This window comes from Roseobacter sp. YIN89 (assembly GCF_057219365.1).
Genome location: NZ_JBXVVD010000002.1, coordinates 56,569 through 170,295 on the forward strand (window position 1 = coordinate 56,569; position 113,727 = coordinate 170,295).

The following is a 113,727-nucleotide window of genomic DNA, read 5'->3' on the forward strand; positions in this document are numbered from 1 at the left end:
AGACGCGCCTCAGGCGCGTCGGGGGCAGCGCCCCCAGAAAGACACGGCACACCCCTCATCCTGTTTTTTCCTTGTTCTTCAACCCCGTGCCAAGATACGCCTCAATGACCTGCTCGTTCGCCTTGATCTCTTCCAGCGTGCCTTTTGCCAGCACTTTGCCCTCGGCCATGCAGATCACCGGGTCACACAGGCGGCCGATAAAGTCCATGTCATGCTCGATGACCACAAACGTATATCCGCGCTCTTGGTTCAGACGCAAAATCGCGTCCCCGATCGTATTCAGCAGCGTTCGGTTCACGCCCGCGCCGACCTCGTCGAGGAAAACGATTTTTGCCTCAACCATCATAGTGCGTCCCAGTTCGAGCAACTTTTTCTGCCCGCCCGATATCTGCCCCGCCTTGTGATCCGCAAGGTGCTCTACAGTCAGAAATTCCAGTACCTCATCAGCCTTGGCGCGAAGGGCGCGTTCCTGATCTGCGATGCGCTTGCGGCCGAACCACGTATTCCACAGACTTTCTCCCAATTGATCACCCGGCACCATCATCAGATTTTCCCGACACGTCATCGAAGAGAATTCGTGCGCAATCTGAAAAGTGCGCAGCAGACCCTTGTGAAAAAGCGCGTGCGGTGGCAGGCCCGTGATATCTTCTCCAGCCATCGTCACACGACCGGAAGTGGGTTGAAGAACGCCGGCGATTACATTGAAAAGAGTAGTCTTTCCAGCGCCATTGGGTCCGATCAAACCGGTTATCGACCCACGCTCGATCTCCAGTGACGCACCATCAACGGCATGAAATCCGCCAAAATGCTTGTGAAGGTCGTCAACGACGATCATGTGTTCCCCCGAAACTGAACGCGTAGTGCCCCGCGTTTTCTCGTTCATCTACAAAAACAGCCCGACGTCAACGACATCGGGCTGTTTTCTATTCAGGTATCGGACTTATTTGAAGCCGATGGTGACGTTTGCACCGTCCTGCACTTCAATCATGCGATAAGTGCCCGCAGACTCGCCCGGCCCAATCAGCTCAACCGCCGATGCACCAACGTAATCCACATCACCGCCATCTCGCAGGATATCGAGCGCCTTGCCGAGTTCACCAGGATAGATCTTCTCGCCCGGCGCGTTGGCCACGTCGAGAATTTTGGCGCCGTATTCTGCCGGATCCGTACTGTTTGCCGCTTGCATCGCCAGCATGAACAGCGCCGCTGCATCATAGCTTTCAGGTGTGTAAGGCGATGTGGCGTCGAATGCGTCGCCGGCCATTTCCTTCAGCTTTTCGATGCCTTCACCGCCGGAACCGGCGATCTGACCGTAAGAGCCGTTCAGGGCAGGGCCAACGTTGGTAGGAAGGCTGTCACCGATCATGCCACCCGGCAGGCCGAAAGTGTCAAAAGCGCCGGAGTCGAGCGCGGCATTGATGATACCAAGGCCGCCCTGGTCGAGGTAACCCGCAACGACAAGCAGATCGCCGCCTGCTGACGCCAATGCACCCATTTCCGCAGAGTAGTCCGCCTTGCCATCTTCGTGCGCGGCAACGATTGTCACTTCGCCGCCAACAGCTTCGAAGTTGGACTGGATCGCATCAGCCAGACCTTTGCCATAGTCATTGTTGGTGTAGGTCAGCGCAATCGATTCAACGCCGCGTTCTTGCAGGATCTCCGCCATGACCTGACCCTCGCGCGCATCCGAAGGTGCCGTGCGGAAGAAAAGGTCGTTGTCTTCGACTGTGGACAGGCCCGGTGACGTGGCGGACGGCGAAATCATCACCATGCCATTTGGAATGGCCACATTCTGCAGGATTGCGCCCGTAACGCCGGAGCAGTCACCGCCGATCAGACCGTTGATGCCGTCTGCCAGCAGTTTTTCTCCGTTCGATGTGGACAGGCCGTTGTCAATGCACCCAGTGTCAGCGCGCATCGGTGTGACCTTTGCACTGTCCAGAAGCTTGCCGCTTTCAGTTACTTCGGACATCGCAAGTTCGGCACCTGCGGCCATCGGCCCGGTCAACGATTCAATCGGGCCGGTAAAGCCGATCAGAATGCCCAGTTTTACTTCCGTTGCGTGACCATCGGCCAGTGCCGTGGTCGCCATGAGTGCTGCGGCGGTGCTCGCCAGAAGCATCTTTTTCATTAGGTTTCTCCCATATTGGAACATGATGTTCGCCGGAAAGGTTAAGCGCGCTATTTCCAAAAGAAAAGCAGTTTTGCCCATCAAAAAGGTGTGGGTCAGCGTTTACGCGATCAGACGCAAAGCAGGGCAGGCTCATTACAGCCATAGGAGATCGCCTGTGAAGTTAGCACGTTTGGTTTTGTCTGGCGCGATTGCGACGCTGGGCCTTCTTTCATCGGTTGCCGCAGAGATCGTCATATCACCCAGAATTACTGGCCTTGATGCGCCGTGGGGACTGGCACACCTGCCTGATGGATCCGTTTTGGTCACCGAAAAAGAGGGACAGATCCTGCTGTGGCGTGACGGAAAAACGCAGACCGTCCGCGGCGCACCAGCGGTGGTCGATAGCGGGCAGGGCGGTTTGCTGGACATCACCGTGGCGCGGGATTTCGCCACCACCCGCACGGTTTGGCTGACCTATTCCAAACGGCAATCGGGCGGCGCGGGCACGGCATTGGCCGCAGCCGAACTGTCCTCTGATGGCAAGCGTCTCGACAACCTAAGAGACCTGTTCGTGATGGCGCCGGGGTCGTCAGGCGGGCGTCATTTCGGCTCCAGGGTCGTTGAAGCCAAAGACGGCACACTTTTTGTCACGATTGGGGATCGCGGCAACAGACCCGAGGCGCAAAATCGCGCAAACCACATTGGGACCATTGTACGCATCAACCGAGACGGCAGTGTCCCAGCCGATAATCCCTTTGTAGGACAAGCCGGCATCCAGCCGGAAATCTGGTCTTTCGGACACCGCAACCCGCAAGGGGCCGGTCTTGACGCAAATGGTCAGCTGTGGACGGCAGAGCACGGCGCACGCGGTGGCGACGAAGTGAACCGGATCAAGAAAGGTGCAAACTTCGGCTGGCCCGTGATCTCTTACGGAAAGCACTACTCTGGCGCCAAAATCGGGCAGGGCACAGAACAAGACGGCATGGAACAGCCCGCAATGTATTGGGACCCGTCAATGGCGCCATCGGGTCTTTTGGTCTACACCGGCGATATGTTTCCGCAATGGCGCGGCGATATTTTCGTGGGGTCGCTCAAGTTCGACTACATCTCACGTATCGAGGTCACCGGTGCGAACGCCCGTGAGGTCGCACAGATCAGCAACAGTGCAACAGAGCGCGTGCGCGACATCGCGCAAGCGCCGGATGGAAGCATCTGGTTTATTTCTGTTGGCAACGGCGCAATTTACGAAATGCGACAGTAAACAGCCTCAGATCGTCAGTCGCGCTGCGTGGCTGCCACGCTCGCGGTAAGGGGTGGTATCGTAATGCGCGCGGTAACACTTTGAAAAATGCGACGGCGAGGCAAAACCACAGGCGAGCGCAACGTTGATCACGCTCATATCGGTCTGCATCAGCAAATTGCGCGCCTTTTGCAGTCGCAGTTCCATGTAGTAACGCTTGGGACTGCGATTGAGATAGCGGCGAAACAGCCGTTCAAGCTGGCGCGTGCTCATGCCGACATCTTTGGCCAAGGTCGACGGGCTGATCGGCTCTTCGATATTGCTTTCCATCATCTGGATAACCGAAGACAGCTTTGGGTGACGCACACCGATACGGGTCGGCACCGAAAGCCTTTGAGTATCCTGATCGGTACGGATCGAAGAATAGATAAGTTGATCCGCCACCAGATTGGCCAGTTCTTCGCCCTGCTGATCGGCGATCAGCTTGAGCATCAGGTCGATAGACGACGTCCCGCCCGCCGTAGTCAGGCGGTTTCCATCAATCACAAAAACGGATTTAGTCAGCGTGACATCTGGAAAATCCTCGCCAAAGCTGTCCTGATTCTCCCAGTGAATTGTCGCTTTCTTTCCGTCCAGAAGCCCCGCTTTGGCCAGTGAATGCGCCGCTGTGCACAGCCCGCCCATGGTGACACCTTTGCGTGCTTCGCGCCGCAACCATCCCAGAATACGCTTGGTGGTCGCGGCCTGCACGTCAATACCGCCGCAAATCATTACCGTGTCGTCGCGTTGCAGATCGCCCAGATCGCCATCTGGTTTAAAGCCGCTCCCGGCGGAACAGTAAACGATATCACCGCCTTCGCTGACAATTTCCCACTGGTAGAGCGTTTTTCCCGCCATCCGGTTGGCAATTCGCAGGCTTTCCACCGCTGCGGCAAAGCAAAGCAGCGTAAAGTTATCAAGCAACACAAAGACGAAACGTCGCGGTTTTTCTCCGACAGTCTCGCTGCTGGTTGCAGGGCGGATGCTGGACATTGCTGCCTCTTGTTCTTGTCGTGTGTGTGTGTCGGCAGAGCGCCGGACGTTGCCGTCAATCCAATTGGTCACGCTCTGAAAGCGACGTCAAGGGGACGAATTTGTGATATGCTGTATAGGGCTTGCCTTTTCGCATGAGGCTTGCGAAATGTTAGCGCCCAAAAGAACGGTGGCCCACAACCCGGAGATAAAAGATGAGCGAATGGACGAAATCCAGTTGGAGAAACAAGCCACGGATCCAGATGCCCGACTATACCGATCAAGCTGCACTTGAGGCAGTTGAGTCGCAATTGTCGCGGTTTCCGTTGCTCGTATTTGCAGGCGAAGCACGCAGGCTGAAAAAACACCTGGGCGCGGCTGGCCGGGGAGAGGCGTTTTTGCTGCAAGGCGGCGATTGCGCAGAAAGCTTTGACCAGTTCAGTTCGGACGCGATCCGCGACACCTTTAAGGTCATGTTGCAGATGGCGATTGTGCTGACCTATGGCGCAAAGGTGCCGGTTATCAAAGTTGGCCGCATGGCCGGGCAATTCGCCAAACCGCGTTCTGCGCCCACCGAGACGCAAAATGGTGTTGAGTTGCCGAGCTATCGCGGTGACATCATCAACAAGCTGGATTTCTCACCGGAAGCCCGTATCCCGAACCCGGAAAACATGCTGCGGGCCTACACGCAGGCCGCCGCGACGCTGAACCTTCTGCGCGCGTTTTCGACGGGTGGCTATGCCGACGTGCATCAGGTGCACGGCTGGACGCTCGGCTTTACCGAAGGCGAAAAGGCAGAGAAGTACCGCGAAATTGCCACCCGGATTTCCGACACTCTGGATTTCATGTCAGCAGCCGGGGTCAACGCCGATACAGCACACACGCTGCAGACGGTTGAGTTCTACACCAGCCACGAATCGTTGTTGCTGGAGTATGAAGAAGCCCTGACACGCGTCGACAGCACCACGGGCAAATGGCTGGCAGGGTCCGGTCACATGATCTGGATCGGAGACCGTACCCGCCAACCCGATGGCGCACATGTTGAGTTCGCTTCTGGTGTACAGAACCCGATTGGGTTGAAAGCTGGTCCGACCACCACGCCAGAAGATCTCAAAGTGCTGATGGCCAAACTCAACCCGGAAAACGAAGAAGGCCGTCTGACGCTGATCGCACGCTTTGGTGCGGGGTCGGTGGGTGAGCACCTGCCACGCCTGATCAAGACCGTGCGTGAGGAAGGCGCTAACGTCACGTGGGTGTGCGATCCGATGCATGGCAACACAATCAAGTCGTCCAGCGGGTACAAGACACGCCCCTTTGAATCCGTGTTGCGCGAGGTACGGGAGTTCTTTGCAGTGCATGATGCCGAAGGCACCGTTCCGGGCGGCGTGCATTTCGAGATGACCGGGCAAGACGTGACCGAGTGCACCGGTGGTGTACGAGCCGTCAGCGACGAAGACCTGTCAGATCGCTACCATACTGCTTGTGATCCGCGCCTGAACGCGAGCCAGTCTCTCGAGCTTGCTTTCCTCGTGGCCGAAGAGTTGACCAACCGACGCTCTGCGCAAAAGGATCAGGCGGCAAGCTAAGTCCAAAGTGGGATTATCACTGCAAACAGATCACATCGGGGTCGCCTCACGGCGGCCCCGTTTGATTTTGAAAAACATACTTTTGCAATGCCAGCGTGATGATGCTGCCAGATGACCCGCATCTGACCAGAGTCCAAATGTTTCCGGGATGGCGTTGCGCCGAACGGCATAAGAACGCCCGAAACCGAAAGCCGCCGAGGACAAAGATGACGAACTAAGGGATTTGGCTCGCATGTCTTTGGGTCGCGTCAGACGAGATACGGAATGGTCGGTCGCCAGCGGCACGGCTCTCTGGTTCGTTTGTGCAGACACAGATGATGATTGCACGTTACCCTTGGGTAACTGTCAGAAATCAATGGCTATGCCCTGCCAAAATTCCGGTCGCGCTGATACGCGCCCCGATTGCATCAGCGTCACCCGAGACCGGTGAACGCCGCGCGCAACTCTCCTTCTTGTCAAAAAGCCGTGCCATCCGGGGGGAGGCACGGCTTTTCTCTTGCCGTTCTGGCAATGCTCGTCGCACCGCGCTTTCTGCGGGGAACGCGAGCAGATCCCGATCAAAGGAAATGTCAGTCGTCCAGCTTTACCACCCGAAGATATGGCGCATCCTGTCGCGGTGTGGATGTCTTGAAGCTCTGCTTTGGTTCGGCAAAACCAGTCGGTACCGTGGGTTTCGGCGAGGGTCGTTTGGGTGTTTTCAACGTTGGCAACGGCGTCGCCTCGCCGGAAACGATCGGACGTAAAGACACTTTTGTCACATCAAACCGGCGCGGGCTGCGACCTACGTCGCCAACAGATACAAGCGCACCGAGAATACGGCTTACATCACCAAGATCGCTTTTGAGAGGCATCAAAAGCATGCGCGCATCCAACGCCGGCATGCCCGCACCTTTTGCGGAATGCAGTTGCAGCGTGCAGGTGGCCGGTGTTTCGAATACTTCTTCAAGCGTATCGCTGACCTGACGGCGGGACCCCGGTGCAATGAAAGCGGTTAATGGCATGCCGCGAACTTCCATGCCCATCAGGTCACTCAGATGGCTACCTGCAATGCGCAACCGGGCGATACCGGGTGCGATACGTTCAACGATAAAGGAATACTCAAGCGCATGTTCGATGCCGCGCGGATCAATCTCTGCACGATTCGGCATCAACCGGGCACCGCGCAGCGCCTCCCAGTAGGCTTCCACCTGGGCCAGTGGCGTAAACGCTTTTTCTGAAGCATTCTGAGACATGATAACCACATTGTGCGTCTTTTGACCGCCGTTGTCCATCGCTGGAGCCTCTCACTTTCTGACCGCGTTGAACGCGAAAACAAATTGCTACCCGGGCGCGTCACATTCGCGACTTGGCACCCAAATCGTTACTGAACCGTTAATACCAACAATTTTCGCCAAATGGGGGATGAACTGGAGAACTGGTTAATCGTGACGGGCGGGAAACGGAGCGTCGGGGGTTGCTCTGGCCAGACAAATCGCCATAACCCATGAGGCACCGCACGACGAAAGGAACCATTTATGCTGCGCTCGATGACAGGGTTTGCCTCGGCCACCGGGTCGCACGGGCCGCACAGCTGGTCGTGGGAACTGCGTTCGGTCAATGGCAAGGGTCAGGATCTTAGGCTGCGCGTGCCAGACTGGATTGACGGGCTGGAAATGGGACTGCGCCGCAAGCTTGCAGCGGCCACCGCGCGCGGAAACATTACCTTGGCATTGCGGCTGGCCCGCGAGGAAACCGCTGGCACCTTTCAGATCAACCAGCCGCACCTTGAGGCAGTACTGGACGCGATGGCAATTATCGAAGCACAGGCCATGGATGCAGGCCTGTCGCTGGCCCCGTCGACTGCGTCGGAAATCGTGGGGTTGCGCGGCGTTCTCGAAACAAGCCCGGTCGCCGACGAAGCAGCACCCTTGCGCGACGCAATGCTGGGTGAATCCGATGATTTGATTGCCGCATTCAACGCGATGCGCGAAAGCGAAGGCGCGGCCCTCGAAAAGTTGCTGCGCGCGCAACTCAATCAGCTGGCGGCGCTGACGCGCGAGGCCAAATCTATCGCGGATGCACGTGCCGATATCATGGCGGAGACCTTTCGTAGTAATCTCGCGAAAGTCATGGACAACAGCGAAGGTCTGGATCCTGCGCGGATCGCTCAGGAAATTGCATTGATCGCCGTCAAATCTGATATCACTGAAGAAATTGACCGTCTCAGTGCCCATGTTGCCGCAGCCCATGCGCTGATCGATGAGGGTGGTCCGGTCGGGCGAAAGCTCGATTTTCTGATGCAGGAATTCAACAGAGAGGCAAACACCCTTTGCTCCAAGGCGCAAAACGCCGATCTGACGCGATGCGGTCTGGCATTGAAGGCCGTCATCGACCAAATGCGCGAACAAGTACAGAATGTGGAATAGACAATGGCGGGTACACGACGCGGTTTGCTGATCATCCTGTCGTCGCCTTCGGGTGCCGGCAAGTCTACGCTGGCACGGCGGTTGCGAGACTGGGACCCCGACATACGGTTTTCCGTTTCGGCAACGACACGGGCACCGCGCCCGGGCGAAGTGGACGGGCGCGAGTACCATTTTGTCAGTGAAAGTGACTTCAAGGCTCAAGTTTCCGAAGCAGGAATGCTGGAACACGCGCATGTGTTTGGCAACTTTTATGGGTCACCTCGTGCGCCCGTGGAAACCGCGATCAATGAAGGATGCGACGTTCTGTTCGACATCGACTGGCAGGGCGCGCAACAAATTACCAATTCCGCTCTTGGTGCGCATACCTTGTCGATTTTCCTTTTGCCGCCGTCGATCCGCGAACTGCGCAATCGACTGGAAAAGCGGGCGCAAGACGACGCTGCCACGATCTCTCGGCGGATGGAGAAAAGCTGGGACGAGATCAGCCACTGGGGCAGCTATGACTATGTTCTGGTCAACGATGATCTTGATACGACAGAGGCACAACTCAAAACGATTGTGACTGCGACGCGCCTGCGCCGAGGCCAGCAACCCGGCCTGACCGCGCATGTGCGCCACCTGCAGAATGAATTCGAGGAATTGGAATGACACTCTATTCGTTGGGCGACAGCGCGCCCGAAGTTCACCACGACACCTGGGTCGCGCCAGATGCGAACCTCATCGGTAAAGTTGTTCTGGAAGAAGCCGCCTCCGTCTGGTTTGGCACGACGATCCGCGCCGATCACGAGGAAATCCGGATCGGGGCAGGGTCAAATGTGCAGGAAAACTGCGTTTTTCATGTAGATGCAGGCTATCCGCTGACGATCGGCAAGGGCTGCACTATTGGCCACAAGGTTATGCTGCATGGCTGCACTATCGGGGACAACTCCCTGATCGGCATGGGGGCAACGGTCTTGAACGGCGCTCAAATCGGCAAAAACTGCCTGATCGGCGCTGGTGCGCTGATCACTGAAAACAAGGTAATCCCTGACGGTAGTCTCGTTATGGGGGTGCCGGGCAAGGTTGTGCGCGAACTGAACGAAGATGCAATTGACGGGTTGCGCGCCTCTGCCGCTCATTACATCGAAAACATGCGCCGCTTTCGGTCAGAGATGAGACCCTTGGAGAGCACAAAATGAGAAACGCAAAAGAAGGGTCGCTGATCCGACCTGACGTGTTGCCGTCTTCGGCTTCCCGCCCGGTGGTCACGCCGCTCAGCCCTTCGGTCGTCTATGCGTCGGACACACCGGACATGCTTGACCAGCAATACGAGGGCCAGCTTTCGGGCTATACGTATTCGCGCGAAGGGCACCCGAATGCGGATGTGGTTGCTGCGCGCCTTGACCGGATGGAAAACGCGCCGCACCTCGGCGTCATGACGTCTTCGGGAATGGGTGCGGTATCGGCGGTTTTGATGGGTCTTATGCATGCCGGCGAGCATGTGATCGGCGGCAATCAGCTTTATGGCCGCTCGCTGCGCATGATGGCTGAAGACCTGCCACGTCTGGGCATTGCAACATCGATGGTAGACCCCGGTGACATCGACGCCATGCGCGCGGCGTTGCGCCCCGAGACAAAGATGATTTTGGTAGAAGTGGTTTCGAACCCCACGCTTCGCGTTGCAGATATTGACGCGCTGGTCGGTCTGGCGAAGGAGGCGGGCGTACTTCTAGTGGTGGATAACACCTTTACGACACCGCGGGCTTATCGCGCATTGGAGGCTGGCGCGGATATCGTGATCCATTCGGTAACCAAACTGCTGGCCGGGCACTCTGACGTGATGTTGGGATACGTCGCTGCCAAGGACCGTGAAATCAACGACCGGCTAAGGGTATTCACCGTGACGGCCGGTATGTCGGCAAGCCCCTTTGATTGCTGGCTGGCAGAGCGCGGCATGCTGTCATTCGACTTGCGGTTTGACCGCGCGCAATCGACCGCGGCGCGGCTTGCCGATCATCTCGCCAGTCTGACGGGCGTGAAGCGTGTATTGTACCCCGGCCGTACAGATCACCCCGACCATGCCCGCGCAAGCGCTCTGTTGAACGGCAATTTCTGCAATATGGTCAGCTTTGAGCTGGACGGTAGCCGTGCTGCGGCAAATGCGTTCACGCGTGCCGCCACAGGCCTGTCATTTGCACCGACACTAGGCGACGTGGGCACAACCATATCGCACCCTGCGTCGTCCTCTCACCGTGCGCTGACGCCCGAGAAAAGGGCAGAACTGGGGATGAGCGAAGGGTTCTTCCGGGTATCCGTCGGGTTGGAAGACCCGGACACGCTGTGTGCCGTGTTCACTGCCGCAGTCGATGCTGCGACTTGATTTGGAACAGTTGAAGGAGCGCGCGGGACATGATGGATGAATACCTAGCCGTTGTCCCGGTGCCTGCTCTGGCTGTTGACCGAAGCGAGCGTATCATCGCGGCAAACACAGAAGCACGCAGCCTGATCGGTCAAAACATCGTCGGACGAAATTTCGTAACCATCCTCCGACAGCCCGCGTTGATTGAAACTGTCGAAGCGGTCATGCGCGACAGCATGTCCAGAACCGCGACGTACCTTACCAATGACGGCGCGCAGGACATCACCTACGAGGTTTCCGTGCGCAGAATGGTGGATGCACAACAGCTGGTCTTGTGTTTTTCCGATGTCACGCACCTGCAGCAGGCAAGTCAGATCCGCCGGGATTTTGTGGCGAACGTCAGTCACGAATTGCGCACGCCCTTGACGGCGCTTGTGGGGTTTATCGACACGCTGCGCGGGCCGGCACGCGAGGACGCAGATGCACGTGACCGTTTTCTCGACATCATGGAGGGCGAAGCGGCGCGAATGACCCGGTTGGTCGATGACCTCTTGTCCTTGAGCCGGGTTGAAGGCGACGAGCGGGTAAGGCCACGGGATAACGTGGACCTTACCGGCGTACTGCAATCCGTATTGCGCACGCTCAAACCGTTGGCAGATGAGGCAGACGTTCGGCTGGTGCCCGATTTCGGCGACACGCAAGTGATTATGGAGGGAGATCAGGATCAGCTTATGCAGGTGTTCACCAATCTGATCGAAAACGCCATCAAATATGGCGCATCAGGCAAGAAGGTCGAAGTGAGCCTGCACCTCAGCGAACGTGATCCTGCTCTGCGCGCGCCCGGCACCCGGATTGTTGTGAGAGATTACGGCCCCGGGATCGATCCTGTGCATCTTCCGCGTTTGACCGAACGCTTCTACCGCGCTGACAATCATCGCAGCCGCGCGCTTGGCGGGACCGGGTTAGGCCTCGCGATCGTCAAACATATTATCAATCGGCACCGCGGGCGGTTGCGGGTAGAAAGCGAATTGGGGCAAGGGGCTGCATTCACGGTCATATTGCCGCTCGCGCAAAGATAAGCCGATCTGCCGGCGATTCTTTCACAAATGCGTCCAATATGTACAAATTCGTGGATTCTGTGGATCAATCGCCTATCAAGATTTGCCGCATAACTGTTTATTTTCAGCGAGTTACAGTAGAGTGTGACACTGTCATAAAACTGTTACTCAACTGTCACAAAAGCATTGCGCAGGAACTTTAGTTGTTCCGCAGAGATTCCCGGACGAACCGGGATCCAGAAATGGAAAGTGACAGGAGATAAAATGTCCTTCGTAAAAATTTCAGCTTCAGCACTGGCAATCGCAGCGGTCTCAGCGACAACCGCTTCCGCGCGTGATCAGGTTCAGGTCGCTGGCTCATCGACCGTGCTGCCGTACGCCTCGATCGTTGCCGAAGCATTCGGCGAAAACTTTGATTTTCCAACACCGGTTGTTGAATCAGGTGGCTCTTCGGCTGGCCTCAAGCGCTTCTGCCAAGGCGTAGGCACAGAGCACACAGACGTTGCCAACGCGTCTCGTGCGATCCGCGAAAAAGAAATCGCGGCATGTGCGGAAAACGGTGTGACAGACATCATCGAAGTTCGCATCGGCTATGACGGCATCGTCTTTGCCAGCCAGATCGATGGTCCTGCTTACACAGCTTTCACACCTTCTGACATCTTCAACGCGCTGGCGCCTAAGGTGATGGTTGACGGCGCGTTGGTCGACAACCCTTACACCATGTGGTCCGACTTCAACAGCGACCTGCCTTCTGACGAAATCCTCGCGTTTATCCCGGGCACCAAGCACGGCACACGCGAAGTATTCGAAGAGAAAGTGATCGCGGCTGGTTGTGAAGCGACAGGCGCTATGGAAGCGATGATCGCTGGCGGCATGTCCGAGGACGATGCAGAAGATGCATGCCTCGAAGTACGCACCGACGGCAAATCTGTAGACATCGATGGCGACTACACAGAGACGCTGGCGTCCATCGACGCAAACAGCAACGCCATCGGCGTGTTTGGTCTGGCGTTCTACGAGAACAACACCGACAAGCTGAAAGTGGCGACAATGTCCGGCGTTGAGCCAACAACCGAGACAATTGCCGAAGGCGTATATCCGGTTTCGCGTCCACTGTTCTTCTACATCAAGAAGGCACACATCGGCGTTATCCCTGGTCTTAAGGAATACGCGGAATTCTTCGTATCCGATGAGATTGCTGGCCCAGACGGCCCGCTGGCAGAATATGGTCTGGTGTCCGATCCAGAACTCTCCGCCACACAGGCAAGCGTATCTGGTGAACAAGTCATGGGCGGCGGCAGCTAATCTGCCTGCTCTGCAAATTTGAACACTGCGATGGGCGGCCGATAATGCCGCCCATTCGCACCTAAAGCATAGGCTGTGTCGACTGACACGATCTTGGGGGTACCATGCCAGTTCTTTGGCTTTCGGCAATCATCATTGCGTTATCGGCGATTGGCTTCGTCATGGGACGTCAGCGCGCTCTTGCCAGTGCAGACGGAAACATAAAGCTTTTACACTCCTTGCCGAACTACTACGGCTCAAACGCCTTCATGAAGGCTGTCGTGCCTGCGTTCGGCTTGCTGTTTATCTGGCTGCTCGCTGCACCGGTTTTCGTGGAAAGCCGCGTGGCTCAAATGATCCCACCGGAGTCTCTGACGGACGATTCAAATATCGGGTTGGTCATGTCGGAGGTGCGCCGCACCTCGGAAGGGCTCGACGCCGCAGTTTCTGCTGGCCTGATTGACGAGAGCACAGCCGAGGACGCGCAGGCCGACCCTGAAACGATCACCGAACAGTTGAAAAACGCGGGGCAGGTGGTCACAAGTTCCATTTCCCGTCCGATCCTCGCTGCAGCGCAGGCGCACCGCGAGATGAGCCGAACATCGAATCTGATCATGACAATTGCCGTTTTGGTGGTCGCATTGGCGGGTGCTGTCTGGGGTGTCATGGAAAGCGGGCGTGATTTCCGGGCGCGTAACGTGGTCGAGCAGGGCATCGTAGCCATCCTGATCGCGGCAGCCTCGGTCGCTATCCTGACCACGATTGGCATTATCCTTTCTCTGATCTTCAACACCATAGAGTTTTTCCGACTGTATCCCGCCGCAGACTTTTTCACTTTGCTTGAATGGGCCCCGAGTTTCTCCGGACGTGGTGGTGCTTCCAGCCTTGGTATCCTGCCGCTTTTGTGGGGCACCCTGTATATTTCGTTCGTGGCACTGCTTGTCGCAGTCCCGATCGGCCTTTTTTCTGCGGTTTACCTATCGGAATATGCAACGCCGAGAATCAGAGGCATTGCAAAGCCATTGCTTGAAATTCTTGCGGGCATTCCAACCATCGTCTACGGCCTGTTTGCGCTTTTGACGATCGGGCCATTGCTGGTCAGCGTATTCGGCGACGACGGGCTTGGCTGGATGGGCGGTGGCCGATCCGTCATTACCGCAGGGATTGCCATGGGCATTATGTTGATCCCGTTTGTCAGTTCGCTGTCGGACGATATCATCAACGCGGTTCCACAATCTCTGCGCGACGGCTCTTACGGGTTGGGTGCCACACAGTCTGAAACGATCCGGCAGGTTGTTTTGCCCGCTGCCTTGCCAGGAATAGTCGGGGCGATTTTGCTGGCAGCAAGCCGCGCCATTGGCGAAACGATGATCGTTGTGCTGGGGGCAGGCGCCGCAGCACGGTTGTCACTTAATCCGTTTGAGGCCATGACGACCGTCACTGCCAAAATCGTGAGCCAGCTGACAGGCGACAGTGACTTTGCCTCGCCCGAAGCGCTCGTGGCCTTCGCCCTTGGCATATCGCTTTTTGTCATCACCCTCGGGCTGAATGTCTTTGCCCTCTATATTGTTCGTAAATACAGGGAGCAGTACGAATGAGCGACGCAACGCTACAAAGCCCCGCCCCGCAAGCACCCGCGGCCAAAAATTCATTGCTCGCCGCAGACGCACGGACGCAAAAGCGTAAGGCCGCGGAAAAGCGTTTTCAGATGTACGGCATCGCGGGCATCCTCACGGGCATCTTCTTTCTGATCGTGCTGCTGGTGTCTATCGTTTCGAGCGGCGCGGGCGCGTTTCAGCAAACATTTATCAATGTGCCCGTCTATCTGGACCCCGCCAAGCTGGACAAAAACGGCGAGCGCAATATCGATGATATCAAGAAGGTGTCCACATTTGGCTACACGCCATTGATACAGAACGCTGTGTTCGAACAGGTGCAACAGGCCGGTATAGAGACACCGCTTGAAAAGCCGAAAGACATGAAGGCGTTGATCTCGGCCTCTGCCGCTTCACAGTTGCGCGACACCGTCATCGACAATCCGGACCTCATCGGGGAAACCATCGATTTCAGAATTCTGTCGTCCAGCCGGGTGGACGGCTACCTCAAAGGTCGGGTTTTGCGTGAAGACGTTGCGCGCGACAAGAATATCGACGCCGAGCACCTGGATCTCGTAGACGCTCTGATCCCGCTTGGCATTGTCGACAAAACCTTCAATTTGGCCTTTATCACGGGGGCTGACGCCTCTGAAAGCCGAGCAGAATCTGCAGGCATTGGTGTAGCCATGGTCGGTTCGTTCTTCATGATGCTGGTCGTATTGGTCTTGTCGCTGCCCATCGGAGTTGCGGCATCGATCTACCTCGAAGAATTCGCGCCAAAGAACCGGCTGACCGATTTGATCGAAGTGAACATTGCCAACCTTGCCGCCGTGCCATCAATCGTATTCGGTATTCTGGGTTTGGCTGTCTTCATTCAGTTCATGCACCTGCCACAGTCTGCGCCTTTGGTCGGTGGTATGGTTCTGACCCTGATGACCCTTCCGACAATCATCATTTCCACGCGCGCATCACTCAAAGCGGTGCCTCCGTCAATCCGTGACGCGGCACTGGGGGTAGGGGCCTCAAAGATGCAAGCGGTCTTTCATCACGTGCTTCCTCTGGCCGCCCCCGGCATTCTGACTGGTACCATCATCGGCCTTGCACAGGCTCTGGGCGAAACGGCACCCCTGTTGCTGATCGGTATGGTCGGTTTTATCGCCTCGAACGCCCCGGACGGCATCGCATCGGGTCTGCTTGATCCGAACTCAGCCATGCCGGCGCAGATTTACGAATGGGCCAAGCGTGCCGATCCCGCCTATTATGAACGCGCGTGGGGAGGTATCATCATCTTGTTGGGGTTCCTGATCTCGATGAATACCCTTGCGGTTATCCTGCGACGCCGCTTTGAGCGCCGCTGGTAAAGGAGCACGATCATGAACGACATGCGAATACTGGAGAGAGACGTGGACGCGCAAAAAACCAAGATCTCGGCGAAGGGCGTGCAAGTCTACTACGGTGACAACCACGCGATCAAAGACGTCGACGTGGAAATCAACGACAAGACCGTGACTGCCTTTATTGGTCCTTCGGGATGTGGCAAGTCCACGTTCCTGCGGTGTCTCAATCGCATGAACGATACAATTGATGTGTGCCGCGTCGAAGGTGACATCACCATTGATGACGAAGATATCTATGACAAGCGTGTTGACCCTGTGCAATTGCGTGCAAAGGTCGGCATGGTGTTTCAAAAGCCCAACCCGTTTCCAAAGTCGATCTACGATAACGTCGCTTATGGCCCGCGAATTCACGGGCTGTCGCAGTCCAAGTCAGACCTGGATGATATCGTGGAAAACGCCCTGAAACGCGCGGCGATTTGGGACGAGGTCAAAGACCGGCTGAGCGCGCCCGGCACCGGGCTTTCTGGTGGGCAACAGCAGCGTCTTTGCATTGCACGTGCCGTTGCAACGGCGCCCGAAGTGCTGCTGATGGACGAACCGTGCTCTGCACTTGACCCGATTGCCACCGCGCAGATCGAAGAGTTGATCGACGAGCTTCGGGAGAATTACTCCGTCGTTATCGTGACCCACTCCATGCAGCAAGCTGCACGCGTGAGCCAGCGCACCGCGTTTTTCCACCTTGGCAGCCTGGTGGAATACGGTGAAACCGGCCAGATTTTCACGAACCCGGAAGACCCGCGCACCGAAAGCTATATCACAGGCCGAATTGGATAGAAAAATGATTGAAGATCAGCATATTGCATCCGTTTTCGACCGCGATCTGGAGGCGATTCAGGCGCAGATCATGAAGATGGGCGGCTTGGTGGAAGCAGCCATTCGGGATAGCGCGCAGTCACTGGAAACGCGTGACGAAGAACTGGCCGAAACCGTGCGTAAGGGCGATGCGCTCATTGACCAACTCGAAGAGATGATCAACGAGGAAGCAGCGCGGGTTATCGCTCTGCGCGCACCCATTGCCAGCGACCTGCGCCTCATTCTCAGCGTGATCAAGATCAGCGCCAATCTTGAACGGATCGGGGATTATGCCAAGAACATGGCCAAACGCACCGGCGTCTTGGCGCAGATGGCACCGGTAAACGACAGTAGCGGTGCGCTACGGCGGATGGCCCGTGAAGTCGAACGCATGCTGAACCACGCGCTTGACGCATACGTGCAACGCGATGCAGAACTGGCAGCGGATGTGATTAGCCGCGACCGGGATGTAGACCAGATGTACAATGCGCTGTTCCGGGAATTTCTGACTTTCATGATGGAAGACCCGCGAAACATCACGGCATGTATGCACCTGCATTTCATCGCAAAGAACATCGAGCGCATGGGCGACCACGTTACATCTATCGCTGAACAGGTGGTTTATCTCGTAACCGGCGAGCATCCGGAAGACGACCGCCCCAAGGCTGACAAAACTTCGATGACCGCAGAAGGGTAAACCAATGTCCGTTGATCAACCTCGCGTTCTTGTCGTCGAAGACGAACCGGCCCAACGAGAGGTTCTGGCCTATAATCTCGAAGCGGAAGGGTTTGCGGTCAGCCGCGCACAGGATGGCGAAGAAGCTCTGATGTTGGTTGAGGAAACCGCGCCGGACGTGATTGTGCTGGATTGGATGATGCCGAACCTGAGCGGTATCGAGGTCTGCCGCCGTCTCAAGGTAAAACCAGACACGCGGGGTATTCCAATCATCATGCTCTCGGCGCGCTCAGAAGAAGTAGACCGGGTGCGCGGGCTGGAGACGGGCGCAGATGATTACGTCATTAAACCCTATTCAGTGATCGAACTGATGGCGCGCGTCCGCAGCCAGCTTAGACGCGTGCGTCCCACCGCCACTGGCGAGATTCTGGAATACGAAGACATTATCCTGAACTCGGTCAGTCATCGTGTGAAACGCGGCGATGCCGAGGTGCAGCTCGGGCCAACCGAGTTTCGCCTTCTGTCCACATTTATGGAAAAGCCCGGGCGTGTATTTTCCCGCGAGCAATTGCTTGATCGCGTCTGGGGACGCGACATTTACGTGGATACGCGGACCGTAGATGTTCACATCGGACGCTTGCGCAAGGCTCTCACACACCATGGTGGATCAGATCCATTGCGCACAGTGCGCGGCGCGGGCTACGCGCTGGGGTAGGGGGCCGCCTACCCCGAACTTGTTGATGGCCGCAAGTTGAGGATCTCTCGCGCTTGCGCAGGTGTGGCAACGGGACGTTCGTATTTTTCACACAAGTCCACTGCACGGCTGATCAGCGCGGCATTTGATGGCGCCAGTGTTTCCCTGTCCAAGCGGACATTGTCTTCAAGCCCCGCACGGGTATGGCCACCAGCGGCTATGGCCCATTCGTTGACTTCGATTTGCGCAGGCCCGATACCAGCCGCGCACCACGCAGCGCCGGGCGCGCGAGATTTCATTATTTGAACATAGAAATCAAATACTTGCCTGTCCGCCGGCATCGCATTCTTCACACCCATGACAAATTGAACATAGAGCTTTCCATACAGCAAACTTGCTTTGTGCATACGGATCGCGTGAAGAATGTGGCTAAGATCAAACGCCTCGACTTCCGGTGTGACTTCATAAGCGATCATCTCTGATGCAAGCCAAGCAACCAGATCGGGCGGATTCTCATAAACACGTGTCGGAAAGTTGTTCGAGCCAACTGAGAGCGACGCCATATCAGGTCGCAACGGCAGCATACCGCCGCGCTCTTTTCCAGCGCCGGAACGGCCACCAGTTGAAAACTGGATGATCATACCGGGGCAATGCTTTTCAAGTCCTTCCTTGAGCGCTGCAAACTTGTCCGGATCAGAGGAAGGCGTTTCGTCCGGGTTGCGGACATGCGCATGACAGATCGAGGCGCCAGCTTCAAAAGCTTCGTGCGTACTTTCCAATTGCTCGCTGACCGAGATCGGCACCGCCGGGTTCGCCGCTTTTGTCGGAACGCTGCCGGTGATCGCAACGCACAGGATGCAGGGGTTGGTCATGATCTATCTCTTGGATAAAGTTATATTCTGCGCGAATGACGCCGTGGTCAGGATAGAAGAGAACGAACCGGATCGCAAAGCAGTTGATAAGCCTATGGTATGATTGCCAAAACCAAGCTTATCATGTACCTACATTATTTTACATAATCATGATTATACACTTTATTGACTACAGAACATGTGGTCGTGGTGCCGCACGGCACGGGCCATATGGCCCCCTTTCCCTCGCGCCACTAGACATCCAAATCCGCTTGCGTCTATGCAGATCAAAACCATGAAAGTAACCGAGATGGCCTCTGTACTGATACTGAACGGACCGAACCTCAATCTGCTTGGCACGCGCCAACCAGAGGTTTACGGGTCGACCACGCTTGATGAAATCGAAACGCGTTGCAAAGAGCATGGCCAAGCCATTGATTTACCCGTCTCTTTTGAACAATCGAACCATGAAGGCGCACTCATCGACTCCATTCATGCGGCACGCGGCACCCACGACGGCATCATTTTGAATGCCGGCGCATATACCCATACATCCATTGCCCTCATGGACGCCCTCGTCTCTGTAGAGTTACCTGCAATCGAACTTCACCTAAGCAACGTGCATGCCCGCGAAGATTTTCGGCACAAAAGCTATATCGCCAAGGCGTGCGTCGGTATTATCTGTGGATTTGGCGGCCACGGATACATTCTGGCGATGGACGCGATGAAAGCTCACATATCAAGCTAAGAGCTTGCTGTAAGTTGCTGTTATATATTAATTTATATGAATTCACCTGCGACCCCTTGCGTGGGTTTTTTTGGGGCGCCTGTTGCATCAAAAACTCAGCCAGCGCCGATAGACTTCCTGTCTCTAAATAAAAAAAACGGCGCTGCCGCCAGCGCCGTTTGATCGAGTTTTTCAGAAGTTTGGCTTAGCCTTTAGCAGCTTTGGCCACTTCTTCTGCAAAATTCTCTTCTTTCTTTTCAATGCCCTCGCCCACTTCGAGGCGGACAAAGCCAGTGATCGTGGCGCCAGCGTCTGCTGCAGCCTGACCGACGGTGACGTCAGGGTTCACAACGAACGCCTGGTTTACCAGCGTGACTTCGGACATGTACTTCTTCATCCGCCCGGTAATCATTTTCTCAATGACCGCCTCGGGCTTGCCGCTTTCGCGCGCGATGTCCATCTGGACCTGCTTTTCCTTCTCGACGACCGCAGGGTCAAGATCGTCCTCGGACAATGACGCGGGGTTTACAGCGGCGATGTGCATCGCAATCTGTTTGCCCAAGCCCTCGTCGCCGCCATTCATCGCAACCAGAACACCGATCTTGCCCATTCCAGGTGCCGCAGCGTTGTGCACATAAGACACGACTGTTTCACCATCAATGGACACCATGCGACGGACAGACATGTTTTCACCGATCTTGGCGACAGCATCTGTAATGACGGTGGCAACAGACTTGCCGCCCATGTCGGCTGAGTTCAACGCATCAACGTCGGATACTGTCATCGCGACCTCTGCGATGCCTGAAACCATAGATTGGAATTCAGCGTTTTTGCCGACAAAGTCAGTCTCGGAGTTCACCTCGACAGCAACACCGTGACCACCGTCAACTTTGACGGCTACGAGACCTTCCGCTGCTGTACGGCCGGATTTCTTGGCCGCCTTGGCCAAACCTTTGGTACGCAGCCAGTCAACGGCGGCTTCCATGTCGCCGCCGCTCTCTGTCAGCGCTTTTTTTGCGTCCATCATGCCTGCGCCAGTGCTGTCGCGCAGTTCTTTGACCATAGCGGCTGTAATCGCCATTGTCGCTTCTCCTTCAAAGAGTGAATTGCTGGGGCAGATAGTGCCCTGCCCCATATGTCATGCGTGTGAAGGCCCGGATTAAGCCTGCGCTTCTTCTGCCGCGGCCTCTGCAGGTGCTTCTTCAGCAACTGCTTCTTCAACCGGAGCTTCTTCCATCGCACCAAGGTCAACGCCTGCAGCACCCAATTGCGCCGACATACCGTCAAGCGCGGCGCGTGCGGCCAGATCACAGTAGAGTGCAATCGCGCGCGATGCATCGTCGTTGCCTGGAATGATGTAGTCGATGCCATCCGGCGAGCAGTTTGTGTCGACGACGGCTACAACCGGGATACCCAGTTTGTTGGCTTCTGCAACGGCAAGCGCTTCTTTCTTGACGTCAATCACAAAGATCAGGTCAGGGCGTCCGCCCATTTCGCGGATACCGCCAAGCGATGCCTGCAGTTTGCCCTGATCACGCTCCATGCCAAGACGCTCTTTCTTGGTCAGGCCAGCGAACCCTTGATCCGCCTGCTCGTCAATCGACTTCAGGCGGTTGATGGACTGAGAAACAGTCTGCCAGTTGGTCAGTGTGCCACCCAGCCAGCGGTGGTTCATGTAGTACTGCGCGCATTTCTCTGCCGCTTCGGCGATCGGGCCTTGCGCCTGACGCTTGGTGCCAACAAACAGAATGCTGCCGCCTTTGGCGACGGTTTCACGGATGACGTTCAGCGCCTGATCCAGCATTGGAACAGTCTGTGTCAGATCCATGATGTGGATGCCGTTGCGCGCGCCGTAGATGAACGGACCCATGCGTGGGTTCCAGCGCTGCGTCTGGTGGCCGAAGTGAACGCCAGCTTCAAGCAGCTGACGCATGGAGAACTCTGGAAGAGCCATGTCGTTATACCTTTCCGGTTTTAGCCTCAGCGGGGGTATGACACATTTTGTGCCAACCGGCGGACCTGCGAGGATGTCTCCCTCAACACGCCCAAACCCCGCCTGCGGGTTTCAGTGCGCGCCATATAGGACAGACCGCCATTTGCTGCAAGCGAAGAATCGCAATGAACCCAACGTTTGCTACTTTGATCGTTGGGTTTGGCTTGCATGGGTTCAGGGTCGCATCTTACACTCTGAGCAACTGCCCGCGAAAGACAGTCGGGACACTGGGAAAATGGGAGTATTTATGAGACATGTTTTAAAAGCCGTGGCCGTGGTTGCCGCGTTGTGTGTGCCCGGCGCTGCCTTGGCACAAGCCGTTACCTTGCAACCGGCAAATCCGCAGCCATCAGCAGGTTCTTTGAAAAACGGGCTGGCTGTTACCTATGCAAACCTTCCTAGCAACGTGCGTTCGCTCGCCCCGGCAAAATCAGCTCTGAAGCGTGCCGGAGAGCCGGGAAAGCCAATCGCAGGGCTGGTTTATGACGACACAAGCGAAGGTGACCCGGTTATGACATCGGGCAAAGCCTTTATGGTCGGGGCGGCAATCTCCGGCTATATCAAATTCGACAAAGCAGGCACCTATGTGCTTGATTTTCTGAACAATGACGGCCTTGAATTGTTTATCGGCGGGCAGAAAGTTGCACTGTACGATGGCATTCACGGTTGTGGCTACGCGGGTGAGATTGAGGTCAACGTGCCGAAAGCAGGGTACTATCCCCTGCAGGCCACATACTTTCAGCGCAAAGGCACAGCGTGCCTGTTGATGGAGTACGGCACGAACGTGGACAACATGGACTACGCCAAACCGGGCATCTTCTTTCACTGATACCCGCGACGGATCAGAGAGACTGCTGATCAAAGCCCTCGCGCACGGCTTTTTCACAGGCCCGCGCGAGGGCTTTTCTGTCTGCCATGTCTTTGGGCGCAAAGGGTGGGTGGTATGTCAGGGCAATCCGCCCGCCCTGCCCGGCAGCAAGCACTTTGAGCAGGTGGCTGCCAAAATCCATATCGCCCCACCACCCAAAGAATTTCGGATCCTGTCCGGCGGGCGCGGAATAGGTTATCGAAACAGGTTGTACCGCAAGCCGCTCGCGTAAAGCAGGATCGAAGAAAGCGGCGAAAAGCGTTGGTTTAAAAGGCAAGACCCGAGCGCCGTCACTGCTGGTCCCTTCGGGGAAAAACAATAGTTTATGGCCCGCCAAAAGCCGGTCTCGAAAAAGCTTTGCCTGCTCTGCGGCCTGCGAGCGGTCACGCGCAATGAAAACTGTGCCAGTCGCACGGGCCAGCCAGCCGATGCCGGGCCAGCCGGCAACCTCGGCCTTTGACACGAAATAAACCCGCTTAACCGCGTTCAGCACAAAGATATCTAGCCAGCTTGAATGGTTCGCAACGATTGCCCCCTGCCCGACCATTGGCGTCCCGAGGATGCTTAGGTGCAGGCCCAGCAAAAACAATGCGCCCCTGCAAACAAACACGGTGATATGCGGGGTTACCGGTCGGGATACGCCAAAAAGCGGCCTTTCGAAAAGACGTAAGAGCAGCAAGACGGCAAGGCCGCCAAAGACGAGCAGCGCCAGAGGAATGCCACGCAGAACCACAGAGGCCACCCGTCCCGGCGTCATGGCAATCCGCGGCGGCGGCGGCCCGCCCTCCCAAGTGGTGCTCATCCTACACCTCCCTGATAGAGCCGCGCCTGCCGTTCATTCATCTGTGCGGTATCGAGGATCAAACAGACATCGGTGGTGTTAAATGCATGATCAATAAAAGCTCCCTCTCCCACTGTTCCTCCAAGGCGCAGATATGCCTTGATCAACGCTGGCACCCCGCGCATTGCAGCCCTTCTGTCGAGTGTTTCCACTGGCAGCAAATCCATGGGTTGAAACGCTTCGGGGCGGGCGCGCACGCGCAGTTCAATGGGTGCAAGGTGGCGGTGATGCAAAAGAGACAGCGGGCCAGCTATTGCGTTGACATCGGTGCCATGAAAGCTTGCAACGCCGAACAGAACGTCGATCCGGTGGGTCGCGACGTAGGACGCAAGCCCATTCCAGAGATGGAACATCGCCATGCCCCCCCGATAGTCCTTGTGTAGACACGAGCGTCCCAGCTCCAACAGGCGTCTGTCACTGTTCAAGAGCGGGGCAAGATCGTACTCCCCGGCCGAATAGAAACTGCCTGCCTTGGCCGCGTGGCTCCTGCGCATCAATCGGTACACCCCGACAACCGCCTCGCGGGTCACATCCGTTAGCAGCAGGTGATCGCAGTGCGCATCGAAATGATCCTTTTCGATCCCCAACGCATGATCGACCAACACGCCGGAGCCTCCCAATTCGCGTACGAAGACATCATACCGCAAGCGCTGAGCCGCTTCGATCTCGTTCGCGTTTTGCGCCAGATGAACGCGAAACCGAGGGGCGTGGACATCGCTCATGCCCGGTTCCCCCGCGCTCGATTACGCCTCATAGCAAAATTCAACCATGACGTAAGGTTTACAATCACGGCGTGTACGTTAACCATTTGGAAAGGATGTTCATTCATTCATCAAAGACAGGGAACAGGGCAACACGGGCGCTATCTATGACTACTTTACCTTGGTCGCGAAAATTCACGGTAATACGCCCACCGATATTGGATTGCACCTGTCCGGTCCCCCATTCCGGTCGATCAGGATGCCGCACCAGCATGCCTGGCGAAAAAATGGCGTTTGGATCAGTCATGACACCCTTTCTGCGCAGGAGACGATAGATGGGACAGAGCAACGCAACTCTTGCGGCCCTGATTGGCAGCCGCATCTGTCATGATTTGATATCGCCAATTGGCGCGATCAACAATGGCCTTGAGCTATTGGACATGTCCGGCGGCGCGCCGGGACCGGAGATGGATCTTATTCAGGAAAGCGTCGGGAATGCCAGCGCGCGCATCCGCTTTTTCCGGATTGCCTTTGGCGCCGCAGGCGAGCAGGAAATGGGCCGCGTTGAAGTTGTTGCCATTCTGAAAGACCTGATGGACGGCGCACGTCTGGACGTGGCTTGGGGCCCGATGAACGCACAAGAGCGCAAAATGGTGAGAATGGCCTTCCTCGCTTTGCTGTGTATGGAAAATGCCATGCCCTATGGCGGCCGCGTGGAAATCAGTCAGGACGATGACCGCTGGTTGCTGCATGGACATGCAGAAAAGCTCAACATCGACGAGGCGCTCTGGCACATTCTGGCGACCGCCGAGGCGCCACAAGATTTACGACCTGCACAAGTTCAATTTGCCTTGCTGCCTCTTATCGCGGCCGACTTGGGTCGCCGCGTGACAACTGAAATCAGTGGCACGCAACTGAAACTACGGTTTTGAGCGCCGTCAACCGCGCACGGTGCCATCACCGCTGACCAGATATTTAAAGCTTGTAAGCTGGGTTGCGCCGACAGGTCCGCGTGCGTGCATTTTCCCCGTCGCAATCCCGATCTCCGCGCCCATTCCGAACTCGCCACCATCTGCAAATTGCGTTGAGGCATTATGCATGATGATCGCTGAATCCAGCTCTGTCATGAACCGTTTTGCCGCAGCCATGTCCTCGGTCAGGATACAGTCCGTGTGGTTCGAACCGAACTGAGAGATATGTGCAATCGCCGCATCAATGCTGTCGACAGTGCGCGCGGCAATGATCATGTCGAGGTATTCTTTTCCCCAATCCTCATCACTGGCAGGTGAAACGCCCGCGATCGCAGTAAGCGTTGCATCCCCGCGCACGTCAACGCCCGCGTCCATCAAAGCGCGCACAACGCCCTGTCCGACGGTGTCTGCCACATCTTTGTGAATCAACAGACATTCGGCAGCGCCACAGATACCCGTACGACGCGTTTTGGCATTCAGAACGACCTTCAGTGTTTTTTCAGGATCAGCAGCCGCGTCGATATAAATGTGCACGATACCCTCCAGATGCGCAAAGACCGGCACGCGCGCTTCGCGTTGCACAAGCCCCACGAGGCCTTTGCCACCGCGCGGCACGATCACGTCAATAGTGTCGGTCATTGTCAGCATTTCACTTACTGCTGCCCGGTCTCGGGTTGGTACCAGCTGGATCGCGTCCTCTGGAAGCCCCGCGTCGCGCAGCCCCTGAACCAGGCAACCGTGCAGCGCTTGGCTGGAGTGAAAGCTTTCAGATCCTCCGCGCAGAATAACCGCGTTGCCGGCTTTGAGACAGAGCGCACCCGCGTCCACCGTCACATTGGGACGGCTTTCGTAGATGACCCCGACCACACCCAGAGGTGTACGGACGCGCTGGATGTGCAAGCCGGAAGGCTGCTGCCACTCGGCCATGACCTCGCCCACGGGATCAGCCTGTTCAGCGACGGAGCGTAGGCCGTCAATGATGCCGCGCAGGCGGTCCTCGTCCAGCCGCAGCCGGTCCATCATCGCATCGCTTAGCCCTTTGTCGCGACCATATGCGAGGTCTTTTTCGTTCGCCGCAATCAGATCAGCACGCCGGGCCCAGATGTGTTCCGCTGCAGAAATCAGCGCTGCATGTTTTCTCTCTGCGCTCGCATGACCCAGTACGGCAGCAGCGGCCTTTGCCCGCGCGCCCATATCTGCCATCAGTTGCGGAATATTATCCATGTCTTTCACGGCCATCGCCCCCTGTTTTATCCGGCGCTGTTCACAGTGCCATGTCGTCACGGTGGATCATCGCGGCACGGGCTGGGTACCCCAGCAACGCTTCGATGTCCTGCGATTTACACCCCATGATCAGGCGGCATTCGTCTGCCGTGTAGCGCACCAGTCCCTGCCCGATCACATGGCCAGTCCGGTCCGTTATAGCTACTGCATCACCGCGCTGAAAGATGCCTTGAACCGCAGACACCCCCGCAGGCAGCAAGCTCTTGCCGCTTTCAAGCGCCGAGATCGCACCGGCATCCAGTGTCACACTACCCTTTGGTTTCATCGCCGCAATCCAACGCTTACGCGCGGCCTGTGGATCGGTCAGCGCCGTAAACCAAGTCGCTTTTGCCCCGTTTTCCAGTGCATTCAAAGGGTTGGCGACAGATCCTTCGGTAATCGCCATGGCGCACCCTGCGGCAGTCGCCGTCTTGGCCGCCATCAATTTCGTTTTCATCCCGCCTTTGGACAGGCCGGAGCCTGCATCACCGGCCATTGCTTCAATGTCCGGTGTAATCTGGTCGATGACCTCAAACCGGGTTGCAGTGGTATCCTGCGCCGGGTTGGCCGTGTAAAACCCATCGACGTCCGACAACAGAACCAGCTGATCGGCTCCGACCGTGACCGCAATCTGCGCTGCCAGACGGTCGTTGTCGCCAAAGCGGATCTCATCTGTGGCTACGGTATCATTTTCATTAACGATGGGTACGACACCCAAGCTCAGCAATTGTTCCAGCGTGGCCCGACTATTCAGGTAACGCCGGCGATTGGCACTGTCATCCAGCGTCACCAATACCTGAGCCGTGGTGATCTCGTGTGGCGTCAGCGCTTCTTCGTAGGCGCGCGCAAGTCTGATCTGCCCAACCGCTGCCGCAGCTTGCGACTGCTCAAGCGCGAGATCGGCATCAGGCAGACGCAGCACCCCGCGCCCCAGAGCAATCGAGCCCGATGACACGAGCACCACGTCGATCCCCTGTTTTTTCAGCCAAGCAACATCGTCGCAAAGCGATCCGAGCCAGTCACGACGCAAGGCACCTGTGCCCCGGTCAACCAAAAGCGCCGATCCAATCTTTACAACAATCCGGCGCGCAGTGATCAGGGACGCCATGGCTCTGCGTCCTCTTGCGGGCGATGGCGCAAACGGTCTTCGTCTATCTGGTTGCGCAGCGCCCGAAGCACATCGGTCACGCCATCACGCGACACGCCGGACATCTGCATGACGCTTGTACCGCTGGCTTGTTCCAGCGTCTGAACCGCCTGTGCACGCGCTTCGTCGTCCAGCGCGTCGATCTTGTTCAGAACCGTGACGCGCGGCTTTTCTGCCAGATCACCGCCATAGGCCTCGAGTTCTGCGATGATGGTGAGGTAATCCTCGGCAATCGTTTCAGAAGTTCCATCGACCAGATGCAACAGCACGGCGCAGCGCTCTACATGGCCCAGAAACAAATCCCCAAGCCCCCTGCCCTCTGATGCGCCTTCGATAAGGCCGGGTATGTCGGCCACCACGAACTCGGTATTATCTACCCCGACCACCCCAAGATTGGGATGCAGGGTGGTGAACGGATAATCAGCGATCTTCGGACGAGCGTTTGAGGTCGCAGCCAGAAAAGTAGACTTGCCTGCGTTCGGCAGACCAAGCAGGCCCACATCCGCGATCAGTTTCAAACGCAACCAAAGCGTACGCTCTACGCCGTCTTGTCCGGGATTGGCCCGGCGCGGAGCCTGATTGGTAGATGATTTGAAGTGCAGATTACCAAAACCGCCATTTCCGCCCCGTGCCAGTTGCACCCGGTCACCGACGTTCACCAAATCGGCAATGACAGTTTCCTGATCCTCGTCAAGAATTTCTGTGCCTGCCGGAACGCGTAAAACGATGTCGTCGCCGTCTTTACCTGTGCGCTGGCGACCCATTCCAGGCTGGCCGTTCTTTGCAAAAAAGTGCTGCTGGTACCGGAAATCGATCAGCGTGTTCAGCCCATCGACAGCTTCGGCCCAAACAGAACCGCCTGTGCCGCCATCACCGCCATCAGGACCACCAAATTCGATATATTTCTCACGTCGGAAGCTGACACAGCCCCCGCCCCCTGCGCCGGACCTGATGTAGACTTTGCACAGATCAAGAAATTTCATGTCTTATCCTTGCCCGCACATGGCGGCCTCTCACTTACAATTTGCGGGTATATGTCCAAGTGGGCACAGATGTATCACGCGCCACAGAGAAACTTTCCGCGTCTCCCAGATATTCAAACCCGCAATGGGTCAACACCCGCGCAGAGGCTGGATTGTCCTGAAATACCGATGCAAACATCGTCTTGTTATTTAATGGATTGGCGTTAATCAACGCCTGTACCGCATCAGAGGCGAGGCCAGTGTTCCAATAAGGCGGGGCAACCCAGTAACCTACCTCGCTTTGCTCACGGTCCATGCGCTGCAGCGAAATCAGCCCCATCAACTCGGACGCGCCGGTTTTAGTACCGTCCATAGCCCAGACATCTTCTTCGCGCGCATCCGCCATGGCGCGCGATACGAAGGCCTCTGTCGTGCCGGGGGGCAGCGGATGAGGGATGGTTGTCGTCATGCGAGCGACGCGCGCATCACCACCATAAAGCTCGATCAAACCCATATCGGAGCGGCGCAGCGGGCGCAGATCAACTCGATCTGTTTCGATCACCGCCTGAACAGGTATTTTTTCCATTTCCACGTTTATGTCCCTCCTCCGAACAAAACGAACAACACAGAAGCCACGGTCAGTCCCGCAAGGCTCCACATCAGATATGGCTCAAAGGGCGTCCCCGCGACCGTGCGCGCAATTGCATCGCCAGCCAGTGTCCACAGCGGGTGCAACAGAGCCTGACAAATCAAAAGAATAGCGGCAATGCTAAGCGTCGCCTCAAGTGATGGCGTGCCCGGCGCGACAAAAGCGGTAAAACCGCCGACGATCATTGCCCAGGCCTTGGGATTGAGCGGATGCACGATCAGGCCTGCGGCGAACCCCGGCGCGGCGCCGGTTTCGCGGCGCGCGCCCAAACGCATGTTCGCCACTTTCCAAGCCAGCCAAATGATATAAGCGGCCGATGCGTATTTCAGTGCCTCGAATACCCAAGGAGCGCGGTCAGCCAGTTCCATCAGGCCAAAACCGACAGGCCAGATGACCAGCTGTTTGCCAAGGCAAACGCCAGCCACAAAAGGTAACGCTGCACGAAAACCAAAGCGCGCACCGGTTGCCATCAAAGCCATATTGGCAGGCCCCGGCGTACCGACCTGACTGGCGGCAAAAACCGCAAAGCTGGCGACTGCAACACTCATGCCGCATCTTTCCACTGGCCCGCGGAAAGCGCCATGTGCTGCACTTCTACTTCGACTTGCTCCGTTTCGCTGAAATGCCAGCGCCGCTCGGTATCATGAAAACCAAGCCGGGCCAGAACGCGACGGGAGGCATCATTGCCCACACGATGACCAGAGTTCAGATCTTTTTCTGTGCCGGCAAAGTATCTCGCGATAAGGGCTGTTGCCGCTTCGGTAGCATAGCCATTGCCCCAAAATGGCTCTCCCAGCCAATACCCAAGCTCTTCGTCTATACCACAGCCACCAATCAACTGATCATCAAGAGTGATTGCCAGCGCCTCGGCTTCACGCCGTTCACGTGCCATGAACGTCCGGGCATCGTCGTGAGTGTATGGGTGCGGGACACGCGGCAGCCAACGAGATACGTTCTCATTTCCAATCAGGTGCACCAAAGCATCGGCATCCGACGCCCGATGAGGGCGCAGAACAAGGCGATTGGTCTGGATGCAGCTTTGCATGATCGAAGGGCCCTTTTGCGCCCGGGAAAGAGAAAGGGGACCGGCGGTGTCGCCGATCCCCCTGAATGTGTCGTGTCCTTGAGGAAGGGCTTATTCAGCGGCCTCCGCCACCGGCAGGACCGAAATAAATGTGCGGTTTTTGAGACCCTTGTGGAAGGTCACAGCGCCATCAACAGTTGCAAAGATCGTGTGATCCTTGCCCATGCCGACGCCTTCACCTGGCCAGAACTTGGTGCCGCGCTGACGCACGATGATGTTGCCGGGGATCGCTTTCTGACCGCCGTAGAGCTTCACACCAAGGCGGCGACCAGCAGAGTCGCGACCGTTACGGGATGAACCGCCTGCTTTTTTATGTGCCATTTGGTCTCTCCTTAGCCTTCGCTGAGTTCTTTAGCCTGTGCGATCCAGCCTTCACGCTCGATCCGGCCCTTGAACGACAGTTTCTCGTCCATAGCAGCAACGTCCTCTTCGGTCCATGCTGCGATTTGCGCAAAGGTGGTCACGCCAGCCTCATGCAGTTTCTTCTCAAGCGCAGGGCCAACGCCGCTGAGCTTTTTCAGGTCATCCGCGCCTGCGTCCGCTTTCGGGGTGGCTTTGGCTTTGGGCGCTTCAGCCTTTTTCTCGGCTTTCTTCGGCGCCGCTTTCTTTGGGGCAACAGCTTCGACTGCGGCCGCAGATACAGAGCCCGCTCCAATAGCAGCTTTTACACCGGACTTGTCAGCACCGGACGCCAGAATATCGGTAACTTTCACCAGCGTCAGTTTTTGACGGTGACCCTTGGTGCGTTTCGATGAATGCTTACGACGGCGCTTGACGAAGTTGATGGTCTTTTCGCCTTTGATCTGGTCGACAACCTCGGCTTGAACGCCAGCGTCTTTGACCAGAGGCGCACCAACAACAACGTTGTCGCCACCCAGCATCAGAATTTCGTTGAATTGGACCGTTTCACCGGCTGCAGCTGCGAGTTTTTCAACGCGGAGCGTGTCGCCCGCCTGAACCTTGTACTGCTTGCCGCCAGTCTTGAGGACTGCAAACATGGTATTTCCTTTTCTCTACCGCGTCCTGTGGTCCCCGTTACCCGGGCGTTTTGGCCTGAAGGCCACCTCGAACAGCGCATTCCGTTTGGAATGATCATCAAATAAAACGGGCCCGACAAATCGGACCCCGCTCGTGAGGCTGCCAATTGCACCATTGCCGCACACTTGTCAAGCGGATCGGTATCAGATTTCGTCACCGTCAGACAGAAGTGAAATGCCGCGTCCCAATGCGTAAGAGATATCCCGATACAGCACGTCAAAGCCGTCAAAGAGTGCGGCGTTCAGCGCCTGCCCTTCAGGGCTTTCCGCGTAGGCGATGTATTCATCCATGGCTTCGGTGCGTAGCGGCTGGTAGGCCATCGTGAGATACGCGCCAAGCCAGTTTTCAGTGTCGGACCTGATGTCATCCTGTTGCCGCCATACCTCGTCGAGGATGTCGGCCTCGGACCGGCGATGATACCCGCCATCCGACAACCCTTTGTAAAACTGATAGCTGGCAGACATCGCCCCCGAAACATTCCACTCCAGCAGATCATTCACGGCGATATACCTGTGCACTTGCTGTACCAAAGCTGTGTCTTCGGCGGCGAGACGCGCATAAGCATCCATCGCTTCGGATTCGATGACGGGGTCGGAGATCGCGCGCCGAGCGCTGTTTTCCAGCGCTATAATCTGCGCGCCGGTTTCGGTTGTGAAGAACGCCAACGCTGCCGAGATTTCGTCTTCGGTCATACCCGTTTCGAAAGCGCGGCGCAGGGTTTCTTCCATCTGCTGCACATCATATATCCGGTCCAGCTGCGCCGACCAAAACGGACCACCCCGACCATCCAGCATGTCTTGGTCAAGGTCCGCGCCATATACCAATCCCTCATCCCGAAGGATGGACAGCACTTCGCGCATCTGCAGCGCATCCAGCAGCAGGGTCACCCGCGCATTGGCCCAAGCAGGCAAAGCCAGGGTAGAAATCAGTATGGCAGCGCAGACAGCGCGCATCTCAAAGCTCCTGGCTAGGTTGCAGGTTACGCATTTGAATTGCCATTTCCTCGTACCTGTCGGCCATAATCTCGAATTGCACCGCATTCATAAGCGCGTAGACTTTTTGCATATCCGGATGCTCCAACGCATCGGCATAGGCGGTCACCTCGTCGTCTGAAAACGCCTGATAGGTATAAGCTGACGACGCTAGACCAGACAGTTGCATGCGCCGACGCATTTCGCCTTCCTGCGCCTTGAGGCTTTCGCGCAGATCCTCTTCGTCCATGCGCAATTCAATCACGCCCGCATTCGCCGCAGCCATCAGAAACCGAACTTGCACTTCCTGAATGGCATGAATCGAGGCGTCTTCGGAGCCGGTTGCAGCATTGAGGCGTTTGAGTTCCTCAACTCTGCCGGAGCCGATCTGGACAAGCCCCGCGACGATTGCCTCACCGCTTTCACGCTTGAGGTCATCATCTTCGTCCATATGAGATCGGTTTTCCACTTCGACCAGACGCGCGCCCAGATCGGACGTATAAAAATCGACAGCGTGCGTTAACAACTCGTCTGTCAGTGTCTGCTCAAGAATCGAGATGGCCATGTCATGCATCTCTTCGGTCACGAAAACTTCGTCAACCAGCGTTGTCCACTGTGCGCCAAAGTCGTCCGCCTCCAATCCGATCATGCCCGGTGCCGAACTTGCCGAGAGCCGGATGCTTTCAAGGGCAACATCAAACCCTGTTGCCTCCAGAAACGCCTCAAGGCGGTCGCGGTCTTGCACCTGTGCCACAGCGGGCACGGCCAGAGTCGTCACCAACATCATCATCGCTATTGCGGTGGCTCGAAGCGTCAAACCCATTGCCATCTCCTGTTTTTGTTCCCCAGTACCAGCTTAGGCCAAATGCATTTAGGGGCAATGAAATTCCCCGTGACGGTGCAGATGCGTGCAATTCGCCTCTTGTCAGCTTGTGAAAACATGACTACACGCCAGCCGAGACCCCCGCGGAGAGGTGCCGGAGTGGTCGAACGGGGCGGTCTCGAAAACCGTTGTGGGTGCAAGCCTACCCAGGGTTCGAATCCCTGTCTCTCCGCCACACTCTTTCATTAGCTGATTTGCATAATTGCCTGATGGAAACCATTTCCTCTCTCTCTTAACATACAGATCGCCATTCTGGATTGGGCAGGATGCCAAACGGGCGCTCACACAACTTGCGGCCATCGAATATAGGTGTGTAAATTATTCGATTTTTGCGCGGTCGAAACAGAGATAGGCATAGGCTGAGAGCTTGCTGTAATCGCAGGAGGTCATATTTCGTCGGTTATTCACAGGCCTTTGAGAAAAGTTTGGAATGCGCGGTGCCAGTAGCCCTTTCGCAAAACAGCGATACTTCTTGGTTGCGAGCCAGGTTTCCTGCAGCCAATGCATTAACAAATGTATTTGGCATATTTGCGGCATACGGGATGAGAGGAAAACCCAATGAAACACTTTAAAATCGGCCTCTTATCCATTGTCTTTATTGGGATTTGTCTGGCAATCTGGTTCTTGGGCCGCGATATTTTGTCGATAGAGCCGATGCAAGCCCCGTTAAATACCGCGCGAATTGATGCGGAGAATCCAGACTTGGCAGCGGTGCGGCAACGCTTGTCAGACGCGGGCTTGCATCCAATCGGCGCCTTGAGCGACTTGGGCATCGACGATCACATGGCCCGGCTCGAAAACGGAGAGACGAACGCCGCCGTTTTATATGCCTACGCTGATGCAATTGAGGTTCTGACAACACGCAGCACGGACCGCGGTCAACCTTTGCCACCTACTTTGTGGGATGTCAGCACTCCCGCTCTCCTTGATGCCGGATGGACGGTGTATTCTCTCACTACAGCGCTTGCATCTGAAGAAGGGCGCATTCATGTAGACCTTCTGTCAGACGCATACGCGGCATTTCTCAATACGCGCCCAAATGCATTGGAAGGAGCGCTCGCGCTGCTTCCCTTGGCCGGTGGCTATGTGCGCGCATTGCCAGAAGACGCACGAGCCGAACGAGAAGCCCATGCCAAGACAGACGGCGAGGCAACGTTGCTGATCTGGCAAGCGCTGTTGTCAGGCACCAGCCGATATAATCCGATCACCCATAGACCGTTGTGGAGCCATGGGTTCGTCGGGCACTTCAGCGTGCCACACATTCATCAATACGCGACCGGCACCGGCCAGACCCCTAGCCAGGTCTGGGGCGTTGAGGGGTTTGACCCAAAGTTCGTCGGGAGCAGTTCGAACGCCAATCAGGTCGAGCATCTCGGGATCAGCGCACTTCTTCAAGGTGTGGGCAATGTCCCCGAAGCCGTACTAGAGGCCGTCGAAGTTTTGGAAACTGCCGTCGATCACGAAGACCCTGCCGCGGCTGCAGCTGACAAAGCGTTAAATACAGTCGTTCGGAATGTCTTAGTGCCGCGTATTGAGGAAAACCCGCAGGACATGGCAACGGCTCTTCGCACTGCCCTCAGCAAACATGACAAGTAGTGGATTTACGTTCTGAAAACCGTTTTTCGGGTGATTTTTCGGGTCGAAAGAGTGCCACCAATTCAAAAACATTTCGACGAAATATTCCCTGCGTTTTAAATCTGCTTAGAGGCGCCATTCGGAAAGTTTTCTGGGATTGCTTGTATTCTGGCTTGTCCTAAGACCTCTTTGCCTTAACCTTTTGAAACAGTAGCGCGGTAACCAGTACTGGAGACATAGTCATGAGACTTATCACCCTCATTACCGTTTCAGTGCAGTTTTTGGCTGCAGCTGCTTTCGCGCAAGATGAGCCGGATTTCGCAAGCCTTGTTGAAGGTGCCGACATCCGCGAAGGCGCTATAACCATTTATGAAAATGATGGGTCGCATTACTTTTCAATCCCGCAATCAGCTTTGGACAGAACCCTCTTCTGGAGCGCTGAAGTGGCAAGGTATCCCGCAGATGCGATTGCGTTATTGGGCACGGAGATTGCCACCCATGCGATAAAACTGGAGAGGCAGGACAGCCGGTTGATGGTGCGCTCATTGTCGTCCGGATCAGTTCGCACGACAGAGCGACGGGCAATACCTGGTTCCGGCCTTAAGGTACGGCCCATCGACATTGCCATCGCAAATGCACAAATCGGACCCATCCTGTTGTCAATGGATATTATGGCAGAGGACGAAGACGGGAATATGCTGGTCGACGCAACCGCAATTTTCTCCTCCGACATTCCAGACATTTCAGCCAAGGGACAAATCGCAACTACCGGGCTCAGGCCTATCGGCGTTGACCCCAAGCGATCCTACATTTCGCAGGCCAGCGCGTTTCCCGAGAACATTTTCCTCAAGTCTCATCTGACATTCCTGGCTCAGGACCAAACAGGTCAGGACCGCGCTGTTTCCATAGAAGTGGCGCATACGATTGCTCTGCTCCCCGAAGAGCCAATGGAAGTTCGGCCATTTGACCCGCGCGTCGGATACTTTTCGACAGAAGTTCTGGAGTTTGAAACCGCAGGTGGTGCGGTTGCTGAACAAACGCAGCTTTCCCTACGGCACCGTCTGGTACATGCCGATCCGGACGCGCCCCTGCCCTCTGATCCGGTCGAGCCCCTGATCTACTATCTGTCGCCCGAAATCCCCGAACGCTGGCGCTCCTAAGTGCGCGCCGCCATTGAAGACTGGCAACCGGCCTTTGAAGCGGCCGGCTTCACAAACGCAATTATCGCAAAGGAAGCACCCACACCTGAGGAAGACCCAGACTGGTCGGTTAATGATGCGCGTCACAATGTGGTGCGCTGGATCGCACAACCCGTGGCCAACGCGCTGGGCCCCAATGTGCATGACCCCCGCACCGGAGAGATCATTTCGGCGCATATTCTGGTCTGGCCCGACGCCATCAACCTGTTTTCCGATTACTATTTTTTGTTGATGTCCCGCGTTGATCCGCGCGCCGGTTCATTGCCACTGCCGCAAGAGCTTCAGGGGCGTATCTTGCGATATGCGGTCAGCCACGAAGTTGGTCACACACTTGGTCTACGCCATAATCACCAAGCGTCGACGGCGTGGAGCATCGATCAGTTGCGCGATCCGAATTTTGTGGCTGAAAAAGGCTCAACGGCTTCGATCATGGCATATGGGCGCTTTAACTACGTGGCCCGGCCAGAGGACGGTATCGAGCAGTTTTTCCCGCTTATTAGCGCTTACGATACGCACGCTATTGCCTGGGGTTATGCACCGAACCTAAGCGCAGAAGAACTTGATACGCTGGCTGCCAAATCAACCAGCAGCCAGGAACTCGCTTGGGGTGCAGGCGAAAAGCCCGAAGAGATATTCGGGCGGTTTGATCCTACGATTCTGACTGAAAACATCGGCGCTGACCGTATCGAAGCGACGCGCGCAGGTGTCGATGCGATCCAGTCCTCTATCACGAGCCTGCCAACCGTTATTCCCGCGTCACCGACACAACAAAGCGAAATGTCACGCGTCTACGATCAAGCGCTTGGCCGTTTCATGGGGTTCATGGATGGCGTTACCCAGATGGTGGGCGGCTACACGTCGACTGCGAACGACGGCAGACCCGCTGCATTTGTTAGTGTGGCAGAGCAAAAAGCCGCTGTGACGTATCTGGCATCTGAAGCCATTGCAGATCTCGACTTTTTTGCGTCCCCCCAAATTATTGCAGAGATCAGACCCATTGGCGGGCTTGAAACCGTCACTGGCAAGGCAAGGCAAATTATTGAAAGCCTGCTGGACCCAGTGCTTTTACGCGGTGTTTACACGCAGAATACGCTTGAGCCGGAACGGGAGTTTGGCGTTGCGGAACTGCTGGCGACAACAACTGACGCAATATTGAAGGACAGCGTCCCGATAGAGGATATGACACCGGCAAAACACGCAGCTCTGCTTCGCTATGTGCAGCTTTTAGGGGAACTGCCGCAGTATCAGGGCGATCCCTCTAACGAAGCGCTGGCGTTGCTGGGCTTTCCACGTGGTTTTGTCGAAATGAGCAAGGCAGGTCTATCCGATACAGGAGTTGCTGACGCGGCAACTGTTGAACTCCAACGCCTTGCTGCAGTGTTGTCACCCGAAGAAGATGGCATCGCCACAAGGCTGCTCAAGGATATCGAACGCATGATCGGCATAGACGTCGACGAAACAGAAACACCAACAGAGGAAACGGAATGATACGTGCCAGTTTAATAACAGTTGCTGGAATAGCACTGGCAGGATGTACTTCACAGCAATCCAGTGAGGACACACTGCTAAAACACGGCTACTCCGCGAATTACGTAGCCGGATACCATGATGGCTGCCCCAGTGGGAAGCGGGCGGGTGGCGACAGCTTTCAGCAACAAGCACGGAATGAGACCGCATATGCAGCCGGTGGAGATTACAAGACCGGCTGGGATTACGGCTTTCTCAGTTGCCGCGATACCGAGATAAAAAATGAACGCATGGCAAGCGCCATCGGTGCAGGCATCGCGGCTGGAATGTCAAGCAAGCATGGCGCTGACGGTGTGGATGCCAGAGACGCGCTTAAAGATATTGATACCTCAGGCCTCGAAGGCGTTGATTGGAGTACGTTGCAGCAATGATTACTTATAGCAAAAAAGTTCTGACCGCGGGTTGCCTCTTGACCGTTACGGCATCCGCTGCGGTGGCATTCGATCGTGAAACCACAAACGCGCTCAAAGCCTGCCATGACTACGTATGGGCTGTTCCCGACTATGCGGAGTTACCGAATGCGGCAATTTCGGTTTGGCCGGCCAACGCGGGTGAAGGTGTTCAAAAGGTGTACTGGGTGGTGGATTGGACTGACCCGAATTTGCGCGCCGCGGGACAATGCGAATACGTGGATGGTGAGGTTATGGGATACGAACCTTTTAATTGAGGCGAGCCAGCGATTATCGCGGATGCGGAACTCACATTTTGCATCCGCGCCCATCCTACTCAATCCGTATTGGTCACGCGTGGTCAAATAGTCCGGACAGACGTTTGCGGCAGTTCTTACTTGAATGCGTTGGCTTGCTTGAGAGTGAGACGAGGACATACGAACTATGATGCGATAACAATTTCAGGGTCAACGCGGTCATTCGCTTCGGCATGCAATAACGACTGCCACCTCCGAATACTGGTATCCGGCTCAAGGCCTTAATTGTCGCGCACACTTGCTATTCATCCGATGACGGGTAGCTGATTGGCTTGCGAAATTTTTCGTCCTCGTGGAGTTGCCAATAACGCGCCATCATCTGTCTTGTGAGTTTGCCCACTTCTCCGGACCCAACGGGATGCCCATCAATTTTGGAAACAGGCATGACCCCGCCTGCCGTTGATGTAATGAAAACTTCATCCGCTCGCCTGAGACTTTCAACTGGGATATCCCGAGCGTGGCACGGGATGCCCATTTCAGCACAGAGATCAAAGACGGTTTCACGCGTGACTCCTAACAAGACGCTCAGGTCGGGTGTTGAGACCGTACCCTTCTCGACTGCAAAGATATTGAACCCGGGCCCTTCGGATATATTGCCGTTGACATCAAGCAGCACTGCGGTATCCGCCCCCCGCTGGAAAGCCGCATAGAGCGCCTTCACCATATCCAGCCAATGGTAGTTTTTGACAGTGGGGTCGACCGAAGACGGCGGGATACGCAAAACATCCGTGACCGCCAAGTGTAAACCACGTTCCATTTGTTCTTTGTCGGCCACAGAACCGAATGGAATGGCGAAGGCAATAAATCGGTTTTCTGCATCCCTTGGGTCTCGACTGAAATCCGGCGATGTTCCCCTTGTGCAGATGAATTCCACATAAGCGCTTTCCAGCCCGGATAAGGCCACGCAGTCGTGCAGGATTCGAGCCACGTCTGCCTTTGTATAAGGAATAGACATATGCAGTTCTGACATGCCGCGAAAAAAGCGATCCAGATGATCTTCCAATCTGAAAAACGCGCCTTTCCAGACATGGACAACATCATAAGTCGCATCAGAATGAAGGAATCCATAGTCCAGCACGGAAAGCTTCGCTTCATGGATCGGTAAATATTGCCCATCCATAAATGCGACCCCGGGCGGATATTTGCGATGGTCAACGTGGTGGGCAGTTAATCTAGGCGACTGGTGCATGATTGAGCTTTCGGTAAATGGGCGTATCGGTGTGCTCGCTTGAAAGTACCTACTTTCTCTGAGCATTTTGCCTGATGAATTGCACATCTGCGAGCGTTCTGGGGAAATTCTGAAACTTGAAAGAGCAATATGCCAAATACACTGGATGACACCGACAAAGAACTTTTGGAGATACTTCAAAAGAACAATCGCCTGACGGCAGACGATTTGGGGGATCAGGTCGGCGCGTCACGCTCGTCTGTGCAACGCCGTCTGAAAAGGTTTCGCGATGAAGGCATCATCGAAGCAGACATCTCTGTCCTGTCCGCAAAGGCTGTCGGTCGCCCGATGACATTTATCGTTGAAGTTGAACTAGAGCGCGAGCGCACTGACCTGCTGGACGAGTTTCGCCGCTCTATGCTCGCATTGGATGATGTTCAGCAATGCTATTATGTAACGGGCCACACCGACTTCATACTCATCGTTACAGCAGCAGACATGGCCGCATACGAAGAGTTCAGCAGACAGGTATTTACCGACAATCCCAACATCCGAAGGTTCCACTCAAACGTTGTGGTGAACCGCGTAAAAGCCGGTTTGCATGTTCCACTTTAGAATTCCTAGTGGCGAGTTCTGTTTCGTACCAGATTTCCTTTTTGGGGCTCTGAGCAGATCCTCGGTTTCTCTTACTTCACACCCATCAATTCGTTGACTAGTTTTCGTGTGTCTTTCCACCTTCAGGCACTCAGTCACTTGAAACGGGCAGCTTTACAGGACTGGATGCAAGATACGCCTCATTTAAAAAAGCATTGCCTTTAGAGACCAGCCGCAGGATTTTTTGGTCATGCTTTTTCGGAAACGGGGATTTGTCGTTTTTCAGAGCGTTGGGGATCCACCGTTTCGACCGGCCAGATGAAACGCCAACTGCATTGGCCATCCTTAAGGCCTGAAGACAACTGGACAGGCATTTCAGGGAGGTCCCGTCAATAGACTGGAGCGCGCGCTGAATGGACGTAGTGCCAGTTTTTCCCGTTCCGATATGCAAGTAGAGCACAGATTTAACCCAAATTCCTCAAGACACGATGCGTCCAATGAATTGCATGATCCTCAACATGTAAAGCTGCGTTTCGAGCGAAGATATTTCGCCGGTTGTGTACCGCGCGAAGACAATTGGAAACCATCCAATTTCACGTGAGATTTCGGTCGAAACGCAATTACCTCAGCGCATCAATTCCGCAGGTGTACGACGCAGCGTTCATTCGGGTTTTTCCGCCATCAGCCCGCCTGCGGGTACCCAAGTCGTTCGAAAAAGCCCCGAAAGTATGGTTGGATTTCGCAAATTATTGATGCTTTGGATACATCTTTGCGGGTCGTAGTGGTCGCGCACCGACGCATTCGGTTGACCAGCTAATGAGATCAGCAAGCCGACCATGCCTTTGATACGCAGGCGCGTTCGCGCCATGCGATCACAAGGTCAAGCTTGTCCTGTGGAACACCAGTCTTGCTGGCGTGTGCAGGGTGCAATTCGATACAATAGGCTCACTGGATAATTTGCGACGCCCGTAATTCAATCAGAGTTGAAAGCATCGAACCAGGGCCGCGCAGCCCATCAAAGAATACGCTGGCCCAAATGGCCATAAGCCTCAGGCCGTTTTTGTTCATGCGCCAACACACGAGCGATATCTTTCATTTCAGTGTCCCTTTGCGAGTGAGACACTTCTTTGACAACACAGCATTTACAGATGGGCCATCGCCGAGGAAAAATTCTGTATCACGCGCGGCTGTTGCGTCGCGCGGTCACCTCTATCTCGATTTTCATACGCGGGTCGGCCAACTGTGCGGAAAACATCGTTGCTGCCGGTCGGATCGTGCCGAACCAAGCACGCAGGACCGGCCAGCAGGCCGGAAAGTCTTCGGCCACGGGTAAAATGTAGTGCACGCGCAAAATGTCCGCCATACTGGCTTCCGCTTGCTCAAGCGCCCACTCTATATTGCGCAGGCATTGGGCGGTTTGTTCCGCCACATCTTCTGCTATTGACATCGTTTCATAGTCAAACCCTGTTGTGCCCGAGACATAGATCATGTCTCCGTCCACGACCGCCCTCGAGTAGCCGATTTCACGCTCGAACTCAGATCCCTGAGAGATCAGCTGTCTTGTCATCTTGCTCGTCCTCTGTCTTGCAATGCAGAATGGTCAACCTTCTGCCTTACTGGTAGTGAAATGCGCGGCTGGCAGATCAATCCAGCCGCAGATGTGGCGCGCCATCAGACGTGCGTTCAAAGCTGTGCCCTTTCGGACCAACAACAGCCTTGATGCGTTTTCGCAGGTTTGAAAAGCTGTCAAAGCGTACAACGTCTATTGGATCGTCCAGATCAAGCTCGATCGCAAACCAACCCGGCCGCCGTTTTTCAATGGCGACCACTCTGGCAGAAAAAGGGTGCGACAAATACTCGCCCTTAACACGCGCTCCCACGCGCCAATTTTCAGGCGGCGCATCCTTGATCGCCGCATGCAGGGTGTTCCAGTCGCGGCAGCCATAGCGCTTGGCAACTCTTTCCAATGCATGAGCATGACCGATATTTTCACCGGCATTGGTTGCCTCGGCACGTATTTGGCGAGCCTGTCGCTTTGCCTCTTCCAATGTTGGTAGATCGCGCGTCATGTCTTAAGCTCCAAAATGCGCGGAAACAGCCCGCCTTTCAGGGGTCCGGTCCTCCCCAATTGAAAGAAGACCCAACCTGTCAGCGCACACAGCAGGATGTCTGCGAGCGGTGCGGCTAGCCAGATGCCAAACTCACCCACACTGCCCGCCAAAACAAACGTGAGAGGGATCGCAAAAAGGTACGGTTTCGACAAACCCAGCAAAGCCGCACGTTTGGCATCCCCGATACTCTGAAAATGCATCGCAATCATCATAAGTGGGCCCGCAACAACGAACGTCGCCGAAAAGACGGGTAATAAGCGGGCGACCTCATCGATCACAGCCCTTTCGGTAACAAAAGCCGCCCCAATCTGAGCGGCGTACAGACTGACGCCGACCTGCACAACGCCGCAGTAAAGTGTCGATGACACCACAGCTATCTTAAGGCTGAGGGCACAACGCTGGACATGCCCTGCCCCAAAATTGTTTCCCGTGATGGTTTGCATGGCATGCGCCAACCCCAGTAGCGGCAGAAAAGCAAATGTGATGACCCGTGTAACGATACCATACGCCGAAACCGTGGCGTCGTAAGACGCGGTATCGACCCATTGCAAAGCGACAATCACCGCTGATGATCCCAGCGCAAAACCTGCGAAATTGAGGCTTTGCGGCGCGCCAAGTACCAGAATACGGCTCCAGCCCTGACAGAGCGAATGTTGCAACAACGATGATAGGCAAAACCCTGTCTCGCCGAAAGCGCGGAACATCAGAATAATGGCCAGCGCAAAACCCTGTGCCAACGCGGTGCCATAGGCAGAACCAGCCACGCCCAATTCCAGCACCCCAATCAAAACATAATTGAACACCATATTGGACACAGAAACGAGCAGGCTCATACCAGCCATAAAGGCTACCAGACCTTCATTTCGCAGCGCATCCGAGTTGATAGACAGAACGAAGATCAATGGCGCGGCAAGCACCGTGATACGCAGATAGGTCAGGCCCATCTCTGCAAGAGTCTCCGACCCGCCAGCAGCCAATAGAACCACATCTTTACCAAAAAGAAGAAACAAGAGTATCAGCACCGCGCCCAGAAAAAGTGCAAGACCATGAGCGGCAACAAACACTTCGCGCGCATCGACTACGCGCCACGCGCCAAGATGCCGGGCAAGGATGCTCGACATGCCGGAGGACACGAGCGTCGCAAGTGCGACGACAATCATGTATGGCGGAAACATGAGGGTCACTGCGGCCAAAGCAGCAGGCCCCACAAAATGCCCCAAAAACAAGGCATCGACGACTGCAAGCAACCCGTTCATCCCCATTACGAAGATGATAGGCAGCGCAGTACGGGCGTACAAAGGCCACAGCGGACCAATGAGAAAGTGGTTTTTGTGGGAGGACATGACCCCGTTTTCCTTCTGACAGATGTCGCGCAAGATCAGAATGGGGCCCGCGTTACCATCCACGCGACAGGTGCCGAGGATGACGAAGATCAAAGTCGACAGAACTTCACCGTGACAAGTTGTCTGCGAGCGGCAGGCGTCTGTAGCCTTGTGGTTGGGGTAAGTTGATCGCTGTCACTTGTCAAGCAGGCCGTTTGCGGCTGACAAGCGCTGGGCACAACTCAGTGGTTTTGTTAAAATGACAGGAACGATTTACGGGCATACAAAGACATACAAGGTCCGGTCGACGGCAGCACTTTAATCTCACATTTCATAGCGTTTTCAATTTCCTGCAAAACGTAATGAAAGTTCATAAACCGGCCCGTCTGCCGAATTTCCAGGCAGGATTGCATCACCCGGTCGAGGTAACTCTCTGGTGCTTTTCGGGCACAAAATGTCACAAAAAGCGCCCCGCCTGGCCGCAACACTCGGGCCAGTTCCTGTAGCGCGAGCAACGGATTGTCGGCGGTTTCCAGCGCCCAAGCGCAGGTGATTATGTCAAAACAGCAAGCATCAAACGGCATCGATTCCAGCCGCCCCAGCCTTTTGCGTACCGGAATGTCTTGGCATAGCGCCAGCATCGCCGTCGACGGATCGAGCAATGTTATCTTCTCTGGCAAGACACCTTCGTCAATCAGCGCCCGCGCGAACCGCCCTGTGCCACATCCGACATCCAGTATTGCGGCATCCGGCGATATCGCGACGCGAACTGCTGCCTCCAACGCGGCTTGCGCTTCTCCTCCGGCAAATCTCAGCCACCGTCTGTGCAACTTGTCATAGCGAGGCGCCAGCCGGTTGTAGACCGATATCATTGCGGTGTTTTGAGAGGTCGCATCAGTCATGGACCACTCTTTCTTTGGAGGCTTTAGGGTGCGCATGATCTCGCCATCGCGACGGGACGAATAAAACCGCCAGCATTGGGCTCGCGCCCATGGAGCCGCGCGGCAAGTCGTCGAGGTCACCGAGCGCCGATAGCTGCATTGGGATCGGTAAGAGGCTGAACGGTCGGTGGAATAGATGCCGCGGTTCAGAGATTTCAAATGCTGCGACCTGCGTGCCTTGCCACGCGAATGAAATCGTGACCGGTCCGGACCCACAGTCAATGTAAACGACCAGCAACCCGTTACAAAGGAAGACAATTTCAGAAGTAGCATTGTTGAAGCCAAGAACGAAACTGATCGCGTGCATGGCGTGTCTTTCGGCCAGAGTGTCACGAGTGGCCGCACTGTTCAAAAAAGTCATGCTTTGTCCGATCTGCATGATGAAACGATGGTTAGGCGCTTTATTGTCATGCGCTGGCAAACAGTCGATTGCACAAAAATGGACAACTGCTATACGCCAATGCATGAACTGGGATGCAATATCGTTTGACTGGAATCAGGTGCGGGCTTTCTTGGCAACAGCCGAAGAAGGTACTTTCAGTTCGGCGGCACGCGCGCTCAAGACGACGCAACCGACCATAGGGCGACAAGTTTCAGAACTCGAAGAACGTCTTGGCGTGACCCTTCTGGAACGCAGCGTGAAGGGGCCGAAGCTGACCGAGGCAGGCGAAAAGCTGCTGCGCCACGTGCGCGCGATGAGCGATGCCGCCACCATGATTTCAATGGCCGCGATTGAACAATCCTCGGAAGTTTCCGGAACAGTCCGCATTACGGCTGCCGACATGCTGGCGGTCGGTCTTTTACCAAAAATCCTTGTTGCCTTGCGCGCGCAGGCCCCTGGCATACGACCGGAAATCCAGTCATCGAACGATGTTAAAGACCTGCTGCAACGTGAGGCTGACATCGCCGTCCGCCACGTGCGGCCGGAACAGCCGGAGTTAATCGCGCGCCACGTGGCGGATGCCCGAACGCATATTTACGCATCCAAAGCCTATCTTGACAGGGTGGGCCGCCCGGAATCTGCTGAGGACATCGCGGATCACCCCTTTGTCGGCGTTCCCGACAGCGCCAACATCATCGCGACCATGAATGCCTTGGGCGCGCCGGTTACCCAAGACAATTTTGTCGTCACGGCAGATACTGGGTTGGTTATGGCGGAATGCATCAAAGCTGGATACGGCCTGTCTCTATTGCCAACGGCCTATTGCGACGCCGATCCAGCGCTGGAAGCCGTGCTGCCTGAATTACCAACGCCTCGCTTTCCTATTTGGCTGGTCACGCACCGAGAGTTGCAGACAAGCAAGCGTATCCGTGTCGTTTTCGATTTGCTTGCACAAGGCATCAGCAAAGCGGCCAAAGGAACAATCTGAGGTCTCCAGGCATTTTGACCCGACTACGTTCAGAGCTCTCACGACCCCAACGCAAGGATCTTCGTTGCTTCAAACGGTTTGCGCGGCCACATAAAGTCACCACCACCCCAAGGCAGAACATACTGACACGATGGTGACACAACGGTGTCAGCAGCGCGCATTGCGCGAGCACAAAACGCATCCGTGCAGATCATGTAACTCAGGAGATATATCCGAAGCTTTTCTCAGCGCCACCGCGATAAAAGCTGCCGGATTTCAGCTTTTGGCGTCGAGATATGCACGCAAGGCTGAAGCGGCCCTAGAAACAGCAATCTGGGTTTTGTCGAGTTCTGCTGCGCCAACGGCCAGCGAGGGGTAGAGCTTACCGGGTGATTTGAAAACACCTTCCGCGCGCAGATGCCGATTCCAGACAACGTTCATCTGCGGATCGCGATGGCGCGCGCTGCGATAGTCCACGGGCGGCCGGTCGGTAAAATAAAGATCAAAGAGCGTTTGATCGCCGCATACCTGCGCGCCTATCCCGGCCTCAGCAAGCGCTTTGGCTTGCATATCCATCAGGGCCTGACCGGTTGCACGCAGTTTTTCGTATTGGCCGGGACGACGCAGGATTTCCATCGTTTTCAGCCCTGCGGCCGCCGCCACGGGGTTTCCGGAAAGTGTACCCAGTTGCATAAGCCACTTGTCCGAACCAACCACAGACTTGTCGAAATGTGACATAATCTCAGCGCGACCGCCCAGAGCAGCCAGTGGAAACCCGCCTCCGGTGATTTTGCCAAGCGTGCAAATATCGGGGATTACACCATAATGTTCCTGCGCGCCGCCGTAAGCCAGCCGAAACCCGGTGACGATCTCGTCAAAAATTAACAGGACACCGTACTGGTCACAAAGGCTGCGCAATCCTTTGAGAAAACCGGGTACCGGTGGCAAGATACGTTGCAACGGCTCAACAATGATCGCGGCGACATCTGAGTGCTCGGACAGCAAAGAAGTGACAGCTTCCAGATCGTTGAAGGGTGCAATCAACATCTCGTCCGCAACGCCCTGCGGAATACCGGCGCTGTCAGGCACTGGCGTTGGAAAGTTCACAGCCTTTTCAGGCGCAAGACTCATCTGTGCCTCAGCGCTCATGCCATGATAACCCCCTTCGAATTTGAGGATTTTGCTTTTTCCGGTATAGGCTCGGGCAAGACGAAGGGCATACATGTCTGCCTCCCCCCCTGACGTCACAAAGCGCACATGCTCGCAGCACGGCACTGCATCCACAATTGCCTCGGCCAGTTCGATGCCACGGGCGTTGTTGGCAAAGAAGGTCATGCCAAGCGGCAACTGCGCCAGAACCGCTTCCATGACTTCTGGGTGCCCATGCCCCAAAAGCATCGGACCAGAACCGATCAGGTAGTCAACATATGCGCACCCGTCCTCGTCCCAGACCGTTGCCCCCTGCCCGCGCGCGATCACAATACCGGCGTCAAAATTACCAAATCCAGCAGCCGGCAGTACGGCACGTGCTCGTGCAATCCAGTCTGCCTGTGAATGCAGCTTGTTCATCTTCCTACTCCAAGATTGCGTCAGGAGCGCCGAGCGCATCTGCATCAACGACAATTCCCAAACCGGGGCCATCCGGTGGCGCGATCCGCCCCGCAGCGCGCACAGGTGCTGTCGGAGCCAGCCGCGGGGCAACATATCCAGAAAGATCACAAACGTTCAGCACTCGTGCAGGGTCCGTTGCAACACCAAGGTGCAGTGCAGCCGCGGTTGCGATATCACTGCCCCAAGTGTCTTCTACACACATCTTGGCGCCGAGATGCAGGCATAGATCGCGCGCGCGCCGGGCGGCACTCAAACCGCCAAATTTGGACAACTTAATCGCAACAGCATCCATTATGCCCAAGCGGTGAGCTTGCAGCAGGCTATCAGTGTCATGAGCAAGTTCGTCCAGTTTCATTGGCAGACCCGAGGCCATGCGGACGCGCGCGCAGTCTTCCAGAGTAGCGCAAGGTTGTTCGAGCATGACGTCCAGATGCGCCACCGCCCGGCCGACGCGCGATGCATCAAGTGACGTGGCGCCGCAATTCCAGTCGCCATAAACAATAGGCCCGGGCCCGACCGCCTCGCGTACCTTGACGAGCCTTTCTACATCCGCGCGCCAGTCTGCATCTGCCCCTAGCTTGGCCTGAAACTGCGTCATGCCCCGCGCCTGCGCATCTCGCGCAATGCGCGCCATGTCATCCGGCGCGATACAAGTTATCGAGTGGTAAAGGGGCAAATCAGCCTGCCGTCGACCACCAAGCAACGCGTAAAGCGGCACCCCTGCAAGCTGGCCGGTTATATCCCAAAGCGCAATGTCCAGCGCAGACTTTGCGTAGACATGCCCCGGAAGGTAAGCATCAAGGCGCGCCATGAGCGCCTCTGGCCCAAGGGGATCTGCCCCGAGTATGGCAGGCGCCATTTCGGCCAGCGCAGGTACCACACCGCGGGCATAGGCCGGCAGGTAGTGCGGGATCGGACAAACCTCGCCCCATCCGGTTACCCCTTGATCTGTCTCGACCGCGAGAACCGCGGTTTCGACCGTGTCACAGGTTTTCCCTTCGGCCATATAGTAGGTTTCATGGCTGGTCAGTGGCACATGCCAGATCGACAGCTTTGTAATCCGGCCGCTCGTCGCCACATTGGCCTTTGTCCGCACGCCGGCACCATTTGCATCCAGAGCAGCCATCACGCAGGCTCTGTCACGGCATCAGCACGCGGCTTGAGGCTTTCTGGGTCGTAGGCGGGTGCCCCCAATACCTTAGCTGGCCGCGCAGCGTTGTGAATGACAACATCCAACTGTGTTCCCGGCACTGCGGCCTCTGGCTTGATATAGGCAAATGCCAGTATCTTGCGCACCGTGTGTCCGTAGACCACTGACGCCGTGGAACCAACGACCTCCCCGTTCAAAAGCACGGCCTCGCCACCATGACCATCTATCTGCCCGTCGGGGGCGATCTCCAGATAAGCGCATACCCACGGCAGATCGGTATTCAAGGTGGCATCACGTCCTAAGTAAGGCTTATCAATGCGGGCAAACCGCAATACATCCGCTTCGGCCAGTGTGACTTCATTTGTCAATTCGCCCGCGCCTTTGAAGCCTTTTTCCATCCGCATCACGTTCATGGCAAATGATCCGTAGTTGGCAATGCCGAACGGTTCTCCTGCTGCCCAAAGCGCTGCATAAACGTCGCATGCCGCTGCATAGGGCATGTGCAATTCCCAGCCCAATTCTCCCGCATAAGACATGCGCATTGCCCAAACCGTATGTCCGGCAATGTCGATCTGTTGCGCCGATAGCCATCGAAACGCCGAATTGTCCAGTCGCACGCCGGTGACCGCGCCCAGCACGTCACGCGAGAACGGTCCATTCAGGCTGAGCGCGGCCCACTCCTGCGAAACCGAGGTGATCTCAACCGCTTCACCAGCACGATGCTGGGCCAGATGGTCCAAGAGACGTTGCTCGAAAAAGGCGGCACAGACGAGATAATAGGTATCTGCCGCCATGCGGACGATCGTGGCTTCCAATTCGATGCGTCCGCGCCGGTTCAACATGTGGGTGAGCGTGATTGACCCATCCTTTTGCGGCATCCGGTTCGCTGTCAGCCTGTCCAGCAGTACATAGGCGTCAGGCCCTTGCACCAAAACCTTTGTAAAGGCAGTGACATCCATGATCCCGACGGCTTCTCTGACCGCGCGCACCTCATTAGCGACCATGTCGTCGACGGGCGAGCGGCGAAAACTATAGTGATCGTGCTGCGCGACGGCGTCTCGCGCAAACCAGCGTGGGCGTTCAAACCCGAAGACTTCTTCGTGCACGGCGCCTTTGGCGGACAGAACGTCATACAACGGCGACGGCTTGATCGGTCTGCCCGCAAGCCGGTTGAAATGCGGGAAAGGGATTTCGTGACGCAGGCAGTAATCTTCTTTTGCCTTGATGACCTGCCACTCCTTGGTTGCGTAGGCACCAAAGCGGCGCGGATCGTAATCGCGCATCGAGATATCAGCAGCACCATGCACCATCCACCGCGCCAATTCACGCGTCAGGCCGGGGCCCCAACCGATACCGATTTGCGTTCCGCAGCAACACCAGTAATTACGCACACCCGGCGCAGGACCAATCAAAGGGTTGCCATCCGGCGGATGACTGATAGCGCCGTGAACGTCGCGTGTAATCCCGAGGTCGGCAAAAATCGGCATACGGTTCAGGCTTTCCTCCAACCACGGCATCACACGATCGTAATCCGCCTCAAAGAGTTCGTTCTCCGCTTCCCATGGACAGTGGTCTTCCCAAACTGTGTTGGGATTGGCCTTTTCGTAAATACCGATCAGCCCCTTTTTCTGCTCCATCCTGATGTATCCCGATACCTTTCGGTCATCGCGGATAACTGGCAGTTCGCGCTCAAGGTCGCGGAACTCTGGCACTTCGTCAGTGACAAAGTAATGATGCGTCATTGATGTCATGGGCAGCTGCAACCCAGACCACTCGCCCATCTGCCGCGCATACGTTCCACCGGCATTTACGACGTGTTCACATGTGATTGTGCCCGCTTCGGTTTCGACAACCCACTCGCCCGCTGCGTTTTTGGTGATGTTTGTTGCCCGGCACCGCCGGAAAATCCGGACACCCTTGGCCCGGGCTCCCGCAGCCATGGACATGGTCACATTTGTCGGATCGACGTGGCCGTCGTCAGGCGTATGAAGCGCGCCCAGCACGCCCTCCAGATTATAAAAAGGATGCAGTTCAGCGACCCGCTTCGGCCCGACAAGTTCGATATTGAAGCCAAGGCTACGCCCGACAGACAGGGTGTGGCGCAGCCAGTCCATTTCGTCATCGGTATAGGCCAGACGGAACGATCCGCACCCATGCCATGTTACGGCCTGCCCCGTTTCTGCCTCCAGCCCGCCTGCGTACAGACCGATGTTGTAATCAACACATTTGCCCAGTGAAAAGCTTGATGTCGAATGTGTAATTTGCCCGGCTGCGTGCCATGTACTGCCGGAAGTCAGCTCCGCTTTTTCAAGCAGCACGACATCGTTTCCCCACCCCTCATGTGCAAGGTGATAAGCGAGGCCAACACCCATCACGCCGCCACCGACGATGACCACCCGTGCGTGGCGGGGCAAAGAGGTCTTTGTCATCAGCACATCCTTTGCATTGAGTCACAAAACTGATGGACAGGCTAAGTGTACATGTGTACCATTGTCAATCATGAATAGTACAAACGTATCATCACAGGTTCTCTCCCGCCTCACCGAAGAATGGGACGCGCTGACGCCAGAGACTCAGAAAGCGGCACGCTATGTGCTGGAAAACCCTCAGGATGTAGGTGTGTCGACCGTTCGGGAGATTGCAGAGGCGGCACGGGTCAAGCCAAACACATTTGTGCGCATGGCCCGTCAGGTAGGCTTTGACGGTTACGAAGATTTCCGTGCGCCCTTCCGCGAGGCGATCCGCAGCGGATCGGCGAGCTTTCCTGATCGCGCCCGATGGCTGCAGGAAATCCGCAAGTCCGATGATCTGGGCGGGCTGTTCGCGGATATGGCGGAAGCAGCCATTCGCAATCTCGAAGAAACTTTTGCCAACACAAGCGCCGACACCCTGAAAGCGACCGCTGAAGCCATCTGGTCCTCAAAGCAGGTCTTTACGCTCGGGGTTGGTGTCAACAACGCGAATGCACGCAACTTCACCTATCTCGCTTCAACCGGCATGACACAATTTCATGCTATCCCGCGCCCCGGATCGACTGCCATTGATGATCTGGCTTGGGCAGGCACGGGAGACGTTCTGATCGCCATGACCTGCCGCCCTTATCGAACCGAAGTCATCGAAGCGGTGGAGACTGCGCGTGCACAGGGAATGACCATAGTTGCATTGTCTGACAGCGCGGCCAGTCCGATCATTCGCGTGGCAGACCACAGTTTTGTCACGGCTGTGGACACGCCGCAGTTCTTTCCGTCATCAGTGTCGCTCGTTGCGTTGCTCGAAACACTGCTCAGCTTTGTGATCGCCGTTGCCTCAGACGAGATCGTCGCGCGCGTTGAGACATTTCACCGCCGGCGCCATCAGTTGGGAATTTATGCGAAAGGTGACGAATGAAGGATGACGCGCCGACCCGCGCGCTCGCAGCGCGTTATTACACGGACCCTGAGGTTTTTCGGAACGAGCAACAGGGGTTGTTTGCACGCACTTGGCAGTTTGCAGGCCATGCCAGTCAACTGTCAGCGCCAGGTGATTATTTTACTTTTGATCTGGCCGGAGAGAGCCTGTTTTGTATCATGGGACGCGACGACGTCATTCGCACCTTTTACAATGTGTGCCAGCATCGTGCGCACCAGCTCGTATCCGGTGCCGGATCGACACGCGTTGTCGTCTGCCCCTATCACGCTTGGAGTTATGAACTCACAGGCCAGTTGCGCGCGGCCCCAAACGCGAAATCAGTGCCAGGATTTGACAGCGCATCTATCTGCCTGACCGAAGTGCGCACGGAGGTGTTTCTCGGCTTTGTCTTTGTAAATCTTGACCCGAACGCAGATCCGATGGACGACTGGTTTCCCGATGCCCGTGCAGAGCTTGAAAGTTTTGTGCCGCACTGGGACCGCCTGAAACCATTGGAATGGGTCGAGATTGAAGAGCACTGCAACTGGAAAGTCTCGGTTGAGAATTACTCCGAATGCTATCACTGCACACTCAATCACCCCACCTTTGCCACTGGCGTGATCCGGCCCGAAACTTACGACATACAGCCGCAGGGTTATTGTCTGCGCCACACTACCGAGTGCAACAGCCTCGAGCAGATGAGCTATGATATCGACAGCGGCTTTGCCAACAACGACAAGTACTCGTCGTGGTTTTTGTGGCCGATGTTTTCGTTTCAGGTCTATCCGGGAAATCTGCTGAATACGTATCACTGGCGTGCGATCGACACGGAAAAGGTTGTCGTCTGGCGCGGTTGGTATTCTGTGGGTGGTGTCGATGACGAGGTTGTGCGGCGCATGGCAAGTCAGGATCGCGCCACCACAGTCGAAGAAGACATTCATCTGGTGGAAAGCGTGCAGCGCGGCATGCGTTCCCGCGGGTACGTACCCGGCCCATTGGTGGTCGACCCCAACTGCGGCGTCAACTCAGAGCACTCGGTCATGCATCTGCAGGCATGGATGCGCGCGGCAGTGGACGGAGGGTCCCTCCCTTAGCGCACGACGGCAACCCGGCGCATTTCGCCACGACGGGTCGCGCGGACCTCTGCGGCGACATCCGGGCAAGGCACTTGTTTTGGCGACGCAATGAACCCCGACTGCGCCAGTTGGTCGAACAAAGGTGCAAAATCCAGCTCCCCTACGGATCGAAAGTCGACCCTTTTCGCATCCTTATCCACCCAACTTGCCTGCAGTGCATCGATTTGCGTGACCTCTGCCTGAGCAAATAGCGCTATCTGTTGGGCCAAACCGTCGAGCAGGTTGGAATGGCGCCGCAATATCATGCCCACGCGCGCGCCGGGCTCCAGTGCGTATGCTGCCATGTGCAAAGCAGAGCCATCCAGCGCCACGAGTTGGCGCGCCGCTCTATAGCGGGCCAGTTGCTCGCGGATCGAATGCTGTTGCGGGTGAAATATCGCATACCCATTCGCCTTCATCACGTCTTCGATCAATTCTTCGCCGAACACGCCCCCGCGATTATCGGCCAAAGCGCTGCGTGACACGTAAAGCTTTTCCCCGCCGGTGGCCGGTACAGTGGCTGCGACCCGCTCGCGGCTGTGCGTGCGATACAAAGGAGACCCTAAAATGCGCGCGTGATGTCCGAACCCGGGATCAGGCACGACCAGTTCCTCAACACGCGTCGGGGCGCGAACCACGGTCAAATCGGCACCGTTGGTCAGAATATCCAGAAAACCGCCGTACCGCTTGCGTGACATACGCAGCCCGCCCTTGCGGAAAGGCGTGAAAATCACGCCATCTACTGGCGCGCTCAATGCGCTTAGCGCCCACAGTCGGGCGGTCGATTCCAACAAAAAATGCCCAAAGTGCGCACGCAACCATCCACCATAGAGATACCGCCCACGCAGGGTGCGTATTTCGTCGGCCGAAGACAGTGTCGGCTCTGCCGCGGCACGGCGCGGACCCATAACACCGCGGGAAAAGGCACAAAACTGCCCTTCCGCGTCGAGCACCCCGCAGGTGTTGTCACGGCTGTGCGGAAACACAACGGCTTCACGCAGCGTGACCATCTGATCGGAAAGACCGCCAAAATCCTGTTTGCCCATGGCACTTACCGCCTTTATTTCCCGTGATCTCTTATCCGCCCGGGTGCACCTGCAAGGCTAGGTCCAAGTTAAAACAAAGTAAATCGTTGACAGTTCAGCGGGGGCAACGGATTCTGTCAGCAATCATAACCGGGTTCACCGGATCACAGCAGTATCAGGCAATGGCCATGGTCGACTATCAACACGCAAATTCGCTGGTCGAGGCCGCACGCACAGACAGCTTTGTGCACAAAGGCGATACCTGTGACATCTCATACGCGCACCGGTCAGGAACCGCACTGGTTACCTTCGATAATCTTGCTTCGATTGACGAGCGGCCCGAAAGCGGACCTTGGGCGCCTTGGCTTGGCAAACGCGCCGAAGAATTGGGCTACAGCATCATTGGGGTGCACAGCCACCAAAAGGACTGGTACCGCACCCCGGAGCCGGCGGCGCAGCTCTTAACACTGCGCGAGGCCGGATTTTTTGAACAATTCAGCAACGTGCTTTTTCTGGGCGCATCCATGGGCGGCTTTGCTGCACTTTGCTATGCAGGGATAGTGCCAGACGCCCGTGTCGCGGCCTTCAGCCCACAATCGACACTGAACCGCCAGATCGCCCCGTTTGAGCGTAGGTATAAGTGGCCATATCGCAAATTCGACTGGGAGACTCCCACCTATCTGGACGCCGCTAGGGAAGTTGGAAAAATCACGCGCGGACACATTTTTTTCGATCCGTTTGTGCGCGAGGACAAACTGCATGCGCAACGGCTCTCCGACAGTGCGCTTCAATTGGTCCAGATCGGACACGCAGATCACACGCTGATCCGAACGATCGTTAAATGCGGCGCTTTAGAGCCCTTGTTGAAACAACTCGCGGAACACGGCGAATTGGGCCCTGATTTCTGGCGCCACATGCGCAACCGCCGTCGCGATCCGGTTTGGGCGCGACAGTTTTTGCGTGCAGCATCACGCCGCGGCAATGGCCCTTTGTTCGAAGGTGCTTGTGATTTGCTGAGAGACACGCAAGGGCACGTATTTGCCAACCGGATGAAAAAACAGAAAATGCGTTCTGTCAGGAATGAAATGCAACTGACGCGCCAAAGACAGGCCGACACACCGTTTTGGAGTGATGCGCTAAGTGAACACGAGCTTCGCGCCACTCTACCGGTTTTCATAAATTCATATAACCAGTTCAGCTATTTACGCGACACTGTTGACTGGTTCTGGCGGCATGGCTTCAAAAATGTAACCGTGCTGGACAATCAGTCCAGCAGCGCAGAGCTTGCCAGCTATTTCAACGGTGCAGATTTTAAAGCCAAAGCACGAGCCGTGCACTTGGGCGAAAATTTGGGTCCGCGTCGTGCCTTGGCACATGCCGCAGCAGCGCCTGATACGCATGGCGGATTTATCTTTACAGACCCGGATTTGCTGTTGCCCGAGCCTTGCGCGCCGGACTTGGTTAAAACAATGATCGAAATGGGGCTGCGGCACGACCATGTAAAAGTCGGGCTGGCCTTGAGCCTTGACCCTGCGACAATTGATCTTGACCGTGTGACCTACAACTCAAAAACAGTGGAACAGGTCGAAAGAAAATACTGGAAAAACAAGGTAGGGTCTGGCGTTTTTAAAGCGACAACCGACACAACGTTTTTTGCGTATGTACCGCGGGGGGGCACACCCGCGCCATTTAACGACTACGGATCCAAGCAAGCCAAAGTCCCTGCCATTCGCATAGGTCGCAAAGGCTTTGTTGCGATACACCGTCCATGGCTCTTTCATGATACAGTCCCGCAATCGGAGATGGACAGCTACGCACAGAGTGTCAGCCGGTACTCCGCTTAATACGTGCACAGCGAAAGGCTGATGACCGACAACTCACGAACGGAGCAAAAGCGGCACCGCCTCGTTGAGCGGTGCGTCCTCATCGACAGCATAGCCGCAGCCACCCAGCATCGTGACCAGTTCTTCGGTCCCGCAATGGCCTGCGAGCGCCCGAGGCCCGACGATGACACGTCGCGGTGGTTTTTCCGCACCGGACATTGCCGTGGTAATCATGGCAGCGGTAAGCCTTGGATCATTGAGATAGAGAACCGAACACGAAGTCTCTGCCAACAGATCGCTCAGGCCTGAGCTTTCCGCGTGATGGTCGTTGGCGTGAAACAATGGTGTATCCACGAGACGACGACGCGATGTCTGGGCAATATTATTCACCTGCCAAACAGCCGTTGCGACGGCCAGCAAAGGGCGCGTTTCCTCTTGTGCCGTAATCGTGAGGTCTGGGTAATGATGGGCCAGTTGCGCGGCCAGAAACCCGATGCCAGCGCCAATTTCTAGATAACGGTCCGAAGGTTCCATCATCCACGGCATGCGCCGGGCATGGTTGCGATAAAACTTTCCTTCTGTCACAGCCTGCAATGCTGCATCCGACAAAACACGCGGGTCTGCTGGCAACCGGATTGCATGATTTTCGAATGCTTTGACCGGATGTGTCTGGGAAAGGTCTATGTCGCCCAGCACATACGGTTTTGCTTCGGCTGTCGGAGCCGCTTGCTGTTCTGATGCGGGCGCAGCCGTGAGACGCCTTTCAAGGTCAGACATCTGGGCGGCAATCTTTTGCGGATCACGCGCCTTGGGCGGTTTGGCCTCAACCTTGGTGATCGGCACCTCGGAAGCACGCCGCAAATCCTCTATGAGCGTGCGATAGGTATCCGTCTTGCGGTATTGTGTCAGGCGCGCCTCAACGCGTTCAACAGCACGCTCATGCAGGTCGGCCAAAACTGGGTCAGCCAACAACTGGTCCATAATGTGCTGTCGCCCGTCACTGTGTCTGAGAGCCGCGTCGTCAAAGACCTCATTACGATCCTGCAAGGACCAATAATCTGAATTATACTTGTCCTTCTTGTTGTTCACATTGCCCCGGAATTTCCGGATGGCGTAACTTTCCATTGATTTGATGGCGTAGTGGTTCATTTGCGCCCAGTCATACCCGACGGTACGAACGATGGAGCGCCACCCACGAAACTTGAAGTAATCCTCCATCGGTCGCCCCGCCCCATTCAACCACTTGATCTGGTGTGGAAAATCTGTTTCGAGGTGCTTGTTTTTGATCTTGGGCCGGTGGATGCCGAGCTTCCAGTAGTCTGGATCAAACTTGAACAGTGTCTTGACACCCCACCCCTTGTTCCACATCGGCGGCGCTGCATGCAGGTATTGCTCAGTCACCGGTGCAGGTGACCACGTTTCCACACCCCCTGATCCAAAAATCCGCCACGTGATGACGATGCCGTTTGCATTCTGTTCCGTGACAGCGTCAAGCAGGCAGTCGAGCGTGCCATCACCCTGCTTGAGACACAAAAACTCGTCAGCATCAAATACCAACACCCAGTCGCTGTTGCGCACGATAGGTTCGTCTTGCGCGTATTTCAGTGCGGACGGTTGTGGCCGCAGGCCTTCTGGAATGTTGTTAAGGCGATGGTGCACCAACCCCAGCGCTTCAAGCCGCGAGAGCATTTCATCCGTGCCGTCAGTACAGTCGTTTGTATAAACGACAAGATCAGTGAAGCCCAAACTCAGATGATGCGCGACCCATTCGAGCACAAAGGGCCCTTCGTCTTTCATCATCGACACGGCCGTGACCCGCCCGTGGCGCCCGTGATGTGGTTTGAGCGGGAAATCAACCGTGCCGAAAAGCGCAGAGGCATCACCACTGACAGAAATGTTGGAAGGTGTGTTTGCTCGGGTCAAGGTGGGTCGCCTTGGCATCTTTGTTTTGTTTGCCGACAGTGTGTCAGCATAACGTGACCAAAAACAACTGCTAAACTGCGTGGACTGCCGCGCGCAAAACTACTGGACAATGCGCGGCTTCGCCGTGCAATGTCGGGCGCAACAAAAAGGCATGTCGAGCAGGCTGCCATCAAAACATCGGAGGCTGCCATGGCAGAACTTTCCCGCAGGCCGGTCGCCTCGCTTTGGATCGGCGAAAAGCTTCATTATATCAATCAGTTGTGCCTGAAATCTCATGTGCTGGCCGGACACCCCACAACACTATACTGCACCGATGAGGTTACGAATGCACCGGAAGGCGTTGATGTACGACCGGCAAGTGAGATCATGGACATCGACATGGACATCGTCGAGCAAACCAGTGCGTCGTTCCTGTCGAACGTCTTTCGCTACAAGATGATCCGCGCAACCGATGCCATCTGGATTGACTGTGATGCCTTCTGCCACAAACCATTTCCCGACGAGATGACACACATCTTTGCGGGTCACGGCTTTCGCGGAGCATTGAATTGCGGCGTGGTATTCGTCCCGCCACAGAGTGCGCTGATCGATGCGCTGATGGATTACTACGAGAACCTGCCGGACGCCCCGCCGTGGTTTAACAAAAACCAGCGTCGCAAACTTGATCGGATCGACGCAGACAAACCACAGGCCGTGAGGATATATCAGGCCGAACGCACAGCTTTCGGCCCGCAAGCTTTTACATATTTTGCAAAGCAAACAGGCGATTACGACCGTGCCCTACATCACTCGGTTCTCTACCCCGTCCCGTTCCAGCTAAATGACGTGTTCTTCGATCCGCACGGTCGCGTAGAAGGTCACTTCACCGATGAAACCCTGTCGGTGCATCTTTATACAAATGGCACAAAACCATGGTGGCGCAAAAATCCGCCGCTTGAGAATTCTTACGTGTGGCGCATGTGCCAGCAGATCGGGATCACACCCGAAGATGCGCTGAAGTGATCAGTCTATATCACGATGTATAGCCCGCCACGACCTGCAACAGCTTGAACGCGGTCGCTGCATCGTTCTCGACGACTGCGAGGAACTCCTCGGCTCCAAGACGCAAAGCTTCCACTTCTGTTTCAGCGCGCATCGTCAGCGCGCGCGGCACGTTGCGGATAAGACCCAGTTCGCCTACCAGCGTTCCCGCGCCCACCGATGCGATATGCTGTTCTTCGCCGTCACCATTTGGATTTACCAAGGCGGCCGAGCCTTCAAGGATCATATACGCACCATCGGTTGGATCATCATCCTTGTTAAAGATGACCTCGCCGGGTTCCGCGTGGAACCATTTCGCCCCGAAGGCAAGCAGTCGCAACTGCTTGCGGCTCAGACCGGCAAACAGATCAGTCGTTTCCAGCGCGCGTACCTTGCGCTGAAGGTCGGCAGTGGCAACAGTGTCATCCACAGCGCGCACCTGTTTGTCTGCCGACACCAGCCGGCCTTGTGCGATTTCGATAAACTGGTCAAACCGGTCGGGATCTTCAAAACTGTCAGAGATGTAAATCAGGGTTGTCTCAGGCAGCAGCGCGCGCAGGTTTTTGTGCACACTGACGCGCACGGGCAAGTCATAGCTTTCCAGTATGCGCTCAAGAACAAGAATGTCCGGCTTTTTGACAGCGGCGCGCGCGATTGCCAGCGGTTCTGCGAACACAGCCGAGAGGTTGCCACCGTTCAAGCCCAAAGGCAGATCAAAGATGAGCGAAATTACCGCTGTCCTGAGCCCTTCTTCCTCAAGGACAGACGATACGATCTTGCGCAATTCATCTACGCGCCCGCCGGCACTGTCCGACACCTTGCCGAAAAGCGCGTTCTCCAGAACCGACAGACCGGGCGCAATCATACCTGAATCAAGTGGCGCATAGATTTCGCTAAGCGCGCCTTGCAAACCGTCCTTAAAGACAGCGCGCTGAGCTACAATATTCTGGCGGATTTCTTCCCCAAATGTGGGGCCGATCTGTTCCGCCGTGATTTGCGAAGGAAAAGTCATCAGCAGCGCCCTGTCCGCAGGGTCAAGCTGGTCAAGCGCGCGATCCTTCAGCGAGCGGACCAAAGGCACGGCTTTTTCATAAAGCGACGGATCAAGTCCCAGCTTGCGAAACAGCGGGTGTTCGGTGCCGTCCGTTCCGAAAATCTGACTGAGCATTTCAACAACGTTGCGCGACACTTCCAGCAGGCCCGCTTCGAGATCAAGCTCGCGCAGCAAGTCAAAAAGCGCGTCTTGCTTGGCCAATTCGCGTTGCGACATGGGGCGCTTCACAGTGGCAAAAAAGACGTTGCTGGCCACCGGCAGCGCCGGGTTATACTCACTTGGTTCAAACCGGTACACGAAACGCTGCAAACCCGCTTCGCGGACTGCAGCCCACACCTTGGGTCGAATATCGACAATGCGCTCCTGAAGCTCCTGTGGCAGCGAATTGTCTATGGTTTGGTCAAGCGATCGACGGAATAGCGGGCCGCTTGAGCCGATGCCTTCCAGCAAGGCCAGACACCAACGGCGCAGTTCTTCGTCGTTCTCAACACCTGCCAACCTAGGGTTCAGCCAAGAAGCGTGCATCAGATCACTACTGTTGCCCGCGGCAACAGCTTCGCGCGCCTCCGCGATGTCTTCTTCGCTTTCGGCTGGCGCAGGATTATTGCTGACGCCCATCATGATGTTTTCGCCGAAAGACCCTCGGAACAATAGCGGTCGCGAGCTGGCATGGCCAATGCGCGCAGCTATCGTGGACTGGTGCAGGCTGGCAAGGTTTTGGTCACCTATCTTTACGCTGCCAGTAACCGGGACCATTTCGCGGGTCAGAACATCGGCCAGCGCAAGCCGGTCCACTTCACTCGGCGCTGAGATGCCCACCAGCGTTCCAGGTTGGATTTCAAAACTAATGTCTTCGAGCACAGCGTTTCCGTCTGCATCTGATACAGAGACTCCGTCGAGCGAGATAGGCTCTTTGAGCCGTGGGATCTCGTCAGGTGTTTCGGTCATCAACGCTTCGTCGATCACTCCACCGGGTGAGAATTTTTCCACGACGGTTTCCCAGCGCAGCGACATGTCCTGAGCCTGATTGTAATAGGTCAAGAGCTCTTTCCACGGCGAACTGAGATCCTTGTATGCGGCCAGTGCCGCGACAAGCGCCCCCAAGGAAACAGCGCCCTGGATTACCAGATACCCGCCGACCGCGAAGAAAAAGAAAGGCGTCAGTTGGGTAATGAAGTTGTTGATGAACTTCATAAAGAACTTTTTTTGGTAGATCCGGAAACGGATATGAAAGACGATGCCCAGCCGTTCGGTGACCATTGCCAGCCGGTAGCGCCAGCCGCCATGCGCACGCAGTTCCCCTGCCCCTGCCGCACTTTCGCCAATCACAGCAGCAAGCTGCCGAACCTCTTTGATCCTTTCCTTGTTCATCAGATTGATCTGACGTTGCAGTTTTGGGATCAGCCATGCCTGCAACGGGATCAAGGCAATCGCCGCGAGCCCGAACCAGAAACTTTGCAAGAACAGGAAAAGCAGGATTGTCAGCATCTGACCGGCCTGCAGCACAGGCTGCGTGAGTGCGTCGCCCATTAGGCCACCCATTGGCTCAGTCTCGCCAGTAATCATCGCCACCAGCTCGCCTTGCGAGGTGCGTTGGAAGTATGACTTGGGGAACCGAAGCATGCGCGCGATCAGGGAAAAACGCAGCCTTCGCAACATCCGTTCCGATAATACACCTTTCATGGTGTTAATGCGCATTTTGAGCAGTCCGTGCACGAGGACGGACAGCAGAAATGCACCACACAGAAGCCACAGGTACGTCACCTGATTGAAGTCCATGCCAAGAAATGTGATTTGCGCCGATTGGGCACCGATTGCATCGTTGATAATACGCTTGGGCAGTTCAAGCGTCAGAAACAAAAATGGGAAAAGCGCAGAGGTCACCGCAAGCAGAATGAACTGGTCCCGCTTTGAATATTTCCAAATAAACTGAAACAAAGTTTTTTCTATAGGTCGCACCCCCATGCGAAGCCGCCCAAACAGGCAACCAGCCCTTTTCTATGTCTCTACAGGTCGTGCGGCAAATAAAATCGTATTAAATGAATGCCGTATCACCAATACTGATGGGTTTTTCTACCCGAGATCATCGTCTTTTGCGGAAAAATACCCGCCTTTTGCGCCCCCGAGAGCTGGCTTTGAATTCGAGGGTGTTTCGCGCGTCAGGTCAAAGCCCGGCACTTTTCCCTTTGTTTTGTGGATAAATGGAGGGCACAAGACCGACACGGTGACGCCATAGATGCGCCACTCTTGCGTGAATACTGCCTTCCGACAGAGTAGGTAGCGCGATGAAACATGAAACTTTTGAGACAGACACCCGTCACAGCCGGCTTTTTGAGCTGATCCGGCAGAAAAACCAGTCGGACACGACCGTGGCGCGGGTCAAAAATTTGAATTTGCGCCGCATTAGCGCAAACGAAATGCTACAAATGCAAAAAGCAGCAGCGCGTTCTTTGCAGGCGCGCGGGTGATGCGCACCTGCCCGTAATTTCTGGCACCATTGCCTTAAAAGAATGCCTCTGCATTCAGCCCGATGGTCATCGCGCCAATAACTTCTCCGGTCGTCGGGTCTGACAACGCAACAGAAATCTGGCCCTGATAAGACTGCGAGCTTTCGTCGAATTCCACCGCATCGACGAATACGGTACCCGACCCTTTACCATAGCTTTCCGAATATTTAGCTTCGTCGCCCTGCCAGTAGTCAGAAGTGACATCGCTCGCCGCTACATTCAGCCCCAACGCGTCCATGACAAAGATTTCTGTGATGCGCCCACCGGAAGCTGCAACCTTATCAGCCAGAAATTTGGACAGGTCGCGCCCCATAACCTCGCTGATGAGCGGCTGATCAGCCTGGCCAACCTGCGATCGCCAAGCAGTGTCCCATTCCAGTATCTGCGCCTCTGACGTGCCCGCAGTTTGAGCGTTTTGCGCGTTGACGGCATCAATGACCTGTGCCGACGTTGCCCATGACATGACATCCGTTTCAACAAAAGCACGCATTGCCGGCGGAGCATCGGCTGCATGTGCAAGGGTGGTCGCTGCGATCAGCGGCGCAGAAAGCAAAATAGTACGAAACATTTTAGGGATCCTTTTTGTGAGCAACGCCCACCGGTGCGGCAGGCTTGGATGCCGGCACGGTATTCGCGCTGCCTTAAAGTTCCGTAAAAAGCTTAGTCTTCGCGGCGAAATCCCATGGCCACCACAAATTTTTCTGAGCTGTCTGCCCTAGAGGCCGGTGGCTTGATATTCGCTACCTTCGAGAAGCGCTGCTTGAGCAGCTTTTGCAATTCTCCCTCGGCGCCACCCGCCAATACCTTGGCAACAAAGGTGCCCCCCTCGTCCAGCACGTCAAAGGCGAAATAGGCTGCCGCTTCACAAAGGGCAATGATCCGCAAATGGTCTGTCTGCTTGTGCCCGGAACTGGACGCCGCCATATCAGACATCACGACATCAGCACGACCGCCCAGCCACTCCTTGACCTGTTCGTCCGCGTCATCCGCCATGAAATCAAGCTGGTACAATTCACAACCGGCAATCGGCTCCATCTCCTGCAAATCGATACCAAGGATGGTTCCAACCGCCTTGCCTTGTTTTTCCCCCAGCGCGTTAACCCGTTTGACTGCAACCTGACACCAACCGCCCGGCGCAGCACCAAGATCTACGACGCGCGCACCGGGCACCAGAAAGCGGTACTTGTCGTCCAATTCCATAATTTTGAAGGCCGCGCGACCGCGATAGCCTTCGGCCTTCGCCCGCTTTACATAAGGATCGTTCAACTGTCGCTGAAGCCAGCGGGTAGAACTCAGTTTGCGCCCGCGCGCGGACTTGACCTTGACCTTCAAGTCTCGCTGTCCGCGACCCGAAGTGTTTTTGCCAGTTGGTTTGCGTACCATTACGTCGCCTCGTCGGAGAGAACGCCATGCGCGTTCATCTGAGCATAAAGCAAGCCTTCGCGCAGACCGCGATCCGCGACGGAAAGCCGATCCGTTGGCCAGCAGCGCATCAGGGCCTGCAGGATCGCCGCCCCTGACATGATCAGCGCATGACGGTCCTGCCCGATGCGCGGGTCCGCCCGCCTGCCCTCTGGCCCCAACGCCAGATAGGAACGGATCACCCGGTCAATTTCTTCGGTGGTCATGTGCAGCCCGTCTACCTTGCCACGGTCATAGCGTTTGAGGCCAAGGTGGCTTGCCGCGACAGTGGTGACTGTGCCGGATGTACCAACGATCTGAAACTTCTCGTGCGGCTGTGTATCGTGATACGGCGCGAAATCTGCGAGGTTCTCCTCGAAAAACCAGCTCATCAGTGCGAAACGTGCCGCGTCGTCGTCGACATCGACAAACTGATCTCGAAGAGTTGCCACGCCGAGCGGTACCGAAATCCAGTCCACGACCCGAGCAGACGGTACATCCGAAATACGACTGGCGAACCCATTGTGCAGCGCCATGATTGCACGCGACTTGTCGCGCGGGGCCACGTCACTGAGATCGATCCACACCAGTTCGGTCGAGCCGCCGCCAATATCGACCACCAGTAGGTTTTCGGTCGTGTGGCTGACCAGCGGCGCGCAGGAAATGACGGCCAGTTGCGCTTCTTCTTGTGGTTTGATGATGTCGAGACGCAGACCAGTCTCGCGCTGGACCCGCCGAATAAAGTCATCAGCATTCAACGCGCGACGGCACGCTTCGGTGGCGACAAGCCGCATGTGCCGCACCTTGTTACGCTTGAGTTTTTGCTGACAGATGCGCAAAGCCTGCACGGTACGTGTCATCGAACTGCGCGACAACCGACCGGTTTTTTCCAAACCTGCGCCAAGTTGGACAGATTTCGAGAAGCTGTCCACCACAACAAAACCGTTGCCCTCGGGACGGGCAACGAGCATGCGGCAACTATTTGTTCCCAAATCCAGCGCAGCATAAAGGTCGCCGGATTCAGGCGGAACTGGCGCGGGGCTCAGAGCCTGTGTCGTGTCGAGCGCGCCCGCACCTTTGGGACGCTGTGGCGCCATCTTTTGCGCCTTTCATATCGAGTTGGGTTTACGCTAACGGCTGCGTCCGGTTTGCGCAAGAAGCTCAACGTCCAGACCATACGATTACGACCGTTCGAAAGCGAAAAGCCTTCAGTATCTTTATCAGTATTTCGACACTGCAACCCTCTCGTTTCCCGACAGTGCATGCGCTAGTTTCGACGACGTCGCTCCGGGCTGTTATTCTGTCGAAATTCGGCAGCGTTTTTCCAGCCCGGGTCGATAGACAGGAAAAAATTGATCAACAGGATTCGACCCATGCCTGACGTCACTATTGTTTACTGGCGCGATATCCCCGCGCAGGTCATCGTCGGCAAGGGCCGGCGCGGCGCGAAACGCCAGTTGCCAGAGCGGTTCGAGCAAGCCATCGACCGCGCAGCAATGAAAGTTGGCGCATCGGACACCGATGCTTATCTTGCAGAGTGGCGCAAGGCCGCGCCGGTCGAAAAAGACGGTGCCCCAGACGAGGTTGCGGACGCCGAATTGGCCCGCATCGATACTGAATACGATCAGACACGCCTCAAAGCGCTGATCGACAACGAGGGCTGGGCCTGACCCTGCCGTTTCTGAAAGATACTCTCCTGTCGCGAAAGGATCGCCTCATGGCTCTGCTCAACTTCAAACGCAAAGAGAAGCCAGCCGACACGACCGATAATCCGCAGCTTCATGCGTTTTTGCAGGACTATTCGATCGAAGTCATGCCGCGCACTGCGGAGAAAGTAGAAAATTTTCGCGACCTTCTGCCCGAACAGACACGGGTGTATATCGCCCATATCGAAGGCACCCCGATCGAAGACATGGTCGCGACGGCAAAGCGCTTGAATGATGACGGCTTTAAGGTCATGCCGCACTTTCCGGCGCGGATCATCAAAGACCGCGCGACGCTGGCTGACTGGATCGCACGGTATCAGGGAGAAGCGGACGTCAGGCAGGCTTTGTTGCTGGCGGGCGGTGTACCTAACCCCCACGGCGACTTCGACAGCTCAATGCAGCTCATGGAAACCGGGCTTTTTGATGAAGCAGGCTTTGAGCGTTTGCACGTTGCAGGCCACCCCGAAGGCAACCGTGACATCGATACAGATGGCGGCACGAAGAACGTGGATGCCGCCTTGCGCTGGAAAAACGATTTCCAGTCGCGCACTGATGCGGAAATGGCGATTGCCACACAATTCGCTTTTGACGCTGATCCGATTATCGCATGGGCGAATGGGCTTGCTGCCGAAGGTATCACGCTACCTGTACACATCGGCATCGCCGGCCCGGCAAAATTGCAAACGCTGATCAAGTTCGCCATTGCTTGTGGCGTCGGCCCTTCTTTGAAGGTACTGCAAAAACGCGCTATGGATGTCACAAAACTCCTGCTGCCTTATGAGCCGACGGATGTTCTTACGGCGCTCGCCGCGCACAAGGCCGCTAACCCCGACTTCAACGTTTCGCACGTTCACTTTTTCCCACTTGGCGGCATCAAGACGAATGCCAACTGGGCCATAGAAAATGGTGGTGCGGCAACCGCGCCCGCAAACACCTGACCCAAGGAAACGCAAATGACCAAAACTGTCATCGAGTCCAAGTCGAAGACCGCAATCATCGGGTTTGATGAACCCTTTTGTGTGATCGGCGAACGCATCAACCCTACTGGGCGCAAGAAACTGGCCTTGGAATTGGAAGCGGGCGACTTTTCAACCGTCGAAGCCGATGCATTGGCTCAGGTTGCTGCAGGGGCGACCGTGCTTGACATCAATTCCGGCGCAGTTTTCACCAATAAAATGGCCGAAGATACCCGCTACGCAGACAACAACTTTGTCGAGCCACCATTGATGAAAGAACTGGTCGAACGGGTGCAGGCGATCGTGGATGTCCCCTTGTGTATCGACAGCTCGGTTCCCGGCGCCTTGGAATCCGGTCTCGAAGCTGCGGAAGGCCGCCCGCTGCTGAACTCGGTCACCGGAGAAGAAGAGCGGCTCGAGATCGTTCTCCCGCTGGTCAAAAAGTACAATGTGCCCGTCGTCGCGATTTCCAACGATGATACCGGCATTTCCGAAGATCCCGACGTTCGTTTCGCTGTCGCAAAAAAGATCGTCGAGCGGGCTGCTGATTTTGGCATCCCCGCGCATGACATTGTTGTCGACCCGCTGGTGATGCCAATCGGTGCCATGGCAACAGCGGGCAAGCAGGTTTTCACCCTCGTGCGCCGCTTGCGCGAAGAGTTGGGTGTGAACACGACGTGCGGTGCGTCCAACATTTCGTTTGGACTGCCGAACCGACATGGGATCAATAACGCCTTTCTGCCTATGGCGATGGGTGCCGGCATGACATCTGCGATCATGAATCCGGTTGCCCTGCCTGTGTCGGCAGCGAAAATCGAGGCGCGTAAGGCCGAATTGGCCGCTGCTGGTATCATCGTACCGGACGATATCGATCCGGAAATGTTCTGCATGCTCACAGGCTTGGGATCGACGAAAGCGCGTCCGGGCAAAGAGATGGAAGCGATCCGAGCGGCGAATTTCCTGACCGATAACGACCCACATGGCGGCGATTGGATCCACTTCAACAAGGAACCGGCAAAGCCCGGTCAGGAATCACGCGGTCGCGCAGGTCGGGTCGGAGGACGCCGCCGCCGCGCGTAGCCCGACGCAAAGTCTGTTTAAATTGCCCCGTAGCCGACAACGCTACGGGGTTTTTCTTTGCGCGAGATGTATCTCCAGTTCTGTGATCGGACATCCGTTTTGAAAATCACAAGGCAGGTAACGCGGTTTTAACGGACTCGCCCCTAAGACAGTGAGACCAGCGACTGCCGAAAGGGAGATACGAATGCATCATCCACGAAACAAACTTGCGGTGACCCGGCCATGACGAACACTGTGACGCTCGGTGCAAAACTCGATCTTTCCGCGGCCTCAGACTTGTTGTCCGCGCTAAAGGCGCAAGATGCCGACGAGGTTGTGCTTGATTTTCATGACGTTACCCATTTGGGCGCCTTGTGCTTGCAGGTAATTTTATCAGCCGCAAAAACGACCGCCGCACAAAAGCGCACCATGTCTTTCGTCAATATCTCCGACCGGGTCGTCGATCAGATGCGGGTTATGGGCATCACACCAGAAGCCATTGCAAGGGGGGTACAATGAGCCTTGAAATTCTCGCAGTGGACGACAGCCGTACAATGAGAGACATGATCCGGTTGGCGCTTCTTCCGGCTGGGTTCAATGTTCACACGGCAGACGACGGCGTGCATGGCATCGAAGTTCTGGAGGGAATTAAGCCGGATGCCATTATCACCGATATCAATATGCCGCGCATGGACGGGTTTGGTTTCATTGACGCGGTCAGAGGCCAGGAAAAGCATCGGGCAACACCGATTTTGGTTCTTACGACCGAAGCCGCCCCTGAATTGAAAGCTAGAGCGCGCAGCGCCGGGGCCACCGGCTGGATTGTGAAGCCGTTTGACCCCGGCAAACTGATCAAGGCCCTGCAAATGGTTGCCGGATAGGAGGCGCGTAATGTCCGACAACAACGACCCGATGGCCGAGATCAGAGCGTCATTTTTTATCGAATGCGAAGAGTTACTGGAAGCGCTGCAAGATGGCTTGCAGGCTATGTACGATGGCGCTGATGACAGCGAAACAATCAATGTTGTGTTCCGTGCGGTACATTCAATAAAGGGCGGCGCTGGAGCCTTTGGACTTGAGGCATTGGTTCGGTTCGCGCACCGTTTCGAGACTATTATGGATGAGGTACGGGCCGGTCGCATGACACCCGATGCCGATGCGCTGAAACTGTTTTTCTCCTGCGCGGATCACTTGTCAGATCTAGTGCGCATCAGTCGAGACGACGGTGACCTGCCGCAAGACGAGACCGATAAGTTGTTGTCGCAGTTAGATGAGATGCTTGGTCAGGACGCTGGTTCATCTGATGCGCAAGAGCACGAAGAGGACATTGATTTTCAGCCGGCGACCTTGTCGCTGGACCTGGATTTCGGCGACGACGCAGACATTGCGCCCCCGATGGAACTGGATGCTGACGCCGCCGAGGCTGGTAAAACGTTTGCGATCAGTTTCAAACCTGAAACGGAACTGTTTGAAACCGGCAACGAGCCCTTCTTGATGCTGCGTGCACTGGATGAGATGGGGACCTGTACGATTACCTGCAATACAGACGCCGTGCCGGAACTTGCAGAACTCGCACCCGAGACGTCTTACCTGTCGTGGTCGATAGAACTGACAACCGAAGCCGACGAAGATGAGATCACAGCTGCTTTTGAGTTTGTTGAGGGGCTGTGCACGTTGGAGATTAAGAAACTCGACGACAACAAAGAAACCGTGCCGCCAGCCTCCTTGGATACGCCAGAGGAGTTTGTTTTGGCTGCACCCGATCCTGATGTTCCATTGACGGTTCCCGATGACCCAGAACCGGGGCCCTTTGCTTCGGAACCAGTGGAAACGTCCGTTCCTACGGAGAAACCGAAGGATACGCCAAAGGTAACTGCGGCTCCCACCGCCAAATCAGTGGTACGTGTTGACCTTGACCGGATTGAACGCCTCGTCAACCTCGTGGGTGAATTAGTCATTAATCAGGCAATGCTATCCCAAAGCCTAGAGCGTTCAGGGCTCTCACCGCATTCGGACGCTATGAATGGTCTAGAAGAATTTCAGCGTTTGACACGCGACATTCAAGACAGCGTCATGATGATCCGCGCCCAACCTGTGAAATCGCTATTTCAGAGGATGTCGCGCATCGTGCGAGAGTCTTCTTCCGCCGTCGACAAGGATGTCAGACTGTTGACCGAAGGCGAAGGAACCGAGGTTGACAAGACCGTGATCGAACGGCTGGCCGATCCGTTGACGCATATGATCCGAAATGCCGTCGATCACGGGTTGGAAACCACGAAAGAGCGACGCGCGGCAGGCAAGTCCGAGCAAGGAAAAGTCAAACTTACAGCGGCACACCGATCGGGACGCGTGGTGATCGAAGTCTCAGATGATGGAGGCGGCATAAATCGTCCAAAAGTACATCAGATTGCGATCGACAAAGGTCTTATTGCCGCGGATGCCGTATTGTCCGATACGGAAATCGATAACCTTCTCTTCCTGCCCGGCTTTTCTACTGCATCCGTCGTTTCCGATTTGTCAGGCCGTGGTGTGGGTATGGATGTTGTAAGAACCGCTATCCAAGCTTTGGGCGGCCGCATCACGATAACTTCGACTCCGGGCGAAGGGACGACCTTTTCGATCTCTCTACCGCTGACGCTGGCCGTTCTGGACGGCATGGTTGTCCACGTGGCCAACGAAACTTTGGTTTTGCCACTGAATGTTGTCATCGAAACCCTCACGCTAAACAAAGATGATGTTGAAATGGTTCGTCCAGGGGCGAACGTTGTACGCGTCCGCAGTGGATTTGTTCCCCTGTTCGATCTGGGAAAGGAACTAGGGTACCGCGATGCTATCACGGATTATGAGGGCTCTGTTGTTCTGTTGATTGCACATGAAGATGGTGGACGCGCGGCATTGATGATCGACAGCATCCAAGACCAGCGCCAAGTCGTGATCAAGGGACTTGATGACAGTTTCTATCGCGCGCCCGGAATTGCCGCGGCCACCATCCTTGGAGACGGGCAAATCGCACTGATACTCGACACTTCCGACATCATTTCTAGCGCTGCTGATGCATCGGCTGCACATCCGAACTCCCAAGTCAGAGGAATTTCCGCATGAGTGAAAAAGACACTTCTTCTACGCTGGAGCTTTTGACGTTCCAACTCGCGGACCAGGAGTATTCGCTTGATATCATGTCCGTTCGCGAGATCCGTGGATGGACACGGACGACACCGCTGCCACATGCGCCCAGCTACATGAAGGGTGTCATCAATTTGCGCGGAACCGTTCTTCCGGTCATGGATTTAGCTCAACGATTGGGATTAAAACCCCGCGAACACACAGATCGGAACGTCATCATCGTTGTCAGCCACGCGGAAACCATGACAGGCCTGCTCGTCGATGCGGTGTCCGATATTATTGCGCTGACCTCAGATGATCTCCAACCACCGCCGGATTTGCAAAATAACACGGGTCCCAATGTTGTCAGTGCGCTTACATTGATAGACGAACGCATGATCCGGGTGCTTGATCTCAGTTCCATCATCACGCCAGTTGAAAGCAACGCTGCTTGATGAGACAGACGCTCAATAAACTGGAACTTGATCCGGAAACATTCAATGCAATTGCTGACCTCGCCTACAAAGAGAGCGGATTGCAATTGGTCGTTGAGAAGTCTTCGATGATTCAATCGCGTCTGCGACACAGACTGAATGCCGTCGGGATTTCCAGCTTTGCTCACTATGTAGAATTGGTGAAATCTGACCAGGGCCGAGAAGAGCGCAAGAACATGATTTCGGCGCTTACCACAAACGTGTCGCACTTCTTCCGTGAAAGTCACCATTTTGACACGCTGGTGACGGAAGTGTTTCCAGCGGCGCTACCAAAACTGCGGGCAGGCGGACGTTTCCGTATCTGGTCGGCGGGTAGTTCGAACGGACAAGAGGCATTTTCAATTCTCATCTCCCTGGCCGAGGCGTTTCCCGATCTCGACAAATATGATGTCAAAGTTCTTGCAACGGATATTGACTCCGAAGTTGTCGCTTTTTCCAAAAATGCCCGTTATCCGGAGCGATTTGTGGCAGGCGTACCCGCAGGTTTTCTCAAAAAGTACTTTCACAAATCAGATGACGCCTCAGGCGCGATTTACACAGTGAACAGCAACCTGAGAAACAAGGTCTTTTTCAACGAACTTAATCTTCTTGCACCCTGGCCCATAAAAAACCAGATGGATGCAATTTTTTGCAGAAATGTTGTTATTTACTTCGATCAGGAAACCCAGAACACGCTTTGGCAACGTTTTAAGAAACAGTTGCATAAAGGCGGATACCTGTTCCTTGGCCATTCAGAGCGGATCTCCGACCCAGCAGAGTTCGGTTTTTATTCAGACGGCCCCACAACTTACAGACCGGTAAACCCTGCAGACGCAGGCAACTCTTAAAAGGAAAAGCCATGTCACTGCGAGACAAAATCCGCATAATGGTAGTTGATGATATGTCCACTAGCCGGGGGTTAATTACTCAGGCACTTGATGCCTTTGGCGTGCGAAACGTATCGACGGCGGACAACGGCCTGGATGCACTCAAGTCAATGGCGACCCACCCCGTTCACCTGGTCATTTCCGATTACAACATGCCGCAAATGGATGGACTGCAACTGTTGCATCAATTGCGCGCGTCTCCAAAAACCAAAGGTGTCGGGTTTATCCTCATAACCGGACGTGCGGAACAGCAGATTGTGGATCATGGCAAAAAGCTCGGCATGAACAACTACCTTAAAAAACCGTTCGAGCAAGCAGCACTGAGAAACTGTATCGAAGCTGTCGTGGGGCGTTTGTAATTCATGAAAACGGAACCGTGCGATCTGCCTTTGGAGACGGTGCTGTCAAATGTATCGGCCCATTTGGACCAGCTTGCAGGTCGAATACACGATCTCGAAGAAACGCTGGGAGAAACTCTATCAGCGGACCACACCGCTGTTGCATCGATAAGCAAGTTCCAATCGTTGGATTTCATTCGCCAGTCATTGGAAGACTGTGCGATGCTCGTCCATTATTTGAGCATCGCGACAGCCACTACATCGTCACCGCTTGTCCGCGCTGACAAGATGGCTCCTCGATTGAAACTTGATAACACAAAAACACTTATCGCAGTAAAATCAAATGACTGCGCATCATCAGAACGGGGCGATAGCGTCGGTGACGTCGATCTGTTCTGAACAGAAGCAATCCCTTACACGTCACCGAAACCGCGCTATTACCGACCTTCTAAAAATGAATTGAAGTTCTTGTAAGACTGCCCTCAAAAAAGTTCCAAATCATTGCCGCGCTGTGCTTCTTGGACAGGAATCTCTTCGATCAGATCGGCAGACTGACGTATTTTCTGCAAAGCGCGACCGCTGGCAGGCCAGAACATGACATGCCGCGCTGTGGTGCCGCCGAGCGATTGGCTGTCGCATGATATCCCTTCTCGCTCGAGAAAATCCATCGTAAAGCTGGCGTTCTGAGCTCCGATGTCGCTAAGGCCTGCAACCATTCGAGCGCCACCAAAAGCCTTCGCTCTCAAACGATCGCGCTGACCACCGAGCTTCAGGATACCGTTGATCAATAGCTCCATCGCATTGATCCCGGCAAGATTGCAGCTGCCTCGATCATCCGACTGTACCGTCAAGAGCATATGGTTCATGCCGCCAACCTTCGCGACAGGGTCCCACAAGCAACACGACACACACGATCCAAGGATGGTTGTAATCACCATGTGCGGCCTGTTGCCCACTGCAAATTCGCCTTGGGTAATGTGCTTGCGAGTTTTCGTCATACCCGCCCCCCTGGAATCGGCGCCGCTCGGTGAAAACTGGCATTAATGGCGGCACCAATTTTTTCTATCGGGAACTGCTTTTGAACGGCTCCCATGGCATAGGCTGCGCGCGGCATCCCGTAAACGACTGATGACTGCTCGTCCTGACCGATCGTCTGGGCGCCTGCGCGCGACAACTCAAGAAGGCCCTGTGCACCGTCCTTGCCCAGACCTGTCAATATAGCCGCGGTGACGTGCTTGGCCTCTTTCACTGCAGATTGAAACAGATGGTCCACAGAAGGACAGTGCAAGGCCGGTGGGTCGTTACTGACAAAGCGGCACTGCCAACCTGTGCTGCTACGAAATACTTGAGTATGTGCGTCATCACCTGGTGCCAATACGATGTCACCACGGTTATAGGTCACACCTTCGCGCGCAAGAATGACGTTTTGCGACATCTGCCGATTGAGACGCTCTGCAAAACTACACAGAAAGTTGCCCGGCATGTGCTGGACGATGAAAACCGGCGGCCCGTCCGGCTTGAGATCCGGTAGAACGGTTTCCAACGCGGCCACTCCCCCGGTTGAGGCGCCGATCAATATCACCGATCCGCGCCGGCACGGGCGACCAATACCGGCCACCCGGACCGGAGGCGCCTGAACGGCACGATCTGGTTTTGCTTTCGGGCGGATAAAGCTGGTCGGCGATGTGCAAGCAGCCTGATAAACGCGTTCGCAAATATCACGTATCATCGCTTGATCAACGCCGGAAGTTGGTTTGAGCATGCAGTCGATCGCACCGCGGGAGAGCGCTTGGATTGCTGCATCACTGCCTTCGGTCGTCAAACTGGAAAGCATGACCACGGGCATTGGACGTGCCCGCATCAGCCGAGTGAGAAAGTCCAGTCCGCTCATCCCGGGCATCTCGATATCAAGCGTCAGCACATCGGCAGAATGCGCCTGAATAAAATCTCTGGCCTCCACGGCGCAGGATGCCTCGCCCGCAATCTCAAAACGCGGATCAGATGACAGCACCGATCTCAGCCAGGCCCGCATGACCCGTGAATCGTCAACAATCAGGACACGCTTTGGTGGCCCGACATGCGCCCGCTGCGTCGTCGTGTCATGCCGATACAAAACAACCTACCCTTGGAATTTCGTCTGACGGAAAAAGACATCCGGGCAGACCATGATCCATGGGTATGAATTTGCTGTTAATGACAGGCCGTTTAGATGCCAAAACGGTTTCGCAGCAGTCGGACAGACTAGGCTTGATCAGAAAGCAAATGGCGCGACACGATCACCCTCATGATCTCATTGGTACCTTCAAGGATTTGGTGCACACGCAAATCGCGTACGATCTTTTCGACGCCGTAGTCTGCCAAATAGCCGTATCCGCCGTGCAACTGCAGTGCCTCATTGGCCACGTCAAATGCCACGTCGGTCACATACACCTTGGCCATGGCACAGAACTTTGACGCGTCTGGTGATTTGTTGTCCAGCTTCCAGGCGGCCTGACGCAAAAAGACACGGGCTGATTGCAGTTTGATTTCCATGTCTGCAAGCTTGAACTGCAAGGCCTGAAACTGATTGATTGATTTGCCAAAAGCCTTGCGTTCCTGAGTATAGGTCAGTGCCGTATCCAATGCTGCCTGCGCACCACCCAACGCAGACGCCGCAATGTTTAGCCGCCCACCATCCAGCCCAGCCATCGCATAGACAAAGCCCCGCCCTTCTTCACCTACCAGATTTTCCGCAGGAACTTTGCAATCGTCGAATTGTACCTGCGCGGTCGGCTGCGCACGCCAGCCCATCTTGCTTTCCAATCCGCCGAATGACAGGCCAGCACTTCCATCTTCAACGAGGAGTGCGCTGATACCGCGCGGCCCGTCTTCACCGGTACGCACCATGGTCAGGTAAACATCCGAATAACTGCCGCCAGAGATAAAGGCTTTTGTCCCGTTCAGACTGTATCCTTCGTTGGTCCGTATCGCCTTGGTGCGTAAGGCCGCCGCGTCAGAGCCGGATCCTGGCTCCGTCAGGCAATAGGAAAAAACCTTTTCCATCGCGCAAAGCTTTGGCAACCACTTTTCTTTTGTTTCCGCATCTCCAAAAGTGTCGATCATACCGCCACACATATTGTGGATCGACAAAAAGGAACCGACAGACGGACAGGCCATCGCCAAAGCTTCAAAAACAAGCGTTGCATCCAACCGGCTCAATCCCGAGCCGCCGTAATCCTCAGATACGTAAATTCCCGCCAGACCCAGTTCAGCAACCTTGGGCCACAAGTCTTTTGGAATGGTGCCCTGAACTTCCCAATCCTGAGCATGCGGGGCGATATGCTCCTGACCAAATGCATGCGCCATATCGAAAATGGCCTTTTGTTCCTCTGTCAGGGCGAAATCCATCTGCATAGTCCCAAGCGGTTGCTGCCGCGCGCAGTGTCACGTCAATGGCTGCGGAAGGCAAGCGAAATGAACAAACGCTCAATAACCGGTCATTTCCAGATAACCCCGCCCCGCGTGTGTCCCCGAGATGCGTACTGGCCCTTCCCAATAATCCACGGTCGTGTCCATCCATGCCTGCCCGTTGATGGCTTGCACAGTCACGTCGACACCGCGTTCGGGCAACTCTGCACGCCAACGCGTCGGTACATCACGCCCGGCAACGCGTGTCGTCTCCAGTGCTGTGGCCTTGAATGCCCCATCCGGATAGGCTTGCGTGCGCCCATCCGGGTCGATCCACGTGGCTGAGGTGTAATCGCTGCCGTCACTGTCATGCAGAGTAAAACCCATCAACCGCGCGCCACTGTCGAACACCATCGAGAACCAGTCCCAGCTCACCTGGGTCGCCGCAAGCGGTTGCGAGGCCCATTCCCGATCCAACCACGCGTGTCCGGTTACCACAACGGGACCGGACGGCAACATCAAGGTTCCCGCAACCGTATAAAACGGCTGAGAGTAGTAGTAACTCGCCCGACCACTATCTGACTTTTGAGAATAGCCTGCCTCGCCATGGAAAACGAGCGGGCCTTCGGCATCGAGAGACAGTTCATAAGAGAAATTCTGGCCTCGTGCGGACAGGGTCAATCGGTCCATGTCATCGCCGGACATGGACCAGTCATCTATCCAAGCCTCAAAAGGGTTAACGCGCACGCCTGCCTGCCCAATCCCACCGCGTGCCCGCCGTTCGGCGACAAAATGTGCCTCTGGCGTGGTTATTGCCGCATGGGCCAGCCAAAGCTGCGGGCTGTCCCACCCTGTGCCTTCTTCCGGTGCCAGTGCAGAGCGGAAAAGCGTCCACTGAATGCCCAGATCGCGACCGGTCTCGTCTTTCAGGTTGGCCGTCAGGTACCACCATTCGATTTGATAACCCGGGTGCGCCCCATGATCTTTTGGAAACTGGAAAGCGTAACCACGTTCCGGCAAGGTGAACCCGTCCGTCGCGCGCCCGAGACCTGCAAAACCCTGCGCTGCGGCGCCCGATGCGAAAAGACCTAACAGGCACATGAGTATAGCGAGTGTTTTAGCGATCATTACTGAAAACCCTGAGCAAGGCTTGCGGGGCTGTGCGCGACAATCGCACAGCGGGCCAAGTGGCCGCGAGAAAGGCCGCGGGCAATGTTAACGCGCCCAATTGCAGGTAATCGAGCGGAAAAAGAAACATCGGCAACCGCCAGCCAAAAGCTTCGACATTCACGACGGCCAGCAAAACCCACGCCAATGCCAGCCCAAGCGGGATCGCCAAAACGCCCGTCATTGCGGCCAGCACCACCGCACGCACCAACTCCAGTCGGGCCAAACGTGCGCGCGTTAATCCAAGCGCCCAGACTGGCGCCAGTTGCGGCAAACGCATGGTCGCAAGCGTCAGCAAGCTAATGAGCATGGCTAGTGCCGCCACCGACAAAGTCAGAACATTCAGCGCCGCAGTTACCGAAAAAGTTCGCTCGAAAACCTCCAGCGAAAAGGCCTTCAGGTCTTGCTGGTTGATCAGCCCCTCCGGGTCGAGGTCGAATGACGCGCGCAGTTCTGCCGCTAGCGTGTCCGGGTCATCGGTGCGAATGCCGAACCGCAACAGAGGCACCTCTGGATAGCGGACGCGAAAAAGCGCGTCACCGATGATGATCTGTCCAATAGCATTGCCATAATCGCTGTAGATACCAAGCACTTGGTCCCCCGAGGGCAAACGATCCTGCAATCCCAAACCAGCCCGCCGCGAGAGTTGTTCGCTGATGAGCGCTCCCTGCCCGGCTGCGAGTTTTTCCCAGACCTGTGGATCAGATTGCAGCAAAGGCCAGTGGTCGCGGTAGGTGGCGTGGTCGCGCACACCGTAAAGTTCAGCAGGCATTTGATTGACCTGCAATTCAACCGACTGGATCGGAAGTATCGCATCTGCCCTTGCCTCAAGAAAGGAAATGATGTTTGCAGCTTGGCCGGCATCTCGGGCGCTCAGGTAGAGTTCTGACGCGAGGCGCTGGTCGAGATAGCTTGTGAATGTCGCACGAAAACTGGAAACCATGGTGGACACGCCAATGTTGGCCGCCATTGCCAGAAGAAGCGCCATCAACGCCATGGACAATCCGGGCAACTGCTGGCGGCTGTCCGCCCAAAACCACTGCGGGATCGGACGGGTCGATATTCTGGTGGCGAGGTGCAGTCCTTGTTCTAGGCACCACGGCAGGCAGAACGCGGCCCCGATCAGCAAGCACGCAAGAAGACCGAACCCGGCAAAAAGCCCTTCTCCGAACAAAGCCAGTGCAATCGCCCCTGCAAACAACGCCAGCGACAATAGTGCCAAATTGCGTCCGGCACCGGCAGCGCCAACGGCCATGGCGCGCGGGTGATTGAAGGAAAGGGCAGGCATTTTCCAAAGTTTGTAGAATGCGGCGGCGGCGGCTACACCCGTCCCCCCCAGAGCCATGAAAAGCCCGGAAAGCCACCACGCGGCGCGCAGTTGCAACTGACCGGCCACTTCGGCGCCGTACAAGCCGCGCAACGTTGCCGCCACGTCTGGCAAGAGAGCCGCCGCAATTACATACCCCAAAGCAATGCCGCCCGCCCCGGCAACCAAGGCGAAAGCACCAAGCTCGATTGCCAGCATGAGCGTCAGCGTGCGTAAGGGTATGCCCAGAGCACGCAGCGTGCGGAACACAGCGCGTCGCTGCTCGAAGGCTAGTCCGACCGCGCCATAAACAATAAAGACACCCACCGCGAATGACAGCAGGCCAAACGCGGTGAGGTTGAGGTGAAAACTTTGCGTCAATCTGGCGACATCCGCCTGCACATCGACCTGCGCGACGCGATACTCTTCCGGCAGCAGCGGCAAACCCTCCGGCTGCACAGGTGCCATGACCAATCGCCTAATCTGTCCGAGCCCTTGCAGCAGGTCGTCTGCAATCGCGATATCTGCCAGAATCGTACCTCGAGGCCGCGCGGCATCAGCCTCCAAAACGACGTCGAGACCTTGCAAGGCGGGCACATCGTCAGGATGCACCAAAACCGCCGCATCCGAAGGAAGCACGCCATCCTGCGTCGCGTTATTGCCGGTAAAAAGCAACGGTACCGTACCCGGAAAGGTCAACGGCTCCAACCCGATGACCCGGAAGTCCGTGTCGCCGACGCGCTTTTCCCCTTCCAGCAGCGGGCTGACCTGCCAGCCGAGACGGCGCAGGGCGACATAGGCCTGCACGCCGATTTCACCACCGTCGCGTCGCAAGACGCGAGACGTATCCGCGCTGCCCACCACGTCAGAGGCCTGTGCATAGCTCGCCCGCGCCTCGGCATTTATCGCCTGGACCCCAGACCAGAGTGACGTGGATAACGCGATCCCCGCCAGAAGTGTCAGTAGTTGCCACGGGTTGCGCCGCCAGTGTGACATCAGCGCACGCAGGCCCTGCCAGATCATGCCGGGTCTCCGCTGTCTGTCACGCGCGGAAGGACCGCCCCATGGGACAAAAGCAGTCTGCGTTGCATGCGCGCAGCCTGACGCTGAGAATGCGTCACCATCAACACTGCGGCCCCGGCTTCGGCGGCACTTTCCAGCATCAATTCGAGAACTGTATCCGCCGTCGCTTCGTCTAGATTGCCGGTTGGCTCATCTGCGAGGATCAGGCGTGGACGCGCCGCAAGGGTACGGGCAATCGCAACTCTTTGCTGCTGACCGCCGGACAAGGCCTCGGGATATTTGTCAGCATGGGCTTCAAGCCCGATTACAGACCTCAAATGAGCGGTCCAAGCCTTGTCATAGACGCCACCAAGACGTGCATGAAAGGCGATATTTGCCGCCACAGTTAAACTCGGTATCAGGTTAAATTGCTGAAATATCACACCAATTTTCGTGCGCCGCAGGGCCGCTCTCGCACTGTCGGATAACCCGGTTATATCGTGCCCGTCGATCTCTATCCGTCCTCCCGACGGGGCATCCAGCCCTGCAATCAAATGCAAAACAGTGCTCTTGCCGCTACCGGACTCTCCTTCTAGTGCGAGCGTTGCACCGTGTTCCAACGCAAAGCTCACATCCCGCAGCACTTCTGTCCGGTCACCGCCCGTATCGTAGCTTTTTGATAGATGCGCGACCTTCAAAACCATCGGGTGCCTGCTGCAACGGGAGTAAATTTCATAACGTTAATGTTTCTCGCAAACACAGTCTAACCGGATATGCGATCAAGCAAGGCGGATGCCAGTGCTTCTGCACTGTCAAAGGCAGCTTCGACACGGCCACCACCGAACCAGTCGCCGGCCGCACCCAACCGGAGATTTTCTGACAACAGGTGGGTGGATCGCGCCGCCGACAAGACCTTTGCATAGCGCCATCGATGCAATGCCACGTGTGCGGCCTTTGATGCATCGACACCTGTTGCTCTCTCAAATGCCGCACACAACTGCTCCTGCACGGTGCTCAGGTCGGCCTCCATGTTTCGATCAGACCAGTCATTGTCTGCCTGACACAAGACTGACACAGCGTTTGTGCGGCCCGGCTTGGTGTTGTTCACGGCGATCCACGCCAGCGGGCTTTCCGACACAGTCGCGGCGTCCCAAGGCAGGTCCAGTGACGTTGTAAAACCCATCATCAGGCTAAAGCATCCCTTCATGACAACGTCGTCCCAACCAGCGGCGGTGTCTTTCGCCAATTCTGGCATAAGTGCAGCAGTCTGAACCGACGGCGCCGTGCTGAGCACCCAGTCGTATTCCGCTGTGCTTTCCCCGTTGTCCAGATCGATGCGCCAACGGCTTTCCACCCGCTCCAACCCTATTGCTCTCACGCCTCGCTGCACAGACATCCCGTTGGCCATTTCCTTGCATAGACTGTTCATCGCTGGCACGCCGACATAGCGCGGCGCGCGCCAGTGCGCAGACGTTGATCCCTCTGAATCAATCCTGACCAAACGTGGTTGCCAGAGGGCGACCGTATCTTGCTCGATGTAGGAGTACAGAAACGTACGAAAAGCATCGCCATGTGCGGTGAAATACTGCGCTCCGTGGTCGAATTGATGATCCCCAGCACGACGGGTGGACATGCGCCCGCCAAATCCACGCGACTTCTCAAAAACGTCCACGATTGCGGCATCCTGCAACCTTTGCGCCACCCTGAGACCCGCTAGTCCAGCACCGATTACAGCGATTTTGGGCGAGTGGGGCAATGAAGTCTCCAAGGTGTTTATTTCATGTTACGCAGTTAGCGCAATGCGGGTACGTGACCAGAGGCCCCGTCTTGCGCGCTATGCCGTCGCCTCGCCCAAGTCAAAGCATGTCGCGGCCCCTTCTGCGTGAAAACGGAGGCCACCCGCGACGGAAGTACGCTCTAATAGTACGCTTACCCCCACAAGACCGTGCTGTTTCGTCAAGTCAGGCTCAATATGCAGCCAAGCAGAGACTAACCGACGCACATAATGCGCCTATTTGAATGTCGTTCGAGAGTGAGCAAATTTTCCGGCCAGCTAGCCTAATGCGATGGTGGATACGAACCGGTACATGCCACGGACCATCGTGGGAGCGGGTGAACGTGCAACCGCGCAAAGAGCAATGACACTTTCAGCGAGAGTTGAGCAATCGAACCAAAAGGTCATTTACTTCTGTCAGCATCCTTTTCTCTCGAAAGACTGCGTTGACCCTCATGCGCCCTGCTTCACCAATTGCCCTCGCGCGCTCGCGATCCTCCGCGAGAATGGTGAGCTTTTCGGCGAGCACAGTTTGTCCTTCGTCCCCCAGCGGATACAGCATTCCCGTTTCACCATCAGTGATGATCTCGGGCACGCCGCCGCCTTGAGTTGCCAGAACCGGTGTACCGAAAGCCATGGCCTCGATCACTACGCGACCAAACGCCTCTCCGCGACCTGTCTCACCTTGCGTGTTCAGAACAAACGCATCCGAAGCTTTGTAAAATGCAGCAATGTTGCGCTGGAACAGATATGCCCGTTTTGGCGACAGTAGGCCACGCTCTTCAGAAGATAGGCTCGACAGAAAGGACGATCGCTGCCACTCAGACTCGAAACCAACAAAGAGCAAACGCAGTTTCAAGTTATTATCCTGAGACAGCTTGGTCAAAGTCTTAAGCAACAGTCGCTGCCCTTTGGCGTCCTTCATTGTACCGATCAAGGTGACAAGAAAATCCTCATCTTCGACGCCAAGATGCGCGCGTATTTCTGCCCGCGAAAAGGTCTCCGCTTCGTCATCTGCGTCGCACAGGGGATTGCGGGAAAACGGCAACTTTTCATCCGCAGTTTGCGCGATCAATTCATCGCTAACCGCGGGGTGGATAACCGGGGCATCAGGCAGGTCCAGCCCTGCTTCATTCCATACCTCGCGCGCGCCGGCACTGTCGAACGCAACCAGCTTTGCTTGTTTCAGACTTTGGTTTTCAACGGCGCAAAACTCTCGATCTATCTCATGCACCCACCAAACCATTTTTTCGAGGGTGTCCGGCGAGGTCGTGGCTAATTCACTCACCAAATCGACGACTGGCTGTGCCGTTGTGTTGGCAATGATCAGGTCTGCATCAACAGCAAGCTCTTTGGTTTTTTCAATCGGTAAAACGGGCAGACGAAAGTTGCAAAAAGCGTTCCACGCCAGAACATCATCCGCAGCGCTGACAACCTTGACCCGGGCACCGCTGCGCATCATTGCCGCTCCGACTTCCGCGATGACCAAGGGCGCACCACTATAGTTTATGCGATGCGTTATCAGCAGCACGTCGCGGTCTTTTACAACCGGGATTGGCGGGGAACCATCCGGTGGCACGCGCACCGGCAACATTTTCGCGCGCCAGCTTTGTGCGGAAATGGGGCCAGTTCGGTCAAGCTCTCCTTTGCCAATTTGCCCGCCCGCATAGAACAATTCACCGTTGTGCTGCGCGACCACACATGTTTTCACCGACTGTGCCAGATAATCGTAAATTATCCACTCGTTGGTGTCTGGATCGTAACACTGGATCACATTAGTGAGCTTGAGGTAAAATTCGTCAGGGTGCTTGTATATTTGCCCACCGAGAGCGAAGATGCGCCCCTCCCATTTGACACTTGAGAACTCAAGATGGGAGGCAGCAATCGGCATATCAGCTAGCTTCTCCCAATAGCTGCCATCCGCTGACAATCGGAATGTGCTGGCCAGATAGTCTTCTTGCGTTTTGTTTGTGCACAAACACTCAGGATCATCAGGGATCGGTTGGAAATCACCCTGTTGACCGCCAAAAACATAGAGCCGGTCATTGAGGTCAACGCAGCCCCGATGCATTCCCGGGATTGGTATTGCGATTTCTGTGCGCCACATCGTTTCTTGCGCAACGCCTTCGTTCACACTCAGGCTCAAGTGCTGGTCTGTTGGCGTCCAGCGATCTTCCGCTGCGCCGCCGATGAAATGCAAATTGCCGCCGCACAGACCCAGTGACGCGGCATAGCGCGCGTACGGAACATCCGGCAAAGAGCGCCATGTTCCATCATGTGTATCGTATGAGTACACGGATTTCACTGCGGGGCGGCAGTTTCCGCCAAGCTGACCCGACGCGAGGTAAATGTATCGTTTTCCATCCGTAGCTGCGGCCAGATGACTATCGCTCAGACCGTCAGGCAGAGGCCCCAATGTGTGCCACTGGCCGGTTTGCAAGTCCTGTTTGACAACGTTTCGATTGACCTCATTCGCCGATTGTAACCCACCGAAAACGAACAGCGCATCACCAATTTGCAAGGCAGCAGCATCAAGTAGTTTACAGGGGCAATCGGGCATTTTACGCCACTTCAAGCCTGGTCTCTGGTCAAGCTTCTGAAGTATCTGGCGGTTTCTATAACCATCGCGCAAGTGCCGAACATATTGCTTCGAAGAAAGGTATTCGCGAAAATCGCTTGGTAATACCTGCGAGAATTTTCGAATTATGTGAAGCATACGCACTCTGAAACAATTTACTGATTTAGTTGTTTTGCCACAAAAACAGCCGGCAAGTTTATTATAGGCAGCAGCGCACCCACTCAAAAGGTTTTGACCCAAAACAAAGACTTGTACGGTGAATTTCATTAAGTTTTGGCGCCCATCTCAACTTTGGATTAGTGCCGGCCACTGCCGACAGTCGCGATAGTTGTGCGAGAGACCAGGTTCATTTTCGGAGTTTGCCGCCGCACATGGCAATATGCGTGTGAGACAGAAATTGGATTCGGATCAAATCGTTCGAGTACAATGGGCCTGACCTACTGCGTTCGAAGTTCGCTTATACGGGTAAGCATTGGTCAGATTTTGACCTTTAGCGGAAGAGCTAGCATAGCCGAACCGGCGCTGACCCTGCGCCAGTTCCTTCGGTTTATCCCGTAGTTCCATGTCCGCCGAACGCTTCGAGAAACGCCAAATGACACGCCTACCTATCCGGTCCAGAGTACATCTCCCGGTGCTGACTATAACCGCTGCCTTTCAGTTCCCAGTGCAAGGCACTCCTCTTGAAACCGGGCGTCGGAAGTTTTCCGAGCATCTCTTTTAGTGTCGCCACCTCCATCATCTGCCCGGTCGGCACCTTATCCAGCTTCGCATTACCAAACATCAGCCTCTTCAGTCGATGTCCGTCCGACACCGCCATGCGCCCATATTTGTATCACCACTTGCGAAAGCGGCGTCGCCAATCCCATGCCTGCGGCATCACTTCTTTGCGCCCTGCCCACCCGAAGACTGTCAATATGACAATGAACTGCTTTTTGGCTAAGCGGCTTCTCGTCATTTTCTGCCTGCTAACTCTGAGAACAGCTAAAATAAAATTGAGGGATTTTTTAAGAGATGCAGGTCATCGCGCGTTGATCAAACGGATGCATTGGATGAGTTTACATCGCCACTACCGGCCACCAGATCATCCATTCCGTAAGAAAGCGACGGCCACCAAAAGCGCAGCGAACAACTAACCGCTGGTGATCTGAGCATGCAGACTAACCCAAAGCTGGGCAGATATTAATCTTTGGCAAGGTGTAATGCCTGTTATTTGGTCATTTCTGGCTGCTTAAGTAATTCCACGCCGCTTTGCGCTTGATCCAGTTACGGCGTTGTCCGCTCACTTGACGCGCAGGATGTCTAGGGTTCCGCTTGGCTGCCAAGGTCTGGTCCGAGAGATATCGCCGGTTGGTCAATCCCAAGCGGTACACGGCGGGGCAAAATCCCGGGAGGCTACTGCGCTGGTTTGACCCCGCGCTCCGCTCACGCCCACCACGCGGTCAATCCATTGTGAAAACAAAACGGGGACCGAAAATGAAAAAATTGATTACATCCACAGCTCTCGCACTTTGCGTCGCAACGGGCGCTACTGCGCAGGAAAAGACTGATTTCCGCGTCGCATGGTCCATTTATGTAGGCTGGATGCCTTGGGGCTATTTGGAAGACAGCGGCATTATGGACAAATGGGCTGATAAATACGGCATCGATATCGAGATCGTGCAGATCAACGACTACATCGAGTCGATAAACCAATACACTGCAGGCCAGTTCGATGGAGTTTCAGCGACTAATATGGACACCTTGTCAATTCCATCAGGAGGCGGCGTAGATACCACAGCACTCATCGTTGGCGACTATTCTAATGGGAACGACGCGGTAATTCTAAAAGGCGATGGCGATTTGACTACCCTTGCGGGCAAACCGGTGAACCTTGTCGAGCTTTCAGTGTCCCACTACCTGCTGGCGCGCGGCTTGGATTCCGTTGGTTTGTCGGAGGGTGATCTGGATGGTGTCATCAACACCTCTGACGCAGACATGATTGCCGCCTTTGCAACCGATGACGTCGAAGCCGTCGTAACATGGAACCCGCTGGTCTCTGAAATTCTTGAAGAACCCGGTGCCACATCCGTGTTCGACAGCTCAGACATTCCCGGCGAGATTATCGACCTGATGGTTGTGAACACTGAAACGCTTCAGGCAAACCCCGACTTTGGCAAGGCAATGGCCGGGGCATGGTATGAAGTCATGTCGCTGATGGCGGCAGGCGACGAAGACGTACTGACGTCGATGGCAGAGGCATCAGGCACCGATCTGGCGGGCTACAAAGCACAACTCGCATCCACCGAAATGTTCTATGATCCGGGGGCTGCTGTGGCATTCACAAGTGGTACGGAACTGCCGGCCACCATGACGAATGTCGCTGAATTCCTCTTCGACAAAGGCATCCTTGGCGAAGGTGCGCCATCGGCTGACTTCGTCGGCGTTGAGTACCCGGACGGGTCGGTCACTGGAAATACGGGTAACGTGCAGTTCCGCTTCGATACGACCTACATGCAAATGGCCGCAGACGGCAGTCTGTAAGGCCACAGGCTCCGGCATGCGTCGGGGCCATTCTTATGCGCTTGATTAACATCATACCTGGGCGCCCGCTGGCCGTCTTTCTGGTACTGCTGCCATTCGCGGCGGTGTTGGTGGCCTATGCCGCGGGTTCGGAAGCGCGCTTGGCCATCAACCCCCAAGACAAATTGCTTCCAGCGCCATCAACCGTTTGGGAAACAATGGTGCGTTTGACCACAGAGGGCGACCGACGCACAGGCCGTATTCTCTTTTGGCATGACACAGGGGCTAGCTTAAAACGGCTCGGATTGGGTATCGGCATATCTGCCATTGCGGGCCTGATTATCGGGTTGCTGATAGGGCTGGTGCCACTGGTGCGCAGCCTGCTTGCGCAGTTCGTCGCTGTATTGTCGATGATCCCTCCGTTGGCGCTGCTACCGATCCTGTTTATTGTTTTTGGCCTTGGGGAACTGTCAAAGGTGGTGCTGATCGTGGTTGGCACCTTGCCATTTATCATTCGCGACCTCAGCCAACGCACGCTGGAGATTCCCACGGAGTTATTGGTAAAAGCGCAGACTTTGGGTGCGTCCACTTGGGTCATTGCGATCCGTGTAGCCCTGCCGCAGGTCATGCCGCGTCTTATTCAGGCTGTGCGCCTGTCGCTGGGGCCTGCTTGGTTGTTCTTGATCGCAGCGGAAGCCATCGCGTCAGATCTGGGGCTGGGCTACCGTATTTTTCTTGTTCGCCGCTACTTGGCCATGGATGTGATCCTGACCTACGTTATCTGGATCACTCTTTTGGCTTTTTTGATCGACTGGCTGTTGCGGCGCGCTTCGCGTCGGTTCTTCCCCTGGGCGGAGGAGAGCTTGTGAGCTTTGTAACCGTTCAGGACATCTTCCAAAGTTACGATGGCCGCCCGATCATAGAACGGGTCAACGTGAAGGCCGACGAAGGCGAGTTTATTTCCATCGTCGGCGCGTCGGGATGCGGCAAATCTACCTTTTTGCGCCTGCTGTTGGCTCAGGAACGACCGACCCACGGCTCGATCCGCATTGACGGAGCGGAACCCGCAAAAGAACCGGGGCTGGACCGAGGGATCGTTTTTCAGAAGTATTCTGTTTTTCCGCATATGACCGTCCGTGAAAACATCGTTGCAGGCGAAAGCATGCGCACCGGCTGGGGCCGTTTCTTTGGAGACCAAGCCAAAGCGGCGCATGCCCGGGCCGACGAGACGCTGCAGCGGATCGGGCTGGCCCATGTTGCGAAAAATTACCCGGCAACCTTGTCGGGCGGCATGCAACAACGCCTTGCGATTGGGCAGGCGCTGGTCGCAAAACCGCGCGTGCTTTTGTTAGACGAACCTTTTGGCGCGCTTGATCCAGGCACCCGTCTTTCGATGCACGATTTTCTTCAAGACTTGCGCGCCGAGACGGGCATGACCGTCTTTATGGTGACCCACGACCTTGAAGAGGCGTTCAAGCTTGGCGATCGCGTGCTGGTTTTTGACAAGGTCCGTTGGGATCCGCACGCGCCCGAGCGTTTCGGAGCAACCATCACCTACGATTTTGACGCCCGCGACGGCGGTATTCCGTTTCAAAGATTAAAGGAGAGCATCCATGTTCCAACATCCCCGTGACCGCTCTAGGTCGCATCACCCTTTTCTTCACCGGCATGCGGAAAAGCGGCAACACCATCCCGACCTGACCAAGCTTCGCGGGTGGAAAGCGATGCAGGCAGAAGCCGATATCCCCGGCAGTGGTTGGGCAGAAGAGCGCAAATGGGCGCTGCGTATGGGGCTTACGGGTGCCGACAGCATCGAAGACAAATCCATTCCAACATTCGCACGTGGCGAACTGCCCCATTACGCGGGTATCAACACCTTCCTCAAAGCGCCCTATGCCGAGGATGTAACAGAGGTAAAAGACTATGATGCAACCGTTCTTGGCATCCCGTTTGATGGGGGCACAACCTACCGCGCAGGTACGCGCTTCGGGCCGCAAGGTGTCCGCAAGATCAGCGCCCTTTATACACCGTATAATTACGAAATGGCGGTCGATCTTCGAGAACAGATGACCCTATGCGACGCGGGCGACGTTTTCACGATCCCCGCCAATATCGAAAAAACCTTTGACCAGATCAGCCGTGCGGTCAGCCACGTGGCCTCTTCTGGTAGCCTGCCGATTATGATCGGTGGCGACCATTCCATCGGATTTCCCTGCGTACGCGGAATTGCCGAATGCACATCAAAGAAAATCGGAATCGTCCATTTTGACCGTCACGCAGACATTCAGGAAAAAGATCTGGACGAGCGGATGCACACGACACCGTGGTTTCATTCGACCAACCTGCCAAATGTGCCCGCCAAAAATCTCGTGCAGGTTGGCATTGGCGGCTGGCAGGTCCCGCGGGAGGCGGTCAAGGTCGCCCGCGAGCGCGAAACAAACATTATCACAATGAGTGACATGGAAAAGATGGGCATCGACAAAACCGCCGAAATGGCTCTGGAGATGGCATGGGATGGTGTCGACATGGTCTATATGTCCTTTGACATAGACAGCATTGATTGCGGATTTGTACCCGGCACCGGTTGGCCGGAACCGGGAGGGTTCTTGCCGCGCGAAGCTCTGGCGCTTGCCTCCAAAGTGGCGGCCGAGGGTATCTGCGGGATGGAGCTGGTCGAAGTAGCCCCGCCCTATGATCAATCTGAAATCACAGCACTGATGGGCACCCGCGTGATCGTTGATGTATTGGGCAGCCTCGTGGCCTCTGGCAACATGGGCAAGCACAAGCGGCATATCGATAAGCCGGTAACGATCCCCCATGGCGACTTTGAAGGAAAGCGGTGGTCCAATGCCACATGATATCGTGAACGGCCACATTGGCCACAATCATAGCCATGACGGTGACTATCTGCACAGCCATATGCCAGACGCCGACAAGGCAGAGGAGTTGCTGGTTCTGACAACTCAATTCATAGACGGGTTCGTAGCGGCTAAAGACAAAATGTCATATCTGCGGTTGGCCGGTGTCCCTTTGGAAATCGATGCTCCAAATGGCGGGCCAAAAATGAAGCTTGTGGATGTGCAACTGACAACTGAATGGCAGGTTGGTACGGCGTCACCTTCTTTCGGCTCACAGGAACTTTCCTATTTGCCGTACCCTGGTGACATGGTGACAGAGCGCACCAACCTGGGGTTTGTCTATGTCTCGCTCAAGGCCAAGCAAGTAAACGATTTGCGCAGTTTCCTGCAAAGCCATCCGGCAGCAGGAGACGTCTCGTGAGGGTTATGACGGTTTTTCTGGTTTTGACGGCAAGCCCTGCGATGGCACATCACGAAGTGGTTGTGGCCACCTCGGTGGTGCCGACAATGATGGGCATTGCCACGATCGTCTCGGTAGGAATTGGCGCGCTTTTGCAAAAATGGCGGGGGAAATAACACGTTACGTGAAACCGAGCGCCAGCAATTTTTTGATGCCTGTTCCGTCTTAAAATCCAGCGTAGCGTGTACATCCTTTAGAGGTATGACAAAGTCATACGTCATGAGTTTTCCCGTGCCCGCACGAAAAGATCACGCAATTAGGCGGCGGTTGCCTCGCAATTTCGATTGGCTTTGAGCAAATTAAATAACTCAGCACGGGACACCCGCTGAATCAAGGAAAACGTCGGCTTTCAAAATGAACGGAGCGCGGACTGGCAGGAATAAGTGGCGGTGCTGTCAGACGAATTCGAACTCGTCGGGGCGGGTTGGATTCGAAACCGAGGAACGCTTACCATCGCTAATCACCGGACCTGCTGTTGTTATTTGTGATTCTGGGACCAGCGGTCTTTATTCTTGATGTCACTATTTCGGGCATAGGGGATTATATTTGGAATGTGCTTCCAATAGGCTTCTGGATCGGCAACGAGCCTGACAGCCAGTGGCAGGGATCGGGCACTATCTTCTGCTGGGGCGGTGGATCGCCTTGGTGCCCCTTCAAGGCCGAACTGACTATCTTACTTAGCCGAATAGAACTTTTCCCAATTTGCCTTTGTAGCGAGAACAGTGACGCAGTTCGTAAAAGGTGCCGTCAAGAGCATGCAGCGCTTGTGACATGCTGTCGACCTGGTCGTCGTATTTTCCGTTCGGGAACGCAGCAGCTTCAGCTATAAACGCCTCTTTCCAGGAAGCTGAGACCGGCAACCGGACAAACCCCTGCTCGATCTTGGGGGACTGGATGGACATTCTGTGGTCTTTGCCGGTCGTCGGGTAATACGACCGGATTCCGTAACGGTCTTGCCGGCGCAGATGATCATAGACGCCCCTGCCCACCCCTGCGGTTTCGACCATCACCAGTTTTGGATGCCATTCTGCTCGGAGCTTTTCGGCCTCCTCTTGCAGGTAGGGCAGCAGGTACTGCTGCCGGTGAACGTGCAGCAAATCGATATAGTTTCCGATGAGTCCCCATGTCGTGCAGACAGTGTAGTCATTGGATTCTCCCGGCACCGACGCCGTGTCCCAGCTCTGCAAGAGAGCCTCGTAATCGCTGGCACGAAGATCGGGTGGTATTTCGCCAAACCATTCGGTTTTAATTATGTTACCACCCGCCGGCGCCGGTGCCTGCTGATACTGTGCGGAGAAAGCGCGAGATCCCATACTGCGCTCATTTTTATCTAGTTCTTCCTGTCCCATATGTTCGGGTAAGAGAATGTCGCCCTTCTGACGATGCAAAGTTGTAGTGGAATTTAGTGCGATCTCTCGGTCTCGGGTCTCAATCGCCGGGAGCTCCAGAACTTCCCAGTCACCAGTTGCGATAAGCCGGCCAGGAAGGTCGTCTGCGTGCAAACGTTGTGCGACCACAATGATCGCACCATCCTTTGGGGAATTTAAACGTGTCAAAGCCGTCGAATTGAACCAGTCCCAGTTTGCTTCACGTTTCTTTTCCGAAGAAACGTCTTCTGCTTTCATTGGGTCATCGATAATCAGTATGTCACCTCCCTTTCCGGTCAGCGCACCGCCGATTGAAGTGCTCATTCGGAGACCAGCTTTTGTCGTTAACACCTCCTCAACGGATGCCCTCGAAGGATCGATTTCGAGATCTGGAAAGACAGCCCCGTACCATTCGGTTTGCATCAGATGGCGGCTTTGTCGACTGAACGTCTCCGCGAGGTTCGCACCATAGCTAATGGACACAATCCTTTTTGTCGGATCACGCCCCATGGCCCAAGCTGGAAATGCAACCGTTGCACAGTGTGATTTCAGATGCCGAGGTGGCATCAGGATCAGCAGCCGCTTGATGTTGCCCAAGAACACTTGTTCGAGCTTGTAGCAAATGGCGCGAATATGGTGGCCATAGTGGAATTCAGCACCGGGGTTCAGCTCGTAGAACGAACGCTCTGCGAACGAGTAAAAATGGTAGTAATAAAGTGCTGTCAGGGTTTCAGAAGGTGTCATTTTCATCGTCTTCTTCCTCTTCAATTGATGTTTCGTCTGGATTATCCCCGTGAACCTGAGCCCTTGCCTCTTGCAGGGTTTCAACCCAGAGGAGGCGGTTCTCGAGGACTTTCAGATCATCCGGGGTGATACTGAGCGACAGCGGCTTATGTGCTTGATCTCCATCGTGGCTCAGCGTTTCGGTAATGAACTTTACAGCCGTCATATCGCCCTTCATGGCCTTCATAAACACGGCCACAAGCATGGCCTCATCCTGGCTCATTGAGACCGCCGTACCATTTTCGTAGACGACGATTTCTTTGGCCGCGAGCTTCTTGAGTTTGGCCTCGATCGAGGCCGCCTTCTTCGGCTTCCCAGATGGATTGCCGGACTGACCCTTCTTCCATTGGCTGTGCTGGGGTGGATTTTTGTACCCCGAACCTCCGGCCGTAACGCTCTTTGGGGAGTGACCTGTCATCAAAAATCCTCCACGTGGTGCGTTTGCGATGCAGCAGACGCGGCGCGTCCCGCACCCTGATCCAATTCGGAAAATGTCTGACCAGTCTGAGCGAGGATTGCTTCGCTGCCCGTCATCTCCTGCCAGCGCCGGATCGCGACGTCAACGTAGACCGGGTCGATCTCGACACCGATGCAGCGCCGCCGAGTACGCTCCGCCGCCAGCAGGGTAGTACCCGATCCTAAAAAGGGTCGAGGACGAGATCACCCGGGTCGGTCACATCAAGCAACGCATCCATGACCATGCGGATCGGTTTGACTGTCGGATGCGCGTCAAAAGCATCGTCAGTGTCTTTCACACCGCCGGTCGCGCCAGCGTACTGCCAGACATTCGAACGGTTCCGGCCGTACTTGCCCAGTTGCACGTTGTTCTGATGGCCAGCACCATCTCGGCGGGCAACAAAGACGAACTCATGCTGACTGCGATAAAGGCTGCCCATGCCAGGCGCGGTTTTAACCCAGACGCAGACATTGAGCAGATCAAGTTTGAGTGCTGCGAGAGCGTCCGCCATCTCGCCAACGTGGCGCCAGTCCATGCAGGCGAAGATCACACCACCGGGCTTGAGCAGTGTGACAACACTACCAAGGGTCTTCATGAGAAATGCAATAACCGCTTCCTGGGGCATTTCACCGGAGGCCTCTGCGAATTCTGCAAACCCGGCCGACGCGTCCCTGACATGACCGTTGATCTTTACGTTGTAAGGCGGGTCGGTGAACACCGCGTCCGCCACATGCCCATCCATTAGAGCCGCGAGAGAAACGGTGTCCCGCGCCGAAGCGCAGTAGATGAGGTGATCGCCGAGACACCAGATGTCCCCCAGGCGCGTGACCGGTTGTGTGCTGTTTGAAATTTGGTCCGGGATCTCATCGGCCGGGTCTGCGTCTCCATGCTCAACACCCCCAAACCTGATGGCCTCGATCTCCGGCATTTCGAACCCTGGTATCTGAATGTCACCGCTGATTTCGATGATGTCATTGATCTCGAGGCGGAGCTCATCAGGATCCCAAGCCCCCTTCTCCTGTAGCTTGTTCAGCGACAAGGCAAGGCGGCGGGTTTCGACATCGGACAAATCATCCACCACGATGCACGGTACTTTCTCGGTTCCGAGGCGCAAGGCGGCCGCGAGCCGGGTGCGTCCATCAATCACCTCATACCGATCTGTACCCGGCTTGCTGCGGACAAGTATCGGGATCCTGAACCCGAACTTCTCGATGGCTCTCAGAACATTGTCCTGATGATGGCATCAGAAATGAAACGCCGCTTCCGACGGTCCAATTCCCTGCAAATTCCCTGCTTGGGCCCCAGGGAATTACCTTATAAGAATATGAAAACACTTGCACATTTCGGATTTCGACACGTCCGATTGGGCAAAATTTGAAAAAGTTCCCTGCAAATTCCCTGCCAGCAGGGAAATCTCACCCCAAAAGCGCACCGCGAATTGCGCCCGACAGAGACGCAAGCCACATTCGCGCCTCATCCGTCTCCCGGAACCGTCTCTGTCTGGGAGAGCACCCTGCAAATCGCCGGAAAATAGGCGATAAAATCGCCATAAAAACATTTATTTTCAGATACTCAGGTGGGTGGCGGAGCGACAGGGATTCGAACCCTGGAGACGGTCTCCCGCCTACACACTTTCCAGGCGTGCGCCTTCGACCACTCGGCCACCGCTCCGTACGCGGCGGTGTAGCGTGCAGGCGTATATCAATGCAAGAGGCAAAATGCGTTAATTCTGCCGCGCTTACCCTGCCTCAAGGTGAAGATAGACGCGGCGGTTCATACGCCCCTTCTTTTCCACCTTCCCAAGCCGCACCGCGCCTATTTCAGAAAGCCGCGAAACATGCGTGCCACCGCAGGGTTGCAGATCGACCTGGTTGCCATTCTCGCCAATGCGAATGAGCCGCACGCGCCCCGAACCCCTCGGTGGTTTCACCGACATCGTCTTGACTAGATCGGGCTGTGCATCCAGTTCGGCATCGGTGATCCAGCTCTCTGTCACAGATGCATCCGTTGAAATCAGGCGGTTCAGCGCATCAGTGATGGCATCTTTATCTTCGGGAGGCTCTGCCATATCGAAATCGAGCCGTCCTTTGCCCTCGCTGATTGATCCGCCGGTGACGCCAAAAGGCATTACGACCGATAACAAATGCAGCGCGGTATGGACACGCATGAGACTGTAGCGCCTCTCCCAATCGAGGATCATCCGTATCTTTGCGCCTTGGCCCGGCAAGGCAGCGCCCTCCGCCGGTACGAGGACGATGTGCCCATTCTGGCCCTTGACGGTCGTCATGATTTGACAGACGCCACCTTCCCATTCCAGCGTACCGCTATCGCCGGGCTGACCGCCCCCTGTAGGATAGAATATGGAACGATCAGGGACGATCCCGCGCCCGTCCTGCAAGCCCATCACTGTTGCATCGGCCTCCCGAGCATAGGGATCATCGCGAAATACCATATGCGTGGTCATGAACTGGTCTCCTGCGTCCCGTCGTCCGACGCGTCCGTTGGCGAAATTGAATCTTCGTGCGCGTCCATGTCCCCTGCTTCATCTGCAGCGCGCTGGGGTGGAACAACAGGTTGCAGACTTTCCGGGTTACGCAACCAAATATCGCGCTGCGCGAATGGCACTTCAATGCCCTCCTTGACAAAGCGCTCCGCGATTTCGTGGTTGATGTCACTTTTGACAGCCATGATCCAATTGACGTCGCGCAGGAACATGCGCACTTCAAACTCAAGCGCATCGGCGCCAAATGCCTGAAAGATCACCGCCACCTGCGGCTTGCGCAACACCATTGGCTGCGCTTCGGCTATCTCGCGCAGGATCTTATCTACTTTTCGGGTATCCGTCCCGTAGGCAACGCCCACAGGGACGGTCAGACGCCCGACAGTGTTGCCGCGCGTGTAATTTGTAACAGTGCCAGACACCAGATCAGCGTTGGGGACAATCACATCCGTTCTGTCAAAAGTCTCGATACGGGTGGACCGTACCGAGATATCGCGCACGTAGCCCATGCGCCCACCGACCTCGATCCAATCACCTTCGGAGATAGGCCGGCCAATCAACAAGATGATGCCGGAAACGAAGTTCTCGACAATCGTACGCAGACCGAAACCAATGCCAACAGACAAAGCCCCTGCCACAATGGCAAATGCGGACAGATCGATGCCAGCGCCGGTGATCGCAATCAGAGCAGACAGAAAGATACCGATGTAACCCATGCCTGAAACGACCGCATTCTGTCCACCAATATCCATTCGGGTTTTGGGCAGCACGTTTTGACGCAACGCGCTCTGCACCAAACGCGTCGTAGTAAAGCCAAGAGCAAATATGACAGCGAAAGTCAGAAAGTCTGTCGGGGAAATACGCGTATCCCCAATCGAAAATCCGCGCGCGAACATGGCCCAAAGCTCGGTCAGGTCCGCGACTCTTGCGCCCCAGATCAGCGCAAATACAGGCACCGACAGCAAGACCAGTAAAAAGCCGATGAGCGCCGGGACCAATGCGTCGCGCGCTTCGGCACCTTGCCCGGTGAGTAGCCCGTACACGTCGCTGAAAAAGCGCTGCAACGCGAGAACAAAAGCCGCGAGCGCAAGGCTGACCACGGTGGGAAACAAAAGCGCGTTCCCGGCCTCGGCGTAGCCAACCCCGGCCATAACCGGCCCCACAACGCTGACCACGATGGTTGCGGTACCGGCAAACCGCACCACGCGGGCCAGGCCGCTGCCGCGTATCGTGGTCTCTGCCGCGACCTCCTCGTCATCCTCGGACACATCTTCTTCATCAAGCCGGTAGCCACGCAGAAGGAAGCCAAAGAAGAAGAGCACAAAACCCATCGCGACCACGACCGGAAATGCAAGCACTGCCGTCGACGACAGGTCGACTTCGTCGAGGCTCATCAGTACAGCGATGATGCCGCGCGCGACGAACAGGACAGAGATCAGGAAAATATAGAACCGGGCCTTCTTCCGGTCGTCATCAGGCAACTGCAACAGGGCGTCGTCGGGGTCACGGGCAAAAATACGCTCTGCGAGCCAGCGGAAACCAAGCAGAATGAAACCCCAGATCGGGATCGCAACCAATATCTGGTCAATGCGGTCGCCGGTCAGCCCGGTGATCCGCAGCGCGCTCATCAGAAGCAAAAGACCAATCAGAGGGACGATAATCCGCAAGAGCGAAACCAGAAAGCGCCACACACCCAGACCACGTCCGCCCCATGATCGTAGTTTGTGCAGCGCAATATCCGACCACCGCCGCCCGCGCACGATAAACGCCAACGAAGCGGCGATCATCAGCAGAATAAGCGGCAGATTGTCCTGAATGTCCTCACTCGAATTTATCTCGGACATTTTCCGCGCATCATCGGCGACATCACTGAATATCTTTCCGACATCAGCGACGGCTTTGGGCCAGTATACCGGGTTCAACGGCGATGGGCCGAGAGATAACAAACGCTCAGCCTGCCGCTCGCGCATAATCGCGTCTATCTCGCCCACCAACCCGTCTGCGCGCAAAAAGGCTTCTTGCGCGACCTGCTGAGGGGCCTGCAGTTCTTTCAGGCTGCGTTCCAACTCATCGCGGCGCTCGGCGACTTCTCTGGGCTCTTCGCCGTTTTCAGGGGCCGGACCAAGCGCGGAAAGCTGCTCATTCAGTGATGCGATCCGCGGAGCATTCAAAGCACGTGCGGCATCAAACTGCTGACGAAAGTTGACGAGACTTTGCCGCAAGACTTGAAGCGTGTCGTTTTCAGCATCGTCCGTGCCTACCGTGCGTTCGGCAACGGCCGCGAGGTCTTCCCAAGCATCATAATCCGGCAGGCCGTCGTTCGACGACTGGCTCAGTGCCACCGTCGCAAAAAGTACGAATAGGCCTGCCGCAAAAAATCTCAGCACACGCTGCATGGCTGACACCTTACACGTCTTCAAACACGCCGGGAATGCTCATCGGAGCCTGCGTTAGCCAGTTAGGTGTGGGCAGGCCCTTTTCGCGTAGAAATTCGGGATTAAACAGTTTGGACTGATAGCGTGTGCCAAAATCACACAGGATCGTCACGATTTTGTGGCCCGGTCCAAGGTCGCGCGCAAGGCGCATAGCGCCCGCAATATTGATCCCGGATGAACCGCCCAGACACAAGCCTTCGTTTTCCAGCAGGTCAAAAACGATCGGCAAAGCCTCAGAATCGTGAATGTTGTAGCAATAATCAGGTGTGAACCCTTCGAGGTTTTTGGTTATGCGTATCTGACCAATCCCTTCATTGATGGAGGACCCTTCTGACATCTTCAATTCGCCATTCGCGTAGTAGTTGTACAAAGAGGCACCATCCGGGTCAGCCAAGCCAATCTTGACGCCCTTGGGCTTAAGGAACTCAGACACACCCGCCAACGTCCCGCCCGATCCGACCGCGCAAATAAAGCCGTCTACCTTGCCAGCCGTCTGCTCCCAGATTTCGGGGCCTGTGCCTGCGACATGCGCCTGTCTGTTGGCGATATTGTCGAACTGATTGGCCCAGATCACACCCTCTTTTGTTGTGCGCGCCAATTCTGTCGCCAAACGCTCGGAGTAGCGTACAAAATTGTTGGGGTTCCGATAGGGAGCCGCAGGAACTTGAACCAGTTCCGCACCAGCAAGACGCAGCATGTCTTTCTTTTCCTGGCTCTGGGTCTCGGGGATCACAATCACAGTCTTGAAGCCCATTGAGGCACCGACCAAAGCCAGACCGATCCCTGTGTTACCCGCGGTTCCTTCGACAATCGTGCCGCCAGGCTTCAACTGACCCTTGGCAATAGCATCGCGAATTATGAAAAGTGCGGCGCGATCTTTGACCGACTGGCCGGGATTCATGAACTCGGCTTTACCGAGAATTTCACACCCAGTTGCTTCACTCGCTGCTTTTAGCCGTATGAGTGGCGTGTTGCCAATTGCCTGCTCAAGATCCTGTGCGACACGCATTTTTTGCCCCTTCGTGACCGATCATGCCAAAGGTCTATCGGCGCAGCGCTGCGACCTCAAGCCATTGCGGTGATCTTATCAGTTCGGGGAACCCCATTCTGCCCGCAGCCCGTCGCGGTGCCGCGCCAACCAATACGCAATCGCAACAAGCGGCGCGTTTGCGATCTCGTGCCGGTCGCACATCTCTATCAAGGCATTAAAGCTCAATACGTGCGAGCGAATGTCTTCGTCTTCGGCATCAAGTCCGCCAAGACCAGCCGCCGTGTCCGGCAAATCGGCTTGTCCCACGAAGAAGTACAAAAACTCAGACGAGTTGCCCGGCGATGGGTATACTTCGCCCGCCGAAACCATCTTTCCCAAGGCCAGCCCCGCTTCTTCTTGCGCCTCGCGCCGGGCGGCGTTCTGAGGTGTTTCGCCCGGATCCAATCGTCCGGCCACCGGCTCCAATTGCCAGACCGCGCGATCGCCCCGCGCCAAGGGCCCAACGCGAAGCTGTTCGACCAGCAAAACCCTGTCCCGCACCGGATCGTAAGGCAGAACCAGTGTGGCATCCGGTGCGCGGAATACAGCTCGTAGCAGTTCGGGAGTCATCTCGCCATCAAATCGCTGGTGACTGAGAAATATCTCGTCCACGGCAAAGAAACGTACATACGGGCGGGCTTGCCTGTTTATGTCCACCTCGCCAAACAGCGTGTGCTTGCCGTGCTTGCTGTGCGCAGCATTCAGGGTGGACCAAGCACGTGCTCGGATTAATGGAAACATCGTTGCGATCTGATCAGGTGTTTTTATTTCAAAGTACTGCATGACCTCGGTTGCAGAGATCACGCTGATCGCGCCCCATTCCCGCACCCAATGCTCCAGCGACCACGCGCCCGCGGCTGTCCATTTTCCGGGCGGTGGAAAGTAACACTCCGCCACGCTGCCGTCCGACAGAGTGACAGGCGCGCGTCTGTATCCGAACGCCGTTTCATAAAAATCCAGCCGTTCATAATCGTCAGGCGATAATCCATGCACGCAAATGCCGTCTGCCACAGATTGCTCATCTGCTTCGATCATCGGAAAAGGGCCCTCTGCGACCGACAGCACCCGTTGCCCGGGCAGCATTGCAGGTGTCATGTCGTGATGGTCAGAAATGCCAAGCACCGCCTCCATCAGGGGACGGTGCTGCAAAGTGCCAAACAAAAAAAGCGGTGCCATGCCCGCGGGATAGCGCCTATCGCCAGTTGCGCCAAGCGAATTCCGTTGCCAGACCGGCAAGGATACCACCGAACACAAGCACGGACAGAACGTTTTTGTCGATCAGGATCAGGGCATATTCAGCCATGAACTGGAAGATCGCCGCCATTGCGGTGAAGAACCCGTTGTACCAGTTATCCATGGCGCGGTCGAACATCTGGTAGCAGGAATGGATGAAAAGGCCCCACAGGACCAGCATCAGCGCGCCACCCAGACCATTGTTGATCGCTGCGGTGATACCCCGCCCTGCACGCTTGCCCATGATGACCCAACCGGTGGTGATGCCGAGAATCGTGTTCACATAGACGAAATACCCAAAATCCGTGCTTTCGGGCATGAGCGGCATGATTTGATAGGACACCGCGAATGCCACGATCCCAATCAGGACGGCGGCGATTAGTTTAGCTGCGTCAGGCATGGCTTTACCTCATTGTGACTGCTCTCACGTACCCGGGGCTATGCCATTATTTGCACCCGGCTTCGGATCGGTCTAACCAACAGACGTGACGGAAAAGCGGTAATTTTGAGGCGATTTCGAGGAATATACCTTAAACGGGGCGCTTCACGGTGATCTGAGTGACATCACAATTCGTGCTTTCAAATGTCGAAGCACAGGATGTCAGGTAGAAATTCCACATCCGGCGGAACCGGTCGTCAAATCCCATGTCGGCGATATGATCCCATTTCTCATTGAAGGTGTCATGCCAGCGGCGCAACGTGACTGAATAGCTCTGGCCGAATTCAACAGAATTGACGACGGCAAGACCGGCGCGCGATATCTGCTGGCGCAAAACCGATGGGCTGGGCAGCATGCCGCCGGGAAAGATGTATTTCTGTATGAAATCCACGCCACGTTTGTAAACCTTCCAGCGTCGGTCCGCGACAGTGATGATCTGGAAGGTCGCCGTTTTACCCGGCTTGAGGCGGTCTCGTACAGTGTCGAAGTAGACAGGCCAGTATTTCTCACCCACAGCCTCGAACATCTCGATACTGGCGATCCCGTCGTAGCTGCCGCGCTCGTCGCGGTAATCCTGGAGCTTGAAGGTCACCCGATCACTCAGCCCTGCCCTTGCGATCCGCTCTTGTGCGTAATCGAATTGTTCCTGACTGATGGTCAACCCGGTAACTCTCAGGCCTCTTTCCTTGGCGGCGTATTCAGCGAAACCGCCCCAGCCACAGCCAATTTCAAGGATATGGTCGCCCGGTTCAGCTCCCATCTCATCGACCAGTTGCTTGTACTTGGCTGTTTGTGCTGCCTCCAGACTTTCCTGCCCTGTGGTAAAGAGCGCGGACGAATACGTCATCGTGTCGTCGAGCCACAGCCCATAGAACGCATTTCCCAAATCGTAGTGATAGCTGATATTCTTGCGCGCTTGTGCGCGATTGTTGCGCTGCATCCAAAAGCGTAATTTCTCATAGTTGCGCACCAGCGCCATACCGGGGAACCCGTCGTAGATATCCTCATTGTCGGCATGGACCAAATCCATGAACGCTTGCAGATCAGGTGTAGACCACCAGCCATCCAGATAGGCGTCGCAAAATCCCAGATCGCCTTCGCGGATCAAACGGGCAAAAAGGTCGTCATTGTGCAGGTGCAGTTCCGCAATTGGCCCGGGGTTTTTGCCTTCCGCGCGAAAGCGTCTGCCATCGGGCAGGATAAACTCCACCCGACCATTGTTCATCTGTTGCGCCATCGCAAAAACGTGGGTGAAGTAACGCGGCAGGTTTTGCTCGCCGTCAGTGGACGTGTGGATCATGTATGCAGTGCCCGTTGTTTTTTCTTCGTTGTTGCGTTCGTATTCAAATTATAGCGTCAAGGCGTTCAAAAACCACGATTTTCATAGGCTTCCAACGCTTTCTTGCGTCCTTGGTCTGCCGCTACAACCGCAGCGGGATATTCATCATCCGGCGACATCGACCAGCTACGCGGAATTGCTTCGAAATACGACAGTGCCGTATCGCTGGGTGATGAATATTGTTCTGCAATCCAGCGCTTGACATAGCTGCGGTCCGCGTCGAATTTGTCCAGCTGCGTCACCGGATTGAACACGCGGAAATAGGGTGTCGCATCGGGGCCGGAGCCAGCGGACCACTGCCACCCCATTGCGTTACTTGCCGGATCCCAGTCGATCAGGCAATCCTCAAACCAACGCATGCCAATCTTCCAGTGACTAAGCAGATGCTTGGTCAGATAGCTTGCCACGATCATGCGACCGCGATTGTGCATTCGCCCCGTGACATACATCTCGCGCATCGCCGCATCAACAAAGCGAATGCCTGTCCGCCCCTGTTTCCAGCGTTGGACTTCCTTGAGCCGTTCGTCCTCATTCCAAGGAAATGCGTCCCAGTCTTCCTTCCAGTTATCCGACAGGATGCGCGGTGTATGATGCATCAGATGGTATGCAAACTCGCGCCACACGAGTTCCTTCAGGAACGTCTCGGCTCCTGCCTTGCCCTCTTCGAGCGCACGCACCCCCGCATGCCAGCACTGATGCGGGCTGATCTCCCCAAGGCTCAGGTTTTCGGACAAGCCCGAGGTACCGTCTACGCCCGGCAGATCGCGGGTCTTGTCATAGTCCTTCACGATGTTGGCCATGAAGCCACCCAAGCGCGATTGGGCCGCCTGTTCGCCCAGCCGAACGTAGGGACGCACGATATCGGCACCGCGATCCATCGCCGCGCCAAGCTCCCAGTCCTCAATGATCTCGCTTTCAGGCCATGCCTCAGGCGTTGGTAATTCCCGCGGCGCGCTCAGTGGTGCCTCGACAGTCCGGTCCTTCACCATTTTCCAAAATGGCGTGTAGACCTTGTAAAAGCCGCCTGTCTTAGTCTCGACAGTCCATGGCTCAAACATGAGATGGCCACCAAAAGACTTCGCTTCGATCCCCTGATCTTTCAGCGCCGCCTTGATAGTCTTGTCGCGTTCGGTTGATGCTGGATCGTACAGGCGTGACCAAAAAACTGTATCGGCTCCGGTTTCCTGTATCAGCGCCTCAAGCACTTCGAGCGCCTTGCCACTGCGCAGGACGAGGCGACTGCCTTTTTCCCTCAACGCCTTATCGAATTCCGAAACACCAAGACCCAGCCGCCACTTCGGTGCCGCGCCAAGACCGTCGACCTGTTCGTCGCGAATGAACACCGGAATAACTGGCCGATCCGCTTTCGCCGCCGCTGACAGTGCTGCGTGATCGCTTAATCGCAAATCACGCCGGAACCACATCAATACTGCCGGCTTGTTCACATCCCACCTCGCTGCTGCTGATTGTCACAGGGTCTCCGCCCTGCGGGTCACAGGATTGCATCTAGCGCGGATATCAGTTGGTCAATCTCGTCCGCAGAGGTGTAGTGCGTAAAGCTGAGCCGCAAAACGCCTTCGTGCTCCGGCACCCCCATGGCAGAGAGAGCACGAACGGCATAAAAATCACCGCCACCCGCCATGACGCCATGCTCGGCCAGCGCCGCCGCGGCCTCTTCGGCGGAGCGTCCGATTGACAGGGCAACCGTCGGTGCGCGATTGGTCGGCTCGCTCGGCCCCAAAAGCCGAACGTCGTTGCGCGTGCGCACAGCCTCCAGCAACGGCGACAAAAGCGTGGTTTCATGTGCGCGCATCAGGTCGTGCACGATCCGTCCCCTCTCGGGCGCTGATGCAGAACCTCCAACATGATGATCGTAAAGAGTGTCGATGTAATCTGCCATACCTGCGCAAGCGGCAACCTGTGCATGATCCGGCCCTGCCGGGGTAAAGCGCTTGGGCAGGTAGCCTGCGTTGAAGTAATGCCCCTGATTGGGCAGCAACTCGGCAAGCGCGCGTCTTACGACCATGAGACCCTGATGCGGGCCATAGGTCTTGTAAGCCGAGAACAGGTAGATATCCGGCCCCAAGGCACCGACATCGGCAAAACCATGCGGCGCATAGGACACGCCGTCGACGCATGTAAATGCGCCTGCAGCATGTGCAAGCGCAGTGATTTCCGTCACCGGGTTCACTTCACCTACAACGTTCGAGCAGTGGGGAAAGCAAACCAGACGCACCGTCTCATCCAGCATTTCTTCGAGGTCTTCAGGATCCAGATGACCTGTTTCCGGATCTATCTGCCACTCACGAATTTCGATGCCCCTTGCCGCAAGGCGGCGCCACGGGCCTGTGTTTGCCTCGTGGTCCTGATTGGTGACAATGATCGCCTCACCTTCTTGCAATAGCTCGGCAAAAGCCTGTGCCAGCACATATGTATTTTGAGTGGTCGATGGCCCAAAACTCAACTCGTCGGGCGACACCCCGAGGATGGCGGCCATCCGGTCCTGTGCCTCGTCCATCTCCTCGCCACCCAGCCTGCTGGCTTCATACGGGGCATAAGGCTGTACCTTACGTTCAGTGTAAAAACGGGTAAGCCGGTCAACCACCTGTCGGCACGGATAAGAGCCGCCGGCGTTTTCGAAGAAGGCCTGCCCCTGCAACTGAGGCACCTCAAACGCGGGAAACTGCGCCCGCACGAATTCCAAATCTAGTGTCATGGCGACACTGAAATGCAAAAGGCCCCGGTACGCAAGCACCGGGGCCTCATTGCCGTAATTTGGCTCGAAGTTATTCGGCTGGCGCAGCCGCTTCGATCTCGTCAACGGTTGCCGGAACGCCAGCCGCTTCGCGACGGCCATCGTTGTAAATCGCCTTGATCAGCGACACGCACATCAATGCCATCACGATCGAGAAGGGTAGCGCCCCAATCACCATCGCTGTCTGGATCGCCGATGTCCCGCCTGAAAGCAGTAGTCCACCGACCACCAATGCCAGTGCCGCACCCCAGAAGAGGATATGGGGGCGCGCTTTCGGGCCTTCGTCGCCTGCCGCGTTGATGGTGTTCACAATTAGAACAGCAGAGTCAGCCGATGTGACAAGGAATGTCATCAGCAAGACCACAATCAGCATCGCCATTCCCCATGCGAGCGCTTCGGCAATAGGTGCCAGCATGAACTCTGTCATGGCAAAGATCTTGTCACCATTGGCCGCGTCAAAGATGACGCCGTTTGCCCCGCCGTTCAGTTCAAGATCAATAGCTGTGCCACCTGCCCACGAGAACCAGACAAAGCACATCAGCGCAGGAACGATCAAAGCGCCCAGCACAAATTCGCGGATTGTCCGACCGCGCGAGATGCGCGCAAGAAACAGCCCCACGAACGGCGCGAACGCGATCCACCAAGCCCAGTAGAACACAGGCCACCAGCCCTGCCATTGCGCCAGAAGGAAAGCCTCGGATCCGTCAACGCCATCCGTGCGAAACACGTTGAAGCTAAGCCATGGCAGCGCGAGCACATAATCCCACAGTCCGACAACCATCGCCGTCAGGCCAAACAACGTCGCCCCGAAGATGATGAAAAAGCCAAGCAGTACGATCGACAGCACCATATTGATATTCGACAGCCATTTGATGCCCTTACCGACACCCGACAGCGCTGAAAGCGTAGAGGCACCCATAATCACGACCAACGCCACAACGATGCCTATAAACGTCGCGCCGCCGTCCTCGTTCATCAGGCCGCCGATGCCGATCCGTGTCAGGCCTGCAACGAACTGTTCGACGCCAAAGCCCAACGTCTGCGCCACACCGAGAATGGTCGCAACCACCGCCACGATGTCGATCAAATGCCCGAACGGGCCGGAAAGCGCCTTGCCGAAAAGCGGTGTGAGCGAAGAACGGATGGTCAACGGCAGGCCGCGGCGGTAACTGAAGAAAGCCAGCGACAAACCGGCAATCCCGTAGCATGCCCAAGCACCAAAGCCCCAGTGCAGGAAAGACCACTTATAAGCTGAGCGGACGTTATCCTCCGCGCCACCCGTCGTCAGGCCCTGAATAACCTCGGGATTATTACCAAAGTGCGCGACAGGTTCTGCCACCGCCCAAGTCAACATGCCCACACCGATACCGGCGCCGAACATCATCGAGAACCAGGAAAAGTTGGAGAACTCCGGAACTTCGCCTTCGACGCCGAGCTTCAGCCGACCCGCTGTTGGCCAGATCGCCAGCGCAAGACAGGTGATGACGAAAAGAGCAACAACCCAGATGTACCACGCCGCCGCATTTGCGAGGATGACACTGTTCAGATCGCCTAGTACGCGGCCAGACTGCGTCGGCCAGAAAATACACCAGACAACAAGAATACTGATGATGAGTTTACTGACGACGGTAACGTCGACACTGAATCCCCGATAAAAACCGCTCTCGGCGGTCTTGATCGGTAGATCCGATAAAGGTGGTTGAATAGCCATTACGTTGGTTCCCTGTTGTTTCGTATCTGTAAGCTAGGCACATAACCAATTTGGCTTGGGACAATTGCGACCCATCCACGGTTCAAAACGCCGCATTTTTGCGAGATTTAGGGTGCAAACTGTATTTTGCGCTGATAGCAGCCTCCCTACTGTCCAGCTCCGTATGGTCGAGCGTTGCACAGGTTCAGGCAACTTGTCACACTTTTTCGAAACGCCCCGAGGCTCGGGCCGTCCCACTTGCAGTGCGATGACTGGCGTATCGGCGGTGACGGTATCAAAAGCCAACCGCCATACTTGATCGAATGAATCATTGTGCACAGGCGCCATTAAATCGCCCTATTCAAAAGCTAAGCTGCACCCCAAGCTGAGCTGGAGTTTTTATGCTTGAGACCGTTTTGATCCTTGCCGCTGCTGTTTGCATTGTCGACGTGCTATGGATGCATCGGGCACAACGGCGCGCGGCGCTCGCAACTGATGACACCGCACAAAACGGGCCTTCACATAGCGCCCTGATCCGCCGCTTGATCTACTATTCGGCAGCCATCGCCGTGATCTATACCTTCGGTGGCTGGCTAAATCTTGGCGCATAAAAAAGCCCGGTGTGAACCGGGCCTTTGGTTTTAAATGACCATGGATCGACGTCAGCTGTTCACGTCGACGACGACGCGGCCCTTTACCTGACCTTTCAGGATGTCGGCACCAAGTTTCGGCAAATCGCCCAACCCGGCAGGCTGCACCATCGCTTCCAGCTTATCCATCGGCAGATCACGTGCGATACGCTCCCATGCGCGCAGGCGGTTCTCATATGGCTGCAATACGCTGTCGATCCCCAGAAGGTTCACGCCACGCAGCAGGAACGGAATAACCGTGGCGGGTAAACCTGCACCGCCAGCAAGGCCCACAGCCGAAACACTGGCGCCGTATTTCATCTGTCCAAGAACCCGTGCAAGCATCGCGCCGCCTACCGCGTCTACACAGCCAGCCCATGTTTCAGCCTCCAAAGGTCGCTTGGTTGTCTCGTTGATCTCATCGCGGGCCACGATCTGGCTGGCACCCAGCGACTTGAGGTAGTCAGCCGTTTCCGGTCTACCTGTGACACCTGCCACTTCGTGTCCGAGCGCCGCGAGGATCGCAACGGCCACCGACCCGACGCCGCCTGCCGCACCGGTAACGAGGACAGGACCATCGCCTACTTTGAGGCCGTGGTCTTCCAGCGCCATCACTGCCAGCATCGATGTGAAGCCCGCGGTTCCCACTGCCATCGCCTGACGTGTATCCAAGCCGTTCGGCAACGGTACAAGCCAGTCGCCCTTGACCCTGGCTTTTTGGGCGTACCCGCCCCAGTGAACTTCGCCAACGCGCCACCCGGTGAGCACTACCTTGTCGCCCGGCTTGTAGCGGTCATTGTCGGATGCCTCCACTGTGCCAGCAAAATCGATGCCGGGCACATGCGGATACTGGCGCACAAGCCCGCCGCCGGGGCCAACGCAAAGACCATCCTTGTAATTGACCGTGGAATATTCGACCGCGACCGTAACATCACCAGCGGGCAGTTGATCAACACTGATCTCTTCGACGGCCGCTGATGTTTTTCCGCTTTCTTCGTCTTTGTTGACCACAAGTGCCTTAAACATGTTCATCTCCATTCCGGGGCCCTGCCCCTGTCATCAAAAAATTCAATGCCTGCCAGCTCAGTGACAGGCGATCTTGGGCCTTCAGGCCCAGAACCCCGGCATTACCGTTGCTTCCCGCTCGCCTTCGGGCGTGTCTACACGTAAGACCGTGCCAGTATCCCAATGGGTCATGCGCACCATGCCGATGGCGACATGTGTCGCAAAATCAGGACTCCACGCAGCAGAAGTCACCTGTCCGACACGGGTATCGCCCGCGTATAGCCCCCAGGCTCGATCCGCACCCGGCATGGGCTCGCCCCCGATCGATATTGCCCTGACCTGCTGTACCGGCCCTTCTTTGGCCACTCGCAACAACGCATCACGCCCAATACAGCCAATGGCCGTTTGCGTGTCGCAAAACCGGCCAAGCCCACATTCGTGAGGTGTGTTGTCATCTGTCATATCATTTCCATATGACAGCAGCCCTCCTTCAATCCGCTCGATGCTATTGGGGCATCCGGCGCGCACGTTAAGGTCTTCGCCCGCGGTCATCAGGGCGTGCCACAACGGCATGGCGATGTCATACCCGTCGACATAAACTTCGTAGCCGCCCTGCTTGGAATAACCAGAGCGCGCCACGACCAGATCACGGCCCTCGAATTCGAAAAGACCAAAGCGGAAAAATTTCAAGTCCAGAACGCCATCACCGAAGACCCGTCTGGCCAATTCGTCCGCCTTCGGTCCTTGAATGGCGAGCGGCGAGACGTCTGGCTCGTCCACAAGAACGTCCAGCCGGTACCCGTTGGCAATCCCCTTTACCCAAAGCAACAGGTCGCTGTCTGCAATGGATATCCACCAGCGATCCTCTGCCAGCTTGACAGCGACAGGGTCATTCAGCATGCCGCCGGTCTCGTCAACGATTGGTACATAAAAGCAGCGCCCCGGCAACATGCCGCGCAGGTCCCGCGGGGTCAGCATCTGCATCAGCCGCGCGGCATCCGGGCCGCGCAACTCCACCTGCCGCTCCACCGATACATCCCATATCTGAACATGCTCTTTCAGGTGGCGGTAATCTGCTTCCACACTTTCGAACACGGTTGGCAGGAGCATGCGATTATAGACTGTGTAAGCCTTAACACCTGCGGCCTCAACGCCTTCCGAAAAAGGCGTGCGTCGCAAGCGGCGGGAAGGAGAAATCAGCGCCATTTCAAAAATCCTCCGGCATGAAAACCATATCAGTCACGGGTGCTTTCTGACCCGCGGCCGTGAGCATCGCGTGGATTTGCCCGCGATGATGTGTCTGATGGTTGAAGAAATGCACGATAGCTTCCGCAAGCGGCAGCGTGAACGACCGGTTCATCGTGCCCGAGTGCCAAGTGATATCGCCCTTCAGGTCCACTGTCCGCAAAGCTTTCGCCCATAGAATGATCCGGCCGTCGACCCGAAAACGGTCAGCGCTCCATGAGGCCGCGGAAGGGTGAAGCGTGGCGTGCTCTGATGCTGGAACGTCAGGTGGCGCGACGGACGGATCAAACCGGCTCATCCACAAGGTATCGCCCCACAGCAAATGGTTTGCGGTGGCCAAAATGCTCCCAAAGAAAGCGCCTCTGTCGCGAGTGAGCTCTTGCGCGTCCATCGCTTCCAACACCGGCATCAACTGAGTGTTCTGCCAACTGTTGTACCGCGCCATGGCTTGAACATAGCGCGGATCGATCACGGCGCCGGACCCTTCCAGTCAATTGCGCAGATCTCGGCGGATTTGCCGCCAAAATCCCAGACACGCCCGTAATCACGTACTTTGCTTTTCAAACCACGTGCCGCAACGATGTCAGGCCCCATCCAATACTTGGAGTTGGTAATCATCACCGGATGGTCCGGGCTTGCTCCCGTGATCGCTTCGATCTCGCCTTGTATCTTGCGCCCGATGGTAATGCGGCGGCGATTGCCGTCGCGCTCGATCTGAACCGGAGCACGCTCGGCACCGATAATTTCACTCACCAGCATTGTGAACAAACCGGTCGTGCCACCCGCCGCGCCAGAGAAAATTTGCAAGATACCGTTGTAGGCTTTGCCGCTTGCGCTCTCGTCCACGTAGGCCGCAACCTTCCAGTTGCCTTCGGCCATACGACCGGGGATTTCGACCATCAAGCCGATTTGCAAGCCTGACAGGTCTTCGCCTTCGAAATGTCCTTCGTCGATGATGATTGCCATCCACGCCTTGCAATCGCCCTCTGTCGGTGGGTGCTTGCCAAGGCTGACAACGCAAGGACAGAAAACGTCGCAAGAGCAATTCATGAACAGCTCGCCCTTAATGGCCCATTCCGTCGGGCTCATCTGGCGGCGTCCCGGATTGGGCATGCGCTGGTCGATGCGCTGGCTGATCGGCAGCCGGTCCGCTTCTGGTTTGCGGTTCTTCGCCATTGGTTATCCTCCCATTATTAAAGGCAGCGCCATCACCGCAAAACCTGCGAAGACAAGGATCACGCCCATCGGTTTGGTCACGTAGTGCCCGATCTGGGGCAGTTTTTCTATGATCATGAACAAAGTGGCCAACCCCATCCATGCTAGGTTCATTACTCCGCCGACAAAGCCTAGCGCCATGAACCCCCAGCAACACCCGACGCAATAAGCGCCGAGCCCAAGCCCCATACGCAGTCCGCCAACGGCACCTGAGCGCCAGTTTCCGAGGAAATACATCATCGGGCTATGACACACGCCATGGCAGATCTCCTTGGCGCGGGTGAATTGAAACAAGCCCACCGCGACCAGCAAGCCGCCAGCAAACAAAGAGGACTTGGCGATGCCCAGCATATCAATCACACCCCCGAAAAGCAGCGCGAGCTGAACACTGGTGATTGCAGCAGCAAACACCACCCAAATGACGAAATAGCCGACCAATACGCCGACCCAGCCGCCGCGTGTGCCAGTGGCACTGACCATGAGGTCTTCATAGGCGCGCAAGGTAGGTATCAGCGTCGGCAGCATCATCGCCGCCATCATCCCTGCCCACATCACGAAAAGCGGCCCGAAGTTGGCCATCGGCATGTACATCGGCATGCGCGGGTCCATCGCGGCCATCCGCGCACCCATTTCGCCCGGCCGCCCCATCAGATCCAGATCCATATCCACACTCATGGTGTACATCATCGACCACGCCGCAAGGATCGCAGCGAAAAAGCCAAGCCACGCTGTAGACCTGATTATCCCGTTCATAACGCTGACAGCCTCCCTTGCCTTTCAAATGCCAGACAATTAAAACCGGTGCAAACATTAAATGTATGACATATGAAAATCGACCCGGAAAACCCAGCAGATCTATCTGCACAGATAGCGGGCGCCATCCGCGACGCAATTGTCGCCGGCACGCTGATCGTGGACGAGCGCCTGCCGTCCGAAGCAGAATTGGCGGATCATTTCGACGTTTCGCGACCGACCGTGCGCGAAGCGCTCAAACGTCTGGCGGCCCAGTCTCTGATCCGCACGCAGCGCGGTGCAACCGGCGGCGCGTTCGTGAACAGGCTCAGTTTCGAAGAAGCCTATCCCCAGCAAATCACTACCTCGACCCTTCTTTTGTCGATGAATGCCGTAAGCTTCGGCACTGCCTGTGAAGCGCGCTATGCTCTGGAACGGGCCTGCGCACCCCTGTCAGCGAAACGCCGCACCGCTGATCATCTTGCCACAATGCGCGCAGAGGTTCATCGACAGAGCCAGCCTGGCCTGACCGATGAGGCATTTTGCGCGTCGGATGTTGCCTTTCATCGCGCGCTTGTCGATGGGGCCGGCAACCCTGTCCTTAGCTATCAACTGGCCGGTGCGGTCGAGGCAATGCAGCCGTTGATGAACATGGTTACCTTTACTGCGCGTGACCGGGCGCGAATTGTCGCTTTGCATACTGACATTGCCGACGCTTTGGAACGACAGGACTGTGACGCAACGGCCACCGCCCTGACTGCGCTTGAGCATGAGACGCAAAAGCTTGCACACGATGTGTTCGCCGCGCGAAAATCCAGATCAACAGACCAGAGTTAACAAAACGATCTGACCCGCACGCTAGCCAAAAAATTTGTATAAAAATTGCGCGATGCCGTGATGTCGGCATGATCCTGCCACGAAGTAATATTATCGCAATACGTGTACCCACCTGATGATAAACGGTAACTGGCTACGTGGACTTGTTTTTCTTTGTATCGCTGATTGTTTGGAGCCTCGCTTCTTTCGCGCGGCGTAACATCTACTATTTTTTCGGGTTTTCAGCCTCAACACGACAGGTCGCTGGCAGGACCCTGAACCCGTCGGTCGGCACCTGCTTTAGCACTCACGAGAAAGCAAAAATCAACGAGGCACTCGAATTCCTGCGTTTGCTAAGTCACCTTGCACTCGCCAGCACGCTGGCGATTGGCGCGCTGGCGGTGAACTTATTGCCTGTATAAGCTGACATGCGACATCTTTAGCGCACTGCAGCAAATGATTGTGCGCGCGCAGCAATTGTGCTAATGTTAGCGCTACCGAACCATATATTACTGGACTTTAGGATTGAAACATGACCCAACCCGCTCTGGATGAAGCAAAAATCCGCGAAACAGCCTATCTCTTCTGGCTCGACGACGGTCAGCCGCATGGCCGCGATCAAGAACACTGGCTCAAAGCGATCGATGCATTGACCCCGGCGACCCCCAAAAAAGCACGCAAAGCTCCGGCGAAACCGCGCGTCGCAAAGGCAAAAGCAGCACCCACTGCAACTAAAACAGCGGCCAAAGCAAAAGCGGCCCCAAAAAAGCCGCGCGCCAAAAAGGCTACTGCTGCAAAATAAAAATACCTCCCAATCCATGCAAAACCGTTGCGTTCATCGCGACGGTTTTCTTGTTTGACGGCTGGAAACGTGCGGAGCCTTCATTAGATCAGGCTGTCGACAATCTTTCGTGTGTGGTGAAACAGCCGTGCAACCTCGTAGGTCGCCATAAAGAGCAAGGGATAGCCCAATGTCTCACGTGCCTGAAAGAACCCAACGAGGTTGATCCTTTGGATCAGCGCGACCGTCGGCTTGAACAATGCCAGCACGATGGCTGCACCTAATATCCATCCGACCAACACATCTGACGGCCAATGCAGACCGACAACCACTCGTGGAAGTGAGGTCACAAAAATGGCCCAGAATATCATGATGATACCAGCTTTCCGGTTGATCAGAAAATACGCGACAGCCAAGCCCATGAACAGGCTTGCGTGATCCGACGGCATGGAACTCCATCCGTCCAATGCCGCCTCTGGCTGCCCGGGATAGAGTTGAACATCGAGGCCCGGTGTATTGATCGGACGCGCTGAGTAAGGAAGATAATTTGCCAACACTCGTGTGATACCGATAATCGGTATGGTCAAAATCAGCGTGGCTGCCAGCCGGTTGCGATTTTTTTCACGGACCTCTTCGTTATCACCAAGAAACCAAAGGCCCCAGAAAACCAGCATGAACGAAATGGATTTCATCACACCCGTCCCTGCGAGTGCGACGACCTTATCAAATAACGGCCATTTTCCGTTAAAGCTGTTCAGATATTCAAATACAATTAAATCCATTAAATTCACTCACACCATCAACCCAAAAGTTAATTTGTCACAAAACTGTTACAAATTCAATTATTCGCGCAGGGTAGTTGATGTGAGCCCATGATTTGCGCTGCTCGAAAGTCAGCAACTTGGCACTTGCCCCCTGCTATCTGGCCGCTAACTCTCCGACATGATCGATACGATTAACATTTTAAGCGCTATTTTGACGTTGGGGTTTGGCCTCTTTGGTTTCTGTGCCCCACGTTACACAGCAGCCGCGCTGGATTTGGCGCCGACACAAAGCACTATGGGGCTGTCTGAGATGCGTGCCTCTGTGGGTGGTCTATTTGTCGTCGCAGGCATTGCGGCGCTGTGGCTTGATACGCCCACGGCATATGCGATGATTGGTTTTGCTTTCGCTGGTGCTGCTTTGGGGCGCGTCGTTTCCTTAATCTTCGACAATCCTCCACTGCGAAAGGTGCTAGTTTTCGGCGGAATTGAAGCAGCGCTTGCGCTATGGCTTGTCGCGGCAAATCTCGGCCGCGCGCTTTAGGCGCATTCAAATGCAGCACGAATAGTGACGCGCCGCGAGAAACTGAATCTACAGCCACGAAAGTGGTTTAATAATACATTGCAATTACCTGAAACCATTTAACTTTCGTGAATTTCTTCAGGCAAACTGAAATTTGGCCGCTTGCATGCGCCCTCTTGAGTAATCAGCACGGGTCCACTATCTATAACTTGTTCGCAAGAACTATGGACATAAACGCGCTCGTAATAAGCGGATCGGACCCGGGGGCGGTACCCGGCGGCTCCACCAAACATCCTTCATTTGGGGATCATGGGGCCGAAACAGGATCGACGAACGTCTAAAGGGGTTAGCTTTGTCTCGGCTGTCTGCCACCGTTATCGGCGAAAAACGTACAATTGCAAATGACAATCGTGCACCAGTAGCAATGGCCGCGTAAGCGACCTGAGATACTGAATCTTAAGCCCTAAGGCCTTGCAGCTTTAGGCGGGGTTTCGCAGGCACCTGGCAACAGAAGCCTGCACCTTCCCAAAAAATCTTTCGCGAATTCCCCCATAGCGTGCATCTGTTTACGTTATGTCTTCATTTGGTTGCTAGACAGGTCACGATTGCAAAGGCAGTGACCGGACATGAAACAAAAATTAGACATCGTTAACCGTTGGTTTCGCGAAGTCTGGATCGAGGGAAACCTCGACACGATAGAAGAGATTTACAATCCCGCGCCTGCTGATGAATGTCTGCACGCTGATGGCACGCCAGCCACCGGAGAGGTGTTTGAACTCACGCAGGTGCTGCGC

The 113,727-nt window shown here is 55.8% G+C and carries 111 protein-coding genes, 2 tRNA genes, 1 other RNA gene, 2 pseudogenes and 1 riboswitch (1 of these 117 only partly in view); of the genes and pseudogenes, 52 read left to right on the forward strand and 64 right to left on the reverse strand.

Annotated elements, in window-relative coordinates; all coding sequences use genetic code 11:
* Positions 1 to 55 precede the first annotated feature (55 nt).
* Both AC2D8V_RS06470 and AC2D8V_RS06475 read right to left on the reverse strand, forming a co-directional pair.
* Complete coding sequence (locus AC2D8V_RS06470) at positions 56 to 835, reverse strand: ABC transporter ATP-binding protein (RefSeq protein ID WP_484732722.1); 780 nt, start codon at positions 833 to 835, stop codon at positions 56 to 58.
* Between the two features lie 105 nt (positions 836 to 940).
* Positions 941 to 2,131, reverse strand: a complete 1,191-nt coding sequence (locus AC2D8V_RS06475) for an ABC transporter substrate-binding protein (RefSeq protein ID WP_484732723.1) — start codon at positions 2,129 to 2,131, stop codon at positions 941 to 943.
* 157 nt (positions 2,132 to 2,288) lie between these two features.
* Here AC2D8V_RS06475 and AC2D8V_RS06480 point away from each other — a divergent pair, with 157 nt between their 5' ends.
* Complete coding sequence (locus tag AC2D8V_RS06480; protein ID WP_484732724.1) at positions 2,289 to 3,374, forward strand: PQQ-dependent sugar dehydrogenase; 1,086 nt, start codon at positions 2,289 to 2,291, stop codon at positions 3,372 to 3,374.
* A gap of 6 nt (positions 3,375 to 3,380) precedes the next feature.
* Here AC2D8V_RS06480 and AC2D8V_RS06485 read toward each other — a convergent pair whose 3' ends face one another.
* A complete protein-coding gene (locus AC2D8V_RS06485; protein ID WP_484733864.1) occupies positions 3,381 to 4,385 on the reverse strand; it encodes a GlxA family transcriptional regulator in 1,005 nt (334 codons plus the stop codon).
* A gap of 194 nt (positions 4,386 to 4,579) precedes the next feature.
* On the opposite strand from AC2D8V_RS06485, the gene AC2D8V_RS06490 reads away from it, so the two are divergent.
* Complete coding sequence (locus AC2D8V_RS06490; RefSeq protein ID WP_484732725.1) at positions 4,580 to 5,950, forward strand: class II 3-deoxy-7-phosphoheptulonate synthase; 1,371 nt, start codon at positions 4,580 to 4,582, stop codon at positions 5,948 to 5,950.
* A 569-nt stretch (positions 5,951 to 6,519) separates the two neighbouring features.
* Here the strand turns inward: AC2D8V_RS06490 and AC2D8V_RS06495 are convergent.
* A complete protein-coding gene (locus AC2D8V_RS06495) occupies positions 6,520 to 7,182 on the reverse strand; it encodes a PAS domain-containing protein (RefSeq protein WP_484732726.1) in 663 nt (220 codons plus the stop codon).
* 282 nt (positions 7,183 to 7,464) lie between these two features.
* On the opposite strand from AC2D8V_RS06495, the gene AC2D8V_RS06500 reads away from it, so the two are divergent.
* The 11 genes from AC2D8V_RS06500 to phoB all read left to right on the forward strand — a co-directional run bounded on the left by AC2D8V_RS06500 (position 7,465) and on the right by phoB (position 18,210).
* Positions 7,465 to 8,355 (forward strand): YicC/YloC family endoribonuclease, encoded by an 891-nt coding sequence (locus AC2D8V_RS06500; protein ID WP_484732727.1) that lies wholly within the window; start codon positions 7,465 to 7,467, stop codon positions 8,353 to 8,355.
* Between the two features lie 3 nt (positions 8,356 to 8,358).
* Complete coding sequence (gmk, locus tag AC2D8V_RS06505) at positions 8,359 to 9,003, forward strand: guanylate kinase (protein ID WP_484732728.1); 645 nt, start codon at positions 8,359 to 8,361, stop codon at positions 9,001 to 9,003.
* On the forward strand, positions 9,000 to 9,533 hold the full coding sequence (locus AC2D8V_RS06510) for a gamma carbonic anhydrase family protein (RefSeq protein WP_484732729.1): 534 nt from the start codon (positions 9,000 to 9,002) through the stop codon (positions 9,531 to 9,533). Before gmk ends, AC2D8V_RS06510 begins: the two co-directional genes overlap by 4 nt.
* On the forward strand, positions 9,530 to 10,714 hold the full coding sequence (locus AC2D8V_RS06515; RefSeq protein ID WP_484732730.1) for a trans-sulfuration enzyme family protein: 1,185 nt from the start codon (positions 9,530 to 9,532) through the stop codon (positions 10,712 to 10,714). Before AC2D8V_RS06510 ends, AC2D8V_RS06515 begins: the two co-directional genes overlap by 4 nt.
* A 29-nt stretch (positions 10,715 to 10,743) precedes the next feature.
* Positions 10,744 to 11,772, forward strand: coding sequence for a sensor histidine kinase (locus AC2D8V_RS06520; protein ID WP_484732731.1), 1,029 nt, complete (start codon positions 10,744 to 10,746; stop codon positions 11,770 to 11,772).
* A gap of 243 nt (positions 11,773 to 12,015) precedes the next feature.
* Positions 12,016 to 13,056 carry a substrate-binding domain-containing protein gene (locus AC2D8V_RS06525; RefSeq protein WP_484732732.1) on the forward strand — a complete coding sequence of 347 codons (1,041 nt, stop codon included), beginning with the start codon at positions 12,016 to 12,018 and terminating at the stop codon, positions 13,054 to 13,056.
* A 104-nt stretch (positions 13,057 to 13,160) separates the two neighbouring features.
* Positions 13,161 to 14,633 (forward strand): phosphate ABC transporter permease subunit PstC, encoded by a 1,473-nt coding sequence (gene pstC / locus AC2D8V_RS06530; RefSeq protein ID WP_484732733.1) that lies wholly within the window; start codon positions 13,161 to 13,163, stop codon positions 14,631 to 14,633.
* Positions 14,630 to 15,991, forward strand: a complete 1,362-nt coding sequence (gene pstA / locus AC2D8V_RS06535) for a phosphate ABC transporter permease PstA (RefSeq protein WP_484732734.1) — start codon at positions 14,630 to 14,632, stop codon at positions 15,989 to 15,991. Before pstC ends, pstA begins: the two co-directional genes overlap by 4 nt.
* Before the next feature lie 12 nt (positions 15,992 to 16,003).
* Positions 16,004 to 16,801 (forward strand): phosphate ABC transporter ATP-binding protein PstB, encoded by a 798-nt coding sequence (gene pstB, locus AC2D8V_RS06540; RefSeq protein WP_484732735.1) that lies wholly within the window; start codon positions 16,004 to 16,006, stop codon positions 16,799 to 16,801.
* Positions 16,802 to 16,808: 7 nt separating this feature from the next.
* A complete protein-coding gene (gene phoU / locus AC2D8V_RS06545; RefSeq protein WP_484733865.1) occupies positions 16,809 to 17,516 on the forward strand; it encodes a phosphate signaling complex protein PhoU in 708 nt (235 codons plus the stop codon).
* A gap of 4 nt (positions 17,517 to 17,520) precedes the next feature.
* Positions 17,521 to 18,210 carry a phosphate regulon transcriptional regulator PhoB gene (gene phoB / locus AC2D8V_RS06550; protein WP_484732736.1) on the forward strand — a complete coding sequence of 230 codons (690 nt, stop codon included), beginning with the start codon at positions 17,521 to 17,523 and terminating at the stop codon, positions 18,208 to 18,210.
* An 8-nt stretch (positions 18,211 to 18,218) separates the two neighbouring features.
* Here the strand turns inward: phoB and AC2D8V_RS06555 are convergent, their stop codons facing one another.
* Positions 18,219 to 19,061: a 3-oxoadipate:acetyl-CoA acetyltransferase gene (locus AC2D8V_RS06555; protein ID WP_484732737.1), complete on the reverse strand. Its 843-nt coding sequence runs from the start codon at positions 19,059 to 19,061 to the stop codon at positions 18,219 to 18,221.
* A 289-nt stretch (positions 19,062 to 19,350) separates the two neighbouring features.
* On the opposite strand from AC2D8V_RS06555, the gene aroQ reads away from it, so the two are divergent.
* A complete protein-coding gene (gene aroQ / locus AC2D8V_RS06560) occupies positions 19,351 to 19,788 on the forward strand; it encodes a type II 3-dehydroquinate dehydratase (RefSeq protein WP_484733866.1) in 438 nt (145 codons plus the stop codon).
* Positions 19,789 to 19,972: 184 nt separating this feature from the next.
* On the opposite strand, the gene tsf is transcribed toward aroQ, so the two are convergent.
* A complete protein-coding gene (gene tsf, locus AC2D8V_RS06565; protein ID WP_484732738.1) occupies positions 19,973 to 20,848 on the reverse strand; it encodes a translation elongation factor Ts in 876 nt (291 codons plus the stop codon).
* A 78-nt stretch (positions 20,849 to 20,926) separates the two neighbouring features.
* Positions 20,927 to 21,721, reverse strand: a complete 795-nt coding sequence (rpsB, locus tag AC2D8V_RS06570; RefSeq protein WP_484732739.1) for a 30S ribosomal protein S2 — start codon at positions 21,719 to 21,721, stop codon at positions 20,927 to 20,929.
* 286 nt (positions 21,722 to 22,007) lie between these two features.
* On the opposite strand from rpsB, the gene AC2D8V_RS06575 reads away from it, so the two are divergent.
* Entirely contained in the window at positions 22,008 to 22,589 is a 582-nt protein-coding gene (locus AC2D8V_RS06575) for a PA14 domain-containing protein (RefSeq protein WP_484732740.1), read from the forward strand.
* 13 nt (positions 22,590 to 22,602) lie between these two features.
* On the opposite strand, the gene olsA is transcribed toward AC2D8V_RS06575, so the two are convergent.
* The 3 genes from olsA to AC2D8V_RS06590 all read right to left on the reverse strand — a co-directional run bounded on the left by olsA (position 22,603) and on the right by AC2D8V_RS06590 (position 24,477).
* Positions 22,603 to 23,430, reverse strand: coding sequence for a lyso-ornithine lipid O-acyltransferase (olsA, locus tag AC2D8V_RS06580; RefSeq protein WP_484732741.1), 828 nt, complete (start codon positions 23,428 to 23,430; stop codon positions 22,603 to 22,605).
* Entirely contained in the window at positions 23,427 to 24,191 is a 765-nt protein-coding gene (gene olsB, locus AC2D8V_RS06585) for an L-ornithine N(alpha)-acyltransferase (RefSeq protein ID WP_484732742.1), read from the reverse strand. Before olsB ends, olsA begins: the two co-directional genes overlap by 4 nt.
* A gap of 103 nt (positions 24,192 to 24,294) precedes the next feature.
* Complete coding sequence (locus AC2D8V_RS06590) at positions 24,295 to 24,477, reverse strand: DUF3553 domain-containing protein (RefSeq protein ID WP_484732743.1); 183 nt, start codon at positions 24,475 to 24,477, stop codon at positions 24,295 to 24,297.
* A gap of 28 nt (positions 24,478 to 24,505) precedes the next feature.
* Between AC2D8V_RS06590 and AC2D8V_RS06595 the strand changes: the two genes are divergently transcribed.
* Positions 24,506 to 25,102 (forward strand): histidine phosphotransferase family protein, encoded by a 597-nt coding sequence (locus AC2D8V_RS06595; protein WP_484732744.1) that lies wholly within the window; start codon positions 24,506 to 24,508, stop codon positions 25,100 to 25,102.
* 6 nt (positions 25,103 to 25,108) lie between these two features.
* Here AC2D8V_RS06595 and AC2D8V_RS06600 read toward each other — a convergent pair whose 3' ends face one another.
* The 10 genes from AC2D8V_RS06600 to AC2D8V_RS06645 all read right to left on the reverse strand — a co-directional run bounded on the left by AC2D8V_RS06600 (position 25,109) and on the right by AC2D8V_RS06645 (position 33,042).
* Positions 25,109 to 26,365 carry a glutamate-5-semialdehyde dehydrogenase gene (locus AC2D8V_RS06600; RefSeq protein ID WP_484733867.1) on the reverse strand — a complete coding sequence of 419 codons (1,257 nt, stop codon included), beginning with the start codon at positions 26,363 to 26,365 and terminating at the stop codon, positions 25,109 to 25,111.
* A 40-nt stretch (positions 26,366 to 26,405) separates the two neighbouring features.
* A complete protein-coding gene (gene proB, locus AC2D8V_RS06605) occupies positions 26,406 to 27,512 on the reverse strand; it encodes a glutamate 5-kinase (RefSeq protein ID WP_484732745.1) in 1,107 nt (368 codons plus the stop codon).
* Positions 27,500 to 28,534 carry a GTPase ObgE gene (gene obgE / locus AC2D8V_RS06610; protein WP_484732746.1) on the reverse strand — a complete coding sequence of 345 codons (1,035 nt, stop codon included), beginning with the start codon at positions 28,532 to 28,534 and terminating at the stop codon, positions 27,500 to 27,502. Before obgE ends, proB begins: the two co-directional genes overlap by 13 nt.
* Positions 28,535 to 28,568: 34 nt before the next feature.
* Positions 28,569 to 29,099 (reverse strand): GNAT family N-acetyltransferase, encoded by a 531-nt coding sequence (locus AC2D8V_RS06615; protein ID WP_484732747.1) that lies wholly within the window; start codon positions 29,097 to 29,099, stop codon positions 28,569 to 28,571.
* Positions 29,100 to 29,107: 8 nt separating this feature from the next.
* Positions 29,108 to 29,710 (reverse strand): LysE family translocator, encoded by a 603-nt coding sequence (locus AC2D8V_RS06620; protein WP_484732748.1) that lies wholly within the window; start codon positions 29,708 to 29,710, stop codon positions 29,108 to 29,110.
* Complete coding sequence (locus AC2D8V_RS06625; RefSeq protein ID WP_484732749.1) at positions 29,707 to 30,207, reverse strand: GNAT family N-acetyltransferase; 501 nt, start codon at positions 30,205 to 30,207, stop codon at positions 29,707 to 29,709. Before AC2D8V_RS06625 ends, AC2D8V_RS06620 begins: the two co-directional genes overlap by 4 nt.
* A 90-nt stretch (positions 30,208 to 30,297) precedes the next feature.
* Positions 30,298 to 30,567 (reverse strand): 50S ribosomal protein L27, encoded by a 270-nt coding sequence (gene rpmA / locus AC2D8V_RS06630; RefSeq protein WP_484732750.1) that lies wholly within the window; start codon positions 30,565 to 30,567, stop codon positions 30,298 to 30,300.
* 11 nt (positions 30,568 to 30,578) lie between these two features.
* Entirely contained in the window at positions 30,579 to 31,244 is a 666-nt protein-coding gene (locus AC2D8V_RS06635; protein ID WP_484732751.1) for a 50S ribosomal protein L21, read from the reverse strand.
* Positions 31,245 to 31,427: 183 nt separating this feature from the next.
* Positions 31,428 to 32,237 (reverse strand): DUF2059 domain-containing protein, encoded by an 810-nt coding sequence (locus AC2D8V_RS06640; protein ID WP_484732752.1) that lies wholly within the window; start codon positions 32,235 to 32,237, stop codon positions 31,428 to 31,430.
* 1 nt (position 32,238) lies between these two features.
* Entirely contained in the window at positions 32,239 to 33,042 is an 804-nt protein-coding gene (locus tag AC2D8V_RS06645) for a DUF2059 domain-containing protein (RefSeq protein ID WP_484733868.1), read from the reverse strand.
* A gap of 181 nt (positions 33,043 to 33,223) precedes the next feature.
* Between AC2D8V_RS06645 and AC2D8V_RS06650 the strand changes: the two genes are divergently transcribed.
* The 6 genes from AC2D8V_RS06650 (at position 33,224) to AC2D8V_RS06675 (ending at position 38,106) form a co-directional block, all read left to right on the forward strand.
* A tRNA-Ser gene (locus AC2D8V_RS06650) sits at positions 33,224 to 33,313 on the forward strand.
* 383 nt (positions 33,314 to 33,696) lie between these two features.
* Positions 33,697 to 34,734: a hypothetical protein gene (locus AC2D8V_RS06655; RefSeq protein WP_484732753.1), complete on the forward strand. Its 1,038-nt coding sequence runs from the start codon at positions 33,697 to 33,699 to the stop codon at positions 34,732 to 34,734.
* A gap of 221 nt (positions 34,735 to 34,955) precedes the next feature.
* Positions 34,956 to 35,873: a DUF5117 domain-containing protein gene (locus AC2D8V_RS06660; RefSeq protein ID WP_484732754.1), complete on the forward strand. Its 918-nt coding sequence runs from the start codon at positions 34,956 to 34,958 to the stop codon at positions 35,871 to 35,873.
* Positions 35,874 to 37,400: a zinc-dependent metalloprotease gene (locus tag AC2D8V_RS06665; RefSeq protein WP_484732755.1), complete on the forward strand. Its 1,527-nt coding sequence runs from the start codon at positions 35,874 to 35,876 to the stop codon at positions 37,398 to 37,400.
* Positions 37,397 to 37,810 carry a hypothetical protein gene (locus AC2D8V_RS06670; protein ID WP_484732756.1) on the forward strand — a complete coding sequence of 138 codons (414 nt, stop codon included), beginning with the start codon at positions 37,397 to 37,399 and terminating at the stop codon, positions 37,808 to 37,810. Before AC2D8V_RS06665 ends, AC2D8V_RS06670 begins: the two co-directional genes overlap by 4 nt.
* A 38-nt stretch (positions 37,811 to 37,848) precedes the next feature.
* On the forward strand, positions 37,849 to 38,106 hold the full coding sequence (locus AC2D8V_RS06675; RefSeq protein ID WP_484732757.1) for a hypothetical protein: 258 nt from the start codon (positions 37,849 to 37,851) through the stop codon (positions 38,104 to 38,106).
* Between the two features lie 280 nt (positions 38,107 to 38,386).
* Here the strand turns inward: AC2D8V_RS06675 and AC2D8V_RS06680 are convergent, their stop codons facing one another.
* Positions 38,387 to 39,265: an aminotransferase class IV gene (locus AC2D8V_RS06680; protein WP_484732758.1), complete on the reverse strand. Its 879-nt coding sequence runs from the start codon at positions 39,263 to 39,265 to the stop codon at positions 38,387 to 38,389.
* A 198-nt stretch (positions 39,266 to 39,463) separates the two neighbouring features.
* On the opposite strand from AC2D8V_RS06680, the gene AC2D8V_RS06685 reads away from it, so the two are divergent.
* Positions 39,464 to 39,928, forward strand: a complete 465-nt coding sequence (locus AC2D8V_RS06685; RefSeq protein ID WP_484732759.1) for an Lrp/AsnC family transcriptional regulator — start codon at positions 39,464 to 39,466, stop codon at positions 39,926 to 39,928.
* A gap of 130 nt (positions 39,929 to 40,058) precedes the next feature.
* Here AC2D8V_RS06685 and AC2D8V_RS06690 read toward each other — a convergent pair whose 3' ends face one another.
* The 7 genes from AC2D8V_RS06690 to AC2D8V_RS06720 form a co-directional block, all read right to left on the reverse strand.
* Positions 40,059 to 40,250, reverse strand: a complete 192-nt coding sequence (locus AC2D8V_RS06690) for a hypothetical protein (RefSeq protein WP_484732760.1) — start codon at positions 40,248 to 40,250, stop codon at positions 40,059 to 40,061.
* A gap of 318 nt (positions 40,251 to 40,568) precedes the next feature.
* Entirely contained in the window at positions 40,569 to 40,775 is a 207-nt protein-coding gene (locus tag AC2D8V_RS06695) for a hypothetical protein (protein WP_484732761.1), read from the reverse strand.
* Between the two features lie 309 nt (positions 40,776 to 41,084).
* Positions 41,085 to 41,474: a RidA family protein gene (locus AC2D8V_RS06700; protein WP_484732762.1), complete on the reverse strand. Its 390-nt coding sequence runs from the start codon at positions 41,472 to 41,474 to the stop codon at positions 41,085 to 41,087.
* A 76-nt stretch (positions 41,475 to 41,550) separates the two neighbouring features.
* Positions 41,551 to 41,976, reverse strand: a complete 426-nt coding sequence (locus AC2D8V_RS06705) for a glyoxalase superfamily protein (protein ID WP_484732763.1) — start codon at positions 41,974 to 41,976, stop codon at positions 41,551 to 41,553.
* Entirely contained in the window at positions 41,973 to 43,424 is a 1,452-nt protein-coding gene (locus AC2D8V_RS06710; protein WP_484732764.1) for an MATE family efflux transporter, read from the reverse strand. The genes AC2D8V_RS06705 and AC2D8V_RS06710 overlap by 4 nt, the downstream gene beginning before the upstream one ends.
* A gap of 170 nt (positions 43,425 to 43,594) precedes the next feature.
* Entirely contained in the window at positions 43,595 to 44,242 is a 648-nt protein-coding gene (locus tag AC2D8V_RS06715; RefSeq protein WP_484732765.1) for a class I SAM-dependent methyltransferase, read from the reverse strand.
* Positions 44,235 to 44,642: a hypothetical protein gene (locus AC2D8V_RS06720; RefSeq protein ID WP_484732766.1), complete on the reverse strand. Its 408-nt coding sequence runs from the start codon at positions 44,640 to 44,642 to the stop codon at positions 44,235 to 44,237. Before AC2D8V_RS06720 ends, AC2D8V_RS06715 begins: the two co-directional genes overlap by 8 nt.
* Positions 44,643 to 44,745: 103 nt before the next feature.
* Here AC2D8V_RS06720 and AC2D8V_RS06725 point away from each other — a divergent pair, with 103 nt between their 5' ends.
* Positions 44,746 to 45,651: a LysR family transcriptional regulator gene (locus AC2D8V_RS06725; RefSeq protein ID WP_484732767.1), complete on the forward strand. Its 906-nt coding sequence runs from the start codon at positions 44,746 to 44,748 to the stop codon at positions 45,649 to 45,651.
* Between the two features lie 255 nt (positions 45,652 to 45,906).
* Here AC2D8V_RS06725 and AC2D8V_RS06730 read toward each other — a convergent pair whose 3' ends face one another.
* Genes AC2D8V_RS06730 through AC2D8V_RS06740 form a run of 3 tightly spaced genes read right to left on the reverse strand, consistent with a single transcriptional unit; the run spans position 45,907 to position 50,820 of the window.
* On the reverse strand, positions 45,907 to 47,199 hold the full coding sequence (locus AC2D8V_RS06730; RefSeq protein WP_484732768.1) for an aspartate aminotransferase family protein: 1,293 nt from the start codon (positions 47,197 to 47,199) through the stop codon (positions 45,907 to 45,909).
* Between the two features lie 4 nt (positions 47,200 to 47,203).
* A complete protein-coding gene (locus tag AC2D8V_RS06735) occupies positions 47,204 to 48,367 on the reverse strand; it encodes a mandelate racemase/muconate lactonizing enzyme family protein (protein ID WP_484732769.1) in 1,164 nt (387 codons plus the stop codon).
* A complete protein-coding gene (locus AC2D8V_RS06740) occupies positions 48,367 to 50,820 on the reverse strand; it encodes an FAD-dependent oxidoreductase (protein WP_484732770.1) in 2,454 nt (817 codons plus the stop codon). The genes AC2D8V_RS06735 and AC2D8V_RS06740 overlap by 1 nt, the downstream gene beginning before the upstream one ends.
* A 70-nt stretch (positions 50,821 to 50,890) precedes the next feature.
* Between AC2D8V_RS06740 and AC2D8V_RS06745 the strand changes: the two genes are divergently transcribed.
* Positions 50,891 to 51,778 carry a MurR/RpiR family transcriptional regulator gene (locus tag AC2D8V_RS06745; RefSeq protein WP_484732771.1) on the forward strand — a complete coding sequence of 296 codons (888 nt, stop codon included), beginning with the start codon at positions 50,891 to 50,893 and terminating at the stop codon, positions 51,776 to 51,778.
* Positions 51,775 to 52,872, forward strand: a complete 1,098-nt coding sequence (locus tag AC2D8V_RS06750; protein WP_484732772.1) for an aromatic ring-hydroxylating oxygenase subunit alpha — start codon at positions 51,775 to 51,777, stop codon at positions 52,870 to 52,872. The genes AC2D8V_RS06745 and AC2D8V_RS06750 overlap by 4 nt, the downstream gene beginning before the upstream one ends.
* On the opposite strand, the gene AC2D8V_RS06755 is transcribed toward AC2D8V_RS06750, so the two are convergent.
* Positions 52,869 to 53,939, reverse strand: a complete 1,071-nt coding sequence (locus AC2D8V_RS06755; protein WP_484732773.1) for a glycosyltransferase family 61 protein — start codon at positions 53,937 to 53,939, stop codon at positions 52,869 to 52,871. The two genes, AC2D8V_RS06750 and AC2D8V_RS06755, sit on opposite strands and share 4 nt — an antisense overlap.
* Positions 53,940 to 54,025: 86 nt before the next feature.
* Here AC2D8V_RS06755 and AC2D8V_RS06760 point away from each other — a divergent pair, with 86 nt between their 5' ends.
* Entirely contained in the window at positions 54,026 to 55,762 is a 1,737-nt protein-coding gene (locus AC2D8V_RS06760) for a hypothetical protein (protein WP_484732774.1), read from the forward strand.
* A 33-nt stretch (positions 55,763 to 55,795) separates the two neighbouring features.
* Here AC2D8V_RS06760 and AC2D8V_RS06765 read toward each other — a convergent pair whose 3' ends face one another.
* Positions 55,796 to 57,664: a glycosyltransferase family 2 protein gene (locus tag AC2D8V_RS06765; RefSeq protein WP_484732775.1), complete on the reverse strand. Its 1,869-nt coding sequence runs from the start codon at positions 57,662 to 57,664 to the stop codon at positions 55,796 to 55,798.
* Positions 57,665 to 57,853: 189 nt separating this feature from the next.
* Between AC2D8V_RS06765 and AC2D8V_RS06770 the strand changes: the two genes are divergently transcribed.
* Entirely contained in the window at positions 57,854 to 58,666 is an 813-nt protein-coding gene (locus tag AC2D8V_RS06770) for a hypothetical protein (RefSeq protein ID WP_484732776.1), read from the forward strand.
* A 10-nt stretch (positions 58,667 to 58,676) separates the two neighbouring features.
* Here AC2D8V_RS06770 and AC2D8V_RS06775 read toward each other — a convergent pair whose 3' ends face one another.
* The 4 genes from AC2D8V_RS06775 to AC2D8V_RS06790 all read right to left on the reverse strand — a co-directional run bounded on the left by AC2D8V_RS06775 (position 58,677) and on the right by AC2D8V_RS06790 (position 64,743).
* The gene (locus AC2D8V_RS06775) at positions 58,677 to 61,676 is read right to left on the reverse strand and encodes an ABC transporter transmembrane domain-containing protein (RefSeq protein WP_484732777.1); all 3,000 of its coding nucleotides are present in this window, start codon (positions 61,674 to 61,676) and stop codon (positions 58,677 to 58,679) included.
* Between the two features lie 564 nt (positions 61,677 to 62,240).
* Entirely contained in the window at positions 62,241 to 62,813 is a 573-nt protein-coding gene (locus AC2D8V_RS06780) for a hypothetical protein (RefSeq protein WP_484732778.1), read from the reverse strand.
* Positions 62,814 to 62,905: 92 nt separating this feature from the next.
* The gene (locus AC2D8V_RS06785; RefSeq protein WP_484732779.1) at positions 62,906 to 63,628 is read right to left on the reverse strand and encodes an RlmE family RNA methyltransferase; all 723 of its coding nucleotides are present in this window, start codon (positions 63,626 to 63,628) and stop codon (positions 62,906 to 62,908) included.
* The gene (locus AC2D8V_RS06790) at positions 63,628 to 64,743 is read right to left on the reverse strand and encodes a Ppx/GppA phosphatase family protein (protein WP_484732780.1); all 1,116 of its coding nucleotides are present in this window, start codon (positions 64,741 to 64,743) and stop codon (positions 63,628 to 63,630) included. The genes AC2D8V_RS06785 and AC2D8V_RS06790 overlap by 1 nt, the downstream gene beginning before the upstream one ends.
* Before the next feature lie 276 nt (positions 64,744 to 65,019).
* On the opposite strand from AC2D8V_RS06790, the gene AC2D8V_RS06795 reads away from it, so the two are divergent.
* The 10 genes from AC2D8V_RS06795 (at position 65,020) to AC2D8V_RS06840 (ending at position 72,566) form a co-directional block, all read left to right on the forward strand.
* Complete coding sequence (locus AC2D8V_RS06795) at positions 65,020 to 65,316, forward strand: virulence factor (protein ID WP_484732781.1); 297 nt, start codon at positions 65,020 to 65,022, stop codon at positions 65,314 to 65,316.
* A 47-nt stretch (positions 65,317 to 65,363) separates the two neighbouring features.
* Positions 65,364 to 66,290 (forward strand): methylenetetrahydrofolate reductase, encoded by a 927-nt coding sequence (locus tag AC2D8V_RS06800; RefSeq protein ID WP_484732782.1) that lies wholly within the window; start codon positions 65,364 to 65,366, stop codon positions 66,288 to 66,290.
* Between the two features lie 15 nt (positions 66,291 to 66,305).
* Positions 66,306 to 67,388, forward strand: coding sequence for a methyltetrahydrofolate cobalamin methyltransferase (locus AC2D8V_RS06805; RefSeq protein WP_484732783.1), 1,083 nt, complete (start codon positions 66,306 to 66,308; stop codon positions 67,386 to 67,388).
* A gap of 222 nt (positions 67,389 to 67,610) precedes the next feature.
* Positions 67,611 to 67,886, forward strand: coding sequence for an STAS domain-containing protein (locus tag AC2D8V_RS06810; RefSeq protein WP_484732784.1), 276 nt, complete (start codon positions 67,611 to 67,613; stop codon positions 67,884 to 67,886).
* Positions 67,883 to 68,248 (forward strand): response regulator, encoded by a 366-nt coding sequence (locus AC2D8V_RS06815; protein ID WP_484732785.1) that lies wholly within the window; start codon positions 67,883 to 67,885, stop codon positions 68,246 to 68,248. The genes AC2D8V_RS06810 and AC2D8V_RS06815 overlap by 4 nt, the downstream gene beginning before the upstream one ends.
* Before the next feature lie 10 nt (positions 68,249 to 68,258).
* The gene (locus tag AC2D8V_RS06820; RefSeq protein ID WP_484732786.1) at positions 68,259 to 70,469 is read left to right on the forward strand and encodes a chemotaxis protein CheA; all 2,211 of its coding nucleotides are present in this window, start codon (positions 68,259 to 68,261) and stop codon (positions 70,467 to 70,469) included.
* On the forward strand, positions 70,466 to 70,924 hold the full coding sequence (locus tag AC2D8V_RS06825; RefSeq protein ID WP_484732787.1) for a chemotaxis protein CheW: 459 nt from the start codon (positions 70,466 to 70,468) through the stop codon (positions 70,922 to 70,924). Before AC2D8V_RS06820 ends, AC2D8V_RS06825 begins: the two co-directional genes overlap by 4 nt.
* The gene (locus AC2D8V_RS06830) at positions 70,924 to 71,790 is read left to right on the forward strand and encodes a CheR family methyltransferase (protein ID WP_484732788.1); all 867 of its coding nucleotides are present in this window, start codon (positions 70,924 to 70,926) and stop codon (positions 71,788 to 71,790) included. The genes AC2D8V_RS06825 and AC2D8V_RS06830 overlap by 1 nt, the downstream gene beginning before the upstream one ends.
* Before the next feature lie 11 nt (positions 71,791 to 71,801).
* Positions 71,802 to 72,188 (forward strand): response regulator, encoded by a 387-nt coding sequence (locus AC2D8V_RS06835; RefSeq protein ID WP_484732789.1) that lies wholly within the window; start codon positions 71,802 to 71,804, stop codon positions 72,186 to 72,188.
* A 3-nt stretch (positions 72,189 to 72,191) separates the two neighbouring features.
* Positions 72,192 to 72,566 carry a hypothetical protein gene (locus AC2D8V_RS06840; protein ID WP_484732790.1) on the forward strand — a complete coding sequence of 125 codons (375 nt, stop codon included), beginning with the start codon at positions 72,192 to 72,194 and terminating at the stop codon, positions 72,564 to 72,566.
* Positions 72,567 to 72,649: 83 nt separating this feature from the next.
* Here AC2D8V_RS06840 and AC2D8V_RS06845 read toward each other — a convergent pair whose 3' ends face one another.
* From AC2D8V_RS06845 to AC2D8V_RS06880, 8 genes are all read right to left on the reverse strand, one after another.
* Positions 72,650 to 73,165 (reverse strand): chemotaxis protein CheD, encoded by a 516-nt coding sequence (locus AC2D8V_RS06845; protein WP_484732791.1) that lies wholly within the window; start codon positions 73,163 to 73,165, stop codon positions 72,650 to 72,652.
* Entirely contained in the window at positions 73,162 to 74,280 is a 1,119-nt protein-coding gene (gene cheB / locus AC2D8V_RS06850; RefSeq protein ID WP_484732792.1) for a chemotaxis-specific protein-glutamate methyltransferase CheB, read from the reverse strand. Before cheB ends, AC2D8V_RS06845 begins: the two co-directional genes overlap by 4 nt.
* Before the next feature lie 128 nt (positions 74,281 to 74,408).
* Complete coding sequence (locus tag AC2D8V_RS06855; protein WP_484732793.1) at positions 74,409 to 75,554, reverse strand: acyl-CoA dehydrogenase family protein; 1,146 nt, start codon at positions 75,552 to 75,554, stop codon at positions 74,409 to 74,411.
* Between the two features lie 78 nt (positions 75,555 to 75,632).
* Positions 75,633 to 76,682 carry a lipocalin-like domain-containing protein gene (locus AC2D8V_RS06860; protein ID WP_484732794.1) on the reverse strand — a complete coding sequence of 350 codons (1,050 nt, stop codon included), beginning with the start codon at positions 76,680 to 76,682 and terminating at the stop codon, positions 75,633 to 75,635.
* Complete coding sequence (locus AC2D8V_RS06865; RefSeq protein ID WP_484732795.1) at positions 76,672 to 79,050, reverse strand: ABC transporter permease; 2,379 nt, start codon at positions 79,048 to 79,050, stop codon at positions 76,672 to 76,674. Before AC2D8V_RS06865 ends, AC2D8V_RS06860 begins: the two co-directional genes overlap by 11 nt.
* The gene (locus AC2D8V_RS06870) at positions 79,047 to 79,733 is read right to left on the reverse strand and encodes an ABC transporter ATP-binding protein (protein WP_484732796.1); all 687 of its coding nucleotides are present in this window, start codon (positions 79,731 to 79,733) and stop codon (positions 79,047 to 79,049) included. The genes AC2D8V_RS06865 and AC2D8V_RS06870 overlap by 4 nt, the downstream gene beginning before the upstream one ends.
* Before the next feature lie 59 nt (positions 79,734 to 79,792).
* The gene (locus AC2D8V_RS06875) at positions 79,793 to 80,785 is read right to left on the reverse strand and encodes an NAD(P)/FAD-dependent oxidoreductase (RefSeq protein WP_484732797.1); all 993 of its coding nucleotides are present in this window, start codon (positions 80,783 to 80,785) and stop codon (positions 79,793 to 79,795) included.
* 391 nt (positions 80,786 to 81,176) lie between these two features.
* Positions 81,177 to 83,378: a glycosyltransferase gene (locus tag AC2D8V_RS06880; RefSeq protein WP_484732798.1), complete on the reverse strand. Its 2,202-nt coding sequence runs from the start codon at positions 83,376 to 83,378 to the stop codon at positions 81,177 to 81,179.
* A 1,291-nt stretch (positions 83,379 to 84,669) separates the two neighbouring features.
* Positions 84,670 to 84,774: riboswitch (guanidine-I (ykkC/yxkD leader) on the forward strand.
* 80 nt (positions 84,775 to 84,854) lie between these two features.
* On the opposite strand from AC2D8V_RS06880, the gene AC2D8V_RS06885 reads away from it, so the two are divergent.
* The 7 genes and pseudogenes from AC2D8V_RS06885 to AC2D8V_RS06915 form a co-directional block, all read left to right on the forward strand.
* Entirely contained in the window at positions 84,855 to 85,901 is a 1,047-nt protein-coding gene (locus tag AC2D8V_RS06885) for a putative urea ABC transporter substrate-binding protein (protein ID WP_484732799.1), read from the forward strand.
* 35 nt (positions 85,902 to 85,936) lie between these two features.
* Entirely contained in the window at positions 85,937 to 86,749 is an 813-nt protein-coding gene (locus tag AC2D8V_RS06890; protein WP_484732800.1) for an ABC transporter permease, read from the forward strand.
* Positions 86,746 to 87,513, forward strand: a complete 768-nt coding sequence (locus tag AC2D8V_RS06895) for an ABC transporter ATP-binding protein (protein WP_484732801.1) — start codon at positions 86,746 to 86,748, stop codon at positions 87,511 to 87,513. The genes AC2D8V_RS06890 and AC2D8V_RS06895 overlap by 4 nt, the downstream gene beginning before the upstream one ends.
* Positions 87,494 to 88,738, forward strand: a complete 1,245-nt coding sequence (locus tag AC2D8V_RS06900; protein WP_484732802.1) for an agmatinase family protein — start codon at positions 87,494 to 87,496, stop codon at positions 88,736 to 88,738. The genes AC2D8V_RS06895 and AC2D8V_RS06900 overlap by 20 nt, the downstream gene beginning before the upstream one ends.
* A complete protein-coding gene (locus tag AC2D8V_RS06905) occupies positions 88,728 to 89,159 on the forward strand; it encodes a hypothetical protein (RefSeq protein WP_484732803.1) in 432 nt (143 codons plus the stop codon). The genes AC2D8V_RS06900 and AC2D8V_RS06905 overlap by 11 nt, the downstream gene beginning before the upstream one ends.
* Positions 89,156 to 89,314, forward strand: coding sequence for a hypothetical protein (locus AC2D8V_RS06910; RefSeq protein WP_484732804.1), 159 nt, complete (start codon positions 89,156 to 89,158; stop codon positions 89,312 to 89,314). Before AC2D8V_RS06905 ends, AC2D8V_RS06910 begins: the two co-directional genes overlap by 4 nt.
* A gap of 359 nt (positions 89,315 to 89,673) precedes the next feature.
* Positions 89,674 to 89,844: pseudogene (locus AC2D8V_RS06915) on the forward strand (BCCT family transporter); the annotation flags it as partial.
* Positions 89,845 to 89,875: 31 nt separating this feature from the next.
* Here the strand turns inward: AC2D8V_RS06915 and terL are convergent.
* The 13 genes and pseudogenes from terL to AC2D8V_RS06980 form a co-directional block, all read right to left on the reverse strand.
* Positions 89,876 to 91,315, reverse strand: a complete 1,440-nt coding sequence (gene terL, locus AC2D8V_RS06920) for a phage terminase large subunit (RefSeq protein WP_484732805.1) — start codon at positions 91,313 to 91,315, stop codon at positions 89,876 to 89,878.
* The gene (locus AC2D8V_RS06925; RefSeq protein ID WP_484732806.1) at positions 91,296 to 91,766 is read right to left on the reverse strand and encodes a DUF5681 domain-containing protein; all 471 of its coding nucleotides are present in this window, start codon (positions 91,764 to 91,766) and stop codon (positions 91,296 to 91,298) included. Before AC2D8V_RS06925 ends, terL begins: the two co-directional genes overlap by 20 nt.
* Positions 91,766 to 93,027 (reverse strand): annotated as a pseudogene (locus AC2D8V_RS06930) (DNA modification methylase). The gene AC2D8V_RS06925 and the pseudogene AC2D8V_RS06930 overlap by 1 nt, the downstream one beginning before the upstream one ends.
* Before the next feature lie 359 nt (positions 93,028 to 93,386).
* A tRNA-Ser gene (locus tag AC2D8V_RS06935) sits at positions 93,387 to 93,476 on the reverse strand.
* A gap of 67 nt (positions 93,477 to 93,543) precedes the next feature.
* Positions 93,544 to 94,269: an alanyl-tRNA editing protein gene (locus AC2D8V_RS06940; RefSeq protein WP_484732807.1), complete on the reverse strand. Its 726-nt coding sequence runs from the start codon at positions 94,267 to 94,269 to the stop codon at positions 93,544 to 93,546.
* Positions 94,266 to 96,701 carry a DUF3772 domain-containing protein gene (locus tag AC2D8V_RS06945; protein ID WP_484732808.1) on the reverse strand — a complete coding sequence of 812 codons (2,436 nt, stop codon included), beginning with the start codon at positions 96,699 to 96,701 and terminating at the stop codon, positions 94,266 to 94,268. Before AC2D8V_RS06945 ends, AC2D8V_RS06940 begins: the two co-directional genes overlap by 4 nt.
* A 10-nt stretch (positions 96,702 to 96,711) precedes the next feature.
* Positions 96,712 to 97,749 (reverse strand): cysteine synthase A, encoded by a 1,038-nt coding sequence (locus tag AC2D8V_RS06950; RefSeq protein ID WP_484732809.1) that lies wholly within the window; start codon positions 97,747 to 97,749, stop codon positions 96,712 to 96,714.
* 78 nt (positions 97,750 to 97,827) lie between these two features.
* Entirely contained in the window at positions 97,828 to 98,946 is a 1,119-nt protein-coding gene (locus tag AC2D8V_RS06955) for an NUDIX domain-containing protein (protein WP_484732810.1), read from the reverse strand.
* Positions 98,947 to 98,962: 16 nt separating this feature from the next.
* A complete protein-coding gene (locus AC2D8V_RS06960; RefSeq protein ID WP_484732811.1) occupies positions 98,963 to 99,403 on the reverse strand; it encodes a TrgA family protein in 441 nt (146 codons plus the stop codon).
* Positions 99,404 to 99,533: 130 nt separating this feature from the next.
* A complete protein-coding gene (locus AC2D8V_RS06965) occupies positions 99,534 to 100,742 on the reverse strand; it encodes a class I SAM-dependent methyltransferase (RefSeq protein WP_484732812.1) in 1,209 nt (402 codons plus the stop codon).
* Positions 100,743 to 100,807: 65 nt separating this feature from the next.
* A complete protein-coding gene (locus AC2D8V_RS06970) occupies positions 100,808 to 102,205 on the reverse strand; it encodes a cryptochrome/photolyase family protein (RefSeq protein WP_484733869.1) in 1,398 nt (465 codons plus the stop codon).
* 68 nt (positions 102,206 to 102,273) lie between these two features.
* Positions 102,274 to 103,497 (reverse strand): aminotransferase class V-fold PLP-dependent enzyme, encoded by a 1,224-nt coding sequence (locus tag AC2D8V_RS06975; protein WP_484732813.1) that lies wholly within the window; start codon positions 103,495 to 103,497, stop codon positions 102,274 to 102,276.
* A 70-nt stretch (positions 103,498 to 103,567) separates the two neighbouring features.
* A complete protein-coding gene (locus AC2D8V_RS06980; RefSeq protein WP_484732814.1) occupies positions 103,568 to 105,247 on the reverse strand; it encodes a BCCT family transporter in 1,680 nt (559 codons plus the stop codon).
* A 380-nt stretch (positions 105,248 to 105,627) separates the two neighbouring features.
* On the opposite strand from AC2D8V_RS06980, the gene AC2D8V_RS06985 reads away from it, so the two are divergent.
* The gene (locus tag AC2D8V_RS06985) at positions 105,628 to 105,837 is read left to right on the forward strand and encodes a hypothetical protein (RefSeq protein WP_484732815.1); all 210 of its coding nucleotides are present in this window, start codon (positions 105,628 to 105,630) and stop codon (positions 105,835 to 105,837) included.
* Between the two features lie 51 nt (positions 105,838 to 105,888).
* Here the strand turns inward: AC2D8V_RS06985 and acuI are convergent, their stop codons facing one another.
* From acuI to AC2D8V_RS07010, 5 genes are all read right to left on the reverse strand, one after another.
* Positions 105,889 to 106,881, reverse strand: a complete 993-nt coding sequence (gene acuI, locus AC2D8V_RS06990; protein WP_484732816.1) for an acryloyl-CoA reductase — start codon at positions 106,879 to 106,881, stop codon at positions 105,889 to 105,891.
* A gap of 81 nt (positions 106,882 to 106,962) precedes the next feature.
* On the reverse strand, positions 106,963 to 108,066 hold the full coding sequence (locus AC2D8V_RS06995; protein ID WP_484732817.1) for a dimethylsulfoniopropionate demethylase: 1,104 nt from the start codon (positions 108,064 to 108,066) through the stop codon (positions 106,963 to 106,965).
* A 1-nt stretch (position 108,067) separates the two neighbouring features.
* On the reverse strand, positions 108,068 to 108,577 hold the full coding sequence (locus tag AC2D8V_RS07000; protein ID WP_484732818.1) for a DinB family protein: 510 nt from the start codon (positions 108,575 to 108,577) through the stop codon (positions 108,068 to 108,070).
* Positions 108,574 to 109,281: a DUF1326 domain-containing protein gene (locus AC2D8V_RS07005; protein WP_484732819.1), complete on the reverse strand. Its 708-nt coding sequence runs from the start codon at positions 109,279 to 109,281 to the stop codon at positions 108,574 to 108,576. Before AC2D8V_RS07005 ends, AC2D8V_RS07000 begins: the two co-directional genes overlap by 4 nt.
* A 3-nt stretch (positions 109,282 to 109,284) precedes the next feature.
* Positions 109,285 to 110,073: a DUF2182 domain-containing protein gene (locus AC2D8V_RS07010; protein WP_484732820.1), complete on the reverse strand. Its 789-nt coding sequence runs from the start codon at positions 110,071 to 110,073 to the stop codon at positions 109,285 to 109,287.
* A gap of 72 nt (positions 110,074 to 110,145) precedes the next feature.
* Here AC2D8V_RS07010 and AC2D8V_RS07015 point away from each other — a divergent pair, with 72 nt between their 5' ends.
* The 3 genes from AC2D8V_RS07015 to AC2D8V_RS07025 all read left to right on the forward strand — a co-directional run bounded on the left by AC2D8V_RS07015 (position 110,146) and on the right by AC2D8V_RS07025 (position 111,670).
* Positions 110,146 to 110,889: a FadR/GntR family transcriptional regulator gene (locus tag AC2D8V_RS07015; RefSeq protein WP_484732821.1), complete on the forward strand. Its 744-nt coding sequence runs from the start codon at positions 110,146 to 110,148 to the stop codon at positions 110,887 to 110,889.
* Between the two features lie 137 nt (positions 110,890 to 111,026).
* On the forward strand, positions 111,027 to 111,290 hold the full coding sequence (locus tag AC2D8V_RS07020) for a hypothetical protein (protein ID WP_484732822.1): 264 nt from the start codon (positions 111,027 to 111,029) through the stop codon (positions 111,288 to 111,290).
* A gap of 110 nt (positions 111,291 to 111,400) precedes the next feature.
* The gene (locus AC2D8V_RS07025; RefSeq protein ID WP_484732823.1) at positions 111,401 to 111,670 is read left to right on the forward strand and encodes a DUF2934 domain-containing protein; all 270 of its coding nucleotides are present in this window, start codon (positions 111,401 to 111,403) and stop codon (positions 111,668 to 111,670) included.
* Between the two features lie 83 nt (positions 111,671 to 111,753).
* Here AC2D8V_RS07025 and AC2D8V_RS07030 read toward each other — a convergent pair whose 3' ends face one another.
* Positions 111,754 to 112,431 (reverse strand): phosphatase PAP2 family protein, encoded by a 678-nt coding sequence (locus AC2D8V_RS07030; protein ID WP_484732824.1) that lies wholly within the window; start codon positions 112,429 to 112,431, stop codon positions 111,754 to 111,756.
* Positions 112,432 to 112,591: 160 nt separating this feature from the next.
* Here AC2D8V_RS07030 and AC2D8V_RS07035 point away from each other — a divergent pair, with 160 nt between their 5' ends.
* From AC2D8V_RS07035 to AC2D8V_RS07045, 3 genes are all read left to right on the forward strand, one after another.
* Positions 112,592 to 112,954 (forward strand): DUF4345 family protein, encoded by a 363-nt coding sequence (locus tag AC2D8V_RS07035; protein ID WP_484732825.1) that lies wholly within the window; start codon positions 112,592 to 112,594, stop codon positions 112,952 to 112,954.
* Between the two features lie 151 nt (positions 112,955 to 113,105).
* Positions 113,106 to 113,455: a transfer-messenger RNA gene (gene ssrA / locus AC2D8V_RS07040) on the forward strand.
* Between the two features lie 104 nt (positions 113,456 to 113,559).
* Positions 113,560 to 113,727: the 5' end (the start) of an ester cyclase gene (locus AC2D8V_RS07045; protein ID WP_484732826.1), read on the forward strand. 261 nt of this gene lie beyond the right edge of the window; the window shows 168 of its 429 coding nt (coding positions 1-168); it begins with the start codon at positions 113,560 to 113,562; its stop codon lies off the right edge, out of view.

Coding starts and splice junctions, on each gene's coding strand:
- AC2D8V_RS06470 (WP_484732722.1), bottom strand. CDS start 835: ATGATCGTCGTTGACGACCTTCACAAGCATTTTGGCGGATTTCATGCC.
- AC2D8V_RS06475 (WP_484732723.1), bottom strand. CDS start 2,131: ATGAAAAAGATGCTTCTGGCGAGCACCGCCGCAGCACTCATGGCGACC.
- AC2D8V_RS06485 (WP_484733864.1), bottom strand. CDS start 4,385: ATGTCCAGCATCCGCCCTGCAACCAGCAGCGAGACTGTCGGAGAAAAA.
- AC2D8V_RS06490 (WP_484732725.1), top strand. CDS start 4,580: ATGAGCGAATGGACGAAATCCAGTTGGAGAAACAAGCCACGGATCCAG.
- AC2D8V_RS06495 (WP_484732726.1), bottom strand. CDS start 7,182: ATGTCTCAGAATGCTTCAGAAAAAGCGTTTACGCCACTGGCCCAGGTG.
- AC2D8V_RS06500 (WP_484732727.1), top strand. CDS start 7,465: ATGCTGCGCTCGATGACAGGGTTTGCCTCGGCCACCGGGTCGCACGGG.
- gmk (WP_484732728.1), top strand. CDS start 8,359: ATGGCGGGTACACGACGCGGTTTGCTGATCATCCTGTCGTCGCCTTCG.
- AC2D8V_RS06510 (WP_484732729.1), top strand. CDS start 9,000: ATGACACTCTATTCGTTGGGCGACAGCGCGCCCGAAGTTCACCACGAC.
- AC2D8V_RS06515 (WP_484732730.1), top strand. CDS start 9,530: ATGAGAAACGCAAAAGAAGGGTCGCTGATCCGACCTGACGTGTTGCCG.
- AC2D8V_RS06520 (WP_484732731.1), top strand. CDS start 10,744: ATGATGGATGAATACCTAGCCGTTGTCCCGGTGCCTGCTCTGGCTGTT.
- AC2D8V_RS06525 (WP_484732732.1), top strand. CDS start 12,016: ATGTCCTTCGTAAAAATTTCAGCTTCAGCACTGGCAATCGCAGCGGTC.
- pstC (WP_484732733.1), top strand. CDS start 13,161: ATGCCAGTTCTTTGGCTTTCGGCAATCATCATTGCGTTATCGGCGATT.
- pstA (WP_484732734.1), top strand. CDS start 14,630: ATGAGCGACGCAACGCTACAAAGCCCCGCCCCGCAAGCACCCGCGGCC.
- pstB (WP_484732735.1), top strand. CDS start 16,004: ATGAACGACATGCGAATACTGGAGAGAGACGTGGACGCGCAAAAAACC.
- phoB (WP_484732736.1), top strand. CDS start 17,521: ATGTCCGTTGATCAACCTCGCGTTCTTGTCGTCGAAGACGAACCGGCC.
- AC2D8V_RS06555 (WP_484732737.1), bottom strand. CDS start 19,061: ATGACCAACCCCTGCATCCTGTGCGTTGCGATCACCGGCAGCGTTCCG.
- aroQ (WP_484733866.1), top strand. CDS start 19,351: ATGGCCTCTGTACTGATACTGAACGGACCGAACCTCAATCTGCTTGGC.
- tsf (WP_484732738.1), bottom strand. CDS start 20,848: ATGGCGATTACAGCCGCTATGGTCAAAGAACTGCGCGACAGCACTGGC.
- rpsB (WP_484732739.1), bottom strand. CDS start 21,721: ATGGCTCTTCCAGAGTTCTCCATGCGTCAGCTGCTTGAAGCTGGCGTT.
- AC2D8V_RS06575 (WP_484732740.1), top strand. CDS start 22,008: ATGAGACATGTTTTAAAAGCCGTGGCCGTGGTTGCCGCGTTGTGTGTG.
- olsA (WP_484732741.1), bottom strand. CDS start 23,430: ATGAGCACCACTTGGGAGGGCGGGCCGCCGCCGCCGCGGATTGCCATG.
- olsB (WP_484732742.1), bottom strand. CDS start 24,191: ATGAGCGATGTCCACGCCCCTCGGTTTCGCGTTCATCTGGCGCAAAAC.
- AC2D8V_RS06590 (WP_484732743.1), bottom strand. CDS start 24,477: ATGACTGATCCAAACGCCATTTTTTCGCCAGGCATGCTGGTGCGGCAT.
- AC2D8V_RS06595 (WP_484732744.1), top strand. CDS start 24,506: ATGGGACAGAGCAACGCAACTCTTGCGGCCCTGATTGGCAGCCGCATC.
- AC2D8V_RS06600 (WP_484733867.1), bottom strand. CDS start 26,365: ATGGATAATATTCCGCAACTGATGGCAGATATGGGCGCGCGGGCAAAG.
- proB (WP_484732745.1), bottom strand. CDS start 27,512: ATGGCGTCCCTGATCACTGCGCGCCGGATTGTTGTAAAGATTGGATCG.
- obgE (WP_484732746.1), bottom strand. CDS start 28,534: ATGAAATTTCTTGATCTGTGCAAAGTCTACATCAGGTCCGGCGCAGGG.
- AC2D8V_RS06615 (WP_484732747.1), bottom strand. CDS start 29,099: ATGGAAAAAATACCTGTTCAGGCGGTGATCGAAACAGATCGAGTTGAT.
- AC2D8V_RS06620 (WP_484732748.1), bottom strand. CDS start 29,710: ATGAGTGTTGCAGTCGCCAGCTTTGCGGTTTTTGCCGCCAGTCAGGTC.
- AC2D8V_RS06625 (WP_484732749.1), bottom strand. CDS start 30,207: ATGCAAAGCTGCATCCAGACCAATCGCCTTGTTCTGCGCCCTCATCGG.
- rpmA (WP_484732750.1), bottom strand. CDS start 30,567: ATGGCACATAAAAAAGCAGGCGGTTCATCCCGTAACGGTCGCGACTCT.
- AC2D8V_RS06635 (WP_484732751.1), bottom strand. CDS start 31,244: ATGTTTGCAGTCCTCAAGACTGGCGGCAAGCAGTACAAGGTTCAGGCG.
- AC2D8V_RS06640 (WP_484732752.1), bottom strand. CDS start 32,237: ATGCGCGCTGTCTGCGCTGCCATACTGATTTCTACCCTGGCTTTGCCT.
- AC2D8V_RS06645 (WP_484733868.1), bottom strand. CDS start 33,042: ATGATGTTGGTGACGACTCTGGCCGTGCCCGCTGTGGCACAGGTGCAA.
- AC2D8V_RS06655 (WP_484732753.1), top strand. CDS start 33,697: ATGAAACACTTTAAAATCGGCCTCTTATCCATTGTCTTTATTGGGATT.
- AC2D8V_RS06660 (WP_484732754.1), top strand. CDS start 34,956: ATGAGACTTATCACCCTCATTACCGTTTCAGTGCAGTTTTTGGCTGCA.
- AC2D8V_RS06670 (WP_484732756.1), top strand. CDS start 37,397: ATGATACGTGCCAGTTTAATAACAGTTGCTGGAATAGCACTGGCAGGA.
- AC2D8V_RS06680 (WP_484732758.1), bottom strand. CDS start 39,265: ATGGATGGGCAATATTTACCGATCCATGAAGCGAAGCTTTCCGTGCTG.
- AC2D8V_RS06685 (WP_484732759.1), top strand. CDS start 39,464: ATGCCAAATACACTGGATGACACCGACAAAGAACTTTTGGAGATACTT.
- AC2D8V_RS06690 (WP_484732760.1), bottom strand. CDS start 40,250: ATGGCCAATGCAGTTGGCGTTTCATCTGGCCGGTCGAAACGGTGGATC.
- AC2D8V_RS06695 (WP_484732761.1), bottom strand. CDS start 40,775: ATGGCGCGAACGCGCCTGCGTATCAAAGGCATGGTCGGCTTGCTGATC.
- AC2D8V_RS06700 (WP_484732762.1), bottom strand. CDS start 41,474: ATGACAAGACAGCTGATCTCTCAGGGATCTGAGTTCGAGCGTGAAATC.
- AC2D8V_RS06705 (WP_484732763.1), bottom strand. CDS start 41,976: ATGACGCGCGATCTACCAACATTGGAAGAGGCAAAGCGACAGGCTCGC.
- AC2D8V_RS06715 (WP_484732765.1), bottom strand. CDS start 44,242: ATGACTGATGCGACCTCTCAAAACACCGCAATGATATCGGTCTACAAC.
- AC2D8V_RS06720 (WP_484732766.1), bottom strand. CDS start 44,642: ATGACTTTTTTGAACAGTGCGGCCACTCGTGACACTCTGGCCGAAAGA.
- AC2D8V_RS06725 (WP_484732767.1), top strand. CDS start 44,746: ATGAACTGGGATGCAATATCGTTTGACTGGAATCAGGTGCGGGCTTTC.
- AC2D8V_RS06730 (WP_484732768.1), bottom strand. CDS start 47,199: ATGAACAAGCTGCATTCACAGGCAGACTGGATTGCACGAGCACGTGCC.
- AC2D8V_RS06735 (WP_484732769.1), bottom strand. CDS start 48,367: ATGGCTGCTCTGGATGCAAATGGTGCCGGCGTGCGGACAAAGGCCAAT.
- AC2D8V_RS06740 (WP_484732770.1), bottom strand. CDS start 50,820: ATGACAAAGACCTCTTTGCCCCGCCACGCACGGGTGGTCATCGTCGGT.
- AC2D8V_RS06745 (WP_484732771.1), top strand. CDS start 50,891: ATGAATAGTACAAACGTATCATCACAGGTTCTCTCCCGCCTCACCGAA.
- AC2D8V_RS06750 (WP_484732772.1), top strand. CDS start 51,775: ATGAAGGATGACGCGCCGACCCGCGCGCTCGCAGCGCGTTATTACACG.
- AC2D8V_RS06755 (WP_484732773.1), bottom strand. CDS start 53,939: ATGGGCAAACAGGATTTTGGCGGTCTTTCCGATCAGATGGTCACGCTG.
- AC2D8V_RS06770 (WP_484732776.1), top strand. CDS start 57,854: ATGGCAGAACTTTCCCGCAGGCCGGTCGCCTCGCTTTGGATCGGCGAA.
- AC2D8V_RS06780 (WP_484732778.1), bottom strand. CDS start 62,813: ATGTTTCGTACTATTTTGCTTTCTGCGCCGCTGATCGCAGCGACCACC.
- AC2D8V_RS06785 (WP_484732779.1), bottom strand. CDS start 63,628: ATGGTACGCAAACCAACTGGCAAAAACACTTCGGGTCGCGGACAGCGA.
- AC2D8V_RS06790 (WP_484732780.1), bottom strand. CDS start 64,743: ATGGCGCCACAGCGTCCCAAAGGTGCGGGCGCGCTCGACACGACACAG.
- AC2D8V_RS06795 (WP_484732781.1), top strand. CDS start 65,020: ATGCCTGACGTCACTATTGTTTACTGGCGCGATATCCCCGCGCAGGTC.
- AC2D8V_RS06800 (WP_484732782.1), top strand. CDS start 65,364: ATGGCTCTGCTCAACTTCAAACGCAAAGAGAAGCCAGCCGACACGACC.
- AC2D8V_RS06805 (WP_484732783.1), top strand. CDS start 66,306: ATGACCAAAACTGTCATCGAGTCCAAGTCGAAGACCGCAATCATCGGG.
- AC2D8V_RS06810 (WP_484732784.1), top strand. CDS start 67,611: ATGACGAACACTGTGACGCTCGGTGCAAAACTCGATCTTTCCGCGGCC.
- AC2D8V_RS06815 (WP_484732785.1), top strand. CDS start 67,883: ATGAGCCTTGAAATTCTCGCAGTGGACGACAGCCGTACAATGAGAGAC.
- AC2D8V_RS06820 (WP_484732786.1), top strand. CDS start 68,259: ATGTCCGACAACAACGACCCGATGGCCGAGATCAGAGCGTCATTTTTT.
- AC2D8V_RS06825 (WP_484732787.1), top strand. CDS start 70,466: ATGAGTGAAAAAGACACTTCTTCTACGCTGGAGCTTTTGACGTTCCAA.
- AC2D8V_RS06830 (WP_484732788.1), top strand. CDS start 70,924: ATGAGACAGACGCTCAATAAACTGGAACTTGATCCGGAAACATTCAAT.
- AC2D8V_RS06835 (WP_484732789.1), top strand. CDS start 71,802: ATGTCACTGCGAGACAAAATCCGCATAATGGTAGTTGATGATATGTCC.
- AC2D8V_RS06840 (WP_484732790.1), top strand. CDS start 72,192: ATGAAAACGGAACCGTGCGATCTGCCTTTGGAGACGGTGCTGTCAAAT.
- AC2D8V_RS06845 (WP_484732791.1), bottom strand. CDS start 73,165: ATGACGAAAACTCGCAAGCACATTACCCAAGGCGAATTTGCAGTGGGC.
- AC2D8V_RS06855 (WP_484732793.1), bottom strand. CDS start 75,554: ATGGATTTCGCCCTGACAGAGGAACAAAAGGCCATTTTCGATATGGCG.
- AC2D8V_RS06860 (WP_484732794.1), bottom strand. CDS start 76,682: ATGATCGCTAAAACACTCGCTATACTCATGTGCCTGTTAGGTCTTTTC.
- AC2D8V_RS06865 (WP_484732795.1), bottom strand. CDS start 79,050: ATGATCTGGCAGGGCCTGCGTGCGCTGATGTCACACTGGCGGCGCAAC.
- AC2D8V_RS06870 (WP_484732796.1), bottom strand. CDS start 79,733: ATGGTTTTGAAGGTCGCGCATCTATCAAAAAGCTACGATACGGGCGGT.
- AC2D8V_RS06885 (WP_484732799.1), top strand. CDS start 84,855: ATGAAAAAATTGATTACATCCACAGCTCTCGCACTTTGCGTCGCAACG.
- AC2D8V_RS06890 (WP_484732800.1), top strand. CDS start 85,937: ATGCGCTTGATTAACATCATACCTGGGCGCCCGCTGGCCGTCTTTCTG.
- AC2D8V_RS06900 (WP_484732802.1), top strand. CDS start 87,494: ATGTTCCAACATCCCCGTGACCGCTCTAGGTCGCATCACCCTTTTCTT.
- AC2D8V_RS06905 (WP_484732803.1), top strand. CDS start 88,728: ATGCCACATGATATCGTGAACGGCCACATTGGCCACAATCATAGCCAT.
- terL (WP_484732805.1), bottom strand. CDS start 91,315: ATGAAAATGACACCTTCTGAAACCCTGACAGCACTTTATTACTACCAT.
- AC2D8V_RS06925 (WP_484732806.1), bottom strand. CDS start 91,766: ATGACAGGTCACTCCCCAAAGAGCGTTACGGCCGGAGGTTCGGGGTAC.
- AC2D8V_RS06940 (WP_484732807.1), bottom strand. CDS start 94,269: ATGACCACGCATATGGTATTTCGCGATGATCCCTATGCTCGGGAGGCC.
- AC2D8V_RS06945 (WP_484732808.1), bottom strand. CDS start 96,701: ATGCAGCGTGTGCTGAGATTTTTTGCGGCAGGCCTATTCGTACTTTTT.
- AC2D8V_RS06950 (WP_484732809.1), bottom strand. CDS start 97,749: ATGCGTGTCGCACAGGATCTTGAGCAGGCAATTGGCAACACGCCACTC.
- AC2D8V_RS06955 (WP_484732810.1), bottom strand. CDS start 98,946: ATGGCACCGCTTTTTTTGTTTGGCACTTTGCAGCACCGTCCCCTGATG.
- AC2D8V_RS06960 (WP_484732811.1), bottom strand. CDS start 99,403: ATGCCTGACGCAGCTAAACTAATCGCCGCCGTCCTGATTGGGATCGTG.
- AC2D8V_RS06965 (WP_484732812.1), bottom strand. CDS start 100,742: ATGATCCACACGTCCACTGACGGCGAGCAAAACCTGCCGCGTTACTTC.
- AC2D8V_RS06970 (WP_484733869.1), bottom strand. CDS start 102,205: ATGTGGTTCCGGCGTGATTTGCGATTAAGCGATCACGCAGCACTGTCA.
- AC2D8V_RS06975 (WP_484732813.1), bottom strand. CDS start 103,497: ATGACACTAGATTTGGAATTCGTGCGGGCGCAGTTTCCCGCGTTTGAG.
- AC2D8V_RS06980 (WP_484732814.1), bottom strand. CDS start 105,247: ATGGCTATTCAACCACCTTTATCGGATCTACCGATCAAGACCGCCGAG.
- AC2D8V_RS06985 (WP_484732815.1), top strand. CDS start 105,628: ATGCTTGAGACCGTTTTGATCCTTGCCGCTGCTGTTTGCATTGTCGAC.
- acuI (WP_484732816.1), bottom strand. CDS start 106,881: ATGTTTAAGGCACTTGTGGTCAACAAAGACGAAGAAAGCGGAAAAACA.
- AC2D8V_RS06995 (WP_484732817.1), bottom strand. CDS start 108,066: ATGGCGCTGATTTCTCCTTCCCGCCGCTTGCGACGCACGCCTTTTTCG.
- AC2D8V_RS07005 (WP_484732819.1), bottom strand. CDS start 109,281: ATGGCGAAGAACCGCAAACCAGAAGCGGACCGGCTGCCGATCAGCCAG.
- AC2D8V_RS07010 (WP_484732820.1), bottom strand. CDS start 110,073: ATGAACGGGATAATCAGGTCTACAGCGTGGCTTGGCTTTTTCGCTGCG.
- AC2D8V_RS07015 (WP_484732821.1), top strand. CDS start 110,146: ATGAAAATCGACCCGGAAAACCCAGCAGATCTATCTGCACAGATAGCG.
- AC2D8V_RS07025 (WP_484732823.1), top strand. CDS start 111,401: ATGACCCAACCCGCTCTGGATGAAGCAAAAATCCGCGAAACAGCCTAT.
- AC2D8V_RS07030 (WP_484732824.1), bottom strand. CDS start 112,431: ATGGATTTAATTGTATTTGAATATCTGAACAGCTTTAACGGAAAATGG.
- AC2D8V_RS07035 (WP_484732825.1), top strand. CDS start 112,592: ATGATCGATACGATTAACATTTTAAGCGCTATTTTGACGTTGGGGTTT.